Genomic DNA, 83,943 nt, shown 5'->3' on the forward strand with positions numbered 1-83,943 from the left:
GCCTCGCCGATCGCGCGGCCGCTCTCGTTCATGAAGGTCGCGGGCTTCAGCAGCAGGATCTTTTCCGATCCGATCCGGCCTTCCTGCGTCCAGCCTTGGAACTGCTTCTTGACCGCGCCGAAGCCATGCACCGCGGCGATCGCGTCGGCGACCATGAACCCGACATTGTGCCGGTGCATCGCATATTGCGCCCCCGGATTGCCGAGTCCCGCCCAGATCTGCACGTGTGATTCTCCAAAAACGATCGTTGCCCGCGCCCCAAACCGTCATTCCCGCGGAGGCGGGAACCCATAGTGGCAAACCTCTCGATTCCATAGGAAGGTCCGAGGGTCTGGATCCCCGCCTGCGCGTGGATGACGGTTTTTTGGGTGGGCGGAATGGCTTGCAAAACGAAACGGGCGGGAAAGCCCTAGCTTTCCCGCCCGCCAGATCATCCGAAGACGAAGGAAATCAGTCCTTCTTCTGCGGCGTGATCTTGTCGTCGTCATTGTGATCGTCGTTAGGCTCGACCACGGGCTCTTCGTCCGAAGCAGCCTCAGCAGCCTGCGCCTCGGCGACTTCAGCCTCGAGCTCTTCGTCCTCGACGGTCGGGACGGTCGGCGGCACGATCGTGGCGATCGCGAAGTCGCGGTCGTCGATCGCGGGCGTCGCGCCCTTGGGCAGCGTCACGTCGCTGATGTGAATCGAATCACCGATTTCCATGCCGGCTAGCGAAATCGAGATCTCGCTCGGGATGTCCGATGCGTCGACGACCAGCTCGACCTCATGGCGCGTGATGTTGAGGACGCCCTTGCCCTTCTTGATGCCCGGTGCGTCGTCCTCGTCGGTGAACACGATCGGCACCGCGACGGTGACGGTCGAATGCTCGCCGATGCGCAGGAAGTCGACATGGATTGGGCGATCCGTGACCGGGTGGAACGCAACGTCCTTCGGCAGCGTGCGCACGCCGTTGACCATCACGACCGAATTCATGAAGTGGCCGGTCATCAGCGCCTTCATCAGCGCCTTTTCCTCGAGGTGAACCGAGGTGGGTTCCTTGTTCAGGCCGTAGATCACGGCAGGCACGCGGCCATCACGACGCAGCGCCCGGGAGGCTCCCTTGCCAACCCGGTCACGCGTCTCGGCTGCGAGCGTCAACTGGTCGCTCATCGATATTCTCCGAAACTCGTTTGTTGTTCTTCCCGCCCACGCCTCCAGGGATGACCATGGACCGGAAGCGCGGGCGCATAGCGGAAGTGCACGTTTTAATCAACTACACCCTCTCCCCTCGGGGGAGAGGGAGGGGCCCGCGTGCTCTTGCACGTGGGAGGGTGAGGGCACGGTGTGCCCCAAACGCGTGCCCTCACCCTTCCGTCGCCTGCGGCTCCTCCCTCCCTCTCCCCCGAGGGGAGAGGGTAAGTCGCTCAATACGTAACCCGCTCCGCCTTCACGCCGAGCTTCGCCAGTTGCGCCTGAACGCTGTCCTGCCCCGCCAAATGCCCCGCGCCGACCGCGACGAACACCGTCCCCGGCGACTTCATCCGGCTCGCGACCCACTCCGCCCATCGGGCATTGCGATCGATCAGCAGGGCCTTTGCCACCTCGGGCGAGTCCTTCAGGCTTTCGTTCATTTCGCGCGCGAGCGCCTCGGGATCGCCCTTCGCCCATTCGTCGACCATCGTCGCCATCGTCGTCTCGAGCTTGGGCAGTTCGTCGATCGTGCTTCCGAGGAACTGCAGCTGCGCCTGTTGCGACAGCCCGCCGAAATAGCCCAGCTGCTGCTCCGCGGTCTCCAGGCCCGTCACCGGCTTGCCCGCCGCCTTGGCCGCGGCAGCGATCACCTGCTCGGGCCCGTTCGCCGCATCATAGCCAAGCTTCGACAGTGGCGCGATCGACAGGTTGGTCGCCGCGAGCCACGGGCGGAACCGGTCGAACGCGTTCGCCGGCAGCCCGAGATCGGTCACCGCCTTGGCATAGGCGGCGCGCTTGTCCGCCGGGATCTGCTCGGTCAACGTCGGCCCGTCCTTCGTGACGCCGGTCGCCATGACCAGGGTCTGCATCTTGGCGGGATCGGGCATCACCAGCTCGAGCACCACCTGCTGCGAGCGGTCGAACGCGGTCTTCACGGCCTCGTCGAACCAGGTCATGCCGGGTTTCAGAACATGGATCGTCCCGAACAGGTAGATCGTCGTGTCCTTGTCCTTCACCACCCACAGGGCGGGATCGGCATCGTTGGCGACCTGCGCCGGTTTCGGCGCGACCTGCGCGCAGGCGGGCAGCGCGAACGCCATCGCGATGGCGGACAGCGTCGAGCGCAGCGGGGCGGAGCGTAGCGACGCGAGTCGGGAAAACAGCTTCAAGGGGAGGGCATCCTCATCGTTGGTCGGCCCCATGTAGGATGCGCGATCGCAACGCACCACTTGCCTCGCGCACCCCCATCCGCCAAAGCCCGCGCGTGACCCAGCCCCTGAAAAAGCCTCTTAGCTTCCAGCGCATGATCCTCACGCTCCATGACTATTGGAGCGATCACGGGTGCCTGATCCTGCAGCCCTATGACATGGAAATGGGCGCGGGCACGTTCCACACCGCGACGACGCTGCGCGCGCTCGGGCCGAAACCGTGGAATGCCGCGTTCGTCCAGCCCTGTCGCCGTCCCACCGATGGCCGCTACGGCGAGAACCCGAACCGGCTCCAGCATTATTACCAGTATCAGGTGATCCTGAAGCCATCGCCCGCCAACCTCCAGGAACTCTACCTGGGGTCGCTCGCGGCGATCGGCATCGACATGCTGAAGCACGACATCCGCTTCGTCGAGGACGATTGGGAAAGCCCGACGCTTGGTGCGTGGGGGCTCGGCTGGGAGGTCTGGTGCGACGGCATGGAGGTGACGCAGTTCACCTATTTCCAGCAGATGGGCGGCTTCGACATGAAACCCGTCGCGGGCGAACTGACCTACGGGCTCGAGCGGCTGGCGATGTATATCCAGGACAAGGACAGCGTCTACGACCTCGCGTTCAACGACGCCGGGGTCACCTATGGCGAGGTGTTCCTGGAGAACGAGCAGGAGATGTCGAAGTGGAACTTCGAGGTCGCCGACACGGACTCGCTGTTCGACCAGTTCCGCAAGCACGTCGCCGAATGCGAGAACTCGCTCGCCGCCAAGCTGCCGATCCCGGCCTATGAGCAGGCGATCAAGGCCAGCCACATCTTCAACCTGCTGCAGGCGCGCGGGGTGATCTCAGTCGCCGAACGCCAAGCCTATATGGGCCGCGTCCGCGACCTCGCCAAAGGCGCCTGCGCCGCCTGGATGGATAAGCACGGATGGGCGGCGTGATGCGCCCCCGCAGCGCCGCAGGCTGTATCTCTTCTTCTCTCCGCGTTCTCTGCGCCTCCGCGCGAACAGATTGTCGCGCAGAGACGCAGAGAACGCAGAGTGTTTTTGCTCCGACCGGTGAGCCCGAATGACCGACTTCCTCCTGGAGCTCCGCTCCGAAGAAATTCCCGCCCGGATGCAGGCGAAGGCGCGTGAAGACCTTGCCAAGCTGTTCACCGCAGAACTCGCCAAGGCCGGGATCGCGACCAGCGCCATCGTCACCTACGCGACGCCGCGCCGTCTGGCGCTGATCGCGCGCGATCTGCCGATCGAGACTGCCGCGGTGTCCGAAGAGGTGAAGGGGCCAAAGACGTCGGCGCCCGCGCAGGCGCTCGAAGGGTTCCTGCGCAAGACCGGTCTCACGCGCGAGCAACTGGTCGATCGCGGCGGCACGTTGTTCGCGGTCACCGAAAAGCCCGGCCGCGCCACCGCGGACGTGCTTGCCGAGGCGATCCCTGCGATCGTCCGCGCGTTCCCCTGGCCCAAGTCGATGCGCTGGGGCGATGCGTCTGCCAGCACCGAATCGCTGCGATGGGTCCGCCCGCTGCAGGGCATTGTCGCGCTGCTCGGCGAGACGATCGTGCCGTTCGAGATCGCCGGCATCGCAAGCGGCGCTGCGACACTCGGCCACCGCTTCCACCATCCGTACCAGATCACGATCGGCGGCGCGCACGACTATGTCGAGAAGCTGCGCGCCTGCCACGTCATCGTCGATCACGACGAGCGCGCGACGCTGATCCGCGATCATGCGCGCGAGGCTGCGATGCAGGCCGGGCTCGAACTGATCGAGGACGAGGGCCTCGTCGCCGAGAATGCCGGGCTCACCGAATGGCCGATCCCGCTGCTCGGCCGGTTCGACCCCGCATTTCTCGACGTGCCGCCCGAGGTGATTCAGCTCACCGCGCGCGTGAACCAGAAATATTTCGTCTGCCGCAGCGCCGACGGGACGCTGGCAAACGCGTTCGTCTGTACCGCTAACATCGCGGCGCACGACGGCGGCGCGAAGATCGTCGAGGGTAACCGCAAGGTTCTCGCCGCGCGTCTGTCGGATGCGAAATTCTTCTACGACACCGACCTGAAGGTGCCGCTCGAAGAGCAGGCGGAGAAGCTCGAGAAGATCGTCTTCCACGAAAAGCTCGGCACGGTCGCGGACAAGGTCGACCGCGTCGCCAAGCTCGCGCGCTGGCTGGTCGAAGAGGGTATTGTCGGAGGTACGAGTTCGTCCTCCGCTACCTCTTCGTTCCCCGGCGAAGGCCGGGGCCCAGTTGGGAACGGCGCTTTGGCTGAGGCCGTCGCGTCGTCACAACAGCCTTCCCACCTGGACCCCGGCCTCCGCCGGGGAACAGAAGAAACGCCCGAGGCCCGGGCGGAACTCGCCACCCTCGCCGATCGCGCCGCGCGTCTCGCCAAGGCGGATCTCGTCACCGGCATGGTCGGCGAGTTCCCCGAGTTGCAGGGCCTGATGGGCGGCTACTACGCCGCAGCCCAGGGCGAGCACCCCGCCGTCGCCGTCGCGATCCGCGACCATTACAAGCCGGTCGGGCAGGGCGATGATGTCCCGACTGACCCGGTGACGGTCGTGGTCAGCCTGGCGGACAAGCTGGATACGCTGTTCTCGTTCTTTGCCGTGAAGCTATTTCCAACTGGCTCAAAAGACCCGTTCGCTTTGCGAAGGGCAGCTCTGGGTGTCTTGCGGACCATTCAAACGGCCAATCTCAAATTCAAGATCGACGCGGCAGCTCGCGCCTGGTCTGGGGAAGAGAATGCTGCGCTCGGTATAGTACTCTCCGATTTTCTGCATGATCGCCTCGGCGTTCAGCTGCGCGAAGCCGGCATCCGCTATGATTACGTCCAAGCTTCCACCGGTTGGGGCACTGGAAGCGACGACCGCATTGATCGGGTCGAAGCGCGGGCCAAAGCGCTCGCGAATTTTATATCGACCGAGGATGGGAAGAACCTGCTCGCCGGCTACAAGCGCGCGGCCAATATTCTGAAGAAGGAAGCCCCTTCTACTGCCCCTCTCCGCGCAGGGGAGAGGGAGCAGTATGCGCCCGAACCCGCAGAGGCCGCGCTCCAGTCTGCGCTCGACGCCGCCGAACCCCGCGCAACTGCAGCAATCGCGGCCGAAGATTTCGCCGCGGCGATGGCCGCGCTCGCGTCGCTGCGGGCGCCGATCGATGCGTTCTTTGATAGCGTTATCGTCAACGACCCTGATCCCGCCAAGCGCTCCGCCCGTCTCGCGCTACTTGAGCGTATTCGCGCCGCAGTGCACAACGTCGCGGACTTTTCAAAGATCGAGGGCTGACCCGCCCCGCTTGCAAAGACAATCTCTGCCGCCTTGCGCGCAACAACACCTAGAGGACCTGCGATGACCCAATATGTGTACCGTTTCGGCGGCGGTGTTTCGGACGGCGGCAAGGGCGACAAGAACCTGCTCGGCGGCAAGGGCGCGAACCTTGCCGAGATGGCGTCGATCGGCCTGCCGGTGCCGCCGGGCTTCACGATCTCGACCGATTTCTGCGCGGTCTATTATGACGAGGGCGGCCAGTTCCCGCAGGGCCTGCGCGACGAGGTCGCGACCGGCCTCGCACATATCGAGGGCGTGACCGGCAAGGTGTTCGGCGACGCCGCCGACCCGCTGCTCGTTTCGGTCCGCTCGGGCGCCCGCGCGTCGATGCCGGGGATGATGGACACCGTCCTCAACCTCGGGCTCAACGACGAGACGGTCGAGGGCCTCGCCGCCAAGTCCGAGGACGCGCGCTTTGCGTGGGACAGCTATCGCCGCTTCATCCAGATGTACGCCGACGTCGTCCTCGAGCTTGATCACGGCGCGTTCGAGGAAGCGCTCGAAATCGCCAAGGAAGATCAGGGCTTCACGCTCGACACCGAGCTGAGCGCGGACGACCTGCGCACGCTGGTGACCGAATATAAGGGCCTCGTCGAAAAGCTCTGGGGCAAGCCCTTCCCGCAGGACGTCCACGACCAGCTCTGGGGCGCGGTCGGCGCGGTGTTCGGCTCGTGGCAGTCGGAGCGCGCGAAGGTCTATCGCCGGCTCAACGACATTCCCGCCAGCTGGGGCACCGCGGTCAACATCCAGGCGATGGTGTTCGGCAACATGGGCGACACCTCGGCGACCGGCGTCGCGTTCACGCGCGATCCGTCGAAGGGCGACCGCGCATATTACGGTGAATTCCTGATCAATGCGCAGGGCGAGGACGTCGTCGCGGGCATCCGCACCCCGCAATATCTGACCAAGGTCGCGCGCGAGGATGCCGGCGCCAAGGCCGCCTCGATGGAAGAGGCGATGCCCGAGGTGTACGGCCAGCTCGCGGGGGTGTTCGACAAGCTCGAAAACCATTACCGCGACATGCAGGACATCGAGTTCACGGTCGAGAAGACCAAGCTCTGGATGCTCCAGACGCGCGCGGGCAAGCGGACCGCCAAGGCTGCGCTCAAGATCGCGGTCGACATGGCGAATGAGGGGCTGATCACGCGCGAGGAGGCGATCCTGCGCGTCGAGCCGATGGCGCTCGACCAGCTGCTCCACCCGACGCTCGATCCCAATGCCAAGCGCGACGTGCTGACCAAGGGGCTTCCCGCCTCGCCGGGCGCCGCCTCGGGCGCGGTGGTGTTCGATGCCGATGCGGCGGAGAAGAAGGCCGCCGACGGCGTCGCGGTGATCCTCGTCCGGACCGAGACCTCGCCCGACGACATTCACGGGATGCACGCCGCGCGCGGCATCCTGACCGCACGCGGCGGGATGACCAGCCATGCGGCGGTCGTCGCACGCGGCATGGGGCGCCCGTGCGTCTCGGGCGCGGGGACGCTGTCGATCGACACCAAGGCGAAGATCATGCGCTGCGGCGGCCGCGAGGTGAAGGAGGGCGACCTGCTCACGATCGACGGCAGCACCGGCGAGGTGATGATCGGCGCGGTCGCGACCGTGCAGCCCGAGCTGTCGGGTGATTTCGGCACGCTGATGACCTGGGCGGACGAGGTTCGTCGCCTCAAAGTGCGCGCCAATGCCGAGACGCCCGAGGATTGCCGGGTCGCGCGCGAGTTCGGCGCGGAAGGCGTCGGGCTGTGCCGCACCGAGCACATGTTCTTCGAGAGCAGCCGCATCACCAACGTCCGCCAGATGATTTTGGCGAGCGACGAGAAGGGTCGCCGCGCCGCGCTCGAGAAGCTGCTGCCCGAACAGCGCAAGGACTTCACCGAGATCCTCGAGGTGATGGCCGGGCTGCCGGTGACGATCCGTCTGCTCGATCCGCCGCTCCACGAATTCCTGCCGCACGAGGAGTCGGAGTTCGCCGAGGTCGCAACCGCGGCGGGCATCGACGTCGACACGCTCAAGCGTCGCGCGGCCGAGCTGCACGAGTTCAACCCGATGCTCGGCCATCGCGGTTGCCGTCTCGGCGTGACCTATCCCGAGATCTACGAGATGCAGGCGCGTGCGATCTTCGAGGCGGCGGTCGACGTCGCGGAGAAGTCTGGCGCGGCCCCGATCCCCGAGGTCATGATCCCGCTGGTGGCGACCCGCCGCGAGCTGGAGCTGATGAAGGCGGTCGTCGACAAGGCCGCGCAGGCGGTTTTCGCCGACAAGGGCCGGACGATCGAATATCTGGTCGGCACGATGATCGAGCTGCCCCGCGCCGCGCTGCGGGCAGGGGAGATCGCGGAAGTCGGCGAATTCTTCTCGTTCGGCACCAACGACCTGACGCAGACGACTCTGGGCGTCAGCCGCGACGACGCGGCGCGGTTCCTCGGCGCCTATGTCGAGCAGGGCATCTATGCGAAGGACCCGTTCGTCAGCATCGACGTCGAGGGCGTGGGCGAGCTGATCGAGATCGCCGCAGAGCGTGGCCGCAAGACGCGTTCGGGCATCAAGCTCGGCATCTGCGGCGAGCATGGCGGTGATCCGGCCAGCATCGCGTTCTGCGAGAAGGTCGGGCTCGATTACGTCTCGGCAAGCCCGTACCGCGTGCCGATCGCGCGTCTCGCTGCGGCGCAGGCGGCGCTGAACAAGGAATAAATAACCACCCCGGCGAAGGCCGGGGCCCAGGTGGAATGTCCAGAGTAACTAGGGACCGTCCACAGTTACCAAACATCCCCAACTGGGCCCCGGCCTCCGCCGGGGTAGTGCAAAGAGTGTTTCCCCGCGAAGGCGGGGATCCAGACTGGGCTCCCGCCTTCGCGGGAGAACAAGCAGTGGGGGAACAACGCCCCCCGAACCCTCACCGACGCTGGTTGAAGTCGAACCAGCCGCGCTTGGTGCCGTCGCTTGCATAGCCCGGTCGGCCCGTTGCATAGCCGTCCGAATAGGCCACATCCCGGTCCCGCGATACGGGCGTCGCCGTCGTCCGCGCGACGGGCGCTGCCACTGGTGCCGCCACCGGAGCTGCCGCCGCCGCCTTCACCAATCGCGCATTCTCATGCTCGGCCTCGACCGCACGCTGTTCGGCGGCACTCGCGCGCATGTCGGTCTCCTTACGGGTCGCGCCATGCGCATCGCGCTCGGCAAGATAGCGCGCCTTCCACTTCTTGCCGCCGGGATGGCTGGCGAGGCCCAGCAGCCAGCCCGCGATCAGGACCAGCCCCAGTGCGGCGAACTGCGTCGGTGTGGAAAACAACGGCATCGTGAAAACCCTCCTGTTACGGGGGCTCAACGAACCGCTGCGGCTGGGGTTGCCTCAGCTCTTGAGCAACGCATCCGAGATCGAACAGGCCGCCGGCCCGAGGATGACGACGAACAGCACGGGCAGGATGAACAGGATCAGCGGCACGGTCATGATCGCCGGCAGCCGCGCGGCCTTTTCCTCGGCACGCATCATCCGTTCGTTGCGAAACTCGTTCGACAGCACGCGGAGTGCCGAGGCGAGCGGCGTGCCGTATTTCTCGGTCTGGACCATCGTCGTGACGACACCCTTCACCGCGTCGAGCTTCACGCGGCCGGCCAGATTCTCGAACGCGCTGCGCCGGTCGGTGAGGAAGCCCAGTTCGATCGCGGTCAGCGTGAATTCCTCGCCCAGTTCGGGATAGGCGCGGCCGAGTTCGCGCGCAACGCGGTGGAACGCCGCATCGATCGTCAGACCCGCCTCCGCACAGATCACCAGCAGGTCGAGCGCGTCGGGCAGGCCCTTGCGGATCGCATCGGTGCGCTTGGTGATCTTGTTGTCGAGATACAGGTCGGGGGCCTTGTAGCTGAGGATGAAGCTGACCGCGACGAGACCGTATTTCTTGAGCGGGCTCCACGTCGCGAAGCCGTCCGTGCCATAGACCCAGATGACCATTGCGCCGCCGATCACGATCGGCAGGACGAGCCGCCCGAAGATCACCGCGGGCGCCCATTCCTTCGACCGGATTCCCGCTTGCGCCAGCTTGACCTGGACCGCCTTGACTTGGCTGTCCTGCAGGACCTTCATCGACGACAGCCAGCCGCGCATACGGTCGGCGGCATCGTGGCGCTGCACGAGCTTGGCGCGCCGCTTGGTCGACGCCGTGATGCCCGCTTTCAACTGTTCACGACGATCGTTGAGCGCCTTGACCCGCTTGGCCATCGGATCGCTGACCGTGGTGGCGGCATAGATCGCCACCATCACCGCGAAGGCGGCGACTCCCGACAGGATCGTCGCGACCCACAGGACGTCGAATCCGAGCAGCATAGGTCCGGCGGTCTCACCCATCATCCTGCTCCTAAATCTCGAAGCTGATCATCTTGGACATGATGAACGACCCGATCGCCATCCAGCACAGCCCGCCCATGCCGATCACCATCAGCCGTTCGTCGATGAAGAACTTCTGCATGTACGTCCCGTTGATGAACCAGATCAGCCCGAACACGATGAACGGCAGCGCGCCGATGATATAGGCCGATGCCTTGGATTCGGACGACATCGCCTTGATCTTCAGCTTCATCTGCGCGCGCATGCGCAACACGTGGGCGAGGTTGGCGAGCGTCTCGGCCAGATTGCCGCCGGTCTCGCGCTGGATCGCGATGGTGATGACGAAGAACTGGAATTCGGGCGTGCCGAGCCGGTCCGCGGTCTCCTGCAGCGCGACGTCCATCGTCCGGCCGATCTTCATCTTGTCGCTGACCGATCGGAATTCCTCGCCGACCGGACCATCGACCTCGGCGCCGACGACGCCGATCGTCTCGCTGATCGGCAGACCGGAGCGCAAGCCGCGTACCAGCAGCTCGATGGCGTCGGGAAACTTCTGCGTGAACTTGGCCACCCGGCGCTTGAGGACCTTGCCGACCACCAGATGCGGGATGCCGATGCCGACGAACAGGCCGACGAACAGCGCGAGGAAGATCGGCATGCCGCGCACCAGCATCAGGAACGCGACGACCAAGGTGAGGCCGGCGCTCGCCATGCCATATTGGCCGACGGTCCAGTCCTTGCCGGTCATCGCCAGCCGCTTGGCAAGCTCGGCACGGTTGGGCAGGAACCGCCCGACCGCCAGATCCATCCGCGTGTCGCCCGCCATCGCGATCCGCCGCATCTGTGCCTCGGGCATGGCGACGCCGTCGCCGTGGCGCATGCGCAGCGACGCGACCCGGCGCGTCTGCGCGCGTCCCGCGGAGGGGCCGGCGAAGGCGTACAGCAGCAGGCCGAGCACGGTGCAGCCGCCCAGCGCGACCATGATGACGGGAAGCATGTCCATCGTCGCCTAGGCCCTCTGCGCCCGATCGGCGCGCATCCGCGACCCGTGCGGCGTCACGACTTGGTCGCCCGCTTGGCCATCAGCCCCTTCAGGTCGCTGAACTTGCCGAGCAGCGAGACGCCGCCCGACCGGCGGGGCGTCTTGGCGCTCGCAGCCTCCGTACCGGTGGCATCGACCGCGACCATCAGTTCGGTGACGAGCGCGACGATCGGCACGATCGTCTTCGACGTCTTGCCGGCCTCGACGATCGGCTTGCCGAGCTTGGCGGCCTGCGCCGCGAGCTTCTGGTCGAACACCACGACATGATCGATCCGCCGCTCGATCGAGCCCTCGAAATCCTTGCGGCTGATCTCGAGCTGACCGCCGGCATGCATCCGGTTGGCGAGCACGAGCACCCGGGTCTTAGGCGCGTTGGACTTCATCCACGACAGCAGGCGGATCGTGTCGCGTGCCGCCGCCAGCGTCAGGTCGGTGACGAGCACCGCGAGGTGGACTTCGCTGATCAGATGCGGATGCTGGACCAGCATGCCGCGCGGCAGGTCGACGATGGTGCAGTCGAACGCCGCACACATCTCCTCCTGCAGCTGGTAGAAGGCGGCGCCGTCGGTCATCAGCGGCGCGTTGATCGGCGCCTCCGCGCTCAGCACCGACAGCTTCTCCGACGCCTTGACCATCGCGCGCTCGATGAACAGCCCGTCGATCCGGCTCGGATTTTCGATCGCATCGGTCAGCCCGCGGCCCGGCTCGAGATCGAGCGACAGCGCGCCGGTGCCGAAATGCACGTCGAGATCGAGCAGTCCAGTCGCGCGCTGTTCCTTCTCCGCGATCAGCCAGGCGACCGACGTCGCGATCGTCGATGCGCCGACGCCGCCGCGCGTGCCGATGATCGCGATCGAGCATTGCGGACGCGCCGGGGCATGTTCGACATGCTTGGGTGCGCTGAGCATCGCCTGCGCATGGCCGAACGCCTCGCGCAGCATGTCGGGATGCAGCGGCTTGAGCAGATAGTCCTGGATCCCGCTGGCGACGAGATCGCGGTAGAGCCGGACATCGTTCACCTGGCCCGCCGCGATCACCACCGTGCCGGGCTCGCACACTTCAGCCAGCGCGTTGATGTCGTTGAGCGGATCGCCCGATTCGGCGAGATCGACGAACAGGATCTGCGGGCTCGCGGACACCGACAACGACTGGATCGCGTTGCGCAGACCGCCCTTGCTGACCTTGTCGACCGACCAGCCGAGTTCGGCCGCGATCGGGCGCAGCGCCTCGGCGGTCGCCTCGTCGCAGACATAGGCGGCGAAGGGTTCGCGGTGCGCGATGCCAGCGGGCTTCCAGGGTGCGTTCATCACTTGCCCCCTGTGGTTTCGGACCGCAGCGCGTTGTTTGCGCCGGTCGGCACCGCGCGGCGATACACGTCGATCGCCTTGAACGAGGAGGCCGGGTCATAGGTCTCGGTGTCGCCGGAACCGCGGACCAGATCCTCGGGCCGCGCGACCATCGCCGCGAGGTTGCGGTTCATCGCGCACCCATAGTTGGACGAGGTGTGGCTGGCGATGTCGATGCTCGCGTCGCGCGACCAGTCGGGGCAGCCGGGGACATCGGCGCGCATCCGCGTGACGACGATCCGGATCGCACCGGGGCTGACCGGCGCCTGCGTGACCGGGGTGTCGGGGGACAGCAACAGGCCATAGCCCGCGACGACGTCGGCGATCTCGGCGCGCGCCATCGGTGCTTGGCCCGCGGGATCGTCGATCGCGACGCGGTCGCCATAGCCGACCCGCATCGTCGTCATCCAGCCCGCCAGCCGCCGCGCCTCGCCCTGCGCCAGCGTGCCGCCGGCGGTGCCGAGGTCGAGCGCATAATTGGCGCGGCTCACGACCGGCTGGTGAACCGATTCGAGACCGCGATTCTCGGTCCCCATACAGCCGCCGAGCAGCAGCGCGGATCCGAGCGATAGCAGCAGGATCGGGTGTTTCGTCATCGTGCGAAGTCCTTGAAACATGGCGCGGCGCGGGATCAGTTGGAGAAGCCGGGCATCGGTGCGGCGCCCTTGCTCGTCTTCGTGTTCGGCTTGGTGCCCGTCTTGATGGCCGGCTGCTGTGGGTCGCGGGTCGGGACGGGGCCGACCGGGGCGGCAGCGCCGATCGCGGGGTTGGCATAGCCCATCGGCGCGACGCTCGGCACCGGCCGGCGCCCGCCCGTCGTTCCGCCGCCGAGATCGCCGAGCAGGACCCGGCCGGCATCGGTCGGTGCCTTGTAGCCGTCGGTGGGCAGCGCGATGTCGGCCGGGTTGTTGACCGGCTTGACCAGATAGGGGGTGATGATCACCACCAGTTCGGTCTCGTTGCGCTGGAAGCTGTTCGACCGGAACAGCGCGCCGATGATCGGCAGGCTCGCGAGCCCCGGCGTCTTGTCGTAGGTGTTGTTGTGGTTGTTCGACAGCAGCCCGCTGATCATCATGCTCTGGCCCGAGCCGAGCTCGACCGTCGTCTCGGTCCGCCGCGTCGTCAGCCCCGGCACCCGTGTGCCGTTCAGCGTGACCGCGTTGGAGTAATCGAGCTGCGAGACCTCCGGGCGGACGCGCAGCGAGATGCGGCCGTCAGAGAGTACGGTCGGGGTGTAGGCCAAGCTGACGCCATATTGCTTGTACTCGACCGACACCGTGCCCAGCGCCTGAGCGATCGGGATCGGCACTTCACCGCCCGCGAGGAACGTCCCGGTCTCGCCCGACAGCGCGGTGAGGTTCGGGTTGGCGAGCGTGGAGACCTGTCCCGTCTGTTCGCCCAAGTCGATCGCCGCGAGCAGGTCGAGCCCAAGCAGGCGCCCGGCCATCCCGATCGTTGAGCCGGTGGTGGATTTGGCGGGGAAGCCGAACAGCGTGTTGCCGGGCAGCGCGCCATTCGCGTCGATCGCCGTGCCGGGCACCCCGACGACTCCGGGGACCGTCGTGATCGTGCCCTGCCGCCCCTGCGCGATGTTGAACAGGAAATTGCCCGATCCGCGGCTGGTCAGGTTGACGCCGATCGTCTTGACGAAGCTGCGCGAAACCTCGGCGACGCGGACCTGCAGATTGACCTGGAGCGGCGTCGCGGTCTTGAGCCGCGACAGGACCTTGGTCGCATCGCCGACGAACGCCTGGACCAGCCGTTCGGCCTCCGCTGCATCCTCGGGCGCGGCGACCGTGCCGGTGAGCAGGACGAGCCCGTTCATCGGCGTCGCGACGACCTGCGCCTCGGGCATCGCCAGCCCGAGCATCTGCTGGATCGAATCGAGATTGTTGCCGACCCGGACGGTCGAGCTGTAAACTATCGCGCCGCCCTTGGCCGTCGCCGAGATCGTCGTCTCGCCGGTCTTCTTGCCGAAGATGTAGAGCTGCGTCGGCGAGCGGACTTGGACGTCCGCGATCGTGTCGTCGGCGACGAACAGGTCGCTCATCGGCCGCGACAGCGTCACCAGCCGGCCACGCCCGGTATTGACCTGAACCAGCCCGGCGGGAGCGGCCGAGACCTGCGCCTGGGCGATGGCCGGCGCGGAGGGCGCGGTGCCTGCCGCGGCGAGCACCGCGGCGAACGACCAGCCGAGCGACGCCCGCATCCCTGTCATGCTCGTACGCATCTTACTTCCCCCCCACCGGAACGATGGTCATGCTGTTGCCGCGGGCGACCCGGACGACCGGGCCCGACGCGATCGCGCCCGAAGGGGCTCCGGCCGGCGCGCCGCCGGGTCCGCCAGCCGGCATCATCATCTGTGCCGAGCCGCCCGGACCGCCGGATGCGACCGCCTTGCCCGGCACGGTGCTGCGCTGGTAGCGCGACACGTCCGCGCCGGTGACGTAGCTGCTCGCACCCGACGAGGGCTGGCTCGCGAGACGCAGCAGCATCGCGCGCTCCGCCCTGGGATCCGACCCCGCGGGCACGCTCACGCTGCCCGACGCGATCGCGTCCTCGAGTTCGCCCGCATTGTCCGCGATCGAACGCAGCGACAGCGACAGCGTGCCCACCGTCTGCGCGACCGCGATCTCCTCGGCCATCTTGGGCGTCGTCTCGACCGTGACCGTCGAGAAGGTGCTGACGACGGTCTTGCCGTCGTCGCCGACCTTGTTGTCGGTGCGCTGATCGGTCGCGAGCACGCGCACATTGCGCATGATCGTCTCCGACACCTTCAGCGGATCACCGTCGCCGCCCCCCGCCACCGCCTGGGTCAGCACCAGATCGATCCGATCGCCCGGGAACACGAAGCCCGCGACCGATGCCTGTTCCGAGACGGGGACGGTCACCGCGCGCATGCCGGGCCCGAGCGCGGCCGCGAGGAAGCCGCGGTCGCCGGGCTTGACCAGCGCGCCCTGCGTCACCGGCTGACCCGCGGTGATCATGTTGCGCACCACGGTGCCCTGCAGCGCCTTCAGGTCGGTCTTGTCCTTCAGGTAATAGGCGTTGTCGACCAGCTCCTTGGGCCAGGGCTGGAACTTCAATGCGGTCGCGTCGAGGATCGTGCCGACCGGCAGCGCGCGAGTTGCGACCAGCACTTCCGGGCCGTCGATCACGGCGGGCTGCATCGCCACCGCGGTCGCCTGCGGGGCTGCGCTGCCCGCGATCAGCGTGCGGGCGAAGAAGGCCGTGACCGCCGCCACGATCAACGCACCGACCAGCAATATGAGCTTGCGACTATCCATGACTCATCGTGCCTTTCGGGCGCCGTGTGATTGATCGAACATTAAGTATCTACCGCAGGGAGTTAAGGAGTGGTTCGTGGACCGCGACGAGCCCTGCAAAGGCGATCGCGATGCCGTAGGGCACCTCGATCGCGGCGTTTTCGACGCCCGAATCGGCGCCCCGCATGGCCAGCTTCCTTGCGATCAGCATCCCCGCGGTCAGCACGCCGCCCGCGATCGACATCACCATCAGCATCGCCATGAACGCGCCGAACGGCAGCCACAGCGATAGCGCGACGATCAGCTTGACGTCGCCGCCGCCCATCAGCCCGAAATGAAAGGCGATGCAGAACAGCGCGAAGACCGCCGCGGCGATGCCGATCTGGATCGCCATGTCGGGCCAGGGCGACAGGCCGTTGGCCCACCACCATAATGGCGCGAGCAGCACGATCGCGGCGGTCTTCGCATTGGCGATCTCCCGCGTCCGTGCGTCCTCGATCGCAGCGAGGACGAGCAGCCCGGCGAGCAGAAAAAGTAGAATTGGAAGAGTAAACGTCGACCCCATGCACTACATTTAGCGGGTATGGCTTTCGAAAAAGTAACTGTGTCGCCGATGTTCGATTTTGATCCGACCTCCGGGCCCGCCTCCGGTCCGGCCCGTCCGCATGCCCGCACCACCGTCGCACCGATCGTGCCAGCCGCGAGTCGGCGCGCGATTCCCGACGATGCCCGCGTCAGTCGCTGGGTCGCACCAGACGGCTGGAGCCTGAGGCGGTTCGACTGGCCGGCACCGAACCCGCGCGGACGTTTCCTCTTCCAGGCCGGTCGCGGCGACAGTTTCGAGAAATATCTCGAGACGATCGCACATCTGCGCAGCGTCGGCTGGTCGGTGACCTCGCTCGACTGGCGCGGGCAGGGCGGGTCGGGGCGGCTGTCCCCCGACCCCTATGTCGGCCATGTCGACGACTTCGCGACCTACGATGCCGATCTCGCCGGCTTCTGGCAGCAGTGGCGCGGCGAAGGGGATAGCGGCATTCCGACAGCGATCCTTGGCCATTCGATGGGTGGGCTGATGGTGATGCGCGCGCTGACGGCGGGGACGATCGACCCGGCGGCGGCGATCCTTGTCGCACCGATGCTGGGCCTTCGCTCTCCCCTCGGCGCGCGGCTGAGCGGCCGGATCGCGCGCTACATGGCGCGGCGTGCGCCGATCCGCGCGGCCTGGCGCCAGAACGAGCGGCCCGGGCCCGTCGCCTCGCGCCAGCGTCTGCTCACTCACGACGCCGACCGCTATCACGACGAACGCTGGTGGCACGAGGCGCAGCCCGACCTGCAGCTCGGTCCGCCGAGCTGGACCTGGCTGTCCGAAGCATTTGCCGGGTCAGCGGCGCTTGCCTGTGATCCGCGCGTCGAGACGATCGCGACGCCGGTGCTGATGCTGCTCGCGGATGCCGACAAGCTGGTCGATCCGCATGCGGCGGTCCGGATCGTCGAGCGGTTGCGCGACGCGCGGCTGGTGCGGTTCGGTCCTGAATCGGCGCATGAGATTCTGCGCGAATCGGATGCCGTACGTGACCGTGCGCTGGCCGCGCTCGACGCGTTTCTCGACGACACGGTGCCGCGCCGATGAGCGTCTACGACGTCGCGATCGTCGGCGCGGGAATGGCCGGGGTCAGCCTCGCCGCGCTACTAGCGCCGCATGCGCGCGTGCTGCTGCTCGAGGCGGAGGATATGCCGGGCTACCACGCGACGGGGCGGTCCGCGGCCTTCTGGTCGGAAACCTATGGTGGCCCCGACATCCAGCCGCTGACGACCGCCTCGGGGCCGGTGCTCAGGGCCGGGGGGCATCTCCAGCCGCTGGGATCGCTGCATATCGGCCGTGCGCAGGACGCGCCCGCGATCGACCGGTTTCTTGCCGAGTTCTCCGACAGCGACGTGCAGCTCGACCGGGTCGATCCGGCGGCGTTCCTCCCCGGGCTGCGCCCCGACTGGACGCTGGGCGTGCACGAGCCGAGTTGCGCCTATATCGACGTCGCCGGGCTGCACGCGCACGACCTGGCGACCGCGCGGCGGGGCGGGGCGGATCTCGTGACCGGCGCCGCACTGCAAGCCGCCTGGCGCGACTCGGGCCAGTGGAGCATCGAGACGCCCGCGGGGACGTTTCGCGCCGCGGTACTGGTCAATGCGGCGGGGGCCTGGGCCGATACCGTCGCGCAGCGCGCGGGCGTGGCACCGATCGGACTTCAGCCCTACCGGCGGACGATGGTCCAGCTGCGGACCGATCCCGCAGCCGCGGCGGGCATGCCGCATGTTGCCGACATTTCAGGCGGCTTCTATTTCAAGCCCGAGCCCGGCGGGCGCCTCTGGCTGAGCCCGCATGACGAGACGCCGACCGATCCCTGTGATGCCGCGCCCGAGGAGATCGACGTCGCGATCGCGATCGACCGGCTCGAACAGGCGGTCGACTGGCAGGTCACGCAGGTCGAACGCCGCTGGGCGGGCCTGCGAACCTTCGCGCCCGACCGGCTGCCGGTCTATGGCTTCGACCCGAGCGAACCCGGCTTCTTCTGGTGCGCGGGGCAGGGCGGTTTCGGCATCCAGACCGCACCGGCGGCGGCGCGTCTTGCCGCCGCGCTGTTGCTCGGGACGTCGCCAGATCCTGCGGTGGCGGGGATCGATCCACGTCGCTATTCATCCCGTCGCTTTTCAGGCCGCTGCGTGTTAGCCTAGCGACGGCCCGACGCCATAGCGGCGATCGCGGCGTTGCTGGCCAGCGTATCGGCGCGTTCGTTCTCGGGGTGGCCGGCATGGCCCTTGACCCATTGCCACTCGATCTTGTGCCGCGCGACCGCGGCGAGCAGCGCGTGCCACAGCTCGGCATTCTTCACCGGCTTCTTGTCCGCAGTCCTCCAGCCGTTGCGCTGCCAGCCCTTCACCCATTTGGTCAGGCCATCCATCACATATTTGCTGTCGGTGTAGAGCGTTACCGCGCAGGGCCGGGTGAGGATGTTGAGCGCCTCGATCGCCGCGGTCATCTCCATCCGGTTGTTGGTCGTCTGCGGCTCGCCGCCCGACAATTCCTTCTCGTGCGCGCCCATCCGGATCACCGCGCCCCAGCCGCCCGGTCCCGGATTCCCCTTGCAGGCGCCATCGGTATAGATCTCGACCTTGGTCATCGTTGTCGCGGCAGCGTCGTCGGTCATGCGAACAGGTCGTCCTTGAGATAGGCTTCGAGCCGCCGCCAATAGGCGAGCGGATCCTTGCGCGTCACCAGCGCATCGGCCGGCGTGTTGACCCAATCCCAGGCGCGCGTCAGCAGGAAGCGCAGGCAGGCGCCCTGCGCGAGGATCGGCAGCGCGGCGCGCTCGGCCTCGGACAGCGCGAACCGGCTTTCATAGCCCTCGATCAGCGCCGCGCCGATCGCGGGATCGTAACGCTCGCCGGTCGCGTCGAACGCCCAGGCGCTGTGCATCACTGCCAGATCATAGGCGCGGATGTCGGTGCAGGCGAAATAGAAGTCGATCACCCCGGTCACGCGGTCGCCGAGCATCAGGACATTGTCCGGGAACAGGTCCGTATGGATCGCCGCCACCGGCAGGTCGCGCGGCCACTGGGCGAGCACCCGCGCCAGCGCTGCCTCGATCCGCGCGAACAGCCCGGGCTCGATCGTGTCGATCCCAGCACCGCACCGCTCGAGCAGCGGGCGCCAAGTGTCGGCGCCCAGCGGGTTGGCGCGGGTCGGTGCGAAGTCCGCCAGCCCGGCATGGAGCTGACCCATCGCCGCGCCGGCCGCCCGTGCCTGTGCGGGGGTGGGGTGCGACACCGACACGCCGGTCAGGAACTCGATCAGACAGGCGGAGCGCCCGGCGAGTTGCTGGATCGCGAGACCGTCGCGATCGGGCAGCGCGCGCGGCACCGGATTGCCCGCCGCGGCCAGATGATCGAGCATCGTAAGGAAGAAGGGCAGGTCGTCGGTCGACGTCCATTCCTCGTACAGCGTTAGGATGAAGCGGTCCGCGGTGGTCTCGACGAGGTAGTTGCTGTTCTGCACCCCCTCGGCGATTCCCTTGGCAGAGACCAGCGCACCCTGGTCGTACCGCGCGAGGAACGTTCCAAGCGCCTCGGCCGAGACCTGCGTATAGACCGCCATGCTAGGCGGCGGCTTCGAGCCCGCGGGGCAGCTTGAAGGCGATCGTCTCGCGCGTCGTCTCGACCTCGCGCTCGGACACCTCGAACCGCTCAGCGAGGCGCGTGACGAGTTCGCGGACGAGCAGCTCGGGCGCGGACGCACCTGCGGTGATGCCGAGCGTGCCGACTCCAGCGAGGAACTCCCAGTCAAGTTCGCTGGCGCGCTGGATCAGCATCGCGGGCGTGCCCTCGCGCTGCGCGACCTCGACCAGCCGCACCGAATTGGACGAATTGGGCGCGCCGATCACCAGCATCGCGTCACACCCATGCGCGATCGCCTTGACTGCAGCCTGGCGGTTCGAGGTCGCGTAGCAGATGTCCTCGCCACGCGGCGGCAGCATCTCGGGAAAACGTCGCTGCAGCGTCGCGACGACCGCCGCGGTGTCGTCGACCGACAGCGTGGTCTGCGTCAGGAAGGCGAGATTGGCGGGGTCGATCGGCGCGAAGACTTCCGCATCCTCGACGGTTTCGATCAGCGACATCGCGCCCTCAGGCACCTGGCCAAAGGTGCCGATCACCTCGGGATGGCCGGCATGGCCGATGAACACGATGTGCCGCCCCTGCGCGACCAGCCGCTCGGCCTGGCGATGGACCTTCGAGACCAGCGGGCAGGTCGCATCGAGATATTCGAGCCCGCGCGCCTGCGCGTCGAGCGGCACCGATTTGGGAACGCCGTGCGCGGAGAACACCACCGGCGCATCGTCGGGCACCTCGCTCAGATCCTCGACGAACACCGCGCCCTGCGCCTTCAGCGTGTCGACGACGAACTTGTTGTGGACGATCTCGTGACGGACATAGACCGGCGCGCCGTGCTTCTCGATCGCCAGTTCGACGATGCGGATCGCGCGGTCGACGCCGGCGCAGAAGCCGCGCGGCGCCGCGATCAACAGTTCGAGCGCGGGTTTGTCGCCGCGCACGGCCGGCTCAGCGAGCGAGGTTGCGGGGGTTGCGATGGGCTCTGGGGGGATGCTCATAGTCGTCGGGCTCTACGCGATTGCTTGCCTGGACGAAAGCCGGTTCCTATGGTGCGCGGTGACAGGGGCCGGTGCGGTTGCGCAGGCCCTTTCGCTCGTTCGAGAAGGTACGCGTCCCCGTGAAAGCCCCCATCCTTGCCGCTTCGATCCTCGCGCTCGCCCTGGGCGGTTGCGCTTCCAAGGGAGAGATCGACGCGACCGGCGGCATCTCCGCGATCCGCACCGCGTGCCCGACCGTCGCGGTGCCCGCCGCGACCGGGGACATCACCGTGTTCGACCCCGTCACCAGCCGCGACCAGTCGGCGATCGACGTCACCGCGCTGATGACCAATGTCCGTTCGACGTGTGTCGACGCGAACGACCCGATCCTGACGAACGTGACGTTCACCGTCCAGGCGCGGCGTGCGCGCGCCGACGCGGCGCGCGACGTCGTGCTGCCCTATTTCGTGACCGTGGTGCGCGGCGGCAGCGCGGTCGTTGCCAAGCGCGTTGGCCGTGTGACGCTGCACTTCGACGCAGGCCAGCTGCGGGCGGAGGCGAATGCGCAGGGTACGGCAACGATCACGCGTGCGGCGGCTACGCTGTCGGCAGACGTGCGCGAGAAGCTGACGCGCAAGCGCAAGGCAGGCGACGAGGATGCGGCGGTCGATCCGCTGAGCACGCCCGAGGTGCGGCAGGCGGTGCTGCGCGCCAGCTTCGAGACGCTGGTCGGGTTCCAGCTGACCGCCGACCAGCTGAAGTACAACGCCACCCGCTGAGTCACCACCATCCCGTCATCCTGACGAAAGTCAGGATCCAGAGCCAAGCTGCGGCCCGTCCGTGATCCTGGATCCTGACTTTCGTCAGGATGACGGGGCGTGAGGCCGCCGCGATCGCAGCAAAAGGACGATCACGCCAAACCGCCGATTGACTAAGATTGTGCGGCGCGGCACAGCTTGACGCGTCGATGCCGGGCAACCGGCATGGCACCGCGCGGGAGAGCGTTTCCTGGTCCTTTTAGGATCGGCCCTGAAAGGGGCAGGGAGCCGCCGAAGGAGCAACCACCCCGGAATCTCTCAGGCACCAGAGACCGCGCGGGGCTGATCGACACTCTGGAAAGCGTCCTGGCGTCCGCGCCGAGGGCCACCGAAGGGGTAAGCCGCCAATCAGGCGGTGAAAGCTCTCAGGTTCCGTGACAGAGGGGGTCGGATCGCAGCACCACAGGGTGCCGCGCGCCCCTTCGACGGAGACCGACATGAGCGACGCCGACATTCGAGACTATGCGAGCATCATCGACGAGGCCGACGATTACGTCGAGCCCGAGGTGCTGCCATTGCCGCTCGACGCGTGGCACCGCGCGAACGGCGCACGGATGGTCGAGTTCGCCGGCTATCAGATGCCGATCCAGTATGACGGCATCATGGCCGAACACGCCTGGACGCGCGAATCGGCCGGCCTGTTCGACGTCAGCCATATGGGCCAGCTCGTCTTCTCGGGCGAAGGCGTCGCGAGCGCGCTCGAAACCGTGCTGCCGGGCGACATCGCAGGGCTCGGCGAGGGCAAGATGCGCTATTCGCTGCTGCTCGCGCAGGATGGCGGCATCCTCGACGACCTGATGGCGACGCGCCTGCCCGACGATCAGCCCTCGCCCTTCTCGGTGCAGGACGTCGAGCCCGAGGCGTACGACCCGCTCCACCCGTCGCCGACCGCGAGCGGCAGCTTCTATGTCGTCGTCAACGGCGCGACCAAATATGACGATGTCAGCTATCTGATCGAGCATCTGCCCGACGACGTCACGATCAACATCCTCGAGGATCAGGCGCTGCTCGCAGTGCAGGGCCCCAAGGCGGTCGCGGCGGTTGCTCAGATTGTCCCCGGCATCGACGGCCTCGTGTTCATGACCGCGGGCGCGTTCCACTGGAACGACGTGCCGCTCTGGATCAGCCGATCGGGCTATACCGGCGAGGACGGCGTCGAGATCTCGATCCCCGCCGAGCATGCCGTCGCGTTCGCCGACGCGCTGCTCGCACTGCCCGAGATCAAGCCGATCGGCCTTGGTGCACGCGATTCGCTGCGTCTCGAAGCCGGTTTGCCGCTCTACGGCCACGACCTCGATCCCGAGACTACGCCGGTGATGGCTGATCTCGGCTTTGCGCTGTCCAAGCGTCGCCGTGAGGCCGCCGACTTCCCCGGCGCCCAGCGTATCCTCTCCCAGCGCGAGAATGGCCCCGCCACCAAGCGCGTCGGCCTGATCGTCGAGGGCCGCCAGCCCGCACGCGAGGGGTCCGAGGTGATCGACGACACCGGCGCGACGATCGGCCGCCTCACGAGCGGCGGGTTCGCGCCGACGCTCGGGAAGCCGATCGCGATGGCCTATGTGCCGCTCGCGCTGGCGACGCCGGGCACCCGCATCGAGATCGCACAGCGCGGCAAGGTCCATAGCGCGACCGTCACCGCAATGCCCTTCATTCCCCACCGCTACGTCCGCGCAGGAGCCAAGTGATATGAGCCGTTATTTTACGCAGGATCATGAGTGGGTCGATGTCGACGGTGACGTCGGCACGGTCGGCATCAGCGAATACGCGCAGAGCCAGCTCGGCGACGTCGTGTTCGTCGAGGTTCCCGAGGCCGGCAAGCAGCTGGCCAAGGGCGCCGATGCCGCGGTCGTCGAATCGGTCAAGGCCGCGTCGGACGTCTATTCGCCGGTGTCGGGCACCGTCATCGAGGGCAACGCCGCGCTCGCAGACGATTCGAGCCTGGTGAATTCGGACGCCGAAGCCGCCGGCTGGTTCTTCAAGCTGACGCTCAGCGATCCGAGCGAGCTCGACAGCCTGATGGACGAAGCTGCCTACGCGGCGTTCGTCGAAGGGCTTTAATTCGTCAAAGCCCCTCCCCTTCAGGGGAGGGGTTGGGGTGGGGCAGTGCGACAGACGCGCCGCCTGTGGAAACGCCCCACCCCCAACCCCTCCCCTGAAGGGGAGGGGCAAGGAGAGTTCCATGCGCTACCTTCCCCTGACCCAGCCCGACCGCGAGGCGATGCTCGCCGTCATCGGTGCCGCGACGATCGACGACCTGTTCGTCGACGTGCCCGAAGCCGCCCGCCTCGACGGCCCCGTCCGCGACCTGCCGATGCATGCCTCCGAAATGGCGGTCGAACGCCACATGTCGGTGCTCGCCAAGAAGAACCTGACCGCGGGTGAAGCCCCGTTCTTCCTCGGCTGCGGCGCGTACAAGCATCATGTACCCGCCAGCGTCGATCACCTGATCCAGCGCGGCGAGTTCCTGACCGCCTACACGCCATACCAGCCCGAGATCGCGCAGGGCACGCTGCAGATGCTGTTCGAGTTCCAGACGCAGGTCGCGCGGCTGCTCGGCACCGACGTCGCCAATGCGTCGATGTACGACGGCTCGACCGCGTGCTGGGAAGCGATCGTGATGGCGCGTCGCATCACCAAGCGCGGCAAGGCGATCCTGTCGGCGGGGCTGCACCCGCATTACGTGTCGGTGTCGAACACGATGGCGAAGTTCACCGGCGACGTGCTTGATACGACCGACCCGCGGCTGGTGCCCGAGATGGACATCGACCGGCTGATCGCGAAGATCGACGACGACACGTCGTGCGTGGTCGTCCAGTATCCCGACATTCTCGGCCGCATCGCCGATCTGCGTCCGCTCGCGGATGCGTGCCACGCCAAGAAGGCGTTGCTGATCGCGGTCGTCACCGAGCCCGTCGCGCTCGGCGCGATCACCTCGCCCGGCGAGATGGACGCGGACATCGTCGTCGGCGAGGGGCAGTCGCTCGGCGTCGGCCTCCAGTTCGGCGGGCCCTATGTCGGCCTGTTCGGCTGCAAGGACAAATATGTCCGCCAGATGCCCGGCCGGCTCTGTGGCGAAACCGTCGACGCCGATGGCCGACGCGGCTTCGTGCTGACTCTGTCGACGCGCGAGCAGCATATTCGCCGTGAAAAGGCGACGTCGAACATCTGCACCAACTCGGGGCTGTGCGCGCTGGCTTTCTCGATCCACATGACGCTGCTCGGCGAAGCGGGCCTGCGCCAGCTTGCCGAGGTGAACCATGCAGGTGCTGTAGCCGCGGCCGAGCGACTGTCGCAGATCCCCGGCGTCGAACTGATCAACGACAGCTTCTTCAACGAATTCACGCTGAAGCTGCCCGTCGAGGCGCGCCCCGTTGTCCGCACGCTTGCCGATCGCGGCATCCTTGCGGGCGTCTCGCTCGGGCGGCTCTATCCGGGCAAGCACGATCTTGCGAACGGCCTCGTCGTCGCCGTGACCGAAACGACCACCGCGGAGGACGTCGAAACGCTTGCGTCCGCACTATCCACCGTACTTGGGGAGATACTGGCATGAGCATCAACCAGAGCGGCTGGCGCCCGACCGCGCCCGAGCAGGGCAATGGCAACGTCCCCGCCAGCGTCACCGGCAACAAGGCGCTGATGCTCGAGGAAGCGCTGATCTTCGAGATCGGCGATACGCACACTACGGGCGTCGATTTTTGTTCACCCGCGAAGGCGGGTGCCCAGACTGGGTCCCCGCCTTCGCGGGGAAACAAGCTTGGGGCGCTCGCTCGCGCCAACCCGATCGGCCTCCCCGGTCTGTCGGAGCCAGAAACCGTCCGCCATTACACGCGCCTGTCGCGCCAGAATTACGGCATCGATCTCGGCTTTTTTCCGCTCGGCAGTTGCACGATGAAGCACAATCCGCGCCTCAACGAGAAGATGGCGCGGTTGCCCGGGTTTTCCGACGTCCACCCGCTCCAGCCGGTCGACACGGTGCAGGGCGCGCTCGAGGTCATCCACCAGCTCGCGCACTGGCTCGTCACGCTCACCGGCATGACCAGCGTCGCGATGAGCCCGAAGGCCGGCGCGCACGGCGAACTCTGCGGGATCCTCGCGATCCGTGCCGCGCTCGAAGCCAAGGGTGAGGGGCACCGCAAGGTCATCCTCGTCCCCGAGAGCGCGCACGGTACCAATCCCGCCACCGCGGCATTCGCCGGCTATAGCGTCGAGGATATCCCCGCCACCGCCGAGGGTCGCGTCGACACCGAAGCGCTGAAGGCCCGGCTCGGCCCCGACGTCGCGGGCGTGATGATCACCAACCCCAACACCTGCGGGCTGTTCGAGCGCGACATGCGCGAGATTTCGGACGCAGTGCATGCGGCGGGCGGTTTCGTCTATTGCGACGGCGCGAACTTCAACGCGATCGTCGGCCGCGTCCGCCCAGGCGATCTCGGCATCGATGCGATGCACATCAACCTGCACAAGACCTTCTCGACCCCGCATGGCGGCGGTGGTCCAGGTTCGGGTCCGGTGGTGTTCTCGGCGGCGCTCACGCCCTACGCGCCGCTGCCGTTCGTCGAAAAGCAGGGCGAGACTTTTGTCCTCGTCGAGGAGGAAACCGCAGGCGAACATCATGCCGGCAGCTTTGGCCGGATGGTCGCGTTCCACGGCCAGATGGGCATGTTCACGCGCGCGCTGACCTACATCCTCAGCCACGGCGCCGATGGCCTGCGCCAGGTGTCGGAAGATGCGGTGCTCAACGCGAACTACATCCTGCGCAGCCTCGACGAGACGCTCGACGCGCCGTTCGGCCCGTCGGGTCCATGCATGCACGAGGCGCTGTTCTCCGATTCGGGTCTCGCCGAGGGCTTCTCGACGATCGACATCGCCAAGGGGCTGATCGACGAGGGTTTCCACCCGATGACGATGTACTTCCCGCTCGTCGTCCACGGCGCGATGCTGGTCGAGCCGACCGAGACCGAATCGAAGGCGGCGCTCGACCAGTTCATCGCCGCACTGCGATCGGTCGCCGAACGCGCCAAGGCGGGCGACCCCAGCCTCAAGACCGCCCCGCACTTCGCCCCCCGCGCGCGCCTCGACGAGACGCTCGCGGCACGCAAACCGGTGCTGGTCTGGAAGGATCCCGCACCGCTTGCGCAGGCGGCGGAGTAGGCCCCGAGCCAGCGACACCCCGGCTTCCCGAAGCATGGCGGAGACGGAGCGCGCCCTACGCGCTCCGTCATCCCATCCGCTCCCGTCGTCCTGACGAAAGTCAGGACCCAGGGTAACCGAGCGATACCGGTCGTGGCTCTGGATCCTGACTTTCGTCAGGATGACGGATATGATGCCCGTCAGGCGATCGCGCGGTCGGTTTCGTCCTGGCGGCGGACATGTTCGCGCCAGACGATGTAGAGGCCGCTCGCGACGATGACGGGGGCGCCGAACCAGGTCGCCTCGGCGGGCAGCGTGTCGAACACCAGCCAGCCGAGCAATGTCGCCCATAACAGGCTCGAATAATCCATCGGCACCACCACCGACACCGGCCCGAGCCGCAACGACGTCGTCATCGCGATCTGCGCGAGGCCGCCGAAGATTCCGACGCTCGCGAGGCAGGCCCAGGTCACGAGATCATGCGACTCCGCCGCCCGCGCGTAGATCACCGACAGCGGCACCAGCGACAGCGCGGAGAACCAGAACACCGTCGTCAGCGCGCTCTCGGTCTTGCCGATCTGCCGGAGCAGGATCGACACGCTCGCGGTCCCGAACGCGCCCGCCAGCGCACAGCCCGCACCCCATAACGGAAAATGATCGCCGCTGCCGGGCTGCGCGACGATCAGCACGCCGGCAAACCCCGCCGCCACCGCCGCCCAGCGATGCCAGCCGGTCGGCTCGCGCAGCACCAGCGCGCCAAGGATCGTGGCGAAGATCGGCACGGTGAAGCCGATCGTCGTCGCTTCCGCCAGCGGCAGCGCGACGATCCCGTTGAAGGTGAACGCCATCGCCGACAGCCCGACGACCGCGCGGATGACGTGCGCGGGCAGGCGCTTGGTCGCGATCGAGGGCAGGCCAGGCCCGGCGAGGATCACCCCGGACACCAGCAGGCACGCGCCGAACTGGCGGAAGAACAGGATCTCCGACACGCTCGCGCCGTGGCGTTCGGCCAGCTTGATCGCGGTGTTCATCAGCGCGAAGATCACGACCGACAGCAACCGCATGCCGATGGCGGGAAGGATGCGGTCCGAGGGCATTGCCTGCACCTACGCAAACCGCGCCCGCGATCCCACCCGAAACATCCGTCATCCTGACGAAAGTCAGGATCCAGAGCCAGAAGCGCTACGGGTGGTATTCTGGATCCTGACTTTCGTCAGGATGACGGCGGAGCGTGGGATCCACGCCGCAACGCATAGTGACGAACCCAGTCGCACCCGCTATCCGCGACGCCATGATAAAGCGCGCACTCCCCGTCACCCGCGAGGCGGATTTCTCCGCCTGGTACCAGGCCGTCATCACCGAGGCCGATCTCGCCGAGGAATCGGGCGTCCGCGGCTGCATGGTCATCCGCCCCTGGGGCTATGGCATCTGGGAGCGGATCCAGCGACTGCTCGACGACCGGATCAAGGCGACGGGGCATGAGAATTGCTATTTCCCGCTCTTCATCCCGCTTTCCTATTTCGAGAAGGAGGCCGAGCATGTCGACGGATTCGCCAAGGAAATGGCGGTCGTCACGCATCACAGGTTGAAGGCGGATGGCTATGGCCGACTCGTGCCCGATCCCGACGCCAAGCTCGAGGAGCCGCTGGTCGTGCGCCCCACGTCCGAGATGGTCATCGGCGCCGCATTCGCGCGCTGGGTCCAGTCGTGGCGCGACCTGCCCGTGCTGATCAACCAATGGGCCAATGTCGTCCGCTGGGAAATGCGCACGCGTATGTTCCTGCGCACCAGCGAGTTCCTCTGGCAGGAGGGGCATACCGCGCACGCGACCGTTGACGAAGCGCGCGACGAGACGCTCAAGATGCTCGAAGTCTATCGCGACTTCGCCGAGGAATGCCTCGGTCTCCACGTGATCGCGGGCGAGAAGCCCGAGAATGAGCGCTTCCCGGGCGCGGTCGCGACCTATTCGATCGAGGCGATGATGCAGGACGGGAAGGCGCTCCAGGCGGGCACGTCGCATTTCCTCGGCACCAATTTCGCCTCGGCGCAGAACATCCGCTTCCAGAACGCAGCCGGCGAGTTCGAGCTGGCCAACACCACCAGCTGGGGCGTGTCGACGCGGATGATCGGCGGCGTCATCATGGTTCACGGCGACGACGACGGCCTGCGCGTGCCGCCGATGATCGCGCCGTGGCAGGTGGTGATCGTGCCGATGCTGCGCGACAACCCCGACGACGCGGCGATCGTCGACTATTGCAAGTCGCTTCAGGCCGAACTCGCCAAGCAGTCCGCGCTCGGCGAGCCGGTCCGCGCGCTGCTCGATCTGAAACCCGCCAAGGCGGCGACCAAGCGCTGGGGCTGGGTCAAGAAGGGCGCACCGATCGTGATCGAGGTCGGCGGCCGCGACATGGCGGGCGGCAACGTCTCGGTCATCCGCCGCGACCGGCTCTACCGCGAGGATGGCAAGCTCGACAGCGTCGCGACCCCGCGCGATGCCTTTGTCGAAGCGGTGTCAGGCATGCTGGCGGACGTGCAGGGGGCGTTGCACGTCGAGTCGATGGAGCGGCTGCGCGCCAACATCGTGCCGATCGACGACTTTGCGGCGCTCGAGACGCATTTTGCCGATGGTGTGAAGAATCCCGGCTGGGTCGATGTGCGCTGGGCGAAACCGACGGGCGCGGCGCTCGACTCGGTGGTCGAGCGGTTGAAGGCGCTGAAACTGACGATCCGCAACGCGCCGATCGGCCAGACCGGATGCGACGATGGCGCCTGCATCTTCACCGGTCAGCCTGCGGTCGAGCGGATCCTGATCGCCCGCGCCTATTGATCCTCCGGGACGCTCTCGTGAACCACGACGGCGTTCTCGCGCTTTTCGGGACGGATATAGATCGAGGCGAGCATGGGCACCGCAGCGCGGAGCTCGCCTTCCATCGCCTCGATCATCGTCTCGCCTTCGCCCATCGTCAGCGTGTCGACGAAGTCCGCGCTGATCGCGGCGAAGATGCTGTCGGGCGCGGTGTGGATCGTCCGGACATGGTTCACCGCGGCGATCGCCGGATGCGCCGCGACGATGCCGCGAATTGTCGCGATCACGGCGGAGTCCGCACGCTCGCCGATCAGCAGCCCCTTCGATTCGCGGGCGAGGATCACCGCGACCAACGCGAGGATCAGGCCGATCAGGATCGACGCGACGCCGTCGATCCGGGGGTCGGCGAAGGCGTGGCTGGCCCAGATGCCGAGCCCGGCGATCAGCAGCCCCGCCAGCGCCGCCGAATCCTCGAACAGGACGATGAAGCCTGCCGGGTCCTTCGAGCGGTGGATCGCGGTCCACCAGCCCGAATCCCCCTTGGACTTGGCAAATTCGCGGACCGCGATCGTCCAGCTCGTACCCTCGAGCAGGACAGCGACGCCCAGAACGATATAGGCGATGAGAGGGTCGGAGAGCGGCTCGGGCTTCTTGATATGCACATAGCCTTCATAGATCGACACGCCGGCACCGACTGCGAAGATCAGGATCGCGACGACGAACGCCCAGAAATAGAGCTCCCGGCCATAGCCGAACGGGTGGGCCGCATCCGCCGGCTGCTTCGCCCGCGACTGTCCGTACAGCAACAGGATCTGATTGCCGCTGTCGACAAGCGAATGGACACCCTCGGTCAGCATCGACGACGACCCGGTCAGCCCCGCGGCGACGAACTTTGCGACGGCAATGCCGAGATTGGCGGCAAGCGCCCCATAAAGGACGATATCGTCCTTGATCTTGTTGAGAATTCCATCGGCCATACCGCCTCCTAGGCGAGGACGGTGGCGTCGGCCAGACGCGGAAAAGCCCATCGATGCCTGCGTACCAATGGGCCCTTTTCCTCCCCAGGAAATCGCTCGGTCCGACGCGCGCACCTAGTCGCGAAATGCCCGTCGAACGGTGGCGGTCAGCCGAGCCGGCCGAGCCGGTGATACAGCGCGCTGAGGCGGCTCAGCTTGACGTCGTCGACCGAAACCTTGGTGATCAATTCGCCAATCGCCTCCTTGAGCAATTCGAAATCTGCGGTCGAGAAAACGGCGCGGGCGCGCATTGGTTCGGTCGTCATGCCCATCTCCTTCATGGCGAATGTGTCTCCCCGTTTACAAACTCCAGCAACCGGGGCGGCGATGACATCATAAAGCCTGAGGTTTGCGGGGTTTGGAAGCGCGAGCGGCAGACTGGCCGGGTTGTGCTGTCGTTGGGCGTTGCGCGGACCCTGTCTCTCTGTAACTATCGTGACAAGGACGGGGAGGTGGAATGGCCGAGCGCAAACTTCTGGCAGGGCATGCGATCAGGCGGCTGCGACGCGGGGCCGGACTGACCCAGGCCGCGATGGCGGAGATGCTTTCGATCAGCCCGAGCTACCTCAATCTGGTCGAGCGCAACCAGCGGCCGATTTCCGCAACGCTATTGATAAAACTGGCGGAAAGCTTCGACTTCGATCCGCGGACCCTGGCGGCGGCCGAACCGGGCGGCGGTTCGGAGGCGATCCGCCGTCGTCTGGCGCATCCCATGTTCGCCGACCTGGCGATCGACCGAAACGAGGTCGAGGAATGGCTGGCCAGCGCGCCCGGTGGTGCCGAGGCCTTTGCCCGCGTGTTCGACCGGATGGGGGAGGGGGATGGTGCGATCGCGCCATCCGACGACCCGGTCGCACTGGTGCGCCGCGAGATCGAGCGGTGGCGGAATCACTTTGCCGATCTCGACGCCGCCGCCGAAGCGCTGGCGGACGAGCTGCGGCTGGGTGCCGGCGACCTTTACGGGGCGATCACCGAGCGTCTCCGCGCCAAGCATGGCATCACGATCCGCGTCCTGCCCGCCGACGTGCTGCCCGACACGTTGCGGCGGCTCGATCTCCATGCCCGGCAGCTGCAACTGAGCGAGGTGCTCGACCCTGCATCACGGACGTTCGCGGTCGCGTTCCAGCTTGGCCAGATCGAGGCGCAGGCGGAGGTCGATGCGCTGGCCAAGGCCGCAGGCTTCACCGACCGGGCTGCCGAACGGCTGTATCGACGCCATCTGCTCAGCTATTTCGCGGCGGCGGTGATGATGCCCTATGCGCGGTTCCTGCGCGGCTGCGAGGCGACCGGTTACGACATCGAACTGCTGCAGCGACGGTTCGGCGCAGGGTTCGAACAGGTTGCGCATCGGCTGACGACGTTGCAGCGGGTAGGCGCGCGGGGGCTTCCCTTCTTCATGATCCGGATCGACCGCGCCGGCCAGGCATCGAAACGCTATCCCGGCGCGAGCGGCGCGGCGCTGGTCGAGGCGGAAGGCCGGTGCCCGCTGTGGCAGCTCCATCACGCGTTTGATCGTCCGGGGGACCTGGTCGTGCAGCTGGTCGAGATGGAGGACGGCGCGCGCTGGCTGACGATGGCGCGGACGGTGCGTCCGCAGGGGCGCCGCTTCGGAGCGGTACGCGCGGAGTTTGCGATTGGACTGGGGGTCGAGGCGGCACTCGCGCGCGGGCTGGTCGCTGCGAGCGGTATCGATCTGACGGGCGCGGCTATGCCGATCGGCATCGGCTGTCGCGGATGCTTCCGCGCGGATTGCCCGCAGCGTTCCGCAGCGCCCGCAGGCCGCGCGTTGATCGTCAACGAACGCGAGCGTCGCACCTCGGCACTAGCGTTCGTCGGCGACTGAACGGCCGATACGGCTGGACGCGCCAGGAATGCGACAGGACGCATGTGATGCGACGAAAATCCGCGTCGGCGATGCGTCCGAATTCGCCGCCGACCGTTCATAGCGGGTTCGCGCCTCACGCGTCCCGACCTGCCTCAGGCGGACCGATCGTGAGCCGACCCTGAATTTGTGTATGGGGTTTCCATTGTTCGCACCGCCATTGATCAGACGCCCCGCTGCGGGGATCGTTCTGATTGTCGAAGATCATCTGCTTGTCCAAATCACCGCAACGGCGCGGATCGAGGATGCCGGACTGTCGACGCTCGTCGCCGACGATGCGGACGAGGCTATGGCGATTCTCACGTCGCGTGACGATGTCGCGGCGGTTTTTACCGATATCGACATGCCGGGCTCGATGGACGGGCTGGCCCTCGCAACGATCATCCGCCGGCGCTGGCCGCAGATCCAGGTCGTCGTCACGTCCGGCCAGCGGCCGAGCAAAGCCGCAGGCTTGCCCGATGGCGTCGCCTTCTTCCAGAAACCCTACGACTATTCGAACCTGGTGAACCATTTCCGCTGAGGCATAGACCGCGCCCGGTCACCCGGGCGCGGGACGCATCACGCCCCCGCCAGAGTCAACGCCGAAAGCTGCGCATCCGAAAGCTCGAGCGTCATCGCGGGCAGCAGATCCTCGATCTGACGCGGGCTGGTCGCACTCGCGATCGGTGCGGTGATCCCGGGCTGCGCCAGGAGCCACGCGAGCGCGACCTGCGCGTGGCTGGCGGCCGTGTCAGAGACGACCGCATCCATCGCCTCGAGGACCGCCTTGCCCCGTCCTTCGAGAAGGTCGCGCATGCCACCGCCGCGAACGCTTGCCCCCAGATCGTCGGGCGTGCGGTATTTACCGGTGAGGAAGCCCGATGCGAGACCGTAATAGGGAAGAACGCCGATATTCTCGGTCACGCAATAGTCCTGCAATTCGCCTTCGAACTTTTCGCGGCTGACGAGATTATATTCGGGCTGGAGGACATGATAGCGCGGCAGGTCGCTGGCCTTTGCGGCATCCACCGCGGATTTCAGGCGTGCGGCGTGAAAGTTCGACGCGCCGATGACGCGCACCTTTCCGGCATCGACGAGCTTGCCGAAGGCCTCGAGGACAGCCTCCTGCGGTACCGTGTCGTCATCCTGATGCGCGTAATAGAGATCGATGCGATCCGTGCCGAGACGCTTGAGCGATGCTTCGGCCGCTGCCGCGATACGCGCCGGCTGGAGTTTTTCGCCGCCTTCACCCGGCAACATGCCGACTTTGGTCGCGATCAGCACGTCATCGCGCCTGCCGCTCGTCCGCAGCCAGTCGCCGATCATCGTTTCGGATTCGCCACCCTCATGGCCGTCTACCCATGACGAATACATGTCGGCGGTATCGATCATCGTCCCGCCACCCGCGACGAACGCATCGAGGACCGCAAAGCTGGCGGTCTTGTCCGCTGTCCATCCGAACACATTCCCCCCGAGAACGAGGGGGGCGATCTTGAGATCGGTCGAGCCGAGGCGGCGATTCATCATTGGGGCTGGTCGCTTTGCGAGGAGGAGGGGGACGGTGTCGTGCCGTCAGCGGTCGAGTCGCCAACAGGGGGTAGGCCGTCGGGGCGCATGCTGTTCGCGTCGAGCATAGTCGCAGCATCGTTAAGTTGCGCTGCCTCGTCCCGCGTGACCGCGCCGGGTTGTTCCGGAGTCGGGGAACAGGCGCCCAGCAGGACCAGAGACAGAACCGCCCCGAGCCGGCCGCCAGACGCGAAACCCGTCGATCGTCCGCGTCCCGACCAGGCAGGCCGGGAGCGCAGGACCATCGACCGGATCGCGGTCGGACGACGCGGTGCGGGGCGATCCGTGACGGGGATCAGTCCTTGATCGCGTTGCCGGCGCGGGTCAGTGCGTTACCCGTCGCGTCTGCTGCGCGGTCGGCGCTGTTGTTGATCGCAGCACCCGCACGGTCGGCGTTGGCCTCTGCGCGCTCGCCGGCGCGGTCTGCGCTGGCGTCGAGACGGTCAGCGGCGTTGTCCATGCGCGCACCGGCATTGTCGAGTGACGCTTCAGCTGAGCCGAGCGCACGATCGCTGGCGGCATCGACATCGGCGACCGCGTTCTGGGTCGTCGCGCTTGCGTCCGCCGCGATGGCGTTCGCGGCTTCCGCGGTCTCGTTCTGCGCATTGTTGCTGCACGCTGCGAGGCCGGCCGTCAGGACCAGCGCGGGGATCAGAAACTTCTTCATGAATAACACTCCCATCATCAAATTCGGCGTCGATCCGGACGGACCTGACGCTTGTGAGCCGGACGCTTTCCAGTTCATCGCGTGTTCGAACGCCGGCCAAGCGTTTCCGATCCGTCGAGGTCGGGCCGACCCTGAGGCCAGCATTACTCCAGCGACACGCTACGGCCTGCGTTGACCTCATATAAAGAATTCTTTATATGACTTCTCATGACGATGGCGCTCGAAATCTTCCGTGCGATGGCGGATGCGACCCGATTGCGCATTCTCGCGCTTTTGCGCCGCATGGAGCTGTCGGTCGGCGAACTCGCGCAGGTGCTCGGGCAGAGCCAGCCACGCGTGTCGCGCCATGTGAAGATCCTGTGCGATGCCGGTCTGGCGGAGCGTCGCAAGGAGGGCAGCTGGGTGTTCGTCGCGCTGGGGCGCAGCGATGTCGTCGATCCGGTCGCTGCCGCTCTCGATAGCTGGGCCAAGGCTGAACCCGATCACTGGGCGGTTGCCGACGCGGCGCGGCTTGCTGCGGTGCGCGCCGATCGGGCGGCGAGCGCGGCGGCGTGGTTCGAGGGGCATGCCGACGAATGGGATGCGATCCGTTCGCTGCACGTCGCCGAAAGCGAGGTCGAGGCGGCGATGGCGGCGATGCTCGGCGATGCGCGGGTCGGTACGTTGATCGACATCGGCACGGGGACGGGTCGGATGCTCGAGCTGTTCGGTGGACATGCCCGACTGGCGCTGGGAATCGATCGCAGTTCGGAGATGCTGCGCCTGGCGCGCGCCAAGCTGCACGACATGGCGCATGCCGAATTGCGGCAGGCGGATCTGTACGCGCTGCCGCTCGACGACGGGGCGGCGGACGTCGCGATCCTGCATCACGTGCTCCATTTCGCGCAGCAGCCGGGCGCCGCAGTCCGCGAGGCGGCGCGCGTGCTGGCGCCGGGCGGGCGGTTGCTGATCGCGGATTTCGCGAGCCACGACCGCGAGGAGCTGCGGCTGAGCGATGCGCATACGCGTCTCGGCTTTGCCGACGATCAGATGACGGCTTGGTTCGACGCGGCCGGTTTGCAGACCGCGCGCGTCGAGACGCTCGAGGGCGGTGAACTGACGGTGAAATTATGGCTCGGCCGCAGGATTGGCCTGAGTTTGCGTGAGGTGAAGGCGGCATGACGACAATCACTATTCCCCAACTGGCCGAGGCGCGGCGTGCGCTCGAAGAACCGCTCTTTGCCGACCTCGCGGGCGATGTGGGGATCAGCTTCGAGTTCTTTCCGCCCAAGAGCGACAAGATGGACGCCCAGTTGTGGGATGCGATCCGCACGCTCGAGCCGCTCGGTCCCGATTTCGTGTCGGTGACCTATGGCGCGGGCGGGTCGACGCGCGAGCGGACGCACGCGACCGTTGCGCGGATCCAGCGCGAGACGTCGATGAACGCCGCCGCGCACCTGACATGCGTCGAGGCGACCAAGGCCGAGATCGATCAGGTTGCCGAGGAATATTGGGCGGCCGGCGTACGGCACATCGTCGCGCTGCGCGGCGACATGCCGACGCTGGGTCAGCCCTATCAGGCGCATCCCGGCGGGTATGAGAATGCAGCGGCGCTGGTCGCCGGGCTGGCGCGGTTGCATCCGTTCGAGATTTCGGTCGCGGCCTATCCCGAATGCCACCCCGAATCCGGCGGGCATGACGTCGATCTCGACAACCTGAAGCGCAAGCTCGACGCGGGTGCGACGCGGGCGATCACGCAGTTCTTCTTCTCGCCCGAAGCCTATTTCCGGTTCCGCGACCGGGTGGCCGCAGCCGGAATCACCGCGCAGATCCTGCCCGGTATCCTGCCGGTCTCGAACGTCGCGCAGACGCGCAAGTTCGCGAACGCGTGCGGGGCGGAGATCCCGGCCTGGATGGACCGGCTGTTCGAGGGGCTCGACGATCACCCTGCGGCCCGACAGCTGGTCGCGGCGACGATCGCGGCCGAGATGTGCCGGCGGCTCTATGCCGGGGGCGTGAAGGATTTCCACTTCTACACGCTCAACCGCGCCGAACTCGCCTATGCTATCTGTCACATGCTCGGCGTCCGCGCGAAGCCGAGCGAAAAGGTCGCCGCGGCATAATTCATCACCCCTCCCGCAGGCGGGAGGGGCCGGGGGTGGGCTCGCGTTCGCCCCCAACGATACCGCCCGAGGATAGCGGGCGCCCACCCCCCGACCCCTCCCGCTTTGCGGGAGGGGGGAGTCCAATCGATGACACCACGTGAACGTTTCAACGCGGAAGCCGCCAAGCGCATCCTAATCACCGACGGCGCGTTCGGCACCGAGATCCAGAACTGGAAGCTCGACGAGGCGGCCTATGCGGGCGACCTCGGACTCAGCCACGACCAGAAGGGCAATAACGACATTCTGGCGATTACCAGGCCGGACGTGCCCCAGACGATCACGCGCGAATATCTCGACGCGGGGTCGGACATCGTGTCGACCAATACGTTCAGCGCGAACATCATCAGCCAGGCGGATTACGGCGCCGAGCATCTGGTCCGCGCGATCAACGTCGAAAGCGCGAAGATCGCACGGGCGCTTGCGACCGAATATGAGGCGAAGGACGGCCGGCCGCGGTTCGTGGCCGGCGCGATCGGGCCGACCAATAAGACGCTGTCGCTATCCCCCGACGTCAACGATCCGGGCTATCGCGAGATCGATTTCGATTATCTGAAGGGCGTCTACCGCGAACAGATCGATGCGCTGCTCGAAGGCGGCGAGGGGGTCGGCGTCGACTTCATCCTGATCGAGACGGTGTTCGATACGCTGAACGCCAAGGCCGGGATCATGGCCGCGATCGAGGCGGGCGACGATCTGGGGCGCGACGTGCCGATCATGCTGTCGATGACGCTGACCGATCTGTCGGGGCGCAACCTGTCTGGGCATACGGTCGAGGCGTTCTGGCACGCGGTGCGGCATGCCAAGCCGATCACGATCGGGCTCAACTGCTCGTTCGGTGCAGAGCAGCTGCGGCCGCATGTGAAGACCCTGTCCGGCATCGCCGACACGCTGATCATGATCTACCCGAACGCCGGGCTGCCCAACGAACTCGGCGAATATGACGAGATGCCGGCGACGACCGCCGGGCTGGTCGGCGAATGGGCGGTGGCCAAGCAGGTCAACGTGCTCGGCGGCTGCTGTGGGTCGACCCCTGCGCATATCAAGGCGATGGCCGACGGCGTGCGCGGGCTGGAACCGCGGGCGGTCTCGCGGCCGGAGGTGCGGACCAAGCTTGCCGGGCTCGAACCGTTCACGATGGCGGCCTGACTTTCTTCCCCTCCCGCAAGCGGGAGGGGGCAGGGGGTGGGCTCGCGCTCTCCCCCAACGACTAGGCCCGCGGATGGCGGGCGCCCACCCCCCGACCCCCTCCCGCTTGCGGGAGGGGGGGAAGAAATGAACCGATGACCACTCCCTCCTCCACGTCCTTCGTCAACATCGGCGAGCGCACCAACGTCACCGGATCGGCCCGCTTCAAGAAGCTGATCATGGCGGGCGACTATCCCGCCGCGGTCGAGGTCGCGCGCCAGCAGGTCGAGAGCGGCGCGCAGGTGCTCGACGTCAACATGGACGAGGGGCTGCTCGACGCGCACCACGCGATGACGACGTTCCTGAAGCTGATCGCCGCCGAACCCGACATCGCGCGCATCCCGTTCATGGTCGACAGCTCGAAATGGAGCGTGATCGAGGCGGGACTGAAGTGCGTTTCGGGCAAGCCGATCGTCAATTCGATCAGCATGAAGGAGGGCGAGGAGCAGTTCCTCAGCCAGGCCAAGAAGTGCATGGCATACGGCGCCGCGGTCGTCGTGATGGCGTTCGACGAGGTCGGGCAGGCTGACACCAAGGACCGCAAGGTCGAGATCTGCGAGCGCGCCTACAAGCTGCTCGTCGGCATCGGCTTTCCGCCCGAGGACATCATCTTCGATCCCAACGTCTTCGCGGTCGCGACGGGGATCGAGGAGCATGACAATTACGGCGTCGACTTCATCGAGGCGTGCCGCGAAATCAAGGCGCGCTGCCCGCACGTCCATATCTCGGGCGGACTGTCGAACTTCAGCTTCTCGTTCCGCGGCAACGAGCCTGTCCGCCGCGCGATGCACAGCGTGTTCCTGTATTATGCGATCCCCGCGGGCATGGACATGGCGATCGTCAACGCCGGCCAGCTCGACATCTATGACGATATCGACCCCGAACTGCGTCAGGCGGTCGAGGACGTCGTGCTCAACAAGGATCCCGAGGCGGGTGAGCGGCTCGTCCAGCTCGCCGAGCGGTATCGCGGCACCGATGTCGTCGCGGAGAAGGCGGCCGCCGAATGGCGATCGCTCGGCGTCAACAAGCGGCTCGAATATGCGCTGGTCAAGGGCATCGACCTGCACGTCGTCGAGGATACCGAGGAAGCGCGGCTGATCATCGATGGCAATGGCGGTCGCCCGATCGAGGTGATCGAGGGGCCGCTGATGGATGGCATGAACGTCGTCGGCGACCTGTTCGGCAGCGGCAAGATGTTCCTCCCGCAGGTCGTGAAATCGGCGCGCGTGATGAAGAAGGCGGTCGCGCATTTGCTGCCTTACATCGAGGCGGCGAAGGAGCCCGGCGCGCGCGGCAAGGGCAAGATCATCATGGCGACCGTCAAGGGCGACGTGCATGACATCGGCAAGAACATCGTCGGCGTGGTGCTCCAGTGCAACGGCTTCGACGTGGTCGATCTGGGCGTCATGGTGCCCTGGTCGAAGATCCTCGAGGCCGCGAACGAGAATGACGCGGACATGATCGGGCTGTCGGGCCTCATCACCCCGAGCCTCGACGAGATGGTGACCGTCGCCGAGGAGATGAAGCGCGCGGGCATGACGATGCCGCTGCTGATCGGCGGGGCGACCACCTCCAAGGTCCACACCGCGCTGCGTATCGCGCCCGCCTATGACGGCCCGGTCGTGCATGTGCTCGATGCGAGCCGCGCGGTGGGTGTCGCGTCGACGCTCGTCAGCGACACGATCCGGGACGAGTTCGTGACCAAGACCGCGGACGAATATGAAGCGGTGAGGGTGGCGCGGGCCAACAAGGGCCAGAGCGAGCTTATCCCGATCGAGACGGCGCGCGAGCGTGGGTTCGTCGCGGACTTCGCGTTGAAGCCCGGTGCGCCCGCGAAGCCCGGCGTCCATGTGTTCGCGGACTGGGATTTGACCGATCTGCGCGACTATATCGACTGGACGCCGTTCTTCCGCGCCTGGGAGCTGGCGGGCAACTTCCCGGCGATCCTGACCGACGAGGTCGTCGGCGAGAGCGCGAGTTCGCTCTATGCGGATGCGCAGGCGATGCTCGACACGATCGTCGCGGAGAAATGGCTGACGCCGCGCGGGGTCGTGGGGCTGTGGCCGGCGCGGCGCGAGGGGGACGATGTGGTCGTCTCGCACACGCGCGGCCACGACATGCCGCACGAGGACGTGCGCCTGCCGATGCTGCGCCAGCAGATTTCCAAGCGCGAGGGGCGCGCGAACATGTGCCTCGCCGATTTCGTCGATCCCGCAGGCGACTGGTTCGGTGGGTTTGCAGTCGGCATCCACGGGATCGACGCGCATATCGCGCGCTTCAAGGCCGGGCATGACGATTACAACGACATCCTGCTCAAGGCGCTCGCCGATCGCTTCGCCGAGGCGTTTGCCGAACGGCTGCACAAGCATGTCCGTCAGGAGCTGTGGGGCTATGCGCCCGAGGAACAGCTGACCAACGATGCGCTGATCAAGGAACAGTATCGCGGCATCCGCCCGGCGCCGGGCTATCCTGCCTGCCCCGATCACAGCCTCAAGCCGATCCTGTTCGACCTGCTCGATGCCGAGACCGCGACCGGGCTTGAACTGACCGAGAGCTTCGCGATGTTTCCGACCGCGGCCGTTTCGGGCTTCTACTTCGGCCACCCGCAGGCGGAGTATTTCGGTGTCGCCCGCGTCGGTCGCGACCAGCTGGAAGACTATGCGGCGCGGCGCGGCGTCGACCTGCCGATTGCGGAGCGCTGGCTGCGGCCGAACCTGGACTGAACCCCGAACCTGACCTCACCCCGGCGAAGGCCGGGGCCCAGTTGGGAGACATGTGTGACGTCGAGTAGCGCTCCGTTACAACGGCTTTCCCAACTGGGCCCCGGCCTTCGCCGGGGCGGCGCCATGCTTATGGTTGTCAGGCGCTACGCCCGATCAAGGCCGCCAGCCTCTTTAGCTTCGGCGCGACCATCGGCACGCTCAGCATCGTGCTGGCCAGCGCCATCAGCAGCAGTGCGGTGAAGGTCTCGTTGGTGATGATCGCCTTGTCGAGCAGGATGTTGACGAAGATGATCATGATCAGCGCCTTGGTCTGAAGCAGCCAGCCGATCGCCGACGCCTCGCCCGGGCGCCATTTGAGGATCCGCCCGGCGGCGTGGACGCCCGCGAGCTTGCCGCCGACCGAGGCGAACAACAGCAAGGCCGCGGCGGCGAACACCGCGATCCCGCCGACCGCCCACTGTGTCTTCAGGCCGGTCGACAGGAAGAACACCGGCATCACCGCGAGCAGCACGAAGCGGCGGAAGTCGTCCATCCGGATCTGGTCGAACCATTTCGCGTCGAGCACCGCGCCCGACAGGAACGCGCCGACCATGAAATGCAGCCCCGCCCAGTCCGCGGCGAACCCGCAGCCGGCGAGCCAGATCAGGCTGACATACCAGCGATCGCGCTCCGGGATCCGCGCCATCAGCTGGCGGATCAGCAGGGTGGCGACCGCGAAGCCGATCAGAAAGCCCGCCTGCCGGCCAACCCGCTCCCAATCGAGCAGGATCAGCGCGAGCACGCCCCAGATCGCGATATCGTCGAGGCTGGCATAGCGCAGGATGCGCTGGCCGATCGGCTCACGCAGGACCTCGAGCTTTTCGAGGAACAGTACGAGGATCGGCAGCGCGGTAACCGCGCAGGCCATGCCGATGCCCAGAATGACCTGCCACCGCGCGCCCGACACGCCTGCCCAGCCCGGATAGCGCAGCATCAGCGCGGCGGCGATGCTGCCGGTCGCGAGCGGCACCGCCAGCGCGAGGCCGGCGGTGACCGCGGTCTCGCGGCGATGTCGCCATGCCGCGCCGAGATCGAGTTCGATGCCAGCGACCCACACGAACATCATGACCGCCCACCAGGCGACGCCGTTCAGCGATCCGATCGTCGCAGGCGTGAAGATCGTCGCGTAATAGTCGGGGAAGAGCGCGCCGAGCACGCCCGGTCCGAGCAGGATGCCGCCGAAGATCTGCACCACGACCAGCGGTGCCCAGTAATCGGTCCGGCCCAGCCGCCAGACCAGATAGGGGACGCTGAAGATGATGAGCATCGCAAGGAGGAAGACCTCCGTCGGTGTCATGGCGTGCATGCATTCCCCCTCTCGCGCGGTCGGGGGCCCCCGCCGGCTTTATGCTGCGGGGTGGTATGCGGCTGGGCAGGCGGCGGCAATATGCTTCGGTACGGTCGAACCGGTGTCGACCAGTTTACAGGCTGCGCCATTGCGGGACGCAGGGCGGGCCCCCGCTATCGGCAGCCGGGACGCATCCGCGCTAAGGACGGGGCGTGGCGGCGCAATCGTGGCGAGCCGATGAGGGAGTGCCCTGCTTGAACCGATCGCTCTTATTGCTCGTGCTGGTTGCTGCGTCCGCCTCGGCCCAAGCGCCGGTGCGGCGCGCGTCGCCCTTCACCGTCGACGGGCAGGGTTTTGCGACGCTGCAGGAGGCGGTCTCATCGATCCGGCTCGGCACCGCGACGATCCTGATCGCGCCGGGTACCTACCGGCAATGCGCGGTGCAGGCGGGCGGGCGGATCACCTTCAAGGCGGTGGAGCCGGGTACCGCGATCTTCGAGGGCGTGGCCTGCGAGGAGAAGGCGGCGCTGGTGCTGCGCGGGCAGGGATCGGTCGTCGATGGCCTGGTCTTTCGCGGCTACAGCGTTCCCGACGGCAATGGCGCGGGGATCCGCACCGAGATGGGGGACCTCAGCGTCGTCAACGCGATGTTCCTCGACAGCCAGGAGGGCATCCTCGGTGGTGAGCCGAGCGGGCAGCGGATCACGATCGACCGGTCGACCTTTTCGGGGCTAGGCCAGTGCGACCAGTCGCCCAGCTGTTCGCATGCCGTGTATCTGGCGAACCAGGGCAGCGTGACGATCACCCGCTCGCGGTTCGAGCGCGGAACCGGCGGGCATTACGTCAAGCTGCGCGTGCCGACCGTCTCGATCACCGACAACAGCTTCGACGACAGCGCGGGGCGCAAGACCAACTACATGATCGACCTGCCCGATGGCGCGACCGGGCTGATCGCGCGCAACACCTTCGTGCAGGGACGGCAGAAGGAGAACCATACCGGGCTGATCGTCGTCGCGGCGGAGGCGAAGACTTATCGCTCGACCGGGTTGCGCGTCGAGGACAATGACGCGCGGCTGGCACCGGGCGATGCGACCAGCCCCGCATTCCTGGCGGATTACAGCCATGACCGGCTGGCGCTGGGGGCGAACCAACTGGGGCCGGGGTTGCGGGCGTTCGAGACGCGCTAAGTCGAGGCTGCGGGGGAAGCGGGGGTTCGTACCGCCGCCGCTCAAGACCCCGTCGTCCCAGCTTTCGCCGGGATGACGGGCGGCGGGAGGACAGGGTCCAAGCGGTCCGACAGGCCCCCTCAGCTCGGGCAGGTGCTCGCCGCGCCCGCGTCGAGGTCGAGGCAGCGGCCGTCGAGTCCCGATACCGGCAGGCCGATTGTCGCGGCGAGCGTCGGCACGATGTCGACAGTCTCCACCGACAGCGGCTGTTCGAACCCGGCGATCCCCTTGCGCCAGAACAGCATCGGCACGCGGCGGTCATAATCCCAGGGGCTGCCGTGCGTTTCGACATAGCCGCCGGCGGGCGACACGATCGTCGTCACGCGTGGCTTCAGGAGCGTGACCAACTGGCCCGAGCGGCCCTCGGCATAGGAGGCGCGCGCGCGTTCGATCAGCGTCCAGGTCTCGGGCGGGGTGGTCGGCATCGGCGTCGCCATGATCTCGGCAGCCGAGAAGGCAGCGGCGACCTGCGGCAGCGCACGGTAGCGGCGTAGCGCCTCGGTCAGCACCCTGGCGCGTGTCTTGGCGGGCAGCGCATCGTCGATATAGACGTCGCCCTCGGTCCCGAGCAGGACGCTGCCGGGCAGGCCCAGATCCTTGGCGATCGCGGTGCCGACCTGCTTGGCGAGCACATTCTCGTCCATATGCGCCTCCATCGGCATCGCGCGCTGCTGCTGCCGCTCGGTCGCATCGTGCGCACCGTGATCGGCGGTCAGCACGACCTCGTAATCCACGCCGGTCTCGTCCAGCACCGCGAAGAAGCCGCCGAGCGTCTTGTCGAGCTCGGCCATCTGGATGCACATCTCGGACCCCTGCGTGCCGTAGGTGTGGCCGATATAGTCGGTTGCCGACGCGCCGATGTCGATGATGTCGGTCTGCGGCCCCTGGCCGAGCTTCATGTCCTGGACCAGCGCGGCGGCCATCGCGAACACTGCGGCATCGGACGCGGGCGACACGCGGAAGCCCTTGGCGTCGCCCGCCTCGCGCTCGAAGCGGCCCTGGCCATAGGTCTTGCCCGCGATCACGATCGGGTGGTTCACGCCCGTGCAATAGCCGGGCAGCGGCAGCGCGGCCTGGGGCAGCGCGATCAGCCCGGCGACCGCGGTGCGCGTGCGCTGCACTGCCGGCGGTACCGCGCGGCCCGCATAGGAGACATAGGTCTTGCCGTCCCACCACCAGAGCTCGTCGACCTTGTGGCCGCCCATCATCACCGCCGCGCGATCCTTGCCCGCGACCGAGACCGAGCGGGTGCGCGGATCGCGCGCCTTCATCATCTCGCCGAGCGTCGGCACCTTCAGGTGCATGTCGGACACGGTGTAGCTGTCATGCGTGCTGCCCGCGACGCGCTCGTCCTCCGAGCAATAGACGATCTTGTCGGGGCGGCCGGCGCGCTGGTCGACCCAGTTGTTCGCGATGATCCCGGTATGCGCGGGACGCATGCCCGTCAGGATGGTCGAGTGGCCGGGGCAGGTCTCGGTCGCAGCATGGCTCTGATAGCCGCTCGGAAACACCACCCCGTTCAGCAGGCGGGTGAAGCCGCCGGTGAAGTGGTTGCGATATTGCTGGAACAGGTCGGCGGCGAACTGGTCGACCGAGATCGCCACGATCAGCTTGGGCGGCGCGGCGGGCGTCGGTGCCGCAACCGCCGGAGTCGGGGCCGGAGCGGTCTGCGCAGACGCGGTCACGGCCGCGGCCGGGGTCAGGAGCAACGCGGCGATAAGTGCTTTCACGGACAGTCCTTTGACGAACAGCGGCATGGCTGCTTTCGGATGTAATGCGGTGTCGTCCTCGCTATGGCTGTGGCCGATGAACGAAACAAGGATGGCCATGCGCAGTTTACGTTGCGTCCTGATGACGATGCTGCTCGCGCTGTGCAGCCTCGCGGCGACGCCGGCGCTGGCGGACTCGCTCGACGGGTCGAGCCGGCATCTGAGCATGCGCCTCGTTGCCGAAAGCGACCATCCGAAAGCGGGCGCACCGCTGACCATCGCGATCGCAACGACCCCCGATACGGACTGGCATGGCTATTGGGCCAATCCGGGCGATGCGGGGTTCCCCGCGACGTTCGACTGGACGCTGCCGCGCGGAGTGACAGCGGGGCAGCCCGAATGGCCCGTCCCGACGACGCTGCTCATCGCGGGGCTGATGAACTATGTCTACGAGGCGCCCTATGCGCCACTCGTCACGATCCAGGTGCCGGCGGGGCTGGCGGCGGGCGCCAAGCTCCCGATCCGGCTGAAGACGTCTTATCTGGTCTGTTCGGCGACGATCTGCGTGCCCGAGGAGCAGGCGCTGTCACTCGACCTGACGATCGGTGACGGCGCGCCGTCGCAGGCGAGCGCCTTTGCCGGCTGGCGGCGGGCGATCCCCAAGCCGCTCGATGCGGGCGCGACCTATGCGGTCGACAAGGGCGTGCTGCGCGTCGCGGTGCCGTTCCCGGCCGGGGCCAGGGCGCAGGATGCCCATTTCTTCCCGCTCACCACCGGCGTGATCGACAATGGCGCGCGCCAGACCGTGACGCGGTCGGGCGATACGCTGACGATCGCGACACGACTGGCGGCCAATGGCAAGGCCAATGTGCCGATCGAGGGTGTGCTGCGGATCGGCGACGCGCAGGGGCTCGCGGTCAGCGCCGCGCCCGGGGTCGTTGCGGCGGGGCCATCGGATAATGCGGGCGGGCTGTGGGCGACCGCACTGGCGGCGTTTGCGGGCGCGGTTCTCGGCGGGCTGATCCTCAACATCATGCCCTGCGTCTTCCCGATCCTAAGCCTTAAGGCGCTCAGCCTCGCGCGCGGTGGCGCAAGTGAGCGCGAGGCGCGGCACGAGGCGCTCGCCTATACCGCGGGCGTCGTGCTGGTGTGCCTGGGCCTTGGCGCGGCGATCCTCGCGCTGCGTGCGGGCGGGTCGGCGGTCGGCTGGGCGTTCCAGTTGCAGCATCCCGCGGCGATCATCGTGCTGCTGCTGCTGAGCACCGCGATCGCGTTCAACCTGGCCGGGCTGTTCGAGGTGCCGACGCCGCGGTTCGCGGGCGAGAGCGGTGCGAGCGGTGCGTTTGCGACCGGTGCGCTGGCCGCATTCATCGCGACGCCGTGCACCGGGCCGTTCATGGGTGCAGCGCTGGGCGCTGCGCTCGTGCTGCCCTGGCCCGCGGCGATGGCGGTGTTCGCCGGGCTGGGACTCGGGCTGTCGCTGCCGTTTCTCGCGATCGGCTTCGTGCCGGCGTGGCGGCGCTGGCTGCCCAAGCCCGGCGCGTGGATGGAGACGTTCCGGCATGTCCTGTCGGTGCCGATGTTCCTGACCGCGATCGCACTCGCCTGGGTGCTGGGGCGCCAGACCGGCGTGGACAGCCTGACGCTCGCGCTCGTCGCGGTGCTGGCGATCGGCGCGGTGCTGTGGATCGGCGGCACCCGGCAGCGCAAGGGCAAGGCGTTCGGCGCAGCGACCCTTGCCGCGCTGGCGATCGTGTTCGTCGGCAGTGCGGTCGTCATCGCCCGCGCGCCGCCGGCCGCGGCCAAGACGGCAGTCGCCGGCGACGAGGCGTTCAGCGAGGCGAAGCTTGCCGCGCTGCGCGCCGATAAACGCGGCGTGTTCGTCTATTTCACCGCCGACTGGTGCCTGACATGCAAGGTCAACGAGAAGGCGGCGATCGAGACCGCGACGGTCCGCGACGCGTTCGCCAAGAACAAGGTCGCGGTGCTGATCGGCGACTGGACCGATGGCGACCCGGTCATGGGCCGCTTCATCGAGGCGCATAACCGCGCCGGCGTGCCTCTGTATCTCTATTATGCGCCGGGCGCGGCCGAACCGACCGTCCTGCCGCAGGTCCTCACCCCGGCGCTGCTGGCGGGGCTGGGCGTCTAATCCGGCTTGTGCAGCGCGGTGAAGCGTTGCAGCATGGAACCGCAACGCTTGATGGGGAATTTACCATTTCGATGGGGAAACAAGCGTTCGACGAAATCATGGGGGCACCGGGCGATACCCGTGTCCGTCCCGAACTGGCCGCCTTGGGCCGCTGGATCGAGGAGACGCCCGACGCCGAGTTGCGGCGTCGTCAGCAGGCGGCTGAAACGACGTTTCGGCAGCTCGGCATTACGTTTGCCGTCTATGGCGAAAACGAGGCGGCCGAGCGGATCATCCCGTTCGACATCGTCCCGCGGGTGTTCCTGCATGACGAATGGACCCGGCTATCCGAAGGGCTCGTCCAGCGCGTCGAGGCGATCAATGCGTTCCTCGAGGATATCTACGGCGAACGGCGCATCCTGAAGGAGGGGATCCTCCCCGAGGATCTCGTCATGGGCAATGCGCAGTTCCGTCCCGAAATCGCCGGGATGCGCCCGCCGCATGGGGTCTGGGCGCATATCTGCGGGATCGATCTGGTACGCACCGGACCCGACGACTTTTTCGTGCTCGAGGACAATGCGCGGACGCCCTCGGGGGTCAGCTACATGCTCGAGAATCGCGAGGCGATGCTGCGGCTCTGCCCCGAGCTGTTCCGCGAGTTTCGCGTCGCGGCGGTCGACAGCTATCCCGACCGGCTGCTTGAGACGATGAAGTCGGTTGCGCCGCACGGCGTCAGCGCACCGACCTGCGTCGTGCTGACGCCGGGGCATTATAACTCGGCCTATTACGAGCACAGCTTCCTCGCCGATACGATGGGCGTCGAACTGGTCGAGGCGGCTGATCTGGTGGTCGACGACGATGTCGTGTGGATGCGGACGATCGCGGGCCGCGTGAAGGTCGATGTGATCTATCGCCGGATCGATGACGATTATCTCGACCCGCTCGTGTTCCGTCCTGACAGCGCGCTTGGCGTGCCGGGGCTGATCGCTGCCTATGCCGCGGGCAATGTCGCGATCATCAACGCGCCGGGCAACGGCATCGCCGACGACAAGGCGATCTACAGCTACATGCCCGACATCGTGAAATTCTATTCGGGCGGCGAGTGCAAGCTGCCCAATGTCGAGACGTGGCGGTGCCGCGAGCCGCAGGCGCTGAAATATGTCCTCGACAATCTCGAGGACGTCGTCGTCAAGCTGGTCGACGGTTCGGGCGGCTATGGCATGCTGGTCGGCCCGACCGCGACGAAGCAGGAGATCGAGGATTTCCGTGCTGCGCTGATCGCCGAGCCGCATCGCTATATCGCGCAGCCGACGCTCGCGCTGTCGACCGTACCGACTATGGCCGAATCCGGCCTCTGCCCGCGCCATGTCGATTTCCGGCCCTTCGTGCTGACCGGGTCGAAGGGCGTCCAGGTCGTGCCGGGCGGGCTGACGCGCGTCGCGCTGAAACAGGGATCGCTGGTCGTGAATTCGAGCCAAGGTGGCGGCACGAAGGACAGCTTCGTCCTGATGGCGGATCAATCGCAGCGCATGGGGGCGGGCGGCATGACGCAGACGCTGGGCGGGATGACGCAGACCCTCGGCGAAGGCATACCCGGGCCGGAGGCACAATCCTGATGCTGTCGAGGACCGCCTCGTCCCTTTACTGGCTGGGACGCTATTTCGAACGTGCCGATTTCATCGCGCGCCTTGTCGAGGCGACGGTGCGCCTCGACGTGCTGTCGTCGCAGCCTGCGGGCGAGGCGGCCTGGGCATCGGCGCTGGCGGTCACCGAGACGGACGAGGCCTTTGCCAAGACCGGGGTGCCAGTGGGGCAGCGCGACGTGGTGCGCTTTCTCACGCTCGACGCCAGCCATCCCGGATCGATCGTCCGCTGCCTCGACATGGCTCGCAACAATGCCAAGGCGGTGCGGACCGCGCTGACGCGGGAATCATGGACCGCGATCAACCGTGCGTGGCTGTTGTTCGAAAACCGCGCGACCCCCGGCAGCACGACCGCGCAGCTCAACCTGGTCGAGGCGGTCAAGACCGAGACGCGCGGGTTCGAGGGTGCGATCCACCGTATGCTGCGCAACCAGACGACCTGGTTCATCCGACTCGGCCAGGCGGTCGAGCGCGCGGACAACACCGCGCGGCTGCTCGACGTCAAATATCATATCCTGCTGCCGGAAGGGCAGAAGCTGGGCGGCGCGATCGATCGCGACCAGTGGACGACCATATTGCAGACGGTGTCGGCGGTGACCGCCTATCGCTGGATGTACAATGACGGCCTTCGGCCGGCCGACGTGATCGATTTGTTGCTGGCGCGCGCGGAGTTGCCGCGTAGTCTTGCAGCCTCGGTCGAGGAGACGGTGGACGTGCTCAATCTGCTTGCGAAACGCACCGGCCAGCATGGCGAGGCGGACCGGATGGCGCGGCTCCGTGCCTCGCGGCTGGGGCGAACCCGATCCGGCGAGGTGATCGCATCGGGTCTGCACCAGTATCTGCAGGCCTTCATCCAGGAGAATGCGCTGCTCCACGGCGCGATCGGCCGGCAGTTCAAGTTCCTTTGATGCGGTTGTCGGTCGATCACCGCACGATCTATCGCTTCACCGAGCCGCAGAGCCGACTCGTCCAGATGCTCCGCATGACCCCGCAGAACACGCATGACCAGACGGTCGCGCAGTGGCGGATCGATATCGACTGCGATGCCCGGCTGCGGCAGGGGCGCGACGGGTTCGGCAACGCCATCACGATGCTCTATATCGACGGCCCGATCGACGGGATCGAGATCGATGTCACGGGCGAGGTGCTGACCAGCCATTCCGACGGCGTCGTCCACGGCGCTTATGAGGTGCTGCCGCCGGCGCTGTTCCTCCGGCCGACCGAGACCACTGCGCAGGACAAGGCCATTGCCGATTTCGCCGCACGCGTCACGACCCCTGCGCAGGGCCGGATCGGCGCGCTGCACCGGGTGAACGAGGCGTTGCACGAACGCTTTGCCGCCAATCCCGGCCGTCCCGAGCCAAACCTCGGCGCGGCGGCGGCGTTCCGGCTCGACAGCGCCACCTCGCGGGACTTTGCGCAGATGTTCATCGTCGCCGCGCGTTCGCTGGGGGCGCCGGCGCGCTATGTGTCGGGCTATCTGCTGACCGAACGCGACGACGATCACCGTCCGACGCCGCATGGCTGGGCGGAGGCGCATGTCGACGGGCTGGGCTGGATCGGGTTCGACCCGTTCACCGGCGACTGTCCAGAAGAGCATCATGTCCGGGTCGCGGTCGCGCTCGATGCCGCAGGAGCCGCCCCGGTGGCAGGCTCGCGGCTCGGCGAAGGCGGCGAGCGTCTGGAGGTCGATGTCGTCGTGTCGCGGGACGGCCAGTGACCGTCGGCGACTAGTCCTCGCGCTGCCCGGGGCCCTGCCCAGGCGTGGCCGCCAGCAGGTCCTCTTCGCTTAGGCGGCTCCATCCGCCCGGGCTGAGCGCCTCGATCGGACGATAGCGGATCTTGTATTCCATCCGGCCCGATCCCTTCACCCAATAGCCCAGATAGACATAGGGTAGCCCCGCACCGCGTGCGCGCAGGATGTGGTCGATGATGATGTAGTTGCCGAAGCCCGGCCGCGATGCGTCGTCCGCCGCGAAGAAGCTGTAGATCATCGACAGTCCGTCGGCCTGGCGATCGGTGAGGCAGGCGCCGACTAGCCGACCCGGGGCACTGCCGATGCCGGGTTCGCGATACTCGACGATCAGCGAGTCGACGGGCGAATGCTCGACCATGTCGGCATAGTCGTCCTCGTCCATCCCGGCCATGCCGCCGTCCGGATGACGCGCCGACAGATAGCGGCGCAACAGCTGGAACTGTTCGTCGGTCGCCCATGCGCGACAGACGGTCGCGGTGATGTCGCCGTGCCGCTTGAGCAATTTGCGCTGCGTCGCATTGGGCGTGAATTCCGGCGTCACGACACGGACCGACACGCAGGCGCTGCAGCCGGTGCAGCTCGGCCGATAGGCGACGCCCTGGCTCCGTCGAAACCCGATCCGGCTCAGCGCGTCGTTGAGTTCGACCGCATGCGGCCCGTTCAGTTCGGTGAAGACCTTCCGCTCCTCCCGATCGGGCAGATAGGGGCAGGGGCCGGGGCTGGTCACGAAGAACCGGGGAAACCGAAAAGGCGCAGTCATCGCGAAGTGCCCCTCTCTCGGCTTCAGCGCTCTCAAGGCGCGGGCGGTATATGATTCCTGTGCGGGCCGCTGGAAAGTGGGGCGGCCCGCGGTGGTAAAAGAAATTCCCGGCGGGGCCGGGGATCAGGCCAGTTCGACGGTGCTCGTCTCATAGCCCGCCGCCTTTAGCGCGGTGACCAGCCGATCGAGATGCGCACGATCGCGGGCCTCGCATTCGATATCGGTGATCAGCCCCTTTGCCGGCAGCGTGGTGAAGACGCGCTGATGATACACCTCGATGATGTTCACCCGCTCCTGATCGAAGATCCGGGCGACGTTGTACAGCGCGCCGGGCTGATCCTGCAGGCGGATGCGCAGCCGTGCGAGCCGGCCCGAGCGGGCGAGATCGCGCAGCAGGACGTTGGCGAGCAGCCGCGTGTCGATATTGCCGCCGCACAGGATGATCCCGACGGTGCGCCCCTTGAAGCGTTCGGGATGCTGGAGCAGCGCGGCGAGGCCGGCGGCACCGGCGCCCTCGACCACGGTCTTCTCGATCTGGAGCAGCAGGCTGACCGCCATCTCCAGGCTGCGCTCGCTGACCAGGACGATGTCGTCGACGAGTTCGGCGACCATCTTCGAGGTTATGCCGCCGGGCTCCTTGACCGCGATCCCCTCGGCCAGCGTGTCGCCGGCACAGGGCATCGTCGTCCCGTTGATGCGGTTGTACATCGACGGGAACAGCTCGGCCTCGACGCCGACCACTTCGATCGCGTGACCGCCCTGCGCGGCGTTCGCCCGCGTCACGGTCGCGACGCCCGAGATCAGACCGCCGCCGCCGATCGGGACGACCATCATGTCGATCTCGGGCACGTCCTCGAGCATCTCGATCGCGGTCGTGCCCTGGCCGGCGATGACGCGGGCGTCGTCGAAGGGATGGACGAAGGTGAAGCCGCATTCGCCCTCGAGGATGCGGGCATGCGCATAGGCGGCGTCGAAGGTGTCGCCGAACAGCACGACCTTGGCGCCATGCCCTTCGGTCTGCGTGACCTTCACGGTCGGCGTGTTGGTCGGCATCACGATCGTCGCGGGGATGCCGAGCCGGTTGGCGTGATAGGCAAGACCTTGTGCGTGATTGCCCGCCGACGCGGCGATCACGCCCTTTGCGCACGCCTCGGGCGACAGCTGCAACAGCGTGTTGAGCGCGCCGCGTTCCTTGTAGGCCGCGGTGAACTGAAGATTCTCGAACTTCAGATAGACCGTCGCGCCGGTCATCTGGCTCAGCGTGCGGCTGATCAGCGTCGGCGTGCGGACGATCGAGGCGCGGATCCGGTCATGCGCGGCGCGAACGTCGTCGATGGACACGGGAAGGGTGGGTGCCGCTACGGCAGCGAGGGTAGCCATAGGCGTTGCGCTAGACCATCTGGCGCGCAGGGGAAACACCGCTTATGCGCTTGATCCATGGCAAAACTGGCATTCATCGGGATTGGTGTGATGGGCGCGCCGATGGCGGGGCATCTCGTCGCGGCAGGGCACGACGTCACCGTCTATAATCGCTCCCAGGCCAAGGCTTTGGCATGGGGCGATAAATACGGTGGAACGGTCGCGGACACGCCGGCTCTGGCGGCGCGCGAGGCGGATGCGGTGTTCACCTGCGTCGGCAATGACGATGATCTGGCGGCAGTGACATTGGGTGAGGACGGCGCGTTCGCGGCGATGCGCGACGACGCGGTGTTCGTCGACCATACCACCGTCTCCGCCGCGATCGCCCGGCGGCTGGCGGGCGCCCGCGCGCTCGTCGTCGATGCGCCGGTGTCGGGCGGGCAGGCGGGTGCCGAGAACGGCAAATTGTCGATCATGTGCGGCGGTTCCGCCGACGCCATGGCGAAGGCCGAGCCGTATATGCAGGCCTATGCCGCACGGATCGTCCATGTCGGTGACGCGGGCGCGGGCCAGACGACCAAGATGTGCAACCAGATCGCGATCGCCGGGGTGATCCAGGGCGTGTCCGAATCGATCCGCTTCGCGCAGAATGCCGGGCTCGACCTCGACAAGGTGTTCGAGGCGATTTCGGGCGGCGCGGCGCAGAGCTGGCAGATGGTCAATCGCTGGCCGACGATGGCGAAGGAAGATTTCGACTTCGGCTTTGCGGTCGACTGGATGCGCAAGGATCTGGGGCTCGCGCTCGACGAGGCGCGGCGCAACGGTGCCGTTCTGCCGGTCGCGGCGCTGGTCGATCAATTCTATGCCGATGTGCAGGCCATGGGCGGCGCGCGGCAGGATACGAGTGCGTTGGTGCGGAGATTGCCGAAGTGAAGCCTGTCCTGTTCGCAAGTGCCGCCCTGTCGCTGTTCGCCACCCCGGCGCTGGCCGACGGGATCGTCGACAACGTCAACGGCCTGACCATCACCGAGGGCGGCAAGATCGTCCGGTTCAAGGCGATCCTGGTCGACAAGGACGGCCGCGTGACCCGGCTGGTGCCGCCGGGGGAGGAGCCCCCCAAGCTCAGCCGCAAGGAATTGAAGAAGAACGCGGGCAAGCCGCTCTATGACTGGCGCACCGACATGGGCGGCAAGACCGTGCTGCCCGGCTTCGTCGATGCGCATGGCCATGTGATCGAGCTCGGCTTCGGCGCGCTGTCGCTCGATCTGTCGGCAGCGACCTCGCTCGACGACGCAAAGTCGCGGATCGCCGCCTATGTCGCGGCCAATCCCGATCGCAAATGGGTGCTCGGCCGCGGCTGGAACCAGGAAGCCTGGGGGCTCGGGCGGTTCCCGACCGCCGCGGATCTCGACTCGGTGTCGGGCGGCCATCCGATCTGGCTGTCGCGCGCGGACGGCCATGCCGGCTGGGCGAACAGCGTCGCGATGCGCGAGGCGGGGGTCACCGGTGCCACGGTCGCCCCGACCGGCGGGCGCATCGAAAAAAGCGGCGGCGCGCCGTCGGGCGTGTTCGTCGATGCCGCGCAATCTCTGGTCGAGAAGGTCGTGCCGCAGCCTTTGCCCAAGGAGCGCGATGCGGCCTTCCTGACCGCCCAGCGGATCCTGCTCGGGTACGGCGTCACCGCGGTCGCCGACATGGGCACCACGCTCGACGACTGGCTGACCTATCGCCGGATGGCGGATATCGGCGGGTTGCGCGTCCGGATCATGAGCTATGCGCTCGGCGTCGAGACCGCGGGGCGGATCGGCGGCAAGGGGCCGACGCCGTGGCTGTATGACGACCATCTGCGGATGGGCGGGGTGAAGCTCTATGCCGATGGCGCGCTCGGCTCGCGCGGCGCGTGGCTGCTGAAGCCTTATGCCGATGCGCCGGGGCAGACCGGGCTGGGCTTCCTGACCGATGCGCAGCTGCAGAACCAGATGAGCCGCGCGGCGATGGACGGGTTCCAGGTCGCGGTGCATGCGATCGGCGATCGCGCGGACCAGCAGGTGCTCGACGCGATCCAGGTCGAGAGTGAGACCTACAAGGGCGACCGGCGCTGGCGTGTCGAGCATGCGCAGATCGTCGATCCTGCCGACCTGCCGCGCTTCGGCAAGTTCGGCACGATCGCGTCGATGCAGCCCACCCACCAGACCAGCGACCGGACGATGGCGGAAGCGCGGCTCGGACCGGGGCGGCTGACCGGCGCCTATGCCTGGAAGTCGATGCTGGCGAACGGATCGAAGCTCGCCTTTGGTACAGATTTCCCGGTCGAGAAGCCCGATCCGTTCGCCACCTGGGCCGCGGCGTTCACCCGGCAGGATGCGAATGGTCAGCCGCAGGGCGGGTGGCAGCCGCAGGAGCTCATCTCGCGCGAACAGGCGTGGTGGGCGATGACGGGCGCCGCCGCCTATGCGGGGTTTGCGGAAACCAAGTTCGGCGCGCTCGCCGCCGGACAGCGCGCAGACTTCATCGTCGTCGACCGCGACCCGATGATCGCTTCACCGACCGAACTGCGCGCGATCAAGGTTGCCGAGACCTGGGTCGGCGGCGAGAAGGTCTGGGTTCGGAAATAGCCGGCCGGTAGCCTCAAAGGTCGCCGTTGGCGTCCTTCGATGCGCGCGCGTTGATCCGCGCCCAGACCGCCTTGTGTTCGGCCTTCGCGTAGAGCGCAGCCCGCTGGCGGGGCGGTGCCGCTGCGAGAGTGGTCGGCAGGTCGGGGAAGGTCGCCAGGACGAGCCGCAACCGGGCCTCGCGCTCGCGTTGCATCGTCGGCGTGATCGACGGGGGCGAAATGTTCGTGCGCGGTGTCCAGCCGGGATTTCCGGGAAACGGCGCGCTGGTACCTATCAAGCCGCTAGGGCCAGGAACGCCGAGTTGCGCAGAAGCGGCCGCAGAACAGGCAATCAGTCCGACAGCGAGCAGGATAGTCTTCATGGAACACCTCCGATGAAGACTAAACTGACACCATCAGGCAAGGTTGCAAGCCTAAACCTGTGGAGTGAAGCGGCGCGACCTTGGCCTTTGGGTCGCGCAGCCGAGCAGATCAGGCGACTTGCGCTTCGACCATCTCGTCGGGTTCGCGCAGGACATAGCCGCGGCCCCAGACGGTCTCGATGTAATTCTCGCCGTCGCACGCCAGGCTGAGCTTCTTGCGCAGCTTGCAGATGAAGACGTCGATGATCTTGAGTTCAGGCTCGTCCATCCCGCCATAGAGGTGGTTGAGGAACATTTCCTTGGTCAGCGTGGTGCCCTTGCGCAGCGAGAGCAGCTCGAGCATCGCATATTCCTTGCCCGTCAGGTGAACGCGGCTGCCATCGACTTCGACCGTCTTGGCATCGAGGTTCACGGCGAGCTTTCCGGTGCGGATGACCGACTGCGAATGGCCCTTCGAACGGCGCACGACGGCATGGATCCGCGCGACGAGCTCCTCGCGGTGGAACGGCTTGGTGACGTAATCGTCCGCGCCGAACCCGAAGCTGCGAACCTTGGAGTCCATTTCGTTGACGCCCGACAGGATCAACACCGGCGTCGCAACACGCGCGACACGAAGACGCTTCAGGACATCATAGCCATGCATGTCGGGCAAGTTCAGATCGAGCAGGATGATGTCGTAATCATACAGCTTGCCAAGATCGAGGCCCTCTTCGCCCAGATCGGTGATGTACACGTTGAAGCCCTCGGTCGTGAGCATAAGCTCAATGGCCTTGGCGGTGGTAGGCTCATCCTCGATCAGCAGCACGCGCATGGGTTGTCCCCCGTTTAGCGAAAACGCCAGCCCCTGCTAAGCGATCCGCCGTTGATTCATTAACCAAAGAACATCTGAAAGCAAAAGGTTAATTCCGTCTTAAATGAGAGCGTTATACGAACTCTTGGTACGGAACCGACCAAAACTCCGTGTCGAGACCCCGGCAACCGAGTCGCGGCGCGGGCTTATGTCTTTGCCGGGTCGAGCGTGTGCCAGGCGAACCCGTCGCGCGCGAGCAGTTCGTCTGCCGCCGCCGGTCCGGTCGTACCCGCGGCGTAAGTGTCGGGTGCGCCTTCGCTTGCCCATGCGTCGAGAAACGGCTGGACCGCGGCCCATCCCGCCTCGATCGCGTCGGCGCGCTGGAACAGCGTCTGGTCGCCCGCGAACAGATCGTGGATCAGCGACTCATACCCGGTCATCGCGCCGATATCGAACGAGTCGGCGTAGCGGAAATCGAGCGCGATCGGCGCAGTGTCGACCTCGAGCCCGGGGCGCTTGATATTGATATCCATGCTGAGCCCCTCGTCGGGCTGGATCTGGATGATCAGGCGGTTGGGCGGCAGCTTCTCGGCGGCGGTCGCGTGAAACTGGGCGAACGGCACGGGCTTGAAGGTGATCACAACCTCGGTATCGCGAATCTCCATCGCCTTGCCGGTGCGAAGGTAGAAGGGCACGCCCGCCCAGCGCCACGTGTCGACCATCAGCTTCAATGCGACATAGGTCTCGGTGGTGCTGTCGGGGGCAATGTCGGGTGACGCGGTGAAGGCGGGGACGGAGCGCTCGCCGATCGTCCCCGCACCATAGGCGCCGCGGACGCCGTTGCGGCGCGCCTTGGCGGGCGAATAAGCCCGAACGGCTTTCAGCACCTTGCCCTTTTCGTTGCGGATGGCCTCCGCGTCGAAACTCGCAGGGGGCTCCATCGCGACCATCGCCAGCAACTGGAACAGATGGTTCGGGACCATGTCGCGCAATGCGCCCGTCGCGTCGTAGAACGCACCGCGCGTGCCGACGTCGACGGTCTCGGCGGCGGTGATCTGGACATGCGCGATGCAGTCGGCATTCCAGACCCGTTCGATCATCATGTTCGCAAAGCGCGCGGTCATGATGTTCTGGACTGTTTCCTTGCCGAGGAAATGGTCGATCCGGTAGATCTGCGTCTCGTCAACGTGCGACAGGATGCGCGCGTTCAGCGCCTGCGCGGAAGCGAGGTCGTGGCCGAACGGCTTCTCGATCGCGATCCGGCGAAACGCGGTTTTGCTTTCATGCGTCAGCCCGTTGGCCGCGAGCCGATCGACGATGTCGCCGAAGAATCTCGCGGGCACGGCGAGATAGAAGGCGGCGTTGCCCGATAGCCGGTCGCTCAGCCGTGCATAGACTTCGTCCTGCGTAAAATCGCCCTGCATATACTGGACGCGCGCCTTCAACCGGTCCCAGGCGGCTTCCTGCTCGGGCGAAGCATGCGCCGTGGGAGCGCTGGCGCGAAAGGTGGCGAGCGCGGTGCGCAGCGTGTCGTCGTCGCCGGGTTCGATGCCGATCCCGAGAACCGAGAAATCGTCACCGATCATGCCCAGCCGGGTCATGTTGGTCAGCGCCGGCATCAGCAACCGGCGGGTCAGGTCGCCCATCGCACCGAAGATGACGAGCGTGGTCGGCGGGGCGGGCTGGATCGCGCCGGTCATGCGCGGCGGGTCCGGGGCGCGGTCTGGTAGGGGAGCATCGACATCCTTCCGTGGTGACGCACAGCAATAGCCTGGCGACGGGCATTGTTCCGTAGGGTGTTCCGTCAGGGTCCCGCCGGCGCGCGGTTCAGCCGGGGTCGCGAAGCCGCGCGCCGAGGAACGCGATGAGCGCCTCGACCCGGGCCGGGCGGAGTGGGCTGGGCGGGGTCAGCAGGTGGAGGCCGATCGGTGCGGGCGCCCAGTCGTCGAGCAGCGTCACCAGCGCTCCGGACGCGAGCTGCGCCTCGATGATGAAGTGCGGCAGCCGCGCGATGCCGAGACCGGCGACGAGCGCCGGGACGACCGCCTCGCCGCTATTGGCGGTGAGCTGACCCTGCAGCCGCACCGAGACGTCGCTTTCGCCGGGGCGCTGAAACCGCCAGGGACCGACAACGTTCGAATAGCCGATCAGGCGGTGCTCGCCGAGCTGCGCGGGATGCGTCGGCGTCCCGTGCGCCGCCAGATAGGCAGGCGCGGCGACGGTGTGCGCCTGGATGCTGCACAGCCGTCGCGCGCGCAGCGAGCTGTCGGGCAGTTCGGCGATCCGCAGCGCCACGTCGAACCCTTCGGCGACGATGTCGACTCGCGCGTCGGACAGATGCAGGTCGATCTCGATGCCGGGATGCGCTGCCAGGAACTCGGCCAGCAGCGGCGCGACATTGGTGATGCCGAAACTCATCGGCGCCGCCAGCCTCACGCGACCCGTCGGCGCGCTTGCGGCATCGTTCGCCGATTCCTCTGCGAGGCGCGCTTCGCCGAGGATCCGCGCGGCGTGCTCGGCAAGCGGCTTACCCGCCTCGGTCAGCGCGAGCCGGCGCGAGGTGCGATGAAACAGCGACTGGCCGAGATGCGCCTCGAGCCGCGTGATCGCCTTCGATACGGTCGCCTTGCTCAGTCCGATCGCGTCGGCGGCGGCGCTGAACGAGCGATGTTCGACGACGCTGGCAAAGATCGCCCAGGCTTCGAGGTCGGGAAGGCGCATCATTCACTCTCCGCAGCGGTCACGTTTGCTAGCAATCGAAACGATCGGTTTCCAGCGTTTCTATTTACGGTGCGATGCCAGTGTCTATCTTGGTGGCAACAAGTGGAGACCTCTCATGACGACCACGACTCTCAACACCGTAGACCGCCGCCCCTTCGAAAGCCTGGGCCATGCCGATCATGGCTGGCTGAATGCGCGGCATCATTTCTCGTTCGCGAGCTATTATGACCCCGCCCGGATGGGCTGGGGCGCGATCCGCGTCTGGAACGACGATCAGATCGCCGCCAATTCAGGCTTCCCGCCGCATCCGCACCAGGACATGGAGATCATCACCTATGTCCGCAGCGGCGCGATCACGCATCAGGACTCGCTCGGCAACAAGGGCCGCACGGAGGCGGGTGACGTCCAGGTGATGAGCGCCGGTTCGGGCGTGCGCCATGCCGAATATAATCTGGAGCCCGAGACGACGACGATCTTCCAGATCTGGATCGAGCCCAGCCGCAAGGGTGGTTCGCCGAGCTGGGGTGCAAAGCCGTTCCCCAAGGACGATCGCTCGGGGCAGTTCGTGACGCTGGCAAGCGGCTTTGCCGATGACGGCGACGCGCTGCCGATTCGGGCGAACGCCCGAGTGCTGGCCGCGACGTTGAAGGCGGGCGACAGCGTCGACTATGCGGTGGGCGAGGGGCGTTACGCCTATCTCGTCCCCGCGACCGGCGCGATCACGATCGACGACGAGACCATCAACACACGCGACGGTGCGGCACTTTCGGGCGGCCGGACGGTGCGGATCACGGCACTCGACGAGGCCGAGATCGTTCTGGTGGACTCCGAGTAATTTTACCGATCATCCTGTGACCATTCCGGCCTGTGCCGGGATGGTCTGCCTTTGAGGAGACTGACATGACCAAGGTTCTGGTTCTCTACTATTCGTCCTACGGCCATATCGAGCAGATGGCGGATGCCGTCGCCGAAGGCGCGCGCGCGGGCGGCGCGGAAGTGGACATCCGCCGGGTCACCGAGACCGCACCGCAGTCGGTCGTCGAGTCGGCGCATTTCAAGACCGACAGCGCGCATGCCGAGATCGAGGGCCCCGATGCACTGAAGGACTATGACGCGATCATCGTCGGTGCACCGACCCGGTTCGGGCGGATGCCCGCGCAGATGGCGTCCTTCTGGGATACGACCGGTGGCCTGTGGTTCTCCGGCGCGCTGGTCGGCAAGGTCGGCGGCGCCTTCACCTCGACCGCGAGCCAGCATGGCGGGCAGGAGACGACGTTGTTCTCGATCCTGACCAACCTGCTCCATCACGGCATGACGATCGTCGGCCTGGACTATGGCTTCCAGGGGCAGATGGGCGTCGACGCGGTCAAGGGCGGCTCGCCCTACGGCGCGACGACGATCTCGGATGGCGACGGCAGCCGGATGCCGAGCAGCGTCGAACTCGACGGTGCGCGCTACCAGGGCAAGCGGATCGCCGAGACGGCCGCGAAGCTGAAGTAAGCGCGAGCGATCCCCCCGGGCGACCGGGGGGATCAGCGCTTGCGGCGTTTGCCCTTTTCGGACGGAAGCGCCGGGACGGGCGAGACCGGAACCACGGGCGCGACGACGGGCGGGGGCGCGGGGGGCAGGATCGCCGGGTCGGCGGGATAGAGCCGCCGCGCCCTGGCGAACACGAACCGGGCCTTTGCCGCGCCGGGTGCAGCGGCGGTCACGCCGACCCAGCGCCAGTGCCAGGGCTCCCATTTGACGTTCTGCTTGTTGCCGCCGGGGAAGGATTGTTCGAATCCGAACCGCGTCGCGTTCGCGCGCAGCCAGCGCGCGGCGGGTGTCGCCGCCATGCACGCCTCGGCATCGCGACAGCCATTGGCAGGACGGATGGCGAAGTCGACGACATAGCCGGTCGAATGTTCGCTATAGCCCGGCGGCGCGACCGAGATCGCGCGTTCGGCCGCCGATGTTTCCGACTCGCGGCAGAACACGCTGCGCTGCTGCGCGATCGAACGCTGGCACGACAGGCCGCGCAATTCGCCCATCACCGCCGGGTCCGCTTTGGCTGCGGCGAGCAGGCGGAGCAGGTCGGGCAGCATGTCGCGGCGGACCACGCAGGTCTGGCGCACGCCGAAGTCGGACGGGGCGGCGACCAGCTCGGACGGGGCGGCGTCGCCGTAAGGCAGATGCCCGAACGCGCGACCATCGGCGGCGATCGCCGCGCTCTGTCCGGCGCAGAGTTGCGCATTGGCGGCGGCCGGGATCAGCAGCAATGAAAGAACTAGGGGGCTACGCAACATCGTGCGGGCTCTGGCATGCGGGCGCAGATGCTGGCAAGGGCGGCACATGCATGGTGAACGCGTACTTTTCCTCGACGGCGAGGCCCTGATCATCGACAAGCCCGCTGGGCTGCCGGTCGATCCTCCTCGTGACGGCTCGCTGAGCCTCGAGAATCATCTCGAAAGTCTCAAATTCGGATTCCAGCGCTGGCCGATGCCGGTGCACCGTCTCGATCGCGACACGAGCGGCTGCCTCCTGCTGTCGCGCAATCCCAAGGCGCATGCGCGGTTGCAGCAGGCGTTCGAGCAGGGCCTGGTCTCGAAGCGCTATCTCGCGGTGCTCGACGGTGTTCCTGCCGAGGAAACCGGAACGATCGACATGCCGCTCGGCAAGATCAGCAGCGCCGAAGAGGGCTGGCGGATGGTCGAGGACGCCAAGGGCAAGGCGGCGCGGACCGGCTGGCGCGTGCTCGCGACGCGCGACGGACGCTCGCTGGTCGAATTCATCCCCCAGACCGGGCGGACGCACCAGATCCGCGTCCATGCCGCGCTGGGCCTCGGCGCAGCGGTTGTCGGGGATCCGGTCTATGGGCAGAAGGATCGCCTAGGGATGATGCTCCACGCGCAGCGGCTGGTCGTGCCGCGGCAGGGCAAGGCCGATGTCGTCGGTATCGCGCCGCTGCCCGAACGGTTCGCGACCGCGGGCTTCGGCGAGGAACCGGGCGTCGAGGCGACGCCGTCCCCGCAGGACGCGTCCGTGCCGGATCCGCGTCCCGAACCCGATAATGGCTGACGTGATCGACGCCTCCCTGCTTGAGGGGGCGATCGAGGAGAAGTTCCTCGCGGCATCCGGGCCGGGCGGGCAGAACGTCAACAAGGTGGCGACCGCGTGCCAGTTGCGAGTCGACATATTCGCGCTGGGCCTGCACCCCGAAACCTATCGCCGGCTGAGGCTGGTCGCGGGCAGCCGGATGACCGCGGCGGGGGTGCTGGTCATCACCGCGCGCCGGTTTCGCACGCAGGAGGCCAATCGCGCCGATGCGCGCGACCGCGTGCTCGAACTGATCGCGCAGGCGCAGCACCGCGACGCGCACCGGGTCAAGACCAAGCCGTCCAGGGCCGCCAAGGCACGGCGGGTGGATACGAAGAAGGTCCGCAGTTCGGTCAAGGCCGGACGCGGGCGGGTTCGCGAAGACTAACTGCAGACACGAGGCGATGATGTACCAGTTCGATATTTCCGGCGGTTCGAAGGCGGAGCTGTACCGCGACCTGCTCGCGGCGCTCGACGCGCTGACCGTGGACGAGCGCGATCCGATCGCGAACATGGCAAATGCGGCCGCGCTGGTCTGGGAATATCTGCCCGATCTCAACTGGGCGGGCTTCTACCGTGCGGTCGAGGGCGAGCTTGTCCTGGGGCCGTTCCAGGGCAAGGTCGCCTGTATCCGGATCGCGATGGGCAAGGGCGTGTGCGGCACCGCGGCGGCAGAGCGGACGACCCTGCTGGTCGAGGACGTCCATGCGTTTCCCGGACATATCGCCTGCGACGCGGCGAGCCGGTCCGAACTCGTCGTGCCGGTCGTCAGCGACGGGCGGTTGATCGGCGTGCTCGATCTCGACAGCCCCGAGCCTGCACGGTTCGATGCCGAGGATGCAGCCGGGTGCGAAGCGCTGGTCGCGTTGCTGGCGTCGCGGATCGGCTGACGCCCGGACCTGACGCCTGCTCCGAATCGGGACCGGGTTGCGGCTGGCCGTGCCAGGGCGGCTTTGGTACGCACTGCGTCAGCATAGGACGCGGCCCTGAAGCGTACGGTGCGTCAGGGGAGAAGATGTCATGCGCATGAAGGTGATCGTCGGTCTCGCACTGATCATGGCGGTGGCGGGCACGACGGCCGAGGCGCAGCGGCGTCCGGACGGGGCATCGCGGCCCGGTGCGACCTATCCCGTTCCGACTCGCAGCGCGGTCAGCGTAAGCCCGGAGCCCGCCGCGTCCAGCAACGCGCGCCGGGGCAGCAGCGTCGATGGTGGCTGGTCGGCCGAGGCGAACGCGCCGGGCGGCCGGAGCGGCTATCGTCGGCCGTACCGGGGCTGGGCGCTGCCGGCCTATTGGATCGCGCCACGGTTCGGGATCTTCGACTGGCGCGCCTATGGGCTCGTGCCGCCGCCGCCGGGCTATCGCTGGACGCGCTATTTCGACGACGCGGTGCTGATCGATGCGCGGGGATCGATCTTCGATACGCGTGCCGGGTTCGAATGGGACGGGGTCAATGGAGGCGATGCCGCCCCGCGCTATGACGTGCAAAGCTTTGACGGGCGGGCGGACGACCGGGTCTATGCCCGCCGCCAGCCGCGGCCGGTAACGCGGCGGACCTATGTGACGACCCGCGTCGAAGCGGCGCCGGACTTTGCGGGGGCCGCCTATCGCGACCAGCCATTGCCCCCCGTCCAGCAGCGTGGCGGGACATGGGTGTCGCCCGACGGGATGACCACCGTGACGACCACCGGCGGCGGCTATCACGGCAGCGACGCCTATGCCGGCGACGGGACGACGACGGTCACCGTTCAGTCGGTGCCGGTCACGACGACCACGACGACGACCGAATATATCACCGAACCCGTGACCTATCGGCGGACGACCCCGCGTCGCGGATCGAGCCGGACGCGCGGCCGGACGCGGGGCGGCACCCTGGGGTCGGCGAGATAGCGCTCAGCGGCGGCGTTCGCGGCCTGCGAAGCTGACGACGCTCTCGCTGCCATCCGCGCCGAGTGCGGACACGCCGACGAAATGGTCGTCGACCGGAGTCTGGGCGAGCAGTGTCTCGGTGCCGGTCACGTCGCGCACGTCCTTCCAGTCCTGCGTGTCGTTGCGCCGCCAGCGGACGCGGTAGCCTGCCGCGCCCGGAACCGCAGCCCATTTGACCTGGGTGTCGCGCGACAGGGCACCCGCGATCGACACGTCGCCCGGTGCCGCGGGCGCGGCGGCGAGGCGGGCGAGCGTGGCGATGTTGATCGCGGTCACCTTGGCCAGATAGGGGAAGTCCATCCCGGCGATCGTGTCGCCATAGTCGACCCCGTTTTCGGTGCGCAGGTCCTGGTGCTGGCGATCCCAGTTCTCCGCCGCGACCGAGAAGCGGACGGCGGGATAGCCGAGCTTCAGAAAGGGTTCGTGATCGCCGCCGCGGCCGAACCGGTCGGGGCGACGGTCGAGCATCACGTCGAGCCCGCCGCGAATCGTGCCCGCGACGCCGTCGATCGTCTTGGCGAGCGCGCGGCTGGGGCCATCGTCCTCGCCACCCTCCGCGCGACGACCGATCTGCGCGGCAAGGTCTTCGGATGCGCGAATGCCCTCGGAAAAGACGCGGACGCTCGACGCCATGCGGACGCCGCCCTGGCCGATCGTGTTGCCGACAATGTCGTTGTTGAGCATCGCGGTGACGGTCCAGCCGCGCGCCTTGGCGGTGTCGGCGAGCAGCTCGGCGCCCCACAGCCCCTGTTCCTCACCCGAGAAGACCGCATAGACGATGGTCGCGTCGAACTGCCGCTTTGACAGCGCGCGGGCGGCTTCGAGCACCAGCGCGACGCCCGACGCATTGTCGTTCGCGCCCGGCGCGTCGCTTGTCACGTTCATGACGTCGGTCACACGGCTGTCGATATGCGCGCCGACGATCACGACGCGATTCGGGTCGCGCCCCTTCTGGATGCCCAGCACGTCCTCGACATAGACGCCGGTCGGCGCGCGCGGCCCCGACACGGTGCGGCCGATCCGCTCAACCGTGACGCAGCCGCCACAGGCGCGGCCGATCTCGGTGAAGCGCGCCGCGGCCCAGCTGCGTGCGGCCCCGATGCCGCGCTTCGGATCGGTGGTCGATGCGGTGTGGCGCGTGCCGAACCCGACCATCGCGGTCACATCGGCCTTGAGGCGGGTGGCGGAGGGCGCGGGAAGCGCGGCGGCGGCTGCGGCGAGCAGCGGAAGGGCGAGGATCGGCATCGGCGTCACCGTGACGGCTTCGGCCGGGGAGCTCAAGCGGGGAGTGTTGGATTCGCTCGGTTAGCGCTTCGCTTTCGTCATCCCCCGCCTCCGTCATCCCGTACGGCCGTCATCCTGACGAAAGTCAGGACCCAGGGTTCCGAGCGTGCCGCCTGTGGCTCTGGATCCTGACTTTCGTCAGGATGACGGGGGGCGGCAAGACGGCCGCCGTCAGCTCAGCCGGTCGATCGCCTCGCTGGTCAGCGACCCCGGGATGATCATGACCGGCACGGGCAGTGCGCCCGCATCGGTGCCCGAGAAATGCGCGATCAGCGCACCCGGCGCACCGCTTGCCGCGGCGCCGAGCACCAGCGCGGCGATATTGGGGTTGGCGGCGATCATCTCGCGGATGATCTTGGGGCTTTCGCCCTCGCGCACGGTGATCGACGGGCGCAGATCCGATTCCTCGATCAGCGTGCCCGCTGCGGCGGCGACGAGGCCCTCGGCGTGCAGCCGTGCCTCTTCCTCGATCGTCGCCTGGACGCCGCCGAACGCGATGAATTCCTGCGGCGGAATCAGCGTGAGGATCTCGACGCCGCCGCCGGTCTTCACCGCGCGCCGCGCCGCAAAGCGCAACGCGATACCCGCCTCGGGCGACTCGTCGATGACCACCAGATAGACACGCATCATATTCCCCTGTTTATCGGGCTTAGGTGCCGTGCAGATGCGGTTCGCGCAAGGGGAAGGCGGCTTCGCGGGGTTGACCCGGACGGGCGGGGGCGCGAGTAGGCATGCCGTTACGTAACGCCCTGGGGACCTCCATGTCGATCGAGATCAAAATGCCTGCCCTGTCGCCGACCATGGAGGAGGGCACCCTCGCCAAATGGCTGGTGAAGGAAGGCGATACGGTGAAGTCCGGTGACATCATGGCCGAGATCGAGACCGACAAGGCGACGATGGAATTCGAAGCGGTCGACGAAGGCGTGATCGCCAAGATCCTAGTGGCCGAGGCGACCGACAATGTGAAGGTCGGCACCGTCATCGCGATCCTGGCCGAGGAAGGCGAGGATGCGTCCTCGGTGTCGGCGCCGACCAAGAGCGAGACGCCCGTCCCTGCGGCCAAGGAATCGGAGGCCAAGCCCGATCCCAAGGATCCCAACGACACCGGCAGCGAGGCCAAGCCCGTCGCCCGGACCGAGACGTCAGCCGAGGATCATGGTCGTCCCGCCGATGCGGGCGCCGCGTCCGCGTCCACGCCCGAATCGAAGCCCGCCAGCGGTGACCGTGTGAAGGCGAGCCCGCTCGCCCGCCGCCTCGCCGCCGACAAGGGGATCGACCTTGGTTCGGTGTCGGGTTCGGGGCCTAAGGGTCGCATCGTTAAGGCCGATGTCGACAGCGCGAAGCCCGGGGCAGCACCTGCCGCCGCGCCCGAAGCCGCTGCACCGGCCGCCGCCGCTGCCGCGCCAGCACCCGCCGCCAAGCCTGCGGTCGTGCCGGATATCCCGCACGAGTCGACCAAGCTCAGCAACGTGCGCAAGACCATCGCGCGCCGCCTGACCGAATCGAAGCAGACCGTTCCGCACATCTACCTGACCGTGGACGTGCGTCTTGACGCGCTGCTCAAGCTGCGCGGCGAGCTGAACAAGAGCCTCGAAGCGCGCGGCGTGAAGCTGTCGGTCAACGATCTGCTGATCAAGGCGCAGGCCGTCGCGCTGATGCAGGTCCCGACCTGCAACGTGATGTTCACGCCCGACCAACTGATCAGCTTCCAGCGCGCCGACATCTCGGTCGCGGTGAGCACGCCGTCGGGTCTGATCACGCCGATCATCGTCGGCGCAGACACCGCCTCGCTGTCGTCGATCTCGACTCAGATGAAGGACCTCGCCGCCCGCGCCCGCGACGGCAAGCTGAAGCCCGAGGAATATCAGGGCGGCACCGCCTCGATCAGCAACATGGGCATGTTCGGCATCACGCAGTTCGATGCAGTTATCAACCCGCCCCAGGCTATGATCCTCGCGATCGGTGCGGGCGAGAAGCGTCCCTATGTGATCGGCAACGAGCTCACCGTGGCGACCGTTATGTCGGCGACCGGCAGCTTCGACCACCGCGCGATCGACGGCGCGGACGGCGCGCAGTTCATGAAGGCGTTCAAGCAGCTTGTCGAAAACCCGCTGGGCATGCTGGCGTAAGACCGTGACCGCTGTGGCCCCTCTCCCGTTCGCCCTGAGCGAAGTCGAAGGGCATGAGTCCCATGTGCCTCGACTTCGCTCGGCACGAACGGGGTCGGGCCGGGTCGCGCCATGACCAGGACGCTCATCGAGATCCTGCACATCCTCGTCGGGCTCGGCGTCGCGGTCGCGATCACCTGGGCGGCGGCCTGGTCCTATCCGCTCGGGCAGGACGTGATCTGGTGGTGCGGGGCGGCTGCGATGGTCGTGACCGTGATCATGGGAATCGGGCCGCTGCGGCAGGCCCGCATCCTCGACCGACAGACCAGCAGGAGCCACGCGTGACCGACCTGCCCCCCGACAAGGCGCCGACGATCCGCGTCACCGCGATGCCTGCGGACGCCAACCCTTACGGCGACATCTTCGGCGGATGGCTGATGGGGCAGATGGATCTGGCCGCCGGTTCGGTCGCCTCGCGCCGCAGCGGCGGGCGTGCGGTGACCATTGCGGCGGACGCCATGAAATTCCACATGCCCGTCGTCGTCGGCGACGAGGTGTCGGTCTATGCCGAGCTGATCGCGGTCGGCCGCACGTCGATGACGATCGAGGTCGAGGCATGGCGCCGCGCGCGGCACAGCAACGATAGCTGCAAGGTGACACAGGCGCGCTTCATCTTCGTCGCGGTCGGCGACGACCGCAAACCGCGGCCCGTGCCGCCCGCTTCCAACTGATTCACTTGAAGGACTCTCCACGTGGCTGACACCTATGATCTGGTCATCCTTGGTTCGGGCCCCGGCGGCTATGTCGCGGCAATCCGCGCGAGCCAGCTCGGCCTCAAGGTCGCGATCGTCGAGCGCGAGCGCCTGGGCGGCATCTGCCTCAACTGGGGCTGCATCCCGACCAAGGCGCTGCTGCGCACGTCGGAAATCTATCACTACATGCAGAATGCCGAGAGCTATGGCCTGAAGGCGGACAATGTCGGGTTCGACCTCGCCAAGGTCGTCGACCGCAGCCGCAAGGTCGCGGGCCAGCTGAATGCGGGCGTGAAGGGCCTGATGAAGAAGAACAAGGTGACCGTCGTCGAAGGCGTCGGCACCGTGACCGCAAAAGGCAAGCTCAGCGTCAAGCAGGGCGACAAGACCGTCGAGCTCGAGGCCAAGAACATCATTGTCGCGACCGGCGCCCGTGCGCGCGACCTGCCGTTCGCGAAGGCCGACGGGAAGACGATCTGGACCTATCGCCACGCGATGGTGCCAACCGAGATGCCAACCAAGCTGCTGGTCATCGGATCGGGCGCGATTGGTGTCGAGTTCGCCAGCTTCTACAACGACATGGGCGCCGACGTGACGATCGTCGAGATGCTCCCGCGGATCCTGCCGGTCGAGGACGAGGAAGTCTCCGCGTTCATGAACAAGGCGCTGACCAAGCAGGGGATAAAGCTCCTGACCGGCACCGGCCTCGAAGGCCTCGCGCCATCGGGCGGCGGCGTCACCGCGAAGATCAAACACAAGGACGGCAAGGTCGTCGAGGAGACGTTCAGCCACGCGATCGTCGCGATCGGCATCGTCCCCAACACCGAGAATATCGGGCTGGAAGCGCTCGGCGTCGAGACCGACCGCGGGCACATCAAGACCGACGGCTATGGCCGCACCAATGTCGACGGCATCTGGGCGATCGGCGACGTCACCGGCGCGCCGTGGCTCGCGCACAAGGCCAGCCATGAGGGCATCATCGCGGTCGAGAAGATCGCGGGCGGGTCGCCGCACCAGATGGACAAGGCCAACATCCCAGGCTGCACCTATTCGCGCCCGCAGGTCGCGAGCGTCGGCATGACCGAGGCGAAGGCCAAGGAAGCCGGGTACGAGCTGAAGGTCGGCAAATTCCCGTTCATCGGCAACGGCAAGGCGATCGCGCTCGGCGAGGCCGAGGGCTTCGTGAAGACGGTGTTCGACGCGAAGACCGGCGAGTTGCTCGGCGCGCACATGGTCGGCGCGGAAGTCACAGAACTGATCCAGGGCTATGTCGTCGCACGCCAGCTTGAGACGACCGAAGCCGAGCTGATGGAGACGGTGTTCGCGCATCCGACGCTCAGCGAGATGATGCACGAGAGCGTGCTGGGCGCCTACGGCCGCTCGATCCACTATTGAGCCCGACCGCGTGACGTCACCCCGCTTCGGCGCGGCGGGTGACGGCACCGTTTACGATGCGGCGCGCGATCAGACCGATCGCGCGCCGTTTTGCCGTCGCCAACGCGGCGATGAGCGTCCCGACCAAAATGGACCAATGAATCGACTTGCCGTTTATCGATAGGCCCCATATCGTTTTGCAATATGCAGGCGGGGGCGGCGATGAGCAGGGATCGGGTTCTTTGGGGGGCGACGGGGCTGCTTCGGCTGATGCTCGTCCTCAATATCGTCTGCGCCGCGGTGTTCGCGCTGGCGTTGCTGCTGTCCTGGCCGATGCAGGACATGCTGGGCGCGCGGCTGGCGCGTAAATACGGCGCGATGCTCGATCTGGACCAGGCGGTGCTGGCGATCCGCATGATGCTGTTCGTCGGCATTGCCGGCGGCGTCGCGCTGCATCCGATCTTCTCGAACCTGCTCCGCATCGTCGCGACCGTCGAGGCGGGGGATCCGTTCGTCGACGACAATGCCACGCGGCTCGCGCGGATCGGCTGGGCGCTGCTGGCGCTGCAATGCCTCGATCTCGCCTTTGGCGGCGTGGTCCGCTGGATTTCGCTGCTCAAGCTCGACGTGACCGGATGGACGCCGTCGCTGGGCGGGTGGATCGCGGTCGTGATGATCTTCGTGCTCGCGCGCGTCTTCCGGATCGGCGCGCGGATGCGCGACGACCTGGCGATGACGGTCTGATGCCGGTCGCGGTCAGCCTGGACGCCATGCTGCATGCGCGGCGGATGACGCTGACCGAGCTGTCGGAGGCGGTCGGCATCACGCTCGCCAATCTGTCGATCCTGAAGACGGGCAAGGCCAAGGCGATCCGCTTCACGACGCTGGAGGCGATCTGCCGCGTGCTCGACTGCCAGCCGGGCGACCTGCTGCGGGTCGTCGACGAGGATGAACGGGGCGAAGACGGAATTTAAACGGGGGGATGGTCCGATGGACGCACTGGTTCTGGACGGGGTGACGAAACGGTTCGGCGAGAGGACCGCGGTCGATGCGCTGAGTTTTGCGGTACGGCCGGGGGAGATCTTCGGCTTTCTCGGCGGGAATGGCGCGGGCAAGACGACGTCGCTGCGCATGGTGCTCGACATCGTGCGGCCGACGGCGGGACGGATCTCGGTACTCGGCTGTCCGCCCGGCCGCGAGAATGCCGCCGATCTGGGGTTCATGCCCGAGGAGCGCGGACTGTACCGCGGGATGACCGCGATCGACACTGTCACCTATTTCGGGCGACTGAAGGGCATGTCGGCGGCCGCGGCGCGCGCGAAGGGCCATGCGCTGCTCGACCGGTTCGGCCTTGCGGCATCGGCCAAGATGCAGATCGACAAGCTGTCCAAGGGCATGGCGCAGAAGGTCCAGCTGGCCGCGACGCTGGTCAACGGTCCGAAGTTGCTGCTGCTCGACGAACCCTTTTCGGGCCTCGACCCGGTGAACCAAGGGCTGCTCGAACAAGAGATCCTGGAGGCCGCACGGGGCGGGGCGACCGTGGTGTTCTCGACGCATGTGATGCAGCATGCCGAGCGGCTGTGCGACCGGCTGTTGCTGCTTTCGCAAGGGCGCAAGGTGTTCGAAGGCACGCAGGCGGAGGCGCGCGGGCGGTTGCCGGCACGGCTGACGATCGTCGCGCGCGATACGCCGATGCGGTGTCCCGGTGTCGAGCGCGCGGAGCCCGGCGCGGCCGACGCGCAGGGCTGGCGCGACTATGACGTGACGCTGGCCGAGGGGATCGATCCTGCCGACGTGCTGCAATGCCTGACCGAGCAAGGCGTGACGCTGCGGCGGTTCGACCAGCACCGCGTCAGCCTGCACGACGTCTTTCTCCATCTTGTCGGCACCCCTCCAGCCGGGCCTGCCGACCCGGCTATGGCGGAGCATGCAGCATGACCCACAATATCCTGCTCGTCGCGATGCGCGAGTTCCGACAGATCACGGGCATGCGCAGCTTCTGGCTGACGCTGCTGATCCTGCCGCTGGCGCTGGCGGTCGGGCCGATCGCGAGCCGCCTGACCCAGTCCGAAAAGACCCAGCGCGTCATGCTGATCGATGCCGATGGCCGTGCCGCGGCGGCGATCCGCGCGCGGCTCGATACCGATCACCAGCGGCGGGTCCTGACCGCACTGTCGCGCTACGCACAGCGCTACGGGCTCGACCGCGCCGATCCGGGCGCGCTGTGGGCGCAGCATGACCGGCTGTTCGGCGATGCCGACGTCGCGACGTTCGCCAAGGCCGGCGGCCTGCCTGCCGCGCTGGCGGCGATGCGGCCGACGACGACCTCGGAAACGCCGAAGTTCGACGCGCCCGACGCCGATTTCGTGGTCCTGCCGACGCCGACCGTCATCGCGCGCGCGGCGCCCGGCGCGCTCGATGCGCAGCTCAAGCCGCTGCTCCAGCCGGGCGAATTCGGCGACAAGACGGCCAAGCCGCTCGACTATGTAGTCTATATCCCACGCGGCTTCGGCGGGCAGACCGCCGACGTGCGACTGTGGTCGAGCGAGCAGCCCGGCGCGAATTTCGTCCAGCCCTTGCAGACCGTGCTCACGCAAGACCTGCGCACCGCCTATCTCGAGTCGACCGGGCTCGCGCGCGATCAGGCGCGCACCGCAACCAGTCTGGTCCCGGCGATCGCGGTCTCGACTCCGGCGCCTGGGGGCGGGCGCGAACGGATGCTGGTGCGATCGGTGGTGCCGTTGCTCAGCGCCTATATCCTGCTGATGTCGCTGCTGTTGTCGGGCAACTGGATCCTGCAGGGGCTGGTCGAGGAGCGGTCGAACAAGCTGATCGAGACGGTACTCGCCTGCATCAGTCCCGACGAGCTGCTCTATGGCAAGCTCGCGGGGACGGTCGCGGTCGGGCTGACGATGGTCCTGGTCTGGGGGCTGTGCGCGACCGGTGCCGCGGTGGCGACGCAGGGCGCGATCGGCGCGTTCCTGCACGCCGCACTCGCGCCGCTCGCCTCGCCCTGGATCATCCTGGTGATGCTGTATTTCTTCCTCGCAGGCTATCTGATGGTGTCGATGATCCTGCTGGCGATCGGTGCGATGAGCGATTCGATGCGTGATGCGCAGAGCTATCTGACGCCCGTGCTGCTGGTCATCGCGATGCCGTTCACGGTCGTCGCGCAAGGCGTCCTGTCGAACAGCGGCGCAACCGCGATCAAGGTGCTGACCTGGATCCCGATTTACACGCCGTTCACGATGCTCGCGCGGCTCGGCAGCGGGGTTTCGACCATGGAGATCGTCGGCAGCGGCGCGCTGCTGGCGGTGTTCATCGGCATCGAGTTCGTCTTGCTCGCGCGTGTGTTTCGCGCCAGCCTGCTCAATGCGGGGCAGAAGCCCAACCTCGCCGCACTGGCCCGGTTGATGCAGCGTACGCCCGCCTGACGCATGCGTACCGTTCATATCATTTCGGGGATCCAACCCCGGTTTTCTGGAGGAGCTATGATGTCGTTCAATCGTATTTCGCGTCTGTCGCTGGGGGTGGCGCTGCTTGCCCTGTCCGCACCTGGTCTGGCCCAGACGGGCGCGCAGACGGGCGCGCGCTATGGCAGCTTCGGGATCGACCTGACCGCCGCCGACAAGGCGGTGAAGCCGGGTGACGATTTCTGGACGCACGCCAACGGTGCCTGGGACAAGCGTACGGCGATCGCACCGGATCGCACGTCTGCGGGCGGCAGCGTGATCCTGGCGGATCAGGCCGAGCAGCAGGTCCGCGCGATCCTCGACGATGCCGCGCGCGATCCCGCCGCGGTCGGCGCCGGGGCCAAGCAGTTCGGCGATCTCTATGCGAGCTTCATGGACGAGGCCGCGATCGAGCGCGCCGGCGCCGCGCCGCTCAAGCCCTATTTCGCGAAGATCGACGCCGCCACCGACAAGCAGAAGCTCCAGACGCTGTTCTCGACGGTCGGCTATGCGTCGCCGGTCGAGGTCGGGCAGCTGCCCGATCCCGCCGATCCGAAGCGTTATGCGGTGGCCGCGGGGCAGGGGTCGCTCGGCATGGGCGGCCGGGATTATTATCTCGAGCAGGGCGCCAAATACGACACCTTCCGCACGGCGTATCGCGCCTATGTCGAGAAGATGCTGACGCTGTCCGGCGTGGCGGATGCGTCGGCCAGGGCGGACCGGATCGTCGCGCTCGAAACCGCGATGGCCAAGGTCCAGTGGTCGCCGGTCCAGTCGCGCGACCTGCAGGCGATGCTGAAGCCGATGGATGCGGCGGGCCGCAAGGCGCTGGCGCCCGATTTCGACTGGCCGCTGTTGCTGTCGACCGCGGGCTATGCGCAATTCCCGGTCGTCTACATGACCAACTCGACCGCGCTGACCGAGCTCGGCAAGATCTTCGCCGCGACGCCCGTGTCGACGTGGCAGGACTGGATGAAGTTCCGCCTCGCCTCGGCAAGCGCGGGTGCGCTGCCCAAGGCGTTCGATCAGGCGACGTTCGATTTCTACGGCAAGACGCTGGCCGATCAGCCGGAGCAGCGCGCGCGGTGGAAGCGCGGCATCGCACTGGTCAACGGCACGATGGGTGAAGCCGTCGGCGAAGTCTATGTGAAGCGGCATTACCCGCCCGAGAGCGAAGCGAAGATGGGCGAGCTGATCGCCAACCTGCGCGCCGCGTACAAGGAGCGGATCACCGCGAACAGCTGGATGGATGGCGCGACCAAGACCCAGGCGCTGGCCAAGCTCGCCGCGTTCGATCCGCGGATCGGCCATCCGGTCAAATATATCGACTATTCATCGCTCAACGTCGTCCGGGGCGATCCGGTCGGGAATGCGATGCGCGCGGGCGAATTTCAGCATCAGCTCGACCTCTCGCGGCTCGGCAAGCCCGTCGATCGTACGCTGTGGGGCATGACGCCGCAGACGGTGAACGCCTATTACGACCCGCTCAACAACCAGATCACCTTCCCCGCGGCGATCCTGCAGCCACCCTATTTCGATCCCAAGGCGGATGCGGCGGTGAATTACGGCGCGATCGGCGCGATCATCGGGCATGAGATGGGGCATGGTTTCGACGACCAGGGCAGCCAGTTCAGCGCGACGGGCAAGTTCGAGAACTGGTGGACGCCGGCCGCTCGCACCGCCTTCACGCAGCGCACCGCCGCGCTGTCGAAGCAGTTTGATGCCTATGAGCCGATCCCGGGTGTCCGCGTGAAGGGTGCGTTGACGCTGGGCGAGAATATCGGCGATCTGGGCGGCGTCGAGACCGCCTATGCCGCGTATCAGAAATACCAGGCGGAGCATGGCAAGGCGCCCGTGATCGGCGGGCTGACCGGCGACCAGCGCTTCTTCCTCGCTTACGCGCAGGCGTGGCAGGCGAAGCTGCGTGAGGGCGCCGCGCGCGCACGGTTGCTCACCGATCCGCACTCGCCGCCCTTCTACCGCGTTAACGGGATCGTCCGTAACGTCGATGCCTGGTATACGGCGTTCGGGGTCAAGCCCGGCGATGCGCTGTATCTGGCGCCCGGCGACCGCGTCCATATCTGGTAACATTTCGCGGGGCGTGTGGCCGTCCACACGCCCCGATTTTCTTGTGCGCACCATGCGCGACCCAGTCGTGATATCGCTATCCAAGATAGCGGCCGACTGCGACCCGAAGGCCGTTGCGCCCGACGAGGCCAGTGGATACGGGACCAGGCCAGCCTGACGAGCAGGCGGGCGCTCAGCAACAAAGGTAAGCTCTCGTGTCGCAAAAGTCAGCTCGCAGCTGCCGTTTTGCTTGCTTTTAACAAAATCAATTTATGATTTTATTGCTTTCATTTAAGTGTCCCATTCCCGCTTTGTCTCTATTGTCTTCTAAATCAGATCAGCCTAACGGCGGTAGCGGTAGCATTCGTTTACAGATGCGCCGTTGCTGATGTGGTGCGTCTGATGCGCTGCGGCATGGGGAGGGGTTATGAAGGCGTTCGTTCTGAATTCGGGGCCACGTGGGCGTCTGGCGATCGCGATGCGGGTCGGTGTGTCGCTTGCGGCGCTGCTGGCAGCAGGCGCGGGCAGCGCTGCATGGGCGCAGGCGGAAACGCAGACCGTGTCGCCCGACACGACCCAGGCCGCGACGCCGGGACAGGATGTCGGTCAACCCGCGGCCGATGCGACCGGGGACGGTGATATCGTCATCACCGGCCGTCGCGCCGCGCTCGAGGCGGCGGACGAGCGCAAGCGTCGCAGCGAGACGATCGTCGACTCGGTCGTCGCCGATGATGCCGGCAAGCTGCCCGACAACTCGATCACCGAAGTCCTGCAGCGCGTCTCGGGTGTCTCGATCGTCCGCTTTGCCGCACTGGGCGATCCCGACCATTATTCGGTGCAGGGCTCGGGCGTGCAGGTCCGTGGCCTGACGGGCGTCGCGTCGCGGCTGAACGGCCGCGAGATCTTCAGCGCTAACAACGGCCGCGCAATCCTGTGGAGCGACGTCACGCCCGAACTGATGGCGGCGGTCGACGTCTACAAGGCATCGACGGCCGACCTGATCGAGGGCGGCACCGGCGGCCAGATCGACCTGCGCACCAAGATGCCGTTCGACTTCAACGGCAAGTTCCACATTGCTGGCACCGGCGAACTCGCGCTCGGCGACATGGCGAACAAGGCGGATCCGTCGGGGTCGGTGCTGATCACCGATTCGTTCGATACGCCGATCGGCCGGATCGGCCTGCTTGGCGACGTGGCGTTCAGCCAGTTCAGCTCGCTGTCGCAGTTCATCCGCGTCAGCCCGTATTTCAAGACCAAGCTCAGCGATGGCAACGAGCGGTACGTCCCCAGCGGCTTCGCCTATGGCGACGAGGCGTTCCAGTACAAGCGCTACGGCATCTATGGCGCGGCACAGTGGCAGCCGGCCGAATCGCTGACCTTCACCGGCAGCTTCTTCCAGTCGCGCTACAAGAGCCAGTCGAGCGATTACGGGACGCAGCTGGACTCTCAGACGCTGGCGGTCGATCCGGCGAGCAGCTCGTTCGACAGCAACGGCCTGCTCACCAAGACGAGCGCGCTGTTCAACCGCGACACGGCGACGTTTGCCCCGACGGGTGGGTCGGTCAACAGCAGCGGCAACAAGGGGTTCGTCGAGAGCAACACGCGGACGCGCGATTATTCGCTGTCGTTCGTCTGGGCGCCCACAGACAGCCATGTGTCGCTGAAGGGATCGCTGCAGCGCGTCGATTCGCGCCAAGTCTATGATCGTCTCGACATCTTCCGCGACGTCGGCTTCGGCCAGAGCTTCGGCATGGATCTCACGGGCGACCTGCCGCAGATCACGGTCAGTCCTGCGACGCAGGCGTCGTTCGCCGATCCGGCCAATTATTTCTGGACGGCGTCGATGCCGCACAACGAACGGAACAAGGGGCGGCTCGATTCAGGGCAGCTCGATGCCGAATATACGTTCGACAACAGCTTCTTCCGGTCGGTCAAGGTCGGCGGCCGCTATGCCAAGCGGACCGAGCGCGATCTGGCGAACGGCTATAATTGGACCGCGCTGGGTCGCGGCTGGAACGGCGATCCGCAGCTGACCTATGCCAACGCCGCGCCGGGCGACGTCGCCAGCCATGCATTCAAGGACTTCTTCCGCGGCAACACGACGCTGCCGGGCAACCTGATGTTCGCGTCGGAGGATCTGGCGTCGCGCTTCAATGAAAACCGCACCGGACTGGTGACGGCACCGCCTGCCGGCTTCTGCACCGGCAATGAATTCAACTGCTCGGTTGCGGGGCAGCTCCCGGTCACCGGCTATGGCGGCCAATTCAACCCCGACGGCACGCTGGCGATCCGGCCTGTCGGGTTCGTCCTGCCGGGCGATCAGGTCAACAATCGTACCGAGAATATCGCGGGCTATGCGCTGCTCCGCTTCGGACCCGAGGAAGGCGCACGCGGCATTTCCGGTAACGTCGGCGTGCGCGTCGTGCATATCGAGAATGAAGGCAGCGGGTTCATCCAGCAGAATGGTGGGACCGTCTTCATCCGCAACGGTGCCCAGGTGACGCTGGCGAACACGTTCCTCGCCCGCGGCGGCAAGGCGGACTTCACGCGCGTGCTGCCGTCGATCAATCTCGAATATTCGCCGACCGACCGGATCAAGGTCCGCGGCGGGTACAATATCACGATGGATCTGCCGAGCTTCAACGCGCTGCGTGCGTCGGGTTCGATCGGCGTGGCGACGACCCCCAGCCAGACGCCCGGCGGAATCGGGACGTTCAACAACTTCACCGCGGACACGGGCAATCCGTTGCTCAAGCCGACGCTGTCGAACAATGTCGACCTCTCGCTCGAATATTACGGGCGAGCGGGCACGTCCTTCCATCTGGCCCCGTTCTACAAGCGGCTGACCAACCTGCCGATCTATGCGCTGACCAGCCGGCAGGTCACGATCCAGTTCACCGACGGGACGACCGAGAATGTGGCGGCATCGGCCACCGACTATGTCAACTCGACCAAGGCCGCGACCGTCAAGGGCGTCGAGGCCGGTGGCCGCTTCTTCCTCGACATGCTGCCCGGTGCGCTTGCCGGGATCGGGTTCGAGGGCAACTACACCTTCATCAAGAGCAGCAATCCGGGCGATGTCTATCGCGACATCACCGGCGCCGCTCGCAACGACGCGCCGCTGGTCGGGTTGTCGAAGCATAATCTGAACGCGACGCTGTTGTACGAGCGCAACCCGATCTCGTTGCGCGTCGCCTATTCCTGGCGCTCGCGCTATCTGTTGTCGACGAACAGCAACGGCACGAACGGCACCTATACGTATTATAGCGCGCCGGGCGTCGTGACCAACCAGGATGGCGGACTCGATGCGTCGACGCAGATCGCGTTGCCGATCTATGGCGGCAATTATGGCTCGGTCGATGCGGGTGTGCGGTTCAAGGTGAACGACCAGTTCTCGTTCGGCGTGCAGGGGACCAACCTGACCGCCGCGACGCAGCGGACGCTGATGGGTGGGTATCCCGGCGGCAAGCTGGTCGGGCGCAGCTGGTTCCAGGCCGATCGCCGTATCAGCACTGGCATAAACCTCGCCTTCTGACGATGATGCGTCCCCTGTCGACACACTGTCGGCAGGGGGCGGAGCGGAGCGCGTGATGCGGAAGAGGATCCTGATCGTTGGCGGCGGTACCGCCGGCTGGCTGACCGCGGGCTATCTGGCGAAACGGCTCGGCGCCGATCTGGCGGGCGGGGTCTCGATCACGCTGGTCGAATCCAAGGACATCGGCATCCTTGGCGTGGGGGAAGGGACCTTCCCGACGATCCGGCGGACGTTGGCGACGATCGGCATCGACGAGGCCGAGCTGATCCGGCGATGCGGCGCGACGTTCAAGCAGGGGGCGAAGTTCGTCCATTGGCGCCACGCCCCCGGACAGGGCCGCACCGATCATTACTCGCACCCGTTCCAGGTTGCCGATGCGAGCGACGGCCTCGACCTGCTGCCCTATTGGCTGCTGGGGCATGGCGGCGCGGAGAATTGGGACGAGGTCTCCAATCCGCAGAAAAAGGCCGCGGACGCGATGCGGGCGCCCAAGCTGGCGACCAACCCCGATTATGTCGGGCCGCTCAACTACGCGTTTCATTTCGATGCGGTGGCGCTCGCCGGGCTGTTGCGCGAGCATGCGGTCAGGAACGGTGTCCGGCATCTGACCGACACCGTGTCCGAGGTGCTGCTCGCGGAAGATGGTGCGATCGGCGGAGTGCGCACCGAGCGGAACGGGATGCTCGATGCCGATCTCTATATCGATTGCACGGGCTTTCGTGCCGAACTGATCGGCAAGGCGATGAAGGTGCCGTTCCGGTCGTGCCGCGACGTGCTGTTCTGCAACCGCGCGATCGCCGCGCAGCTGCCTTATGCAAAACCCGGCGATCCGATCGCGTCCTATACGATTTCGACTGCGCAGGAGTCGGGCTGGATCTGGGACATCGGTCTCGATCGCAGGCGTGGCATCGGGCACGTCTATTCGTCCGACCATAGCGACGACGAGACTGCCGAGCGCGTGTTGCGCGGCTATCTCGGCGCGGGCGGCGACGAGGCCGAGGTGCGCCATTTCAAGTTCGATGCGGGGTACCGCGAGGTCAACTGGGTCAAGAATTGCGTCGCGGTCGGGCTGTCGAGCGGGTTTTTCGAGCCGCTCGAGGCGACGGGGATCGCCTTTGCCGAGGTCTCGGCGGGGATGATCGCGAACCTCTTTCCCTGGGGCAGCGACTACGAGACGTCGGCGCGCCAGTTCAACGCCAACATGCTACGCCGCTACGAGCGCGCGCTCGATTTCATCAAGCTGCACTACTGCATCTCGGAACGGCGCGACACGGCGTTCTGGCGCGACAATGTGGCCGACGCCTCGGTCCCCGACAGCCTGCTCGAGCTGCTCGACCGGTGGCGGTTCCGGCCACCCAACGAGCTCGACATCGACGGGCAGGTCGACATCTTCACCGACGCCAGCTGGCAATATGTCCTGTACGGCATGGGCTGGAAAACCGACCTGAGCGCAAAGGCCGGCGCGCTGCGCTATGCCGAGGATGCGCGGCGTGCGTTTGCCGAGGTCCGGCGTCAGGCCGACTATGCGGTCCGCAACCTGCCGTCGAACCGCGATCTGCTCACCTATGCGCAGCACCATCATTTCGGTGCGCGAGCGGCGGCGTGACGGATCCCGGCCCGGCCCGCATCACCCGGATCGTCATCGTCGGCGGGGGGACGGCGGGGTGGATGACCGCCGCCGCGATGACGCGGCTGGTCGAGAGCGGCGTCGCGGTGACGCTGGTTGAATCCGAGGAGATCGGCACGGTCGGGGTGGGCGAGGCGACGATCCCTTCGCTGCTCGACTATAACCGGATGCTCGGCATCGACGAGGACGACTTCGTCCGCGCGACGGGGGCGACGTTCAAGCTGGGGATCGAGTTTCGCGACTGGGGGCGGCTTGGCGACGCGTATTTCCATCCGTTCGGGACGCATGGCCGCGACGTCGAGGGGGTGGCTTTCCATCAGCTCTGGTTGCGTCAGGCCGGCCTCGCGCAACCCGGCATGCCGGGGCCTATCGGCGACTATTGCCTGTCCGCCGTGGCGGCGCGCAACGGGCGTTTCACGCGACCGTCGGCCAATCCGCAATCGGTCCTGGCGACGCTGTCCTATGCGTTCCACTTCGATGCCGCGCTCTATGCCAGATATCTGCGCGACCGCGCCGAGGCCGCGGGGGTGGTGCGGATCGAGGGGCGCGTGGCGGCAGTCGATCGGCATGCCGGGACCGGCTTCATCGAGGCGGTCCGGCTCGCGGACGGGCGTGCGATCAACGGGGACCTGTTCATCGATTGCAGCGGGTTTCGATCGCTGCTGCTTAGCGACGCGATGGACGTCGGGTTTACGAGCTGGCAGCACTGGCTACCCTGCGATCGTGCCTGGGCGGTGCCGAGTGCGCCCCGCGATGCGCCGGCGCCGCACACGCGCGCGACCGCCGAAGCCGCCGGCTGGCGCTGGCGGATCCCGCTCCAGCACCGCGTCGGCAACGGCCATGTCTATGCGAGCGACCATGTCGACGACGAGACCGCGCTGCGCGTGCTGCTGGACGGACTGGACGGCCCGCCGCTCGCCGATCCGCGCCAGTTGCGGTTCGTCGCGGGGCGGCGCGACCGGCTGTGGGAGCGCAATTGCGTCGCGATCGGGCTGGCCGGCGGCTTTCTCGAGCCGCTGGAATCGACGAGCATCCATCTGATCCAGTCGGGTATCGCGCGGCTGATGAGCCTGTTCCCCGATACCGGGTTCAGCGCGGTCGAGATCGCCGAATATAACCGGCAGATGCTCCGGGAGTATGATCAGGTCCGCGACTTCATCATCCTTCACTACCATGCGACGACGCGGACGGATTCGGCGTTCTGGCGTCATTGCCAGAGCATGACGCTGCCGCCGTCGCTGCAGGCCAAGCTCGATCTCTGGGCGGGCCGGGCGCGGATCTTCCGCGAACAGGGCGAATTGTTCACGCCCGACAGCTGGATCGCGGTCCTGCTCGGGCAGGGTATCTGGCCGGCGTCGGTCGATCCGCTGACTGCGGGACTGCCGGTGGCGGAGAGCGCCAAGTTCCTCGACCATGTGCGGGAAATGGTCGCCAAGACCGCCGAGGCGATGCCGCGCCACGCCGACTTTATCGCCCGGCATTGTGCGGCACCGCTGCGGACCGCGGCATGACGCGATCCGCACGCATCGGCGCCCGCTAAAAAGCTTATTTGTCGGACAAAGCTTGCCCTTCCTCCCGATCGCGCTACCATCATTGCAATTCGTATAAGAACGGGAGCGGGTATGCGGTGGGCGTCGAGCGCGGGAATGGCTGCGTCAATAGTCGTAGCGTTGGGCACTCTGCCGGCTGCAGCGGCCCCCGCTGCCCGTGGGGGCGAACGTCGCGTCGTCATCGATACCGCCAAGGCGGCAGGCCCGGTCGATCGATCCTTCGATCTGTCGATCGGTTCGGATTTCCCGGGCACGCTGATCCGCAGCGACAGCCAGGCGCAGCTCAAGACCGCGGTCGACGAGCTCGGCTTCCGCTACATCCGCTTCCACGACATCTTCCACGATGTCCTCGGCACGGTGCGCAAGACGGATGCGGGGATCGTCTATGACTGGACGAAGATCGACCAGCTCTATGATGCGCTGCTGGCGAAGAAGATCCGGCCTTTCGTCGAGCTCGGCTTCACGCCCAATGCGATGCGGACGTCGGAGCAGACGATCTTCTACTGGAAGGGCAATACCTCGCATCCCGATCCGGCTTTGTGGCGCGGGCTGATCGATGCCTATGTCCGCCATGTTCGGCAGCGTTATGGCGCCGACGAGGTTCGCCGCTGGTATTTCGAGGTCTGGAACGAGCCCAATCTCGACGGGTTCTGGGAAAAGGCCGATCAGAAGGCGTATTTCGATCTCTATGCGGACACCGCGCGGACGATCAAGGCGATCGATCCGGCGTTGCGGGTCGGTGGGCCATCGACCGCGGGCGCGGCCTGGGTGCCCGAGCTGCTCGCCTTTACGAAGCGGAACGCTGTGCCGATCGATTTCGTGACGACGCACACCTATGGCGTCGAGGGCGGATTCCTCGACGAGGAGGGCAAGCAGGACACCAAGCTGTCGGCGTCGCCCGACGCGGTGGTCGGCGACGTGCGCCGCGTTCGCGAGCAGATCGAGGCGTCTGCCTATCCGGGGCTGCCGCTCTACTTCACCGAATGGAGCACGAGCTACACGCCGCGCGACTTCGTCCATGACAGCTATATCAGCGCGCCGTACATCCTGACTAAGCTGAAGCAGTCGCGGGCCTATGCGCAGGGCATGAGCTACTGGACCTATACCGACCTGTTCGAGGAGCCGGGCCCGCCGCCAACGCCCTTCCATGGCGGGTTCGGGTTGATGAACCGCGAGGGTATCCGCAAGCCGGCCTGGTTCGCGTATAAATATCTGAACGCGCTCAAGGGCCGCGCGATACCCGTGGCGGACGACACGGTGCTTGCCGCCGCCGATGGCGCGCGGATCGCGGCCGTGCTTTGGGACTGGCAACAGCCGGTCCAGACGCTGAGCAACAAGCCCGTCTACACCCGGCAGGTGCCCGCGGTCGCGGCCCGGCCGATCGCCCTGACCTTCGACCATGTGCCTGCGGGGACGTACCGGCTGACCATCCGCCGGACCGGCTATCGCCGGAACGACCCGCTCTCGCTCTATATCGACATGGGTATGCCCGCGTCGCTCGATCCCGCGCAGCGCAAGGGGCTTGAGCAGGCCACGCAGGATCTGCCCGAACAGGCGCGGACCGTCCGGGTCGGTCGCAACGGATCGACGCGCGTCACGGTGCCGATGCGCAGCAACGACATCGCGCTCGTCACGCTGGAACCCGCAGGCAGCGCGGGCATCGAACAATAATCGGGCAAAAGGGGAGAAGACATGGCGGGATTTAGCAAGCGCGACGTGCTGGCCGCACCGCTGCTCGGCGCCCTGGGGGTCGGCGCGGCGCGGCTGGGGGCTGCGGCGGCTCCGGCAGGCGCAGCACGCGGCGGCCCGGCAATCCCCGCGGGACGGTTCGACGCGTCAGTCACCTCGCTCAAGACCTATCAGACGCCCGACTGGTTTCGTGACGCGAAGTTCGGGATCTGGGCGCATTGGGGCCCGCAGGCGTTGCCCCGTCAGGGCGACTGGTACGCGCGCTTCATGTATGTCCCCGGGTCGTGTCCCGGGTGGTGGTGTAGCTCAGCGGTAGTGAAGCTGACCGGCCGCGCGCTATCATCCAGCGCTGTAGCGGCCGGTCAGGTTCACGGG

The 83,943-nt window shown here is 66.9% G+C and carries 74 protein-coding genes and 1 riboswitch (1 of these 75 only partly in view); of the genes, 44 read left to right on the forward strand and 30 right to left on the reverse strand.

Annotation, left to right across the window (positions count from 1 at the left end; translation table 11 throughout):
• From pth to FHY04_RS15620, 3 genes are all read right to left on the reverse strand, one after another.
• A protein-coding gene (gene pth / locus FHY04_RS15610) for an aminoacyl-tRNA hydrolase (protein ID WP_031441582.1) crosses the window boundary here: on the reverse strand, positions 1-224 show its 5' portion. The gene continues 346 nt to the left of window position 1, outside the view; 224 of the gene's 570 nt are visible here — the first part of the coding sequence; the start codon lies at positions 222-224; its stop codon lies beyond the left edge, outside the window.
• Positions 225-450: 226 nt separating this feature from the next.
• On the reverse strand, positions 451-1,149 hold the full coding sequence (locus FHY04_RS15615) for a 50S ribosomal protein L25/general stress protein Ctc (protein ID WP_043156676.1): 699 nt from the start codon (positions 1,147-1,149) through the stop codon (positions 451-453).
• A 254-nt stretch (positions 1,150-1,403) separates the two neighbouring features.
• Positions 1,404-2,270, reverse strand: coding sequence for a TraB/GumN family protein (locus FHY04_RS15620; RefSeq protein ID WP_183937148.1), 867 nt, complete (start codon positions 2,268-2,270; stop codon positions 1,404-1,406).
• 203 nt (positions 2,271-2,473) lie between these two features.
• Between FHY04_RS15620 and FHY04_RS15625 the strand changes: the two genes are divergently transcribed.
• The 3 genes from FHY04_RS15625 to ppdK all read left to right on the forward strand — a co-directional run bounded on the left by FHY04_RS15625 (position 2,474) and on the right by ppdK (position 8,384).
• Positions 2,474-3,313: a glycine--tRNA ligase subunit alpha gene (locus FHY04_RS15625; RefSeq protein ID WP_183937090.1), complete on the forward strand. Its 840-nt coding sequence runs from the start codon at positions 2,474-2,476 to the stop codon at positions 3,311-3,313.
• Between the two features lie 127 nt (positions 3,314-3,440).
• On the forward strand, positions 3,441-5,657 hold the full coding sequence (gene glyS / locus FHY04_RS15630) for a glycine--tRNA ligase subunit beta (RefSeq protein WP_183937091.1): 2,217 nt from the start codon (positions 3,441-3,443) through the stop codon (positions 5,655-5,657).
• Positions 5,658-5,720: 63 nt separating this feature from the next.
• Positions 5,721-8,384, forward strand: a complete 2,664-nt coding sequence (gene ppdK, locus FHY04_RS15635) for a pyruvate, phosphate dikinase (RefSeq protein ID WP_183937092.1) — start codon at positions 5,721-5,723, stop codon at positions 8,382-8,384.
• A gap of 202 nt (positions 8,385-8,586) precedes the next feature.
• Here ppdK and FHY04_RS15640 read toward each other — a convergent pair whose 3' ends face one another.
• Genes FHY04_RS15640 through FHY04_RS15675 form a run of 8 tightly spaced genes read right to left on the reverse strand, consistent with a single transcriptional unit; the run spans position 8,587 to position 16,233 of the window.
• Complete coding sequence (locus tag FHY04_RS15640; protein WP_183937093.1) at positions 8,587-8,988, reverse strand: hypothetical protein; 402 nt, start codon at positions 8,986-8,988, stop codon at positions 8,587-8,589.
• A gap of 54 nt (positions 8,989-9,042) precedes the next feature.
• Positions 9,043-10,038 (reverse strand): type II secretion system F family protein, encoded by a 996-nt coding sequence (locus FHY04_RS15645; RefSeq protein ID WP_166746147.1) that lies wholly within the window; start codon positions 10,036-10,038, stop codon positions 9,043-9,045.
• 7 nt (positions 10,039-10,045) lie between these two features.
• Positions 10,046-11,017: a type II secretion system F family protein gene (locus FHY04_RS15650; protein ID WP_183937094.1), complete on the reverse strand. Its 972-nt coding sequence runs from the start codon at positions 11,015-11,017 to the stop codon at positions 10,046-10,048.
• A 53-nt stretch (positions 11,018-11,070) separates the two neighbouring features.
• Positions 11,071-12,363 carry a pilus assembly protein CpaE gene (locus tag FHY04_RS15655; protein ID WP_183937095.1) on the reverse strand — a complete coding sequence of 431 codons (1,293 nt, stop codon included), beginning with the start codon at positions 12,361-12,363 and terminating at the stop codon, positions 11,071-11,073.
• Positions 12,363-12,998, reverse strand: coding sequence for a CpaD family pilus assembly protein (locus FHY04_RS15660; RefSeq protein ID WP_244180360.1), 636 nt, complete (start codon positions 12,996-12,998; stop codon positions 12,363-12,365). Before FHY04_RS15660 ends, FHY04_RS15655 begins: the two co-directional genes overlap by 1 nt.
• 35 nt (positions 12,999-13,033) lie before the next feature.
• Positions 13,034-14,632 carry a type II and III secretion system protein family protein gene (locus tag FHY04_RS15665; protein WP_260171556.1) on the reverse strand — a complete coding sequence of 533 codons (1,599 nt, stop codon included), beginning with the start codon at positions 14,630-14,632 and terminating at the stop codon, positions 13,034-13,036.
• 1 nt (position 14,633) lies between these two features.
• Positions 14,634-15,689, reverse strand: a complete 1,056-nt coding sequence (gene cpaB, locus FHY04_RS15670) for a Flp pilus assembly protein CpaB (RefSeq protein WP_056674466.1) — start codon at positions 15,687-15,689, stop codon at positions 14,634-14,636.
• 49 nt (positions 15,690-15,738) lie between these two features.
• Positions 15,739-16,233, reverse strand: a complete 495-nt coding sequence (locus tag FHY04_RS15675; RefSeq protein ID WP_183937096.1) for a prepilin peptidase — start codon at positions 16,231-16,233, stop codon at positions 15,739-15,741.
• Positions 16,234-16,281: 48 nt separating this feature from the next.
• Here FHY04_RS15675 and FHY04_RS15680 point away from each other — a divergent pair, with 48 nt between their 5' ends.
• Complete coding sequence (locus FHY04_RS15680) at positions 16,282-17,298, forward strand: alpha/beta fold hydrolase (RefSeq protein WP_183937097.1); 1,017 nt, start codon at positions 16,282-16,284, stop codon at positions 17,296-17,298.
• Positions 17,295-18,398, forward strand: coding sequence for an FAD-binding oxidoreductase (locus FHY04_RS15685; protein WP_183937098.1), 1,104 nt, complete (start codon positions 17,295-17,297; stop codon positions 18,396-18,398). Before FHY04_RS15680 ends, FHY04_RS15685 begins: the two co-directional genes overlap by 4 nt.
• On the opposite strand, the gene rnhA is transcribed toward FHY04_RS15685, so the two are convergent.
• The 3 genes from rnhA to ispH are packed head-to-tail and all read right to left on the reverse strand — an operon-like array spanning position 18,395 to position 20,773.
• On the reverse strand, positions 18,395-18,871 hold the full coding sequence (gene rnhA, locus FHY04_RS15690) for a ribonuclease HI (protein ID WP_183937099.1): 477 nt from the start codon (positions 18,869-18,871) through the stop codon (positions 18,395-18,397). The genes FHY04_RS15685 and rnhA overlap by 4 nt on opposite strands.
• Complete coding sequence (gene thrB, locus FHY04_RS15695) at positions 18,868-19,818, reverse strand: homoserine kinase (RefSeq protein WP_183937100.1); 951 nt, start codon at positions 19,816-19,818, stop codon at positions 18,868-18,870. Before thrB ends, rnhA begins: the two co-directional genes overlap by 4 nt.
• A gap of 1 nt (position 19,819) precedes the next feature.
• Positions 19,820-20,773 carry a 4-hydroxy-3-methylbut-2-enyl diphosphate reductase gene (ispH, locus tag FHY04_RS15700; RefSeq protein WP_311725166.1) on the reverse strand — a complete coding sequence of 318 codons (954 nt, stop codon included), beginning with the start codon at positions 20,771-20,773 and terminating at the stop codon, positions 19,820-19,822.
• Positions 20,774-20,949: 176 nt separating this feature from the next.
• Between ispH and FHY04_RS15705 the strand changes: the two genes are divergently transcribed.
• The 5 genes from FHY04_RS15705 to gcvPB all read left to right on the forward strand — a co-directional run bounded on the left by FHY04_RS15705 (position 20,950) and on the right by gcvPB (position 26,778).
• On the forward strand, positions 20,950-21,588 hold the full coding sequence (locus FHY04_RS15705) for a hypothetical protein (protein WP_234387500.1): 639 nt from the start codon (positions 20,950-20,952) through the stop codon (positions 21,586-21,588).
• Between the two features lie 205 nt (positions 21,589-21,793).
• Positions 21,794-21,912, forward strand: a riboswitch (glycine riboswitch).
• A 152-nt stretch (positions 21,913-22,064) separates the two neighbouring features.
• Positions 22,065-23,312 carry a glycine cleavage system aminomethyltransferase GcvT gene (gcvT, locus tag FHY04_RS15710; RefSeq protein WP_183937102.1) on the forward strand — a complete coding sequence of 416 codons (1,248 nt, stop codon included), beginning with the start codon at positions 22,065-22,067 and terminating at the stop codon, positions 23,310-23,312.
• Position 23,313: 1 nt separating this feature from the next.
• Positions 23,314-23,685 (forward strand): glycine cleavage system protein GcvH, encoded by a 372-nt coding sequence (gene gcvH / locus FHY04_RS15715; RefSeq protein WP_183937103.1) that lies wholly within the window; start codon positions 23,314-23,316, stop codon positions 23,683-23,685.
• A 121-nt stretch (positions 23,686-23,806) separates the two neighbouring features.
• The gene (gene gcvPA, locus FHY04_RS15720) at positions 23,807-25,177 is read left to right on the forward strand and encodes an aminomethyl-transferring glycine dehydrogenase subunit GcvPA (RefSeq protein ID WP_183937104.1); all 1,371 of its coding nucleotides are present in this window, start codon (positions 23,807-23,809) and stop codon (positions 25,175-25,177) included.
• Positions 25,174-26,778, forward strand: a complete 1,605-nt coding sequence (gene gcvPB, locus FHY04_RS15725; protein WP_183937105.1) for an aminomethyl-transferring glycine dehydrogenase subunit GcvPB — start codon at positions 25,174-25,176, stop codon at positions 26,776-26,778. The genes gcvPA and gcvPB overlap by 4 nt, the downstream gene beginning before the upstream one ends.
• 179 nt (positions 26,779-26,957) lie before the next feature.
• Here gcvPB and FHY04_RS15730 read toward each other — a convergent pair whose 3' ends face one another.
• Complete coding sequence (locus tag FHY04_RS15730) at positions 26,958-27,854, reverse strand: DMT family transporter (RefSeq protein WP_183937106.1); 897 nt, start codon at positions 27,852-27,854, stop codon at positions 26,958-26,960.
• A gap of 194 nt (positions 27,855-28,048) precedes the next feature.
• Here FHY04_RS15730 and FHY04_RS15735 point away from each other — a divergent pair, with 194 nt between their 5' ends.
• A complete protein-coding gene (locus FHY04_RS15735; RefSeq protein WP_056675348.1) occupies positions 28,049-29,584 on the forward strand; it encodes an aminoacyl--tRNA ligase-related protein in 1,536 nt (511 codons plus the stop codon).
• Here the strand turns inward: FHY04_RS15735 and FHY04_RS15740 are convergent.
• Entirely contained in the window at positions 29,578-30,540 is a 963-nt protein-coding gene (locus FHY04_RS15740) for a cation diffusion facilitator family transporter (RefSeq protein ID WP_183937107.1), read from the reverse strand. The two genes, FHY04_RS15735 and FHY04_RS15740, sit on opposite strands and share 7 nt — an antisense overlap.
• A 146-nt stretch (positions 30,541-30,686) precedes the next feature.
• Positions 30,687-30,845 carry a hypothetical protein gene (locus FHY04_RS15745; protein WP_166746134.1) on the reverse strand — a complete coding sequence of 53 codons (159 nt, stop codon included), beginning with the start codon at positions 30,843-30,845 and terminating at the stop codon, positions 30,687-30,689.
• 191 nt (positions 30,846-31,036) lie between these two features.
• Between FHY04_RS15745 and FHY04_RS15750 the strand changes: the two genes are divergently transcribed.
• Both FHY04_RS15750 and FHY04_RS15755 read left to right on the forward strand, forming a co-directional pair.
• On the forward strand, positions 31,037-32,422 hold the full coding sequence (locus tag FHY04_RS15750) for a short-chain fatty acyl-CoA regulator family protein (protein ID WP_183937108.1): 1,386 nt from the start codon (positions 31,037-31,039) through the stop codon (positions 32,420-32,422).
• Positions 32,423-32,621: 199 nt separating this feature from the next.
• Positions 32,622-32,981 carry a response regulator gene (locus FHY04_RS15755; protein WP_221211817.1) on the forward strand — a complete coding sequence of 120 codons (360 nt, stop codon included), beginning with the start codon at positions 32,622-32,624 and terminating at the stop codon, positions 32,979-32,981.
• Positions 32,982-33,019: 38 nt separating this feature from the next.
• Here FHY04_RS15755 and FHY04_RS15760 read toward each other — a convergent pair whose 3' ends face one another.
• Positions 33,020-33,967, reverse strand: a complete 948-nt coding sequence (locus FHY04_RS15760; protein WP_183937110.1) for an aldo/keto reductase — start codon at positions 33,965-33,967, stop codon at positions 33,020-33,022.
• A 334-nt stretch (positions 33,968-34,301) separates the two neighbouring features.
• The gene (locus FHY04_RS15765; RefSeq protein ID WP_031396521.1) at positions 34,302-34,673 is read right to left on the reverse strand and encodes a hypothetical protein; all 372 of its coding nucleotides are present in this window, start codon (positions 34,671-34,673) and stop codon (positions 34,302-34,304) included.
• A 207-nt stretch (positions 34,674-34,880) separates the two neighbouring features.
• On the opposite strand from FHY04_RS15765, the gene FHY04_RS15770 reads away from it, so the two are divergent.
• The 4 genes from FHY04_RS15770 to metH all read left to right on the forward strand — a co-directional run bounded on the left by FHY04_RS15770 (position 34,881) and on the right by metH (position 40,725).
• Positions 34,881-35,834 (forward strand): metalloregulator ArsR/SmtB family transcription factor, encoded by a 954-nt coding sequence (locus tag FHY04_RS15770; protein WP_183937111.1) that lies wholly within the window; start codon positions 34,881-34,883, stop codon positions 35,832-35,834.
• Positions 35,831-36,775: a methylenetetrahydrofolate reductase [NAD(P)H] gene (metF, locus tag FHY04_RS15775; protein WP_056406088.1), complete on the forward strand. Its 945-nt coding sequence runs from the start codon at positions 35,831-35,833 to the stop codon at positions 36,773-36,775. The genes FHY04_RS15770 and metF overlap by 4 nt, the downstream gene beginning before the upstream one ends.
• 129 nt (positions 36,776-36,904) lie before the next feature.
• On the forward strand, positions 36,905-37,963 hold the full coding sequence (locus tag FHY04_RS15780) for a homocysteine S-methyltransferase family protein (RefSeq protein ID WP_031396518.1): 1,059 nt from the start codon (positions 36,905-36,907) through the stop codon (positions 37,961-37,963).
• 134 nt (positions 37,964-38,097) lie between these two features.
• Positions 38,098-40,725, forward strand: coding sequence for a methionine synthase (gene metH / locus FHY04_RS15785; RefSeq protein ID WP_166746130.1), 2,628 nt, complete (start codon positions 38,098-38,100; stop codon positions 40,723-40,725).
• A 136-nt stretch (positions 40,726-40,861) separates the two neighbouring features.
• Here the strand turns inward: metH and FHY04_RS15790 are convergent, their stop codons facing one another.
• The gene (locus FHY04_RS15790) at positions 40,862-42,070 is read right to left on the reverse strand and encodes a cation:proton antiporter (protein WP_183937112.1); all 1,209 of its coding nucleotides are present in this window, start codon (positions 42,068-42,070) and stop codon (positions 40,862-40,864) included.
• A gap of 236 nt (positions 42,071-42,306) precedes the next feature.
• Here FHY04_RS15790 and FHY04_RS15795 point away from each other — a divergent pair, with 236 nt between their 5' ends.
• Positions 42,307-43,239 (forward strand): right-handed parallel beta-helix repeat-containing protein, encoded by a 933-nt coding sequence (locus FHY04_RS15795; protein ID WP_183937113.1) that lies wholly within the window; start codon positions 42,307-42,309, stop codon positions 43,237-43,239.
• 119 nt (positions 43,240-43,358) lie between these two features.
• Here FHY04_RS15795 and FHY04_RS15800 read toward each other — a convergent pair whose 3' ends face one another.
• Complete coding sequence (locus FHY04_RS15800; RefSeq protein ID WP_183937150.1) at positions 43,359-45,035, reverse strand: alkaline phosphatase family protein; 1,677 nt, start codon at positions 45,033-45,035, stop codon at positions 43,359-43,361.
• Positions 45,036-45,105: 70 nt separating this feature from the next.
• Between FHY04_RS15800 and FHY04_RS15805 the strand changes: the two genes are divergently transcribed.
• From FHY04_RS15805 to FHY04_RS15820, 4 genes are all read left to right on the forward strand, one after another.
• The gene (locus FHY04_RS15805) at positions 45,106-47,139 is read left to right on the forward strand and encodes a protein-disulfide reductase DsbD (protein WP_183937114.1); all 2,034 of its coding nucleotides are present in this window, start codon (positions 45,106-45,108) and stop codon (positions 47,137-47,139) included.
• Positions 47,140-47,210: 71 nt separating this feature from the next.
• Positions 47,211-48,734, forward strand: coding sequence for a circularly permuted type 2 ATP-grasp protein (locus tag FHY04_RS15810; RefSeq protein WP_183937115.1), 1,524 nt, complete (start codon positions 47,211-47,213; stop codon positions 48,732-48,734).
• Positions 48,734-49,669 (forward strand): alpha-E domain-containing protein, encoded by a 936-nt coding sequence (locus tag FHY04_RS15815; RefSeq protein ID WP_031439469.1) that lies wholly within the window; start codon positions 48,734-48,736, stop codon positions 49,667-49,669. The genes FHY04_RS15810 and FHY04_RS15815 overlap by 1 nt, the downstream gene beginning before the upstream one ends.
• The gene (locus FHY04_RS15820) at positions 49,669-50,481 is read left to right on the forward strand and encodes a transglutaminase family protein (protein ID WP_056674500.1); all 813 of its coding nucleotides are present in this window, start codon (positions 49,669-49,671) and stop codon (positions 50,479-50,481) included. Before FHY04_RS15815 ends, FHY04_RS15820 begins: the two co-directional genes overlap by 1 nt.
• A gap of 10 nt (positions 50,482-50,491) precedes the next feature.
• On the opposite strand, the gene FHY04_RS15825 is transcribed toward FHY04_RS15820, so the two are convergent.
• Together FHY04_RS15825 and FHY04_RS15830 are read right to left on the reverse strand one after the other, a co-directional pair.
• Complete coding sequence (locus tag FHY04_RS15825; protein WP_183937116.1) at positions 50,492-51,277, reverse strand: arginyltransferase; 786 nt, start codon at positions 51,275-51,277, stop codon at positions 50,492-50,494.
• A 123-nt stretch (positions 51,278-51,400) separates the two neighbouring features.
• A complete protein-coding gene (locus tag FHY04_RS15830; RefSeq protein ID WP_056406096.1) occupies positions 51,401-52,657 on the reverse strand; it encodes a threonine ammonia-lyase in 1,257 nt (418 codons plus the stop codon).
• A 57-nt stretch (positions 52,658-52,714) separates the two neighbouring features.
• Here FHY04_RS15830 and FHY04_RS15835 point away from each other — a divergent pair, with 57 nt between their 5' ends.
• Both FHY04_RS15835 and FHY04_RS15840 read left to right on the forward strand, forming a co-directional pair.
• Complete coding sequence (locus FHY04_RS15835; RefSeq protein WP_183937117.1) at positions 52,715-53,569, forward strand: NAD(P)-dependent oxidoreductase; 855 nt, start codon at positions 52,715-52,717, stop codon at positions 53,567-53,569.
• Positions 53,566-55,251 carry an amidohydrolase family protein gene (locus tag FHY04_RS15840; protein WP_183937118.1) on the forward strand — a complete coding sequence of 562 codons (1,686 nt, stop codon included), beginning with the start codon at positions 53,566-53,568 and terminating at the stop codon, positions 55,249-55,251. Before FHY04_RS15835 ends, FHY04_RS15840 begins: the two co-directional genes overlap by 4 nt.
• Before the next feature lie 13 nt (positions 55,252-55,264).
• Here the strand turns inward: FHY04_RS15840 and FHY04_RS15845 are convergent, their stop codons facing one another.
• The 4 genes from FHY04_RS15845 to FHY04_RS15860 all read right to left on the reverse strand — a co-directional run bounded on the left by FHY04_RS15845 (position 55,265) and on the right by FHY04_RS15860 (position 59,123).
• Entirely contained in the window at positions 55,265-55,612 is a 348-nt protein-coding gene (locus FHY04_RS15845; RefSeq protein WP_183937119.1) for a hypothetical protein, read from the reverse strand.
• A 109-nt stretch (positions 55,613-55,721) separates the two neighbouring features.
• The gene (gene ctrA / locus FHY04_RS15850) at positions 55,722-56,423 is read right to left on the reverse strand and encodes a response regulator transcription factor CtrA (protein ID WP_031396653.1); all 702 of its coding nucleotides are present in this window, start codon (positions 56,421-56,423) and stop codon (positions 55,722-55,724) included.
• Positions 56,424-56,608: 185 nt separating this feature from the next.
• Positions 56,609-58,102, reverse strand: coding sequence for a glucose-6-phosphate dehydrogenase (gene zwf / locus FHY04_RS15855; RefSeq protein WP_183937120.1), 1,494 nt, complete (start codon positions 58,100-58,102; stop codon positions 56,609-56,611).
• Between the two features lie 127 nt (positions 58,103-58,229).
• On the reverse strand, positions 58,230-59,123 hold the full coding sequence (locus tag FHY04_RS15860; protein ID WP_031396651.1) for a LysR family transcriptional regulator: 894 nt from the start codon (positions 59,121-59,123) through the stop codon (positions 58,230-58,232).
• Positions 59,124-59,238: 115 nt separating this feature from the next.
• Here FHY04_RS15860 and FHY04_RS15865 point away from each other — a divergent pair, with 115 nt between their 5' ends.
• Together FHY04_RS15865 and wrbA are read left to right on the forward strand one after the other, a co-directional pair.
• Positions 59,239-59,958, forward strand: coding sequence for a pirin family protein (locus FHY04_RS15865; protein WP_183937121.1), 720 nt, complete (start codon positions 59,239-59,241; stop codon positions 59,956-59,958).
• 65 nt (positions 59,959-60,023) lie between these two features.
• Positions 60,024-60,623, forward strand: a complete 600-nt coding sequence (gene wrbA / locus FHY04_RS15870; RefSeq protein WP_183937122.1) for an NAD(P)H:quinone oxidoreductase — start codon at positions 60,024-60,026, stop codon at positions 60,621-60,623.
• A 32-nt stretch (positions 60,624-60,655) separates the two neighbouring features.
• Here the strand turns inward: wrbA and FHY04_RS15875 are convergent, their stop codons facing one another.
• Positions 60,656-61,411, reverse strand: coding sequence for a M15 family metallopeptidase (locus tag FHY04_RS15875; protein ID WP_183937123.1), 756 nt, complete (start codon positions 61,409-61,411; stop codon positions 60,656-60,658).
• A gap of 46 nt (positions 61,412-61,457) precedes the next feature.
• On the opposite strand from FHY04_RS15875, the gene FHY04_RS15880 reads away from it, so the two are divergent.
• The 4 genes from FHY04_RS15880 (at position 61,458) to FHY04_RS15895 (ending at position 64,091) form a co-directional block, all read left to right on the forward strand.
• A complete protein-coding gene (locus FHY04_RS15880; RefSeq protein ID WP_183937124.1) occupies positions 61,458-62,183 on the forward strand; it encodes an RluA family pseudouridine synthase in 726 nt (241 codons plus the stop codon).
• Positions 62,176-62,589 (forward strand): alternative ribosome rescue aminoacyl-tRNA hydrolase ArfB, encoded by a 414-nt coding sequence (gene arfB, locus FHY04_RS15885; protein ID WP_056406103.1) that lies wholly within the window; start codon positions 62,176-62,178, stop codon positions 62,587-62,589. The genes FHY04_RS15880 and arfB overlap by 8 nt, the downstream gene beginning before the upstream one ends.
• A gap of 19 nt (positions 62,590-62,608) precedes the next feature.
• A complete protein-coding gene (locus FHY04_RS15890) occupies positions 62,609-63,091 on the forward strand; it encodes a GAF domain-containing protein (RefSeq protein ID WP_183937125.1) in 483 nt (160 codons plus the stop codon).
• A 130-nt stretch (positions 63,092-63,221) separates the two neighbouring features.
• Positions 63,222-64,091, forward strand: a complete 870-nt coding sequence (locus tag FHY04_RS15895) for an RcnB family protein (RefSeq protein WP_183937126.1) — start codon at positions 63,222-63,224, stop codon at positions 64,089-64,091.
• Between the two features lie 3 nt (positions 64,092-64,094).
• Here FHY04_RS15895 and FHY04_RS15900 read toward each other — a convergent pair whose 3' ends face one another.
• Together FHY04_RS15900 and FHY04_RS15905 are read right to left on the reverse strand one after the other, a co-directional pair.
• Positions 64,095-65,375, reverse strand: coding sequence for a M20/M25/M40 family metallo-hydrolase (locus FHY04_RS15900; RefSeq protein ID WP_183937152.1), 1,281 nt, complete (start codon positions 65,373-65,375; stop codon positions 64,095-64,097).
• A 210-nt stretch (positions 65,376-65,585) separates the two neighbouring features.
• Positions 65,586-66,041, reverse strand: coding sequence for a universal stress protein (locus FHY04_RS15905; RefSeq protein ID WP_183937127.1), 456 nt, complete (start codon positions 66,039-66,041; stop codon positions 65,586-65,588).
• Between the two features lie 134 nt (positions 66,042-66,175).
• Between FHY04_RS15905 and FHY04_RS15910 the strand changes: the two genes are divergently transcribed.
• From FHY04_RS15910 to FHY04_RS15975, 14 genes are all read left to right on the forward strand, one after another.
• Positions 66,176-67,543 carry a pyruvate dehydrogenase complex dihydrolipoamide acetyltransferase gene (locus FHY04_RS15910; RefSeq protein WP_183937128.1) on the forward strand — a complete coding sequence of 456 codons (1,368 nt, stop codon included), beginning with the start codon at positions 66,176-66,178 and terminating at the stop codon, positions 67,541-67,543.
• Positions 67,544-67,654: 111 nt separating this feature from the next.
• Positions 67,655-67,867, forward strand: coding sequence for a hypothetical protein (locus tag FHY04_RS15915; RefSeq protein ID WP_031393452.1), 213 nt, complete (start codon positions 67,655-67,657; stop codon positions 67,865-67,867).
• Between the two features lie 44 nt (positions 67,868-67,911).
• Positions 67,912-68,253 carry an acyl-CoA thioesterase gene (locus FHY04_RS15920; RefSeq protein ID WP_042466532.1) on the forward strand — a complete coding sequence of 114 codons (342 nt, stop codon included), beginning with the start codon at positions 67,912-67,914 and terminating at the stop codon, positions 68,251-68,253.
• A 21-nt stretch (positions 68,254-68,274) separates the two neighbouring features.
• Positions 68,275-69,669, forward strand: a complete 1,395-nt coding sequence (gene lpdA / locus FHY04_RS15925) for a dihydrolipoyl dehydrogenase (RefSeq protein WP_183937129.1) — start codon at positions 68,275-68,277, stop codon at positions 69,667-69,669.
• A gap of 201 nt (positions 69,670-69,870) precedes the next feature.
• On the forward strand, positions 69,871-70,392 hold the full coding sequence (locus FHY04_RS15930; protein ID WP_183937130.1) for a DUF2975 domain-containing protein: 522 nt from the start codon (positions 69,871-69,873) through the stop codon (positions 70,390-70,392).
• Positions 70,392-70,622 carry a helix-turn-helix transcriptional regulator gene (locus FHY04_RS15935; RefSeq protein ID WP_031393448.1) on the forward strand — a complete coding sequence of 77 codons (231 nt, stop codon included), beginning with the start codon at positions 70,392-70,394 and terminating at the stop codon, positions 70,620-70,622. The genes FHY04_RS15930 and FHY04_RS15935 overlap by 1 nt, the downstream gene beginning before the upstream one ends.
• 16 nt (positions 70,623-70,638) lie before the next feature.
• Positions 70,639-71,586 (forward strand): ABC transporter ATP-binding protein, encoded by a 948-nt coding sequence (locus FHY04_RS15940; protein WP_183937131.1) that lies wholly within the window; start codon positions 70,639-70,641, stop codon positions 71,584-71,586.
• Positions 71,583-73,082 (forward strand): ABC transporter permease, encoded by a 1,500-nt coding sequence (locus FHY04_RS15945; protein WP_183937132.1) that lies wholly within the window; start codon positions 71,583-71,585, stop codon positions 73,080-73,082. The genes FHY04_RS15940 and FHY04_RS15945 overlap by 4 nt, the downstream gene beginning before the upstream one ends.
• Positions 73,083-73,142: 60 nt before the next feature.
• Entirely contained in the window at positions 73,143-75,188 is a 2,046-nt protein-coding gene (locus FHY04_RS15950; RefSeq protein WP_183937133.1) for a M13 family metallopeptidase, read from the forward strand.
• Positions 75,189-75,594: 406 nt separating this feature from the next.
• A complete protein-coding gene (locus FHY04_RS15955) occupies positions 75,595-78,702 on the forward strand; it encodes a TonB-dependent receptor (RefSeq protein WP_183937134.1) in 3,108 nt (1,035 codons plus the stop codon).
• Between the two features lie 55 nt (positions 78,703-78,757).
• The gene (locus tag FHY04_RS15960; RefSeq protein WP_183937135.1) at positions 78,758-80,308 is read left to right on the forward strand and encodes a tryptophan halogenase family protein; all 1,551 of its coding nucleotides are present in this window, start codon (positions 78,758-78,760) and stop codon (positions 80,306-80,308) included.
• Positions 80,305-81,840, forward strand: a complete 1,536-nt coding sequence (locus tag FHY04_RS15965) for a tryptophan halogenase family protein (RefSeq protein WP_311725190.1) — start codon at positions 80,305-80,307, stop codon at positions 81,838-81,840. The genes FHY04_RS15960 and FHY04_RS15965 overlap by 4 nt, the downstream gene beginning before the upstream one ends.
• A gap of 159 nt (positions 81,841-81,999) precedes the next feature.
• Entirely contained in the window at positions 82,000-83,550 is a 1,551-nt protein-coding gene (locus tag FHY04_RS15970) for a GH39 family glycosyl hydrolase (RefSeq protein ID WP_311725191.1), read from the forward strand.
• A gap of 21 nt (positions 83,551-83,571) precedes the next feature.
• Positions 83,572-83,943: alpha-L-fucosidase (locus tag FHY04_RS15975; protein WP_183937137.1), on the forward strand; the 372-nt coding region annotated here is incomplete at its 3' end.

This window comes from Sphingomonas sp. BK481, from assembly GCF_014194875.1.
Taxonomy (GTDB): domain Bacteria; phylum Pseudomonadota; class Alphaproteobacteria; order Sphingomonadales; family Sphingomonadaceae; genus Sphingomonas; species Sphingomonas aerolata.

Bases quoted from the DNA above. Each gene is read 5' to 3' on its own strand.
- FHY04_RS15615 (WP_043156676.1), bottom strand. From the start codon at position 1,149: ATGAGCGACCAGTTGACGCTCGCAGCCGAGACGCGTGACCGGGTTGGC.
- FHY04_RS15620 (WP_183937148.1), bottom strand. From the start codon at position 2,270: ATGGCGTTCGCGCTGCCCGCCTGCGCGCAGGTCGCGCCGAAACCGGCG.
- FHY04_RS15625 (WP_183937090.1), top strand. From the start codon at position 2,474: ATGATCCTCACGCTCCATGACTATTGGAGCGATCACGGGTGCCTGATC.
- glyS (WP_183937091.1), top strand. From the start codon at position 3,441: ATGACCGACTTCCTCCTGGAGCTCCGCTCCGAAGAAATTCCCGCCCGG.
- ppdK (WP_183937092.1), top strand. From the start codon at position 5,721: ATGACCCAATATGTGTACCGTTTCGGCGGCGGTGTTTCGGACGGCGGC.
- FHY04_RS15640 (WP_183937093.1), bottom strand. From the start codon at position 8,988: ATGCCGTTGTTTTCCACACCGACGCAGTTCGCCGCACTGGGGCTGGTC.
- FHY04_RS15645 (WP_166746147.1), bottom strand. From the start codon at position 10,038: ATGATGGGTGAGACCGCCGGACCTATGCTGCTCGGATTCGACGTCCTG.
- FHY04_RS15650 (WP_183937094.1), bottom strand. From the start codon at position 11,017: ATGGACATGCTTCCCGTCATCATGGTCGCGCTGGGCGGCTGCACCGTG.
- FHY04_RS15655 (WP_183937095.1), bottom strand. From the start codon at position 12,363: ATGAACGCACCCTGGAAGCCCGCTGGCATCGCGCACCGCGAACCCTTC.
- FHY04_RS15660 (WP_244180360.1), bottom strand. From the start codon at position 12,998: ATGACGAAACACCCGATCCTGCTGCTATCGCTCGGATCCGCGCTGCTG.
- FHY04_RS15665 (WP_260171556.1), bottom strand. From the start codon at position 14,632: ATGCGTACGAGCATGACAGGGATGCGGGCGTCGCTCGGCTGGTCGTTC.
- cpaB (WP_056674466.1), bottom strand. From the start codon at position 15,689: ATGGATAGTCGCAAGCTCATATTGCTGGTCGGTGCGTTGATCGTGGCG.
- FHY04_RS15675 (WP_183937096.1), bottom strand. From the start codon at position 16,233: ATGGGGTCGACGTTTACTCTTCCAATTCTACTTTTTCTGCTCGCCGGG.
- FHY04_RS15680 (WP_183937097.1), top strand. From the start codon at position 16,282: ATGTTCGATTTTGATCCGACCTCCGGGCCCGCCTCCGGTCCGGCCCGT.
- FHY04_RS15685 (WP_183937098.1), top strand. From the start codon at position 17,295: ATGAGCGTCTACGACGTCGCGATCGTCGGCGCGGGAATGGCCGGGGTC.
- rnhA (WP_183937099.1), bottom strand. From the start codon at position 18,871: ATGACCGACGACGCTGCCGCGACAACGATGACCAAGGTCGAGATCTAT.
- thrB (WP_183937100.1), bottom strand. From the start codon at position 19,818: ATGGCGGTCTATACGCAGGTCTCGGCCGAGGCGCTTGGAACGTTCCTC.
- gcvT (WP_183937102.1), top strand. From the start codon at position 22,065: ATGAGCGACGCCGACATTCGAGACTATGCGAGCATCATCGACGAGGCC.
- gcvH (WP_183937103.1), top strand. From the start codon at position 23,314: ATGAGCCGTTATTTTACGCAGGATCATGAGTGGGTCGATGTCGACGGT.
- gcvPA (WP_183937104.1), top strand. From the start codon at position 23,807: ATGCGCTACCTTCCCCTGACCCAGCCCGACCGCGAGGCGATGCTCGCC.
- gcvPB (WP_183937105.1), top strand. From the start codon at position 25,174: ATGAGCATCAACCAGAGCGGCTGGCGCCCGACCGCGCCCGAGCAGGGC.
- FHY04_RS15730 (WP_183937106.1), bottom strand. From the start codon at position 27,854: ATGCCCTCGGACCGCATCCTTCCCGCCATCGGCATGCGGTTGCTGTCG.
- FHY04_RS15735 (WP_056675348.1), top strand. From the start codon at position 28,049: ATGATAAAGCGCGCACTCCCCGTCACCCGCGAGGCGGATTTCTCCGCC.
- FHY04_RS15740 (WP_183937107.1), bottom strand. From the start codon at position 30,540: ATGGCCGATGGAATTCTCAACAAGATCAAGGACGATATCGTCCTTTAT.
- FHY04_RS15745 (WP_166746134.1), bottom strand. From the start codon at position 30,845: ATGACGACCGAACCAATGCGCGCCCGCGCCGTTTTCTCGACCGCAGAT.
- FHY04_RS15750 (WP_183937108.1), top strand. From the start codon at position 31,037: ATGGCCGAGCGCAAACTTCTGGCAGGGCATGCGATCAGGCGGCTGCGA.
- FHY04_RS15760 (WP_183937110.1), bottom strand. From the start codon at position 33,967: ATGATGAATCGCCGCCTCGGCTCGACCGATCTCAAGATCGCCCCCCTC.
- FHY04_RS15765 (WP_031396521.1), bottom strand. From the start codon at position 34,673: ATGAAGAAGTTTCTGATCCCCGCGCTGGTCCTGACGGCCGGCCTCGCA.
- FHY04_RS15770 (WP_183937111.1), top strand. From the start codon at position 34,881: ATGACGATGGCGCTCGAAATCTTCCGTGCGATGGCGGATGCGACCCGA.
- metF (WP_056406088.1), top strand. From the start codon at position 35,831: ATGACGACAATCACTATTCCCCAACTGGCCGAGGCGCGGCGTGCGCTC.
- FHY04_RS15780 (WP_031396518.1), top strand. From the start codon at position 36,905: ATGACACCACGTGAACGTTTCAACGCGGAAGCCGCCAAGCGCATCCTA.
- metH (WP_166746130.1), top strand. From the start codon at position 38,098: ATGACCACTCCCTCCTCCACGTCCTTCGTCAACATCGGCGAGCGCACC.
- FHY04_RS15790 (WP_183937112.1), bottom strand. From the start codon at position 42,070: ATGCACGCCATGACACCGACGGAGGTCTTCCTCCTTGCGATGCTCATC.
- FHY04_RS15800 (WP_183937150.1), bottom strand. From the start codon at position 45,035: ATGCCGCTGTTCGTCAAAGGACTGTCCGTGAAAGCACTTATCGCCGCG.
- FHY04_RS15805 (WP_183937114.1), top strand. From the start codon at position 45,106: ATGCGCAGTTTACGTTGCGTCCTGATGACGATGCTGCTCGCGCTGTGC.
- FHY04_RS15810 (WP_183937115.1), top strand. From the start codon at position 47,211: ATGGGGAAACAAGCGTTCGACGAAATCATGGGGGCACCGGGCGATACC.
- FHY04_RS15815 (WP_031439469.1), top strand. From the start codon at position 48,734: ATGCTGTCGAGGACCGCCTCGTCCCTTTACTGGCTGGGACGCTATTTC.
- FHY04_RS15820 (WP_056674500.1), top strand. From the start codon at position 49,669: ATGCGGTTGTCGGTCGATCACCGCACGATCTATCGCTTCACCGAGCCG.
- FHY04_RS15825 (WP_183937116.1), bottom strand. From the start codon at position 51,277: ATGACTGCGCCTTTTCGGTTTCCCCGGTTCTTCGTGACCAGCCCCGGC.
- FHY04_RS15830 (WP_056406096.1), bottom strand. From the start codon at position 52,657: ATGGCTACCCTCGCTGCCGTAGCGGCACCCACCCTTCCCGTGTCCATC.
- FHY04_RS15835 (WP_183937117.1), top strand. From the start codon at position 52,715: ATGGCAAAACTGGCATTCATCGGGATTGGTGTGATGGGCGCGCCGATG.
- FHY04_RS15845 (WP_183937119.1), bottom strand. From the start codon at position 55,612: ATGAAGACTATCCTGCTCGCTGTCGGACTGATTGCCTGTTCTGCGGCC.
- ctrA (WP_031396653.1), bottom strand. From the start codon at position 56,423: ATGCGCGTGCTGCTGATCGAGGATGAGCCTACCACCGCCAAGGCCATT.
- zwf (WP_183937120.1), bottom strand. From the start codon at position 58,102: ATGACCGGCGCGATCCAGCCCGCCCCGCCGACCACGCTCGTCATCTTC.
- FHY04_RS15860 (WP_031396651.1), bottom strand. From the start codon at position 59,123: ATGCGCCTTCCCGACCTCGAAGCCTGGGCGATCTTTGCCAGCGTCGTC.
- FHY04_RS15865 (WP_183937121.1), top strand. From the start codon at position 59,239: ATGACGACCACGACTCTCAACACCGTAGACCGCCGCCCCTTCGAAAGC.
- wrbA (WP_183937122.1), top strand. From the start codon at position 60,024: ATGACCAAGGTTCTGGTTCTCTACTATTCGTCCTACGGCCATATCGAG.
- FHY04_RS15875 (WP_183937123.1), bottom strand. From the start codon at position 61,411: ATGTTGCGTAGCCCCCTAGTTCTTTCATTGCTGCTGATCCCGGCCGCC.
- FHY04_RS15880 (WP_183937124.1), top strand. From the start codon at position 61,458: ATGCATGGTGAACGCGTACTTTTCCTCGACGGCGAGGCCCTGATCATC.
- arfB (WP_056406103.1), top strand. From the start codon at position 62,176: ATGGCTGACGTGATCGACGCCTCCCTGCTTGAGGGGGCGATCGAGGAG.
- FHY04_RS15890 (WP_183937125.1), top strand. From the start codon at position 62,609: ATGTACCAGTTCGATATTTCCGGCGGTTCGAAGGCGGAGCTGTACCGC.
- FHY04_RS15895 (WP_183937126.1), top strand. From the start codon at position 63,222: ATGCGCATGAAGGTGATCGTCGGTCTCGCACTGATCATGGCGGTGGCG.
- FHY04_RS15900 (WP_183937152.1), bottom strand. From the start codon at position 65,375: ATGCCGATCCTCGCCCTTCCGCTGCTCGCCGCAGCCGCCGCCGCGCTT.
- FHY04_RS15905 (WP_183937127.1), bottom strand. From the start codon at position 66,041: ATGCGTGTCTATCTGGTGGTCATCGACGAGTCGCCCGAGGCGGGTATC.
- FHY04_RS15910 (WP_183937128.1), top strand. From the start codon at position 66,176: ATGTCGATCGAGATCAAAATGCCTGCCCTGTCGCCGACCATGGAGGAG.
- FHY04_RS15915 (WP_031393452.1), top strand. From the start codon at position 67,655: ATGACCAGGACGCTCATCGAGATCCTGCACATCCTCGTCGGGCTCGGC.
- FHY04_RS15920 (WP_042466532.1), top strand. From the start codon at position 67,912: ATGCCTGCGGACGCCAACCCTTACGGCGACATCTTCGGCGGATGGCTG.
- FHY04_RS15930 (WP_183937130.1), top strand. From the start codon at position 69,871: ATGAGCAGGGATCGGGTTCTTTGGGGGGCGACGGGGCTGCTTCGGCTG.
- FHY04_RS15935 (WP_031393448.1), top strand. From the start codon at position 70,392: ATGCCGGTCGCGGTCAGCCTGGACGCCATGCTGCATGCGCGGCGGATG.
- FHY04_RS15940 (WP_183937131.1), top strand. From the start codon at position 70,639: ATGGACGCACTGGTTCTGGACGGGGTGACGAAACGGTTCGGCGAGAGG.
- FHY04_RS15945 (WP_183937132.1), top strand. From the start codon at position 71,583: ATGACCCACAATATCCTGCTCGTCGCGATGCGCGAGTTCCGACAGATC.
- FHY04_RS15950 (WP_183937133.1), top strand. From the start codon at position 73,143: ATGTCGTTCAATCGTATTTCGCGTCTGTCGCTGGGGGTGGCGCTGCTT.
- FHY04_RS15955 (WP_183937134.1), top strand. From the start codon at position 75,595: ATGAAGGCGTTCGTTCTGAATTCGGGGCCACGTGGGCGTCTGGCGATC.
- FHY04_RS15960 (WP_183937135.1), top strand. From the start codon at position 78,758: ATGCGGAAGAGGATCCTGATCGTTGGCGGCGGTACCGCCGGCTGGCTG.